This window comes from Motiliproteus coralliicola, from assembly GCF_003345655.1.
GTDB lineage: Bacteria > Pseudomonadota > Gammaproteobacteria > Pseudomonadales > Balneatricaceae > Motiliproteus > Motiliproteus coralliicola.
Window position 1 is genome coordinate 515,774 of the sequence record NZ_QQOH01000003.1, and the last position, 112,648, is coordinate 628,421.

The 112,648-nt window shown below is 57.6% G+C and carries 111 protein-coding genes, 1 tRNA gene and 1 pseudogene (2 of these 113 cut by a window edge); 55 read left to right on the forward strand and 58 right to left on the reverse strand.

Features of this window, described 5'->3' with window-relative positions; genetic code table 11:
- Nucleotides 1-107: the final stretch of a tricarballylate utilization 4Fe-4S protein TcuB gene (gene tcuB / locus DV711_RS13220; RefSeq protein ID WP_114696173.1), read on the forward strand. Its footprint begins 1,003 nt before the window's first position; 107 of the gene's 1,110 nt are visible here — the last part of the coding sequence; its start codon lies off the left edge, out of view; its stop codon occupies nt 105-107.
- Nucleotides 108-212: 105 nt separating this feature from the next.
- Nucleotides 213-914, forward strand: a complete 702-nt coding sequence (locus DV711_RS13225) for a GntR family transcriptional regulator (RefSeq protein ID WP_114696174.1) — start codon at nt 213-215, stop codon at nt 912-914.
- On the opposite strand, the gene DV711_RS13230 is transcribed toward DV711_RS13225, so the two are convergent.
- Together DV711_RS13230 and DV711_RS13235 are read right to left on the reverse strand one after the other, a co-directional pair.
- Nucleotides 903-1,148, reverse strand: a complete 246-nt coding sequence (locus tag DV711_RS13230; protein WP_114696175.1) for a hypothetical protein — start codon at nt 1,146-1,148, stop codon at nt 903-905. The genes DV711_RS13225 and DV711_RS13230 overlap by 12 nt on opposite strands.
- A gap of 28 nt (nt 1,149-1,176) precedes the next feature.
- Nucleotides 1,177-1,902, reverse strand: coding sequence for a sulfite exporter TauE/SafE family protein (locus tag DV711_RS13235; RefSeq protein WP_114696176.1), 726 nt, complete (start codon nt 1,900-1,902; stop codon nt 1,177-1,179).
- A 122-nt stretch (nt 1,903-2,024) separates the two neighbouring features.
- Between DV711_RS13235 and DV711_RS13240 the strand changes: the two genes are divergently transcribed.
- Nucleotides 2,025-2,909: a LysR family transcriptional regulator gene (locus tag DV711_RS13240; RefSeq protein WP_114696177.1), complete on the forward strand. Its 885-nt coding sequence runs from the start codon at nt 2,025-2,027 to the stop codon at nt 2,907-2,909.
- A 92-nt stretch (nt 2,910-3,001) separates the two neighbouring features.
- Here the strand turns inward: DV711_RS13240 and DV711_RS13245 are convergent, their stop codons facing one another.
- A complete protein-coding gene (locus DV711_RS13245) occupies nt 3,002-4,075 on the reverse strand; it encodes an alkene reductase (RefSeq protein WP_114696178.1) in 1,074 nt (357 codons plus the stop codon).
- A gap of 226 nt (nt 4,076-4,301) precedes the next feature.
- Here DV711_RS13245 and DV711_RS13255 point away from each other — a divergent pair, with 226 nt between their 5' ends.
- Nucleotides 4,302-5,228: a LysR family transcriptional regulator gene (locus DV711_RS13255; protein WP_114696180.1), complete on the forward strand. Its 927-nt coding sequence runs from the start codon at nt 4,302-4,304 to the stop codon at nt 5,226-5,228.
- Here DV711_RS13255 and DV711_RS13260 read toward each other — a convergent pair.
- A complete protein-coding gene (locus tag DV711_RS13260) occupies nt 5,225-6,493 on the reverse strand; it encodes an MFS transporter (protein ID WP_114696181.1) in 1,269 nt (422 codons plus the stop codon). The two genes, DV711_RS13255 and DV711_RS13260, sit on opposite strands and share 4 nt — an antisense overlap.
- Nucleotides 6,494-6,716: 223 nt before the next feature.
- On the opposite strand from DV711_RS13260, the gene DV711_RS13265 reads away from it, so the two are divergent.
- Complete coding sequence (locus DV711_RS13265) at nt 6,717-7,610, forward strand: LysR substrate-binding domain-containing protein (RefSeq protein ID WP_114696182.1); 894 nt, start codon at nt 6,717-6,719, stop codon at nt 7,608-7,610.
- Between the two features lie 49 nt (nt 7,611-7,659).
- Here the strand turns inward: DV711_RS13265 and DV711_RS13270 are convergent, their stop codons facing one another.
- From DV711_RS13270 to DV711_RS13285, 4 genes are all read right to left on the reverse strand, one after another.
- Nucleotides 7,660-8,535: a substrate-binding periplasmic protein gene (locus DV711_RS13270; protein WP_114696183.1), complete on the reverse strand. Its 876-nt coding sequence runs from the start codon at nt 8,533-8,535 to the stop codon at nt 7,660-7,662.
- Nucleotides 8,536-8,728: 193 nt separating this feature from the next.
- The gene (locus DV711_RS13275; protein ID WP_114696184.1) at nt 8,729-9,067 is read right to left on the reverse strand and encodes an AzlD domain-containing protein; all 339 of its coding nucleotides are present in this window, start codon (nt 9,065-9,067) and stop codon (nt 8,729-8,731) included.
- Nucleotides 9,060-9,791, reverse strand: a complete 732-nt coding sequence (locus tag DV711_RS13280; protein ID WP_207802634.1) for an AzlC family ABC transporter permease — start codon at nt 9,789-9,791, stop codon at nt 9,060-9,062. The genes DV711_RS13275 and DV711_RS13280 overlap by 8 nt, the downstream gene beginning before the upstream one ends.
- Nucleotides 9,788-10,318, reverse strand: coding sequence for a helix-turn-helix domain-containing protein (locus DV711_RS13285; protein ID WP_114696185.1), 531 nt, complete (start codon nt 10,316-10,318; stop codon nt 9,788-9,790). The genes DV711_RS13280 and DV711_RS13285 overlap by 4 nt, the downstream gene beginning before the upstream one ends.
- Before the next feature lie 66 nt (nt 10,319-10,384).
- Between DV711_RS13285 and DV711_RS19380 the strand changes: the two genes are divergently transcribed.
- The 4 genes from DV711_RS19380 to DV711_RS13300 all read left to right on the forward strand — a co-directional run bounded on the left by DV711_RS19380 (nt 10,385) and on the right by DV711_RS13300 (nt 12,012).
- Nucleotides 10,385-10,723, forward strand: coding sequence for a hypothetical protein (locus DV711_RS19380; protein ID WP_133297460.1), 339 nt, complete (start codon nt 10,385-10,387; stop codon nt 10,721-10,723).
- Nucleotides 10,724-10,899: 176 nt separating this feature from the next.
- A complete protein-coding gene (locus tag DV711_RS13290) occupies nt 10,900-11,196 on the forward strand; it encodes a helix-turn-helix transcriptional regulator (RefSeq protein WP_207802635.1) in 297 nt (98 codons plus the stop codon).
- Nucleotides 11,197-11,257: 61 nt separating this feature from the next.
- Nucleotides 11,258-11,647 carry a VOC family protein gene (locus tag DV711_RS13295; RefSeq protein ID WP_114696186.1) on the forward strand — a complete coding sequence of 130 codons (390 nt, stop codon included), beginning with the start codon at nt 11,258-11,260 and terminating at the stop codon, nt 11,645-11,647.
- Between the two features lie 104 nt (nt 11,648-11,751).
- Entirely contained in the window at nt 11,752-12,012 is a 261-nt protein-coding gene (locus DV711_RS13300) for a Rho-binding antiterminator (RefSeq protein ID WP_114696187.1), read from the forward strand.
- A gap of 199 nt (nt 12,013-12,211) precedes the next feature.
- Here DV711_RS13300 and nhaA read toward each other — a convergent pair whose 3' ends face one another.
- Complete coding sequence (gene nhaA / locus DV711_RS13305; RefSeq protein ID WP_114696326.1) at nt 12,212-13,624, reverse strand: Na+/H+ antiporter NhaA; 1,413 nt, start codon at nt 13,622-13,624, stop codon at nt 12,212-12,214.
- A 454-nt stretch (nt 13,625-14,078) separates the two neighbouring features.
- Nucleotides 14,079-14,969: an MBL fold metallo-hydrolase gene (locus DV711_RS13310; protein WP_114696188.1), complete on the reverse strand. Its 891-nt coding sequence runs from the start codon at nt 14,967-14,969 to the stop codon at nt 14,079-14,081.
- A 142-nt stretch (nt 14,970-15,111) separates the two neighbouring features.
- Between DV711_RS13310 and DV711_RS13315 the strand changes: the two genes are divergently transcribed.
- The 7 genes from DV711_RS13315 (at nt 15,112) to fusA (ending at nt 24,570) form a co-directional block, all read left to right on the forward strand.
- Nucleotides 15,112-16,020 (forward strand): LysR family transcriptional regulator, encoded by a 909-nt coding sequence (locus DV711_RS13315; protein ID WP_114696189.1) that lies wholly within the window; start codon nt 15,112-15,114, stop codon nt 16,018-16,020.
- Nucleotides 16,021-16,210: 190 nt separating this feature from the next.
- Nucleotides 16,211-16,378 (forward strand): hypothetical protein, encoded by a 168-nt coding sequence (locus DV711_RS19510; protein WP_165840116.1) that lies wholly within the window; start codon nt 16,211-16,213, stop codon nt 16,376-16,378.
- 113 nt (nt 16,379-16,491) lie between these two features.
- Nucleotides 16,492-17,601, forward strand: a complete 1,110-nt coding sequence (locus DV711_RS13320; protein ID WP_114696190.1) for a 4-oxalomesaconate tautomerase — start codon at nt 16,492-16,494, stop codon at nt 17,599-17,601.
- A gap of 149 nt (nt 17,602-17,750) precedes the next feature.
- Nucleotides 17,751-18,896: a Bug family tripartite tricarboxylate transporter substrate binding protein gene (locus DV711_RS13325; RefSeq protein WP_114696191.1), complete on the forward strand. Its 1,146-nt coding sequence runs from the start codon at nt 17,751-17,753 to the stop codon at nt 18,894-18,896.
- A 118-nt stretch (nt 18,897-19,014) separates the two neighbouring features.
- Nucleotides 19,015-21,030 carry a tripartite tricarboxylate transporter permease gene (locus DV711_RS13330; protein ID WP_114696192.1) on the forward strand — a complete coding sequence of 672 codons (2,016 nt, stop codon included), beginning with the start codon at nt 19,015-19,017 and terminating at the stop codon, nt 21,028-21,030.
- Between the two features lie 48 nt (nt 21,031-21,078).
- The gene (locus DV711_RS13335) at nt 21,079-21,942 is read left to right on the forward strand and encodes a universal stress protein (RefSeq protein ID WP_114696193.1); all 864 of its coding nucleotides are present in this window, start codon (nt 21,079-21,081) and stop codon (nt 21,940-21,942) included.
- A gap of 540 nt (nt 21,943-22,482) precedes the next feature.
- Nucleotides 22,483-24,570 carry an elongation factor G gene (gene fusA / locus DV711_RS13340; protein ID WP_114696194.1) on the forward strand — a complete coding sequence of 696 codons (2,088 nt, stop codon included), beginning with the start codon at nt 22,483-22,485 and terminating at the stop codon, nt 24,568-24,570.
- A 200-nt stretch (nt 24,571-24,770) separates the two neighbouring features.
- Here fusA and DV711_RS13345 read toward each other — a convergent pair whose 3' ends face one another.
- From DV711_RS13345 to DV711_RS13360, 4 genes are all read right to left on the reverse strand, one after another.
- The gene (locus DV711_RS13345) at nt 24,771-25,790 is read right to left on the reverse strand and encodes a metal-dependent hydrolase (RefSeq protein ID WP_114696195.1); all 1,020 of its coding nucleotides are present in this window, start codon (nt 25,788-25,790) and stop codon (nt 24,771-24,773) included.
- A gap of 121 nt (nt 25,791-25,911) precedes the next feature.
- Entirely contained in the window at nt 25,912-27,357 is a 1,446-nt protein-coding gene (locus tag DV711_RS13350) for a nickel-dependent hydrogenase large subunit (protein ID WP_114696196.1), read from the reverse strand.
- 32 nt (nt 27,358-27,389) lie between these two features.
- Entirely contained in the window at nt 27,390-28,397 is a 1,008-nt protein-coding gene (locus DV711_RS13355) for an NADH-quinone oxidoreductase subunit B family protein (protein ID WP_114696197.1), read from the reverse strand.
- A complete protein-coding gene (locus tag DV711_RS13360) occupies nt 28,394-29,752 on the reverse strand; it encodes a sensor histidine kinase (protein WP_114696198.1) in 1,359 nt (452 codons plus the stop codon). The genes DV711_RS13355 and DV711_RS13360 overlap by 4 nt, the downstream gene beginning before the upstream one ends.
- A 259-nt stretch (nt 29,753-30,011) precedes the next feature.
- Between DV711_RS13360 and ppnP the strand changes: the two genes are divergently transcribed.
- From ppnP to DV711_RS13375, 3 genes are read left to right on the forward strand one after another with little or no spacing between them, the layout of a single operon-like run.
- Entirely contained in the window at nt 30,012-30,326 is a 315-nt protein-coding gene (gene ppnP / locus DV711_RS13365; protein WP_114696199.1) for a pyrimidine/purine nucleoside phosphorylase, read from the forward strand.
- Between the two features lie 51 nt (nt 30,327-30,377).
- Nucleotides 30,378-30,908: a DUF2058 domain-containing protein gene (locus DV711_RS13370; RefSeq protein WP_114696200.1), complete on the forward strand. Its 531-nt coding sequence runs from the start codon at nt 30,378-30,380 to the stop codon at nt 30,906-30,908.
- A 22-nt stretch (nt 30,909-30,930) separates the two neighbouring features.
- The gene (locus DV711_RS13375) at nt 30,931-31,254 is read left to right on the forward strand and encodes a DUF3301 domain-containing protein (protein ID WP_114696201.1); all 324 of its coding nucleotides are present in this window, start codon (nt 30,931-30,933) and stop codon (nt 31,252-31,254) included.
- Nucleotides 31,255-31,279: 25 nt separating this feature from the next.
- On the opposite strand, the gene DV711_RS13380 is transcribed toward DV711_RS13375, so the two are convergent.
- From DV711_RS13380 to rpe, 5 genes are all read right to left on the reverse strand, one after another.
- Nucleotides 31,280-31,996 (reverse strand): tRNA/rRNA methyltransferase, encoded by a 717-nt coding sequence (locus tag DV711_RS13380; RefSeq protein ID WP_114696202.1) that lies wholly within the window; start codon nt 31,994-31,996, stop codon nt 31,280-31,282.
- A gap of 3 nt (nt 31,997-31,999) precedes the next feature.
- A complete protein-coding gene (locus DV711_RS13385) occupies nt 32,000-32,839 on the reverse strand; it encodes an ion transporter (RefSeq protein ID WP_114696203.1) in 840 nt (279 codons plus the stop codon).
- A gap of 177 nt (nt 32,840-33,016) precedes the next feature.
- The gene (trpE, locus tag DV711_RS13390; protein WP_114696204.1) at nt 33,017-34,498 is read right to left on the reverse strand and encodes an anthranilate synthase component I; all 1,482 of its coding nucleotides are present in this window, start codon (nt 34,496-34,498) and stop codon (nt 33,017-33,019) included.
- Between the two features lie 189 nt (nt 34,499-34,687).
- Nucleotides 34,688-35,386, reverse strand: a complete 699-nt coding sequence (locus DV711_RS13395) for a phosphoglycolate phosphatase (protein ID WP_114696205.1) — start codon at nt 35,384-35,386, stop codon at nt 34,688-34,690.
- Nucleotides 35,386-36,054, reverse strand: a complete 669-nt coding sequence (rpe, locus tag DV711_RS13400; protein ID WP_114696206.1) for a ribulose-phosphate 3-epimerase — start codon at nt 36,052-36,054, stop codon at nt 35,386-35,388. Before rpe ends, DV711_RS13395 begins: the two co-directional genes overlap by 1 nt.
- Nucleotides 36,055-36,272: 218 nt before the next feature.
- On the opposite strand from rpe, the gene DV711_RS13405 reads away from it, so the two are divergent.
- The gene (locus DV711_RS13405) at nt 36,273-37,334 is read left to right on the forward strand and encodes a DUF3530 family protein (RefSeq protein ID WP_114696207.1); all 1,062 of its coding nucleotides are present in this window, start codon (nt 36,273-36,275) and stop codon (nt 37,332-37,334) included.
- Nucleotides 37,335-37,374: 40 nt separating this feature from the next.
- Here the strand turns inward: DV711_RS13405 and djlA are convergent, their stop codons facing one another.
- The 3 genes from djlA to DV711_RS13420 are packed head-to-tail and all read right to left on the reverse strand — an operon-like array spanning nt 37,375 to nt 40,044.
- The gene (gene djlA, locus DV711_RS13410; RefSeq protein ID WP_114696208.1) at nt 37,375-38,202 is read right to left on the reverse strand and encodes a co-chaperone DjlA; all 828 of its coding nucleotides are present in this window, start codon (nt 38,200-38,202) and stop codon (nt 37,375-37,377) included.
- Nucleotides 38,203-38,205: 3 nt separating this feature from the next.
- On the reverse strand, nt 38,206-38,913 hold the full coding sequence (gene murU, locus DV711_RS13415; protein WP_114696209.1) for an N-acetylmuramate alpha-1-phosphate uridylyltransferase MurU: 708 nt from the start codon (nt 38,911-38,913) through the stop codon (nt 38,206-38,208).
- 42 nt (nt 38,914-38,955) lie between these two features.
- Nucleotides 38,956-40,044: an aminoglycoside phosphotransferase family protein gene (locus tag DV711_RS13420; RefSeq protein WP_243633819.1), complete on the reverse strand. Its 1,089-nt coding sequence runs from the start codon at nt 40,042-40,044 to the stop codon at nt 38,956-38,958.
- A 193-nt stretch (nt 40,045-40,237) separates the two neighbouring features.
- On the opposite strand from DV711_RS13420, the gene DV711_RS13425 reads away from it, so the two are divergent.
- Genes DV711_RS13425 through DV711_RS13465 form a run of 9 tightly spaced genes read left to right on the forward strand, consistent with a single transcriptional unit; the run spans nt 40,238 to nt 49,946 of the window.
- Nucleotides 40,238-43,288: an LPS-assembly protein LptD gene (locus DV711_RS13425; protein ID WP_114696210.1), complete on the forward strand. Its 3,051-nt coding sequence runs from the start codon at nt 40,238-40,240 to the stop codon at nt 43,286-43,288.
- Nucleotides 43,272-44,576: a peptidylprolyl isomerase gene (locus tag DV711_RS13430; RefSeq protein ID WP_114696211.1), complete on the forward strand. Its 1,305-nt coding sequence runs from the start codon at nt 43,272-43,274 to the stop codon at nt 44,574-44,576. Before DV711_RS13425 ends, DV711_RS13430 begins: the two co-directional genes overlap by 17 nt.
- 7 nt (nt 44,577-44,583) lie before the next feature.
- Nucleotides 44,584-45,603, forward strand: coding sequence for a 4-hydroxythreonine-4-phosphate dehydrogenase PdxA (pdxA, locus tag DV711_RS13435; RefSeq protein ID WP_114696212.1), 1,020 nt, complete (start codon nt 44,584-44,586; stop codon nt 45,601-45,603).
- A 50-nt stretch (nt 45,604-45,653) separates the two neighbouring features.
- On the forward strand, nt 45,654-46,496 hold the full coding sequence (gene rsmA, locus DV711_RS13440) for a 16S rRNA (adenine(1518)-N(6)/adenine(1519)-N(6))-dimethyltransferase RsmA (protein WP_114696213.1): 843 nt from the start codon (nt 45,654-45,656) through the stop codon (nt 46,494-46,496).
- Entirely contained in the window at nt 46,489-46,860 is a 372-nt protein-coding gene (apaG, locus tag DV711_RS13445) for a Co2+/Mg2+ efflux protein ApaG (protein WP_114696214.1), read from the forward strand. The genes rsmA and apaG overlap by 8 nt, the downstream gene beginning before the upstream one ends.
- Before the next feature lie 12 nt (nt 46,861-46,872).
- The gene (locus DV711_RS13450; protein ID WP_114696215.1) at nt 46,873-47,679 is read left to right on the forward strand and encodes a symmetrical bis(5'-nucleosyl)-tetraphosphatase; all 807 of its coding nucleotides are present in this window, start codon (nt 46,873-46,875) and stop codon (nt 47,677-47,679) included.
- Nucleotides 47,680-47,723: 44 nt separating this feature from the next.
- A complete protein-coding gene (gene glpE, locus DV711_RS13455) occupies nt 47,724-48,056 on the forward strand; it encodes a thiosulfate sulfurtransferase GlpE (protein ID WP_114696216.1) in 333 nt (110 codons plus the stop codon).
- Nucleotides 48,056-49,174 carry a tRNA nucleotidyltransferase/poly(A) polymerase-related protein gene (locus tag DV711_RS13460; RefSeq protein ID WP_114696217.1) on the forward strand — a complete coding sequence of 373 codons (1,119 nt, stop codon included), beginning with the start codon at nt 48,056-48,058 and terminating at the stop codon, nt 49,172-49,174. Before glpE ends, DV711_RS13460 begins: the two co-directional genes overlap by 1 nt.
- A 7-nt stretch (nt 49,175-49,181) precedes the next feature.
- Nucleotides 49,182-49,946, forward strand: a complete 765-nt coding sequence (locus DV711_RS13465; protein WP_114696218.1) for a pteridine reductase — start codon at nt 49,182-49,184, stop codon at nt 49,944-49,946.
- A gap of 39 nt (nt 49,947-49,985) precedes the next feature.
- On the opposite strand, the gene folK is transcribed toward DV711_RS13465, so the two are convergent.
- Nucleotides 49,986-50,534 carry a 2-amino-4-hydroxy-6-hydroxymethyldihydropteridine diphosphokinase gene (gene folK, locus DV711_RS13470; protein WP_114696219.1) on the reverse strand — a complete coding sequence of 183 codons (549 nt, stop codon included), beginning with the start codon at nt 50,532-50,534 and terminating at the stop codon, nt 49,986-49,988.
- A complete protein-coding gene (folB, locus tag DV711_RS13475) occupies nt 50,531-50,890 on the reverse strand; it encodes a dihydroneopterin aldolase (RefSeq protein ID WP_114696220.1) in 360 nt (119 codons plus the stop codon). Before folB ends, folK begins: the two co-directional genes overlap by 4 nt.
- 144 nt (nt 50,891-51,034) lie before the next feature.
- On the opposite strand from folB, the gene plsY reads away from it, so the two are divergent.
- Nucleotides 51,035-51,625: a glycerol-3-phosphate 1-O-acyltransferase PlsY gene (gene plsY, locus DV711_RS13480; RefSeq protein WP_114696328.1), complete on the forward strand. Its 591-nt coding sequence runs from the start codon at nt 51,035-51,037 to the stop codon at nt 51,623-51,625.
- Nucleotides 51,626-51,646: 21 nt separating this feature from the next.
- On the opposite strand, the gene tsaD is transcribed toward plsY, so the two are convergent.
- Nucleotides 51,647-52,675, reverse strand: coding sequence for a tRNA (adenosine(37)-N6)-threonylcarbamoyltransferase complex transferase subunit TsaD (tsaD, locus tag DV711_RS13485; RefSeq protein WP_114696221.1), 1,029 nt, complete (start codon nt 52,673-52,675; stop codon nt 51,647-51,649).
- Between the two features lie 222 nt (nt 52,676-52,897).
- Between tsaD and rpsU the strand changes: the two genes are divergently transcribed.
- The 4 genes from rpsU (at nt 52,898) to rpoD (ending at nt 57,575) form a co-directional block, all read left to right on the forward strand.
- On the forward strand, nt 52,898-53,113 hold the full coding sequence (gene rpsU, locus DV711_RS13490) for a 30S ribosomal protein S21 (RefSeq protein ID WP_114696222.1): 216 nt from the start codon (nt 52,898-52,900) through the stop codon (nt 53,111-53,113).
- Nucleotides 53,114-53,188: 75 nt separating this feature from the next.
- The gene (locus DV711_RS13495) at nt 53,189-53,641 is read left to right on the forward strand and encodes a GatB/YqeY domain-containing protein (RefSeq protein ID WP_114696223.1); all 453 of its coding nucleotides are present in this window, start codon (nt 53,189-53,191) and stop codon (nt 53,639-53,641) included.
- A 134-nt stretch (nt 53,642-53,775) separates the two neighbouring features.
- On the forward strand, nt 53,776-55,656 hold the full coding sequence (dnaG, locus tag DV711_RS13500) for a DNA primase (RefSeq protein WP_114696224.1): 1,881 nt from the start codon (nt 53,776-53,778) through the stop codon (nt 55,654-55,656).
- A gap of 107 nt (nt 55,657-55,763) precedes the next feature.
- Complete coding sequence (gene rpoD / locus DV711_RS13505; RefSeq protein WP_114696225.1) at nt 55,764-57,575, forward strand: RNA polymerase sigma factor RpoD; 1,812 nt, start codon at nt 55,764-55,766, stop codon at nt 57,573-57,575.
- A 95-nt stretch (nt 57,576-57,670) separates the two neighbouring features.
- Here the strand turns inward: rpoD and DV711_RS13510 are convergent, their stop codons facing one another.
- A complete protein-coding gene (locus DV711_RS13510; protein ID WP_114696226.1) occupies nt 57,671-59,281 on the reverse strand; it encodes a cation:proton antiporter in 1,611 nt (536 codons plus the stop codon).
- A gap of 96 nt (nt 59,282-59,377) precedes the next feature.
- A complete protein-coding gene (locus DV711_RS13515) occupies nt 59,378-60,301 on the reverse strand; it encodes a 5'-nucleotidase (protein WP_114696227.1) in 924 nt (307 codons plus the stop codon).
- A 136-nt stretch (nt 60,302-60,437) separates the two neighbouring features.
- On the opposite strand from DV711_RS13515, the gene DV711_RS13520 reads away from it, so the two are divergent.
- Nucleotides 60,438-60,514, forward strand: a tRNA-Ile gene (locus tag DV711_RS13520).
- A gap of 652 nt (nt 60,515-61,166) precedes the next feature.
- Here the strand turns inward: DV711_RS13520 and groL are convergent.
- The 3 genes from groL to DV711_RS13535 form a co-directional block, all read right to left on the reverse strand.
- On the reverse strand, nt 61,167-62,813 hold the full coding sequence (gene groL, locus DV711_RS13525; protein ID WP_114696228.1) for a chaperonin GroEL: 1,647 nt from the start codon (nt 62,811-62,813) through the stop codon (nt 61,167-61,169).
- A gap of 62 nt (nt 62,814-62,875) precedes the next feature.
- Nucleotides 62,876-63,163, reverse strand: a complete 288-nt coding sequence (groES, locus tag DV711_RS13530; RefSeq protein ID WP_114696229.1) for a co-chaperone GroES — start codon at nt 63,161-63,163, stop codon at nt 62,876-62,878.
- 216 nt (nt 63,164-63,379) lie between these two features.
- Nucleotides 63,380-63,901 carry an FxsA family protein gene (locus DV711_RS13535; protein WP_114696230.1) on the reverse strand — a complete coding sequence of 174 codons (522 nt, stop codon included), beginning with the start codon at nt 63,899-63,901 and terminating at the stop codon, nt 63,380-63,382.
- A gap of 361 nt (nt 63,902-64,262) precedes the next feature.
- Between DV711_RS13535 and DV711_RS13540 the strand changes: the two genes are divergently transcribed.
- Nucleotides 64,263-65,024 carry an SDR family oxidoreductase gene (locus DV711_RS13540; protein ID WP_114696231.1) on the forward strand — a complete coding sequence of 254 codons (762 nt, stop codon included), beginning with the start codon at nt 64,263-64,265 and terminating at the stop codon, nt 65,022-65,024.
- Between the two features lie 99 nt (nt 65,025-65,123).
- Complete coding sequence (locus DV711_RS13545) at nt 65,124-65,438, forward strand: MGMT family protein (RefSeq protein WP_114696232.1); 315 nt, start codon at nt 65,124-65,126, stop codon at nt 65,436-65,438.
- A gap of 72 nt (nt 65,439-65,510) precedes the next feature.
- Here DV711_RS13545 and DV711_RS13550 read toward each other — a convergent pair whose 3' ends face one another.
- The 4 genes from DV711_RS13550 to DV711_RS13565 all read right to left on the reverse strand — a co-directional run bounded on the left by DV711_RS13550 (nt 65,511) and on the right by DV711_RS13565 (nt 69,266).
- Nucleotides 65,511-65,726 (reverse strand): hypothetical protein, encoded by a 216-nt coding sequence (locus DV711_RS13550; RefSeq protein ID WP_114696233.1) that lies wholly within the window; start codon nt 65,724-65,726, stop codon nt 65,511-65,513.
- Nucleotides 65,727-65,882: 156 nt separating this feature from the next.
- Nucleotides 65,883-67,205 (reverse strand): DUF945 family protein, encoded by a 1,323-nt coding sequence (locus tag DV711_RS13555; RefSeq protein ID WP_114696234.1) that lies wholly within the window; start codon nt 67,203-67,205, stop codon nt 65,883-65,885.
- Nucleotides 67,206-67,334: 129 nt separating this feature from the next.
- Nucleotides 67,335-68,696, reverse strand: a complete 1,362-nt coding sequence (locus DV711_RS13560) for an AmpG family muropeptide MFS transporter (protein WP_114696235.1) — start codon at nt 68,694-68,696, stop codon at nt 67,335-67,337.
- Between the two features lie 87 nt (nt 68,697-68,783).
- Nucleotides 68,784-69,266 (reverse strand): YajQ family cyclic di-GMP-binding protein, encoded by a 483-nt coding sequence (locus DV711_RS13565; RefSeq protein WP_114696236.1) that lies wholly within the window; start codon nt 69,264-69,266, stop codon nt 68,784-68,786.
- Nucleotides 69,267-69,422: 156 nt separating this feature from the next.
- On the opposite strand from DV711_RS13565, the gene DV711_RS13570 reads away from it, so the two are divergent.
- Both DV711_RS13570 and DV711_RS13575 read left to right on the forward strand, forming a co-directional pair.
- Nucleotides 69,423-70,358 carry a ketopantoate reductase family protein gene (locus DV711_RS13570; protein ID WP_165840117.1) on the forward strand — a complete coding sequence of 312 codons (936 nt, stop codon included), beginning with the start codon at nt 69,423-69,425 and terminating at the stop codon, nt 70,356-70,358.
- A 41-nt stretch (nt 70,359-70,399) separates the two neighbouring features.
- A complete protein-coding gene (locus tag DV711_RS13575; RefSeq protein WP_114696238.1) occupies nt 70,400-70,963 on the forward strand; it encodes a cob(I)yrinic acid a,c-diamide adenosyltransferase in 564 nt (187 codons plus the stop codon).
- A gap of 12 nt (nt 70,964-70,975) precedes the next feature.
- On the opposite strand, the gene DV711_RS13580 is transcribed toward DV711_RS13575, so the two are convergent.
- The 8 genes and pseudogenes from DV711_RS13580 to DV711_RS13615 all read right to left on the reverse strand — a co-directional run bounded on the left by DV711_RS13580 (nt 70,976) and on the right by DV711_RS13615 (nt 80,791).
- Nucleotides 70,976-71,239 (reverse strand): cytochrome C oxidase subunit IV family protein, encoded by a 264-nt coding sequence (locus tag DV711_RS13580; RefSeq protein ID WP_165840118.1) that lies wholly within the window; start codon nt 71,237-71,239, stop codon nt 70,976-70,978.
- Nucleotides 71,236-71,847 (reverse strand): cytochrome c oxidase subunit 3 family protein, encoded by a 612-nt coding sequence (locus DV711_RS13585; RefSeq protein WP_114696240.1) that lies wholly within the window; start codon nt 71,845-71,847, stop codon nt 71,236-71,238. Before DV711_RS13585 ends, DV711_RS13580 begins: the two co-directional genes overlap by 4 nt.
- Nucleotides 71,848-71,961: 114 nt before the next feature.
- A pseudogene (locus tag DV711_RS13590) lies at nt 71,962-72,231 on the reverse strand (LysR substrate-binding domain-containing protein); the annotation flags it as partial.
- Between the two features lie 27 nt (nt 72,232-72,258).
- Nucleotides 72,259-72,675 (reverse strand): glutaredoxin family protein, encoded by a 417-nt coding sequence (locus DV711_RS13595; RefSeq protein ID WP_114696242.1) that lies wholly within the window; start codon nt 72,673-72,675, stop codon nt 72,259-72,261.
- A gap of 96 nt (nt 72,676-72,771) precedes the next feature.
- Complete coding sequence (locus DV711_RS13600; RefSeq protein ID WP_114696243.1) at nt 72,772-74,499, reverse strand: protein adenylyltransferase SelO; 1,728 nt, start codon at nt 74,497-74,499, stop codon at nt 72,772-72,774.
- A gap of 686 nt (nt 74,500-75,185) precedes the next feature.
- A complete protein-coding gene (gene aceF / locus DV711_RS13605) occupies nt 75,186-77,120 on the reverse strand; it encodes a dihydrolipoyllysine-residue acetyltransferase (RefSeq protein ID WP_114696244.1) in 1,935 nt (644 codons plus the stop codon).
- Between the two features lie 40 nt (nt 77,121-77,160).
- A complete protein-coding gene (gene aceE / locus DV711_RS13610; protein WP_424398992.1) occupies nt 77,161-79,827 on the reverse strand; it encodes a pyruvate dehydrogenase (acetyl-transferring), homodimeric type in 2,667 nt (888 codons plus the stop codon).
- A gap of 202 nt (nt 79,828-80,029) precedes the next feature.
- A complete protein-coding gene (locus DV711_RS13615) occupies nt 80,030-80,791 on the reverse strand; it encodes an FCD domain-containing protein (RefSeq protein WP_114696245.1) in 762 nt (253 codons plus the stop codon).
- 336 nt (nt 80,792-81,127) lie between these two features.
- Between DV711_RS13615 and DV711_RS13620 the strand changes: the two genes are divergently transcribed.
- The 6 genes from DV711_RS13620 to DV711_RS13645 all read left to right on the forward strand — a co-directional run bounded on the left by DV711_RS13620 (nt 81,128) and on the right by DV711_RS13645 (nt 88,087).
- Entirely contained in the window at nt 81,128-82,198 is a 1,071-nt protein-coding gene (locus DV711_RS13620; RefSeq protein ID WP_114696246.1) for a TRAP transporter substrate-binding protein, read from the forward strand.
- A gap of 284 nt (nt 82,199-82,482) precedes the next feature.
- Nucleotides 82,483-82,974, forward strand: coding sequence for a TRAP transporter small permease subunit (locus DV711_RS13625; protein ID WP_243633820.1), 492 nt, complete (start codon nt 82,483-82,485; stop codon nt 82,972-82,974).
- 2 nt (nt 82,975-82,976) lie between these two features.
- Nucleotides 82,977-84,362, forward strand: coding sequence for a TRAP transporter large permease (locus tag DV711_RS13630; RefSeq protein ID WP_114696248.1), 1,386 nt, complete (start codon nt 82,977-82,979; stop codon nt 84,360-84,362).
- A 119-nt stretch (nt 84,363-84,481) separates the two neighbouring features.
- Nucleotides 84,482-86,170 carry a D-lactate dehydrogenase gene (gene dld / locus DV711_RS13635; RefSeq protein ID WP_114696249.1) on the forward strand — a complete coding sequence of 563 codons (1,689 nt, stop codon included), beginning with the start codon at nt 84,482-84,484 and terminating at the stop codon, nt 86,168-86,170.
- A 300-nt stretch (nt 86,171-86,470) separates the two neighbouring features.
- Nucleotides 86,471-86,950, forward strand: a complete 480-nt coding sequence (locus DV711_RS13640) for a universal stress protein (RefSeq protein ID WP_114696250.1) — start codon at nt 86,471-86,473, stop codon at nt 86,948-86,950.
- Nucleotides 86,951-87,193: 243 nt separating this feature from the next.
- A complete protein-coding gene (locus DV711_RS13645; RefSeq protein WP_114696251.1) occupies nt 87,194-88,087 on the forward strand; it encodes an AEC family transporter in 894 nt (297 codons plus the stop codon).
- Between the two features lie 100 nt (nt 88,088-88,187).
- Here the strand turns inward: DV711_RS13645 and DV711_RS13650 are convergent, their stop codons facing one another.
- The gene (locus DV711_RS13650; protein WP_114696252.1) at nt 88,188-88,682 is read right to left on the reverse strand and encodes an acyloxyacyl hydrolase; all 495 of its coding nucleotides are present in this window, start codon (nt 88,680-88,682) and stop codon (nt 88,188-88,190) included.
- Nucleotides 88,683-88,937: 255 nt separating this feature from the next.
- Between DV711_RS13650 and pyk the strand changes: the two genes are divergently transcribed.
- Nucleotides 88,938-90,374 carry a pyruvate kinase gene (gene pyk, locus DV711_RS13655; protein ID WP_114696253.1) on the forward strand — a complete coding sequence of 479 codons (1,437 nt, stop codon included), beginning with the start codon at nt 88,938-88,940 and terminating at the stop codon, nt 90,372-90,374.
- A 19-nt stretch (nt 90,375-90,393) separates the two neighbouring features.
- On the forward strand, nt 90,394-91,311 hold the full coding sequence (locus DV711_RS13660) for an ROK family protein (RefSeq protein ID WP_114696254.1): 918 nt from the start codon (nt 90,394-90,396) through the stop codon (nt 91,309-91,311).
- Here the strand turns inward: DV711_RS13660 and DV711_RS13665 are convergent.
- The 5 genes from DV711_RS13665 to DV711_RS13685 form a co-directional block, all read right to left on the reverse strand.
- A complete protein-coding gene (locus tag DV711_RS13665) occupies nt 91,308-92,042 on the reverse strand; it encodes a type 1 glutamine amidotransferase (protein WP_114696255.1) in 735 nt (244 codons plus the stop codon). The two genes, DV711_RS13660 and DV711_RS13665, sit on opposite strands and share 4 nt — an antisense overlap.
- Before the next feature lie 101 nt (nt 92,043-92,143).
- Nucleotides 92,144-92,962 carry an ABC transporter permease subunit gene (locus tag DV711_RS13670; protein ID WP_114696256.1) on the reverse strand — a complete coding sequence of 273 codons (819 nt, stop codon included), beginning with the start codon at nt 92,960-92,962 and terminating at the stop codon, nt 92,144-92,146.
- A complete protein-coding gene (locus DV711_RS13675) occupies nt 92,962-93,942 on the reverse strand; it encodes an ABC transporter permease subunit (protein ID WP_114696257.1) in 981 nt (326 codons plus the stop codon). Before DV711_RS13675 ends, DV711_RS13670 begins: the two co-directional genes overlap by 1 nt.
- Nucleotides 93,939-95,102 (reverse strand): ABC transporter ATP-binding protein, encoded by a 1,164-nt coding sequence (locus tag DV711_RS13680; RefSeq protein WP_207802636.1) that lies wholly within the window; start codon nt 95,100-95,102, stop codon nt 93,939-93,941. The genes DV711_RS13675 and DV711_RS13680 overlap by 4 nt, the downstream gene beginning before the upstream one ends.
- A 192-nt stretch (nt 95,103-95,294) precedes the next feature.
- On the reverse strand, nt 95,295-96,386 hold the full coding sequence (locus tag DV711_RS13685) for a polyamine ABC transporter substrate-binding protein (RefSeq protein WP_114696258.1): 1,092 nt from the start codon (nt 96,384-96,386) through the stop codon (nt 95,295-95,297).
- A 449-nt stretch (nt 96,387-96,835) separates the two neighbouring features.
- Between DV711_RS13685 and DV711_RS13690 the strand changes: the two genes are divergently transcribed.
- From DV711_RS13690 to DV711_RS13705, 4 genes are all read left to right on the forward strand, one after another.
- Entirely contained in the window at nt 96,836-97,552 is a 717-nt protein-coding gene (locus DV711_RS13690) for a GntR family transcriptional regulator (protein WP_114696259.1), read from the forward strand.
- 183 nt (nt 97,553-97,735) lie between these two features.
- Nucleotides 97,736-99,127: an aspartate aminotransferase family protein gene (locus DV711_RS13695; RefSeq protein WP_114696260.1), complete on the forward strand. Its 1,392-nt coding sequence runs from the start codon at nt 97,736-97,738 to the stop codon at nt 99,125-99,127.
- 37 nt (nt 99,128-99,164) lie between these two features.
- A complete protein-coding gene (locus DV711_RS13700; RefSeq protein ID WP_114696261.1) occupies nt 99,165-100,652 on the forward strand; it encodes an aldehyde dehydrogenase in 1,488 nt (495 codons plus the stop codon).
- Nucleotides 100,653-100,976: 324 nt separating this feature from the next.
- A complete protein-coding gene (locus DV711_RS13705; protein ID WP_165840120.1) occupies nt 100,977-101,681 on the forward strand; it encodes a TorF family putative porin in 705 nt (234 codons plus the stop codon).
- Nucleotides 101,682-101,761: 80 nt separating this feature from the next.
- On the opposite strand, the gene DV711_RS19700 is transcribed toward DV711_RS13705, so the two are convergent.
- Nucleotides 101,762-102,223 carry a cold-shock protein gene (locus DV711_RS19700; protein WP_114696263.1) on the reverse strand — a complete coding sequence of 154 codons (462 nt, stop codon included), beginning with the start codon at nt 102,221-102,223 and terminating at the stop codon, nt 101,762-101,764.
- Between the two features lie 227 nt (nt 102,224-102,450).
- On the opposite strand from DV711_RS19700, the gene DV711_RS13715 reads away from it, so the two are divergent.
- Nucleotides 102,451-102,672, forward strand: coding sequence for a SlyX family protein (locus tag DV711_RS13715; protein WP_114696264.1), 222 nt, complete (start codon nt 102,451-102,453; stop codon nt 102,670-102,672).
- A 36-nt stretch (nt 102,673-102,708) separates the two neighbouring features.
- Here DV711_RS13715 and DV711_RS13720 read toward each other — a convergent pair whose 3' ends face one another.
- The 7 genes from DV711_RS13720 to mpl all read right to left on the reverse strand — a co-directional run bounded on the left by DV711_RS13720 (nt 102,709) and on the right by mpl (nt 108,320).
- Nucleotides 102,709-103,521, reverse strand: a complete 813-nt coding sequence (locus DV711_RS13720; protein WP_114696265.1) for a class I SAM-dependent methyltransferase — start codon at nt 103,519-103,521, stop codon at nt 102,709-102,711.
- A 33-nt stretch (nt 103,522-103,554) separates the two neighbouring features.
- On the reverse strand, nt 103,555-103,863 hold the full coding sequence (locus tag DV711_RS13725) for a hypothetical protein (RefSeq protein WP_114696266.1): 309 nt from the start codon (nt 103,861-103,863) through the stop codon (nt 103,555-103,557).
- Nucleotides 103,864-104,242: 379 nt separating this feature from the next.
- Entirely contained in the window at nt 104,243-105,064 is an 822-nt protein-coding gene (locus DV711_RS13730) for an undecaprenyl-diphosphate phosphatase (protein ID WP_114696267.1), read from the reverse strand.
- A 2-nt stretch (nt 105,065-105,066) separates the two neighbouring features.
- Nucleotides 105,067-105,810 (reverse strand): tRNA (adenosine(37)-N6)-threonylcarbamoyltransferase complex dimerization subunit type 1 TsaB, encoded by a 744-nt coding sequence (gene tsaB / locus DV711_RS13735; protein ID WP_114696268.1) that lies wholly within the window; start codon nt 105,808-105,810, stop codon nt 105,067-105,069.
- Nucleotides 105,811-105,970: 160 nt separating this feature from the next.
- Nucleotides 105,971-106,228: a YkgJ family cysteine cluster protein gene (locus DV711_RS13740; RefSeq protein WP_114696331.1), complete on the reverse strand. Its 258-nt coding sequence runs from the start codon at nt 106,226-106,228 to the stop codon at nt 105,971-105,973.
- Nucleotides 106,229-106,242: 14 nt separating this feature from the next.
- Entirely contained in the window at nt 106,243-106,875 is a 633-nt protein-coding gene (locus DV711_RS13745; RefSeq protein ID WP_279386517.1) for a flavin prenyltransferase UbiX, read from the reverse strand.
- Between the two features lie 59 nt (nt 106,876-106,934).
- Nucleotides 106,935-108,320 carry a UDP-N-acetylmuramate:L-alanyl-gamma-D-glutamyl-meso-diaminopimelate ligase gene (gene mpl / locus DV711_RS13750; RefSeq protein ID WP_114696270.1) on the reverse strand — a complete coding sequence of 462 codons (1,386 nt, stop codon included), beginning with the start codon at nt 108,318-108,320 and terminating at the stop codon, nt 106,935-106,937.
- Nucleotides 108,321-108,639: 319 nt separating this feature from the next.
- Here mpl and DV711_RS13755 point away from each other — a divergent pair, with 319 nt between their 5' ends.
- The 3 genes from DV711_RS13755 to DV711_RS13765 all read left to right on the forward strand — a co-directional run bounded on the left by DV711_RS13755 (nt 108,640) and on the right by DV711_RS13765 (nt 111,328).
- The gene (locus DV711_RS13755; protein WP_114696271.1) at nt 108,640-109,608 is read left to right on the forward strand and encodes a class 1 fructose-bisphosphatase; all 969 of its coding nucleotides are present in this window, start codon (nt 108,640-108,642) and stop codon (nt 109,606-109,608) included.
- Between the two features lie 110 nt (nt 109,609-109,718).
- Nucleotides 109,719-110,255, forward strand: a complete 537-nt coding sequence (gene ppa / locus DV711_RS13760) for an inorganic diphosphatase (RefSeq protein ID WP_114696272.1) — start codon at nt 109,719-109,721, stop codon at nt 110,253-110,255.
- A 173-nt stretch (nt 110,256-110,428) separates the two neighbouring features.
- A complete protein-coding gene (locus tag DV711_RS13765; RefSeq protein ID WP_114696273.1) occupies nt 110,429-111,328 on the forward strand; it encodes a GGDEF domain-containing protein in 900 nt (299 codons plus the stop codon).
- A 15-nt stretch (nt 111,329-111,343) separates the two neighbouring features.
- Here the strand turns inward: DV711_RS13765 and DV711_RS13770 are convergent, their stop codons facing one another.
- Both DV711_RS13770 and DV711_RS13775 read right to left on the reverse strand, forming a co-directional pair.
- Nucleotides 111,344-112,525 (reverse strand): alkaline phosphatase family protein, encoded by a 1,182-nt coding sequence (locus tag DV711_RS13770; protein ID WP_114696274.1) that lies wholly within the window; start codon nt 112,523-112,525, stop codon nt 111,344-111,346.
- Nucleotides 112,526-112,553: 28 nt separating this feature from the next.
- Nucleotides 112,554-112,648, reverse strand: partial view of a ParA family protein gene (locus DV711_RS13775; RefSeq protein ID WP_114696275.1) — the end only. The gene runs 670 nt beyond the window's last position; only the last 95 of its 765 coding nucleotides appear in the window; the start codon falls outside the window, past its right edge; the stop codon is at nt 112,554-112,556.

Consider the following 112,648-nt stretch of genomic DNA (forward strand, 5'->3'; position numbering starts at 1 on the left):
TGGGTTCGGTGCTGACCCTGTTCGTACTGATGCCGTTCAGCAAGATGGTGCATGGTTTTTATCGGCTGGCGGCACTGATTCGCGAAGCCCAGCTGAAACCGCATTGATCCGAAACGCCCCATAGGCTGACCAGAGCGCTGTCACGAGCCGGTCGTGGCAGCGCCGGTCATTGCAGCCCCTCACCTTGAGAACTAAACCTTGAGAGCTAAACCATGAGCAGCCAGCCCTCCCGTTCCGAACACGCCTATCAGCAACTGCGAGCATCGATTCACAGCGGACAGCTCGAAGCCGGCAGCCGGATTCGCGAAGCCGAGCTGGCCGACAGATTCGGCATCAGCCGCACCCCGATTCGCGAGGCGATCCGACGGCTCGAGTCCGAAGGCTTGGTCTGCAGCAGTACGCATAAGGGAATGATGGTGACGCAGCTGGATTACCAATCGGTGATCGAGCTGTACCAGATGCGCGAACTGTTGGAGGGGGCCGCGGCCGCCCAGACCGCCAGGCTGGCATCGGATGCCGAGCTGTCGGCCCTACGAAACCTGTTAAACGCCGAACGGCAGGCGGCGGAGCAAGGTGCGATCCAACAGCAGGCGAGGATCAACAAGACATTTCACCAGGCGCTTTATCAGGCGGCCCATAACCGCTATCTGATCAAGTCGTTGGGTAGTCTGCAGGATGCGATGGCGCTGCTGGGCAGCACCACCTATCAGGTGGGCAACCGAAATGCCGACGCCATCGAGGAACACGAAACACTGATGCAGGCATTGGAGGCCAGGAATCCTGAACAGGCCGAGAAGATCGCCCGAGCGCATATCCGTGCAGCGCTGACGGCCAGAATCGAGCTGCTTAATCAGCAGTTCCAACAACAACTGCCGCAGTTTGAGGAGAAGTCTGTGGCGCCATTAACGGGCTGAGCGCGATGCGGATTTTTGAACTGCTGATTGCTCGGGGATAAAACAGTCGCGCCCACTAATCCGACAGAGACGTTCCAATAAAGCCACCAACGGCGCGACCAAAGGTGGCGGCGTCACCTGAACCCGGTTGCCAAGACGTCGAACCTGTAGCTGACCTTCTGCCCGATCGGCGAAGGCGATTTCGGCTGCCATCGCCTGGGATTGAGTGTCGTAGTGAATCTCGAAGTGACTCATGCTCTAACTCCCGGAGCGCCCTGCGCCCCTAACTGAAAACAAATAACTTTATCGCCGCTAGCGCTGCGGTGCCGCGAATCAGCCACTTGAACTGTGCAAATTGCAGCCGTCCCACCAGCCAGAAACCGATCAGGCCACCCAGGGCTAAACCGGGAATGCCCCACAGGCTGGTCCGGGTGGACTCCCAGGTCATCAGCCCCAGTCCGATCAGCAGCGGCACTTTGAAAACGTTGACCAGAATGAAGATCCAGGCGCGGGTACTCATGTACGCCCGCTTATCGAGTGGCTGTTCCATCAGGTACAGACTCAGCAGCGGGCCGGCGGTATTGGTGGTCATGCTGATTAGGCCGCCGAGCAATCCGGCGCCGCGACTTGCCAGAGGGTGACGCAACCACTGGCTCTGGTGATCGTCGAGCCACAAACTCAGCCCCAACATCGCCAGGATCATGGTTCCGGTCAGCAGCCGGAAACGGTCCGCATCCAGCCCCTGAAGCAGCCAGCTGCCCAACGCCATTCCCAGCATCAGCAACGGCGCCAAGGCGGCGATAATCCGCCAGTTGATCCGCTGCCGGTAACAGAACATCACCGCCAGGTCGTTCCACAGATACAGCGGGATCAACACCCCGAGCACTTCCGGGCCGGGGTAGACGATCATCAGGATCGGCAATACCAACATGCCCATCCCACCGACGGAAAACTTGGAAACCCCGGTCAACAACGCGGCAACGGTCAAAATCAGCAGCTCTAAATCCAACAGCCCACCCTCAGAAAACCCGGTTTGAAATCGGGGGCTATCTTAGCGCCGCAGTTGAACGTAAGATAATTGCATCTTTAGTTCATATTGATTGGATATACCTATTGTCTTAGGAATTAGCCATGACCAATGATCAGCTTCGCGCATTCGTCGCCGTGGTCGAACAAGGTAGTTTCCGCGCCGCCGCCAACCATATTCACAAGACCCAGCCCAGTGTCAGCGCCGCCGTCGCCACGCTGGAGCAGCAGTTCGATTTCCAGCTGTTCAGCCGCGACAGTTATCGCCCCAGCCTGACCACCGAAGGCAAGGCGTTCTATCGGCAGGCCAAGCAGCTGTTGGGCCGGGTCAACGAGCTCGAAGCCCTGGGCCATCATCTGGCCCGTGGCACGGTGCCGACGCTGTCGATCTCGCTGAGCGCCATGTGCACCCTGCCACCGGGGCTGGAACAGATCCGCCGCTTCGCCGATCGACAACCGCAGCTGCAACTCAACATCACCACCGAACACCTGTCCGGGGTGGTGGAGAAGCTGATCAAGGAAACCGCCGACCTGGCGATCGGCCCGTACACCGGCCTCGACGACCGGTTCGAATATGTCGAAATCAGCCGCCTGACGATGATCACCGTGGCACGACCGGACTTGCTCAACCTGCCCGAAGAGGCCAGCGTCCCTCAGGCTCTGCTGCGCAACCGCCCCCATATCCTGCTATCCGATACCGGTTCGGTGGCACCGTTCGACCATATCAACGTACTGCCCGGCGGCCAGCGTTGGTACGTGGGCGACTACATGATGAAGAAAAGCCTGCTGATGGCCGGCATGGGTTGGGCCCGGATTCCGCAGCAGATGGTGGAAGCGGAGCTGAACAGCGGCGAGCTGACCGCGCTGAAGGTGGAGAACTTCAACTACCGTAGCCAGGTCCCGATCTATCTGATCCGGCTGAGGGACCAGGCCCGCAGTGGACTGGCTAAGGAGTTCTGGCAGCAGATGCTGCAGCTCGATGAAGGCTGAGTGGATAGAAGGGAGACTACCGGCTCAGTCCAAGTACCCATCAACAAAAAGCCACCTCATCGGGAGGTGGCTTTATCGATCCTGAACGTGGTTCAGGCGGGCTGCAGAGTCGGGTAATCGGTGTAGCCTGCTGCCCCGGGGGTATAGAAGGTGCTTGGATCCGGCTCGTTCAGGTCAGCCGACTGTTTCAGCCGCTCAACCAGATCTGGATTGGCGATAAAGGGCACGCCGAAGGCGACGGCATCGGCCTGTTCGTCGGCGATCACCTGGGATGACTCTTCGGCGTTGTAGCCCATGTTCAGGATCAGCTTGCCCCGGTAGTGTTGCCGTACCGGATTGACCACATCACCCTGCTGCTCACCCAAAAAGTCGCTGCGCATCAGGTGCAGGTAAGCCAGGTCGTAATCGTTCAGACGCTTGGCCAACCAGGCCGCCAGGCCCGCCGGATCGCTATCCTTCATGCTGTTGAAACTATTAAGCGGAGAGAGTCGCACCCCCACCCGGTCTTCACCCCAAACCGCGGTCACCGCATCGAGCACTTCGAGCAGCAGACGGGCGCGGTTCTCGATCGAACCCCCATAGGGGCCCTGGCGCTGGTTGCTGCCGTCGCGCAGGAACTGGTCCAGCAGGTAGCCGTTGGCGCCGTGCACTTCGACACCGTCGAAACCGGCGCGCTTGGCGTTGCGGGCCGCTTGGGCGAAGCCCTCGACGATGGCGGGAATCTCGGCATCGTCCAGCGCCCGCGGCACGGTATAGGGTTTCTTACCGTCCAGCGTGTGAACTTCGTCGTTGGTAATGGCGATGGCACTGGGCGCCACCGGCACCCGCCCGCCGTTCAGATCCGGATGACAGGCACGTCCACCGTGCCAGAGCTGCAGAAAAATCTTACCGCCCTCGGCATGGACCGCCTCGGTCACCTTTTGCCAAGCCTGCACCTGGGCTTCGGAATAGATCCCCGGCTCGTTGATGAACGCGGAACCGTGCTCCATCACCATGGTGGCTTCGGCAATGATCAGCCCGGCACTGGCGCGCTGGGCATAGTAGTCGACCATCAGATCACTGGGGATATGGCCGGCGTCGGCGCGACTGCGGGTCAGCGGCGCCATCAGTACACGGTTATCCAGCGCCACGGCGCCCAGTTGTACGGGGTGAAACAGGTTACTCATAGAGGGCCTCGTCGAAGGGTTCGGGCTTATCCGGAATACGGATGACTCGCTCTGTCCGGTTATCGTTGAGGGCATTGAAACAGAACCCACCAACCCCTGTGTAGCCACGATCACCTTGGAACAGTTTCAACCTATAGTTAAAACTAACAGCTGCCTTTAACGCACAGCTGTTATAGTGAAAGCACTGAAATGCCGACCGATCCAAGCCTTTGACGACGGATAAGCCATGATTCCGAACCAGCTCCATATCTTCAACGCCGTGGTAAAAAACGGCAACTTTTCAGCCGCCGCACGGCAGCTCGGCACCTCCTCGGCGGCGGTCAGCAAAGCGATCGCGACGCTGGAAAAATCGATGTCGCTACGGCTGTTCCACCGCACCACCCGCTCACTGGCGCTGACCGAAGACGGCGATGATCTGTACCGCCGCACCGGCCACCTGGTCGAACAGCTAGAGGACCAGATTCGACTCAGCAGTGATCGCCAGCAGACCCCTAGCGGTCGTCTCAAAGTCAACCTACCGGACAGTTTTGGACGCATGATGGTGTTGCCGTTGCTGCCGGAATTCCTGGAGCAGTATCCGGAGATCGAACTGGACCTGAATTTCGATGACCGCATCGGCGATCTGGCCAAGGAGGGAGCCGACGTCGGCATCGGTGTTCTGAACAATCCGGAGAGCAGCCTGATCGCAAGGGATTTCTACCAGCTACAACCGGTGTTGGTGGCGTCCGACGCCTACCTGGAGCGTTACGGCACCCCCAGATCGCCGCAAGAGCTTGCCCAGCATAACTGCATCGCTTACCGCTCGCCGACCACCGGTCGCAAGTTTGACTGGAGCTTTCATCAGCAAGACCAGCTGATCCAGATCGAGCCCCAGGGCAATCTGGTGGTCAACAGTATCTCCGCCGCGATGAAAGCGGTGGACTTGGGTATCGGTATCGCCCGGATCGGTATCGGCCACGCCCGCAACTGCCTGCAACAAGGCTGTTTCAAGCGGGTGCTGGAAGAGTTCGAAGCCGACCCGTTAAAGGTCCGGGTCTACTATGCATCCCGCAGCTACCTACCCGCTAAAACCCGGGTGTTTATCGACTACCTGATGCAACACACCCAGGATGAGCGGAGCGTCGAGCTTGAAGAGATGATCCACACGCTCTAGGCGGCAGCCAATCCCTGCCGCTCGGCCCAAGGCTGCTCTCTGACTGGTAGATGGATCAACGCGGAGAATGCCCCAACGCCGACACCGACCCACCAGACCAGAGTGTAATTGCCGTACAGGTCGTACATCGAACCGCCCAGCCAGACGCCCAGAAATCCGCCCAACTGGTGCGAGAAGAACACCAACCCGTAAAGCGTGCCCATGTAGCGCAGGCCGTAGATCTGGGCGATCAGACCGGCTGTCAGTGGCACGGTCGCCAACCAGAGGGCGCCCATCAAGATCGAGAACAGCACCACCGATTCGGGCGTGATCGGGTTCATAATGAACGCCCCGGCCACCAGGGTACGCAGCAGATAAATACTGGCCAACAGGTATTTGCGTGAGTAACGGTTACCCAGCCAGCCCGCCAACAGGGTTCCACCGATATTGGCCACTCCGATCAGCGCAATCGCAACCGCTCCCAGCGTCGAGGTCGAGCTAACCCCTAGGGCTTGGATGATGCTACCGGGTGCCACCGCACTACACATCTCTGCGATAAAGGCTGGGAAGTGAGCGGTGATAAACGCCAGCTGATAGCCGCATGAGAAGAAGCCCATAAAGATAAAAATAAAGGTCGGATCCTGGACGGCTTTGAACACGATCTTTCCCATGCCGTCATCCTGATGCTGCGCTTTGGGGGGGGCCGGAACCCGCATAAAGAACAGCGCCAGCAACGACAACAGGATCATCGCCGCAAACACCACAAACACCGACTGCCAGGCCAGTTGCTGTAACAGGGTTTGAGCCAACGGCGGGCCGACGATCTGACCGGCAGAACCCGCCGCGGTAGCGATACCCAAGGCCATCGAGCGATATTTTTCTGCGGTTGCCCTGCCGACTACGGCGAGGATCACGCCAAAGCCGGTACCGGCAATACCGAAGCCGACCAGGACTTCCAACAACTGGTGCTGCCCCGGCGTGATGGCGTAGGAGGAAAAAACCAGACCCGCGGCATAGGTCATCGCCCCGGCGATGATCGCTTTGCGGTCACCGTACTTTTCGGCAAAGGCGCTGAAGATCGGTTGCCCGATGCCCCAGAACAGATTCTGGATCGCGATCGCAAACGAGAAGTCCGCCCGCAGCCAGTTGAACTCTTCGGCAATCGGAATCTGGAACAAGCCAAACGAGGAGCGGATCGCAAAGCTGATCAGGATGATGACACAGCCGGCGATCAGTACCGGGGTGAACAAGCGCTCACGGGTTTGGGGAAGGGTTATGGTGCTCATAGGGTGGTTTTCTATCCTGTTCCTGGCTGGCTGTATTCAAGCTACGACAACTGCTAACCGAAGCACGCGGATCAAACTAACCCCATAGTAGTAAAGCCACAGGGCCTGCGCAGATATCTGCTTATTGTGGCGAACCTGGCCTCCTTGACAAACGATTTATTCCACCTTAATAAAATAGTTTTTCTATCTTACTGTCTATTCACTGCTTAGTCGGATACCCATCATGCAAAGAGCGATGCCGCCCCTTCGTGCCCTGGTCGCCTTCGAGTCCGCAGTACGTAACGGCAGTTTCAAGCAGGCAGCCGCAGAGCTGCATATCACCCCCGGCGCGGTGTCCCAACAAGTTCAAAAACTGGAAAACTGGCTTGGTTACCCGCTGTTTATGCGCAGGGTTCGTAAGCTAACGGTGACCGATCGCGGCTTGGACTATTACGGCCGCATTGCACCGGCGTTAGAGCAGATCAGCAACTCCAGTGAAGCCTGCCGGTACGGAGCGACCAACCGGGTCTGCCTGTCGATGACGCAAACCCTGGCCTCCAAATGGTTGGGCCCTCGACTGGAGCACTTTGTCAGCCAGCACCCGGAAATCGAGGTACATATCAACGCGTCTAACAGTCCGGTTCAGTTCCAAACCGATGCGGTGGATCTGGCGGTACGCCATTTCGATGGCGAAGATCCGCAGCTTGATGTGACGTTAGTTTTTGACGACGAAGTCTGCCTGTTCTGTAGCCCGGAGTACCAACAGACCAAGCAGCTTATCGATGTAGATCAACTGCAGCAGGCCACCCTGATCGTCAACAGTTTGCAGCCCTTCTGGGATCGATGGCTCAATGCGTTCAGCACCATCACAGCCGAACAACGGCAACAGATAGCCACCCTGCACTTTGACCAGGCGCTGCTGGCAATCGATGCTGCCAAGCGACACCAGGGCGTAGTGTTAGGCAGTGAACTGATGATTCAAGAAGAACTCAAGCGAGGTGAGCTGATCGAGCCGTTCAAACAACGACTACCACTAGATAAAAGCTACTACCTGATCCATCCGAAACGCCAACCACTGACCCGAGCGTCAACAACCTTAAAGACCTGGTTACTGAATCAGTTTTCGGTCAGCGAGTGACCCATCGAAAGAGCCTGGCTCACCCTAAAGCGGTCTTAGACAAGCCCAATTACATTCCATAGCTCGCCATGCTGGCCTTCCATCGTGGATCGTCACGAAGAATAGGAACCTGGGCTTCGAGAAAGCGGCGGACATCCGGCCTTTCTTTAACCAGAAAGTGGCGCAAGTACTCCGTATGGGGGCGGGCTGAAAAATGAAAATAGCCGGAAAATCGCTCCTGAGATATCAGATACTTAGCGACCGGCGACGGAATAATGGTCGCATCAACTCGTCCATGCAGCACCATCCGAAGTGTCGATAAATACGAACTGGTATCGACCCGCTTTATTTTTCCCTGTTCGATTAATGGGTCCACACCAACCCATCGCCCACCGAGCACCCCGGATAACGACTTGCCGATCAAGGAATCAGGACCGGTGTATTCAATCGGCTTAATAACTGAAGAGAGCACCGCATTGTTGTCGGGCAAATAACCCGAAGTCCATAGATAGCGTTCCATGGTGGGGTCTTTAAACCAGTGCGGATTTACCCAAGGAACCACCAGCGGAGATGATTTCTCCAGCCTCGAATTCACCCGCATCCGAGGGAGGCCCTCCACAACAAAGTGGAATCGACCTTCAGATCGCTCCGTCAAAAACTCCGCAAGATCATAAGTCAGGCCGATTCTGGCATCTCGATCGACGATAAAAGGCGGAGCGATATGGTAGGTAACTAAAGGAATTCTCTCAGCTGAACTGGCCGCGAGTGATGCAGCTGAGAGCAGCAAACCGAGCAGCCATAAACAAAATCTCACCCAATCGCCTCTTCTGTTAGTCCAACCCAAAATATTATAGCCGCCCCGATCAACTCGATCTGAAACCGCCATGCCCTGTATTGCAGATTCACGCCTAATCCTACTGGGATAGATGGCTTTGTTAACCTCCATCGGCCCTTCATCATTTAGTCCCTGTCAGCGTACCTGTGCTTGCATGCCCCAACCCGCACAGTAGATTGCGGTGATCTTTAACAATTAGCCTACCGTCACAAAGGATGTAGGTGCATGAGACAAAATCAGGTCACTAAAGACCCCGAGGTGATCAGCAGCGCAGCCGGCTCCAACCTGAGCAAACGCTTGCACATTACCTGAATGCGATAAACACCGCGCCATAAGCAAACACCCCAGCTAGCACGGGCAGTCCAAGGGACAGGGTGCGACGCCAAACCAACAGGGTGACTAGCACGCCGCAGGCAGTCGCCGCCCAACCGGTGAGATTGACACTGTTAGGGACTAACGAGCCGCCAAACATGGCGGCAATCATCATGGGCCCAAGCAAGCTCAGCCACTGAGGCATGACATCGATTGCATCCTGGCCATCGTGCTTATCCAGGTGCCGTTGCATCCATAGCATCGGGAGAAACCGCATGCTGAAGGTGCCCACAGCAATAGCAACAACGGCCAACCAAAGTGAATCATGCATTGCGCTCTGCTCCTGCTTTCTCACCGGGCTTCACCAAATAAAAACACAGGCACCCTAACGCGGCCGCCGTTGGAATCGCCGCATTATTCAGGCCATTCAGGGTAAGCAGCAGGGAAGCTGTTATCGCACTGCCCAATGCGATTACCCATTGCCGAGAGGTAAACCTGGGTGCCAGTAGCACCAAAAACAGGGCTGGAAGCGCAAAGGGAAGGACTTCACCAAGTAACGGCCAGCGAGACATCAACTCGGCACCGGCGAACGCTCCCAGTGCGGTTCCGCCAATCCAGCTGAACCAGGCGAGCAACATGGCACCGGTAAACCATCCCACACGCTCGTTTGCCGGAAGCTGTGGGAACCGAGTCAGCGCCAGCGCAAAGACCTGATCGGTCAGGCCATGAGCCAACCAGGGCCACCAGCGACTTGGCGTTAACCAGGGTGCGAGATTGGGACCGTAGACCACATGACGAGCGTTGATCAGCAACGTCATGATCACCACCAGCCACAACGGTGCTCCGGCAGCGACCATACCGACGAACAGGAACTGAGAAGCGCCCGCATAGACCAGCGTTGAAATAGCGATGGTTTCCCAAGCACTGAAACCAGCCTGAATAGCGATAAGTCCAAACGAGATCGCCACGGGTATGTAGCCACCCAATAGCGGCAGGGCTTCGCGAACACCGGCCAACCAGGCGGAGCGGTGAGGATAGGCTGCATCAGAGATCATGAGCGTTTTCCACCGCCGGCATAAACGATTGTGACCATCAGAGAGGCCCAATTTTCGCCTGCTCGGTAGAGGTGCGGACTATCGGCATCGAAGGTATGAGTTTCTCCAGCGGAGAGCTTCTGTCTGTCTTCAAGCGTGCCGACCTCTAGCTGCCCACTGATCACCGTGATCGATTCCCTGGTACCTGGCGTATGGGGTTCTGCCTCACGCTGTGTGTGGGGCGCGCAAGTCATCCAATAAACATCGACCTGAGGTTCGTCTTTGCCCTGATCGATCAGACGAACTTGAACCCCCTCCTCGCCCACCGGCACGCTGATCGGCGCAACTAGGTTGCCGAAGGGGACGTTCAGCTGCATCGCCAGCCGCCAGATCGTATCCAAGGTAGGATTTCCATTACCCTGTTCAAGGCGTGACAGATTCGACTTGGCGATGCCCGCGGCAGCGGCAAGCTGTGACAATGACCAGCCGCGTTCAATTCGCAGCTCCTGCAGGTGTCGACCAATCGTTTCGAGAGTGACTTTATCCATAACCCATCTGCTAGAAGTGGTAAGTCTGAATCAGACAAAACGTTCCTTATATCGAACGTTCTATATATGGAACGTTTTATCTATGGAACGCAAGCTTGTCAACCAAAAACAAACCGGAGATTGGCAATATGGCTGAAGCACAAAGACTCAATACAAGCAGATAGCCATTATTTTCATGACGTTACAGCAATGAGTTTTTCTATCGAGCATAAGAGGAAACGCACCGATTCGTGTAACGACTCGCTGATCAGAACCTTTTCAAGGCTTCATCCATCTCAACAGTACTGCTTTGTTATCGCCCAACCATGGAAAGAATCCGCAACAGCAGTCACACTGGTTCATGATCCTCGCCAAGGCAGCCTTGCCTGCGAGGATCGGTTGATTAAAGCCGCTACCGATCCATAGCGAATATTGGGAAAACCCAGCTAGGTATCAGGCACGACCTCATCTACCTTATGGCCGTAACTCATCCGATGACGAAAAGATCAGTAACCTATTTTGAAACTGAGCTGGATCGCATATATAGCGAGCTTTCATTACGGCCAGAACACTATGCGCGCGTAAGACAATCGAAGGCGTTCATGGAGAAGTTCTATTCCGACAAGGTAGAACTCGATGACTTAGCCGAAGCGGCCTGTATTTCTCGATTTCATTACGTCAGGATCTTTCAGCGCGTCTACGGGTTAACGCCCCGAGCCTATTTAAGAGACTTACGTATCTCCAAAGCCAAGGAGTTGATCAAGCAAGGAACGCCGATCACTCAGACCTGCTTCGACGTGGGCTATGAAAGTGTGCCGACCTTCTCATCGGTCTTTAAAAAGTGCACCGGCCATACGCCAACCGCGTACCAGCGCCTCCAGCACAGCAATCTAGAATAAGTAATCCAATCTGATCCTGACTATTCTTGAAGCGTTCTGAATTGACAGAGAGCGCCAAGCGATGATCAAACTATACGTAACCAGTGTTCCCGTTGAGGACCAAGATAAAGCGCTGGATTTCTACACGCGAGTGTTGGGCTTTATCAAGAAAAAAGATGTCCCTTTGGGTGAGCACCGCTGGCTGACGCTCGTATCCCCCGAAGAACAAGCCGGCGTTGAGCTGCTACTAGAACCCATGGCGTTCAAGCCCGCCAGACTGTACCAACAAGCCTTGAAAGAGGCCGGCATTCCATGGACCTCCTTCGCGGTTAACGACCTGGAAAACGAGTACCAGAGACTTGCAGGCCTGGGGGTAGAATTCTCGATACCGCCCAGAGAAGCGGGCAGCGTTATGATTGCCGTGCTCGACGATACCTGCGGGAATTACATTCAGCTGATGCAAGAGCTTTAAACAACCCAAGTTCCTACCGTTGCATATAGCAAACACATTCATGGGGAGCTTATGGCTCCGGCATTGTATGCTCTAAGCACTAGACATCACTTTGGGTGTTAACAATGATTTCTTGTGAAATACACGATTACGTAGAAATAGTCTGTACTTACAGATACCCACTCAAGTTAGTACTGAAATCAGGCGAGATTATTGAAGGGATAGGCTTGGATACGCGCCTTGATGAGGCGCGAAGGGAGTGCATCCTGCTGGAATCTGATGGTGCTACAAATCTCGTTGTTTTGTCTGAAATTTCAGTGTTAGAAGTTTGTGTTGAGAACCCGCATGTCCGTAGGGTTTCTTTTGATACTGAGTCTGCCACCTAGCTGGGCAACAGAGAGATCAGTTGAGGCGTTACCCCTCCATGCAGCAATAAGTTCAGCTAATCCTCAATAGCAGCGATCCTCACACCCCATAAAAAAGCCCGGAACCAATCCGGGCTTTTGCATTGCGATGCCTAGCCTGCCCCCTGCGCACTGGACTAAAGCGTCCGACAGGTGCATGGGGGCAGTCGAGCTAGGAAGGTTACTCTTTCACATCAGCCGCGGTTGCAGCGGACACTTCGGTTACCGTTTCTGGCGCTTTAGAGGTCAGGTACAGCCAGATAAAGCCGGTGATACCCGCCGTAAAGGAAGCAAACAAAATTCCGGTTTTCGCCATCAAAAGATCATCGGGATGACCGGCGAAACCCAGCTCGGCAATGAAGATCGACATGGTAAAACCGATCCCACCCATAAAGGCGACACCGATGATGTGGTTCATATTCAGCCCTTTGGGTAGATTGCACAGCCCGGCTTTGACCGCTAACCAGGTAAAACCGGCAATACCGATAAGCTTACCCAGCACCAGCCCGACGCCGATACCCATGGTCACCGGGTGAACAATAATGCTGCTGATATTTGAAAAGTCGATCGCTACCCCCGCATTTGCCAGGGCGAAGATCGGGATAACCAGATAGGCAGTAAACAGATGCAACTGGCTTTCGAGTACCTGCGCCGGAGCCTGTACCAGATAGGCACCATTACCCAGCGCGCGGACCTTGGAGCGAAGCGCATCATTGATCAGGATGTTTTCATTTTTCCGATACGCGTCCTTGATCGTATCGACGCTGCTGCCAATCAGAGAGAGGAAGCGCTTCGGATCATATTTGGGCTTCATGGGGATAATGAATGCCAGAATAACCCCGGCCAAGGTCGCATGGATTCCGCTTTTCAGCATCGCAACCCAGAGGAATGCGCCAACCACCAGATAAGGTGCCAGCCGGCGAACACCCCAAAGATTCAAAAAGACTAGAAGCACAGTGAACAGAACGGCCAGACCCAGTGCCATCAGATTAAGGGTTTCGGTATAGAACAGCGCAATAACGGTTACCGCTCCCAGATCATCAACAATCGCCACGGCGATCAGGAACATCAGCAGACTTTGTGGGACCCGTTTCCCCAGCAACGCCAGCGCTCCCAGGGCAAAGGCGATATCCGTCGCCATTGGAATTCCCCAGCCATCGGCCGTATGACCGCTTGGGTTGATGGCGAAGTAGATTAACGCAGGGACCAGCATCCCCCCTACCGCTGCGATGATAGGGAGTAAGGCCTGCTTCACATCGGCCAATTCACCAACCAGCAGCTCCCGTTTCAGTTCCAGACCAACAACCAGAAAGAAGATCGCCATCAGGCCATCATTGATCCAGTGGTGCATGGATTTGGACAGCTGGAAGTTCTCCAACCCTATCGTGAAATAGAGCTGAAAAAAGTGATGGTAGGCTTCAGCAAAGGTTCCATTGGCGATAAATAACGCGATGACCGCACAGAGCATCAGCAAAATACCACTGGTGGTCTGCCGATGGATAAATTCCTCGATTGGGGTTAATACCCTGTCGAAAGCACGTTCCCAAGGAGCAACGTATTCTTTGCCGGCATGTTTCTTTCTGATGCGTTTCATCATTTGTCCTGTTTAGAGCGCATGAATAAATCCTGTGTCTCAGGAAGATAATACTAACGTCCTATCTACTCTACCCTGTTAACGGCTTCAGAGTTAAGCCTCAAAAGGGGTTCTGATAACACATTATGTCCATGGAAAACCTAGGGAAAATCACAGAACAACAGTTTCAACAATACGGAGACTGCTGCTTAGTGCTTGATATAGCACAGCGGAATCTAACTGCCTCAAACAGCCCAAAAACTTGATTTTTATCACTTAAAAGCCCCCCTAAGCAAGCGACTCACTCCATCGGTGAAACACACTGAGAGTACGCATCGAAAAATCTCCTTATGGCTAGCAAGGACGTCATAAAGGGATTCACACTGCCTTCTCCGTTGACCCTGTAAAAGCAGCCCATTAAAAAGCCCGGACTCAATCCGGGCTTTTCTGTTACGCATCTATGTTAGTGACAGGCTTACCACTTCATTTCACCCTTGGTGACCTTGGCACCGATCTGCAGTGCGATGCCCAGCCCAGCGTCGGGGTAGAGACCTTGCATCGATTCGATCAGCACACTGGAATCGGCGCTACGGTCCAGCTCGGTTTCGAACCGCTGCAGATAATCTTTGGTGAAATTGACCGCCGCCAAGCCGCGGGGCGCACCGGCGTTGGCGTGGCCCGGAATAACCTGCTTCGGTTGCAGCGCTTCGATCCCTTCCAACACCGTCATCCAGCCCTGTCGATCGGCCTTGCTCTGGGCATCGGCGACCCACAGGTGCAGGTCGCTGTAGACATTCACACCACCCACCACGGCCTTGATGGCTGGAATCCAGACGTAGCTGCGACCGGGGTAATCACTGTCCAAACCTTTGACTTCCAGCGCCTTACCTTCCAATGACAGCCCCTGCTTGGGCAGCAACTGCGGGATGATCGGCCGGTCCGGGGCGTTGGTGCCCATTTTCGGCCCCCAGAAGGCGACTTTTTTCTCGACGGTGTTGTTGATCCAGTCGATAGTCGGCTGGCTGGCGTAGATCTCGACCTGCGGGAAAGCGGCTTTGATCACCTCCAGGCCGAAGTAGTAGTCCGGGTCACCGTGGCTGACGTAGACCGTGGTCAGGTTCTTGCCGCTATCGAGGATCTCAGCCACCACCCGGTGGGCATGGGCGCGGCTGAACTGGGCGTCGATCAACACCGCATCCTGCTCGCCGGTTACCAACACCGAGTTAACATGAAAGCTGCCGGCATCGGCGTTGTAAACGGTGAGATCGAGCGCGGGATCGGCCGATGCCTCAGTTTGGGCATAGGCTCCGGTAACGGTCGCGGCGCTCAGGGCCACCGCCATCCAGAGTGAACGTAGCGTTTTCATAATCGATTCCTCTCGGTGTTGTTCTCATCAATAAGCAGATAACGCTACGTTAATGGCTTGATTAGCCCGGATATAGAGACAATACTGAACCTTTCCATTTCATTTTTTGTAACAATATAAGTATCGTCGGAACTAGGTATCGATGGATCGTCTACAAGCCATGCAGGTATTCGCCGAGGTGGTGAAGCAGGGCAGCTTTACCGCCGCCGCCGAGCAGCTCGATATCAGTCGGGTCAAAGCAACCCGTTGCGTCAATGCACTGGAGGAGTGGCTCGGCGCCCGTCTGCTGCAGCGCTCAACCCGGCGGATCTCGTTGACCGAAGCCGGACAGCAGTGTCTGCGCCAGTGTCAGCAGATGCTGGAACTCGAAGAGGAGTTGCAATCGTCACTGCAGCAAGCCGATCAACCACCGCGTGGGCGGTTGCGGGTGACCGCCTCCAGCTCCTTCGCCCGCGCCCACCTAGCTCCGGCGATGGCCGACTTCCTGGCGCGCTGCCCGCAGGTGTCGATCGACATGATCGCCAGCGACGACACCATCAACCTGATCGAACAGCGGGTCGACCTGGCGATTCGAATCTCCGGTGAGCTGGACCCGGGGCTGGTGGCCCGCCGGCTGGCGCCCTGCCGCTCAATCATCTGCGCCTCACCGGCCTACCTGGCCCAGTACGGAACACCCCAGACCCCCGACGAGCTGAGCCGGCACAACTGCCTCACCTACTCCAACTTCGGCAAAGGCGCCTGGCGTTTCGAGCGCCCCGATCAGCCGCAGCTGACCGTACCGGTATCGGGCAACTTCAGCGCCAATGAAGCCAGCGTGCTAACCGAGGCGGTGTTGTCCGGGATCGGTATCGCACTGCAACCGAGCTATCTGGTCGGCCCACTGATCCGGGAAGGCCAACTGGTACCCCTGCTGAGCGATTGGCAGGCACCCGAGCTGAGTCTCTGGGGCGTCTACCTGTCGCGCCACCATCTGCCCGCCTCGCTGCGCAGCCTGCTCGACTTTCTGATCGAGCGCTACCAAGGCACTCCCGACTGGGATAGGGGTTGCTGATCGGCCAACTCTCTTCCATACCCATACCCATACCTCTGCCCATGCCCCTGCCCCTGCCCCTGCCCCGTACCGATCGAGGGCTATCGATGATCTTTCGACTCAGCACGACTCATTTTTTTGGCATGACAGGTTGCTGACAGCTTGACCGCTTAAGGTGGCTCCCACATCGGCATTTCAGTGGGAGAACACCATGCTTTCTTTCGAACCTTTCCAGTTTTCAACCTCCATTTCCCAGGCGCGTCCTCAGTCTCAACTGAGCGAAAAGCCGCGCCCGGTTGCCTCGACCCATAAATTGGTCAGCAAGCCCCGCGCTACTCCGGTCGCCATCGATAAGGTCGCGATCCTCAGCAACAACTGACTCTCTCTTGGCGGGGCGCCTGCTGGTAGCAAGATTGCGGCAGCTCCGTCTTTTTTCTTCGCCTGATCCAGGCCCGTAAACCAACGGCAACAACAATAACAACGGAGCTCAGCATGCCTATCCAGACTGCAATTCCCTGCACCATGATGCGCGGCGGCACCTCCCGCGGCCCCTACTTTCTTGCCAATGACCTACCCCGTGATCCAGAGCTGCGCGACCAGGTACTGCTGGCGGTGATGGGCTCGGGCCATGCCCAGCAGATCGACGGTATCGGTGGTGGCTCCAGCCTGTCGAGCAAGGTGGCGGTGGTGTCGGTTTCTCAACACCCGGACGCCGATATCGACTACCTGTTCGCCCAGGTTTCGGTGGATGAAAAGAGCGTCGACCTGTCGCCCTCCTGCGGCAATATTCTGTCCGGTGTCGGTCCGTTCGCGATCGAATCGGGGCTGGTCAATGCCGATGACGAACAGACCCGGGTCCGAGTGCGTAACGTCAACACCGACTCGATGATCGAGCTGGTGGTGCAGACTCCCGGCGGTCAGGTCGACTACGAAGGCGAGACCCGGATCGACGGCGTCGAAGGCAGCGCTGCGCCGATTCTGCTCAATTTCCTCGACGTGGCCGGCACCAAAACCGGCAAGCTGCTCCCCACCGGCAACCTGCGCGATAGTTTCGACGGCGTCGAGGTCAGTTGCGTCGATGCCTCGGTACCGATGGTGCTGATTCCCGCGACAGCATTGGGTAAGCAGGGAGACGAAGCCAAGACTGAACTGGATAGCGATACCGAGCTGCTGGCGCGGATCGAGCGGATCCGCCAACAGGCTTCCTGGAAGATGGGACTGGGTGATGCCACCGGCAAGGTGTTGCCCAAGGTGGCGCTGCTATCCAAGCCACGCAACGGCGGCACCATCACCTCGCGCTATTTTGTGCCGGACAACTGCCACGCCGCCCACGCGGTCACCGGCGCGATCTGCGTCGCCAGCGCCGCGATGCTGCCCGGTACCATCACCGACGAGCTGATCGACCGCCCCGACACACTCAACCCCGAGATCGGGATCGAACACCCCAGCGGCAAGATCGATCTGGTGCTGGAGCTGGCGCCGGGACAAAGCTGTCCGGAGATTCGCCGAGCAGGGCTGATCCGCACCGCCCGCAAGCTGTTCCGCGGCGAGCTGTACGTGCCAGGTCGGATCTGGTCGCGACCGCAAGCGCGAGTTTCCTGAGCCTTTTTCGAAATATCGTCGGGCCTTCGTTGTGATGACAGGTTGCTGACAGTTTCACCCCGTAAGTTGGAACCTAGCTCCCAGCGCCATCGCAGCACCAGGCGATAAGAGCACCACTAATAACGACAAGAAAGAATGTGAGGATAACGATGAAAAACCCACAGTCCCCGAAAAGCTCCCTGAGCAAGCTGTTCTCCACTAAGAGTTTCAAAAGCAAAGCCCTCACCGGCCTGAGCACTGGTCTGGCCTGTATGGCCGCCGTTACCCTGGCCACTCCGATCCAAGCTGCGGTCGACTTCAGCGGCAAGCGGGTCGAATGGATCATCCCGTTCAAGGAGGGTGGTGGATCCGACACCTGGGCCCGCTTCTACGCCCCGATGATCTCCAAAAACCTGCCGGGCCAGCCCACCGTGGTGGTCAAGAACATCCCCGGCGGCGGCTCCACCAAGGGCGCCAATCAGTTTCAACGCCGGGCCAAGAAGAATGGCCTGAATATCCTCGGCACCTCCGGCTCGACCCAGTTCCCGTATCTGCTCGGCGATAAGCGGGTTAAGTACGAATACAAAGACTGGAACGTGGTCATGGCCACCCCCACCGGTGGGGTGTTCTACGTCAGCCCGAGCCTGGGTATCAACAGCGCGGAGGATCTGGTCAAACTGCGCGGTAAAGAACTGAAATACGGCAGCCAGGGTGCCACTTCGCTGGATCTGGTGCCGCTGCTGGCGCTGGATCTACTCGATATTGATGTGCAGGCGATCTTCGGCATGAAGGGTCGCGGCGCCGGTCGATTGGCGTTTGAGCGTGGCGAGGTCAATATCGATTACCAGACCAGCTCAGCGTTCTTGAAAAAGGTTACCCCGCTGGTGACAGAAGGTAAGGCGATCCCGATCATGACCTGGGGTGTGATGGACCAGAATGGCCAACTGCAGCGCGACCCGACCTTCCCGGAGCTGCCCCACTTTGCCGAGGTCTACCAGATGATCCACGGCAAGCAGCCTGAAGGCACCGCTTTCAACGTTTGGAAATCATTCTTTGTCGCCGGCTTTGCGGCTCAGAAAGGGATCTTCCTACCCAAGGGTACCGATCAGGATGTGATCGAAACCTGGCGTAAGGCCGCTGCCGAAACCGTCGCCTCCGACGAGTTCGGCGCCCGCTCCGAGAAAGTGTTGGGCAAATATCCCCAGGCGGTGATGGGCGACGCGGTGAAAGCCTTCGAGGTGGCGCTGAACATCTCCGACGCCGATCGTCAGTGGGTTCGTGACTGGCTGACCAAGAAGTACAACGTCCGCTTCTAACCCCCCTCCTCAGCCATTCCGTTTTAACCACGACTTCCGGGCCCGCACGGGGCCCGGCTCTCCTCCTTCGCGCCCAATATGCGCACATAACATTCGCACCTAAAAGAGGAAAGGAACCATGATTGATGCATTCCTGACCGCCCTGCAGACGATCCTCAGCGGTACCCACCTGATCTATCTGGCCGGCGGCGTATTCCTGGGGCTCGCTATCGGTATTTTTCCGGGACTGGGCGGTATCGCCGGTCTGTCTCTATTGCTGCCCTTCCTTTACGGCATGGATCCGGTCTCCGCGCTGGCGATGCTGATCGGTCTGGTGGCGGTGATCCCCACCTCCGACACCTTCACCTCGGTTCTGATGGGCATCCCCGGCTCCAGCGGCTCGCAGGCCACGGTGCTGGACGGTTTCCCGATGGCCAAGAAAGGCCAAGCCGCTAGGGCGCTATCTGCGGCGTTCTCAGCATCTCTGTTTGGCGGCCTATTCGGCGCCATCGTGCTGACCGCCTTCGTACTGATCGCCCGCCCGGTGATTCTGGCGTTCGGGTCGGCCGAGCTGTTTATGCTGACCCTGCTGGGCCTGAGCATGGTCGGCGTGCTGGCCGGCAGCAGCCTGGTCAAGGGGTTGAGTGCCTGTGGTCTGGGCCTACTGCTGGGTAGCATCGGCGGAGCCCCGGCTACCGGTGAATACCGCATGAGCTTCGACAACGACTACATGATGGACGGCATCCCATTGGTGGTGGTGGGTCTGGGTATCTTCGCGTTGCCGGAGATTATCGACCTGCTGCGCCAGAACCGTCCGATCGCCGAAGCCTCCAAGCTCGGCAGCGGCTGGCTCGATGGCGTGCGTGACCTGATCCGGAATAAGTGGCTGGCGCTACGCTGCGCCGTGATCGGCTGTATCGTCGGCGCCCTACCCGGCTTGGGCGGCAGCGTGGTCGACTGGATCGCCTACGGCCACGCGGTGCAAACTACCAAGGACAAGTCCGGCTTCGGCAAGGGTGACGTTCGCGGTGTGCTGGCCCCCGAGTCCTCCAACAACGCCAAAGAGGGTGGCGGCCTGATCCCGACGCTGCTGTTCGGTATCCCCGGTTCCGGCAGCATGGCGGTGTTCCTCGGCGGCATGGTACTGATCGGCCTGGAGCCTGGTCCGGCGATGGTCAGCACCGATCTGGATATCACCTACACCATCGTCTGGTCGCTGGCGCTGGCCAATGTAATCGGCGCCGGTGCCTGCCTGTTTATGTCCAAGTGGGTCGCCCGTCTGACCACTATCCCGTATGCGCTGATGGCGCCCTTTATGATCATGGTGATCTGCTTCGCCGCATTCCAGGCCACCCGCGATCTTGGCGACCTGGTAGCGCTGATGGCGATCGGTGTGTTGGGTGTGTTGATGAAGCGCTTCGGCTGGCCCCGTCCGGCGTTCCTGATCGGCTTTGTGCTGGCCGGTGGGATGGAGACCTATCTCTATCAGGCGCTGCAGTTTGACGGCATCGGCTTCCTGACCAAGCCGGGCGTACTGATTATCGGCGCCATGACCGTGGCCTCGATCTACTTTGCCGCTCGCCATGCGTCCAAGAACGCCAAAGCCGCCAAGCAGGATGACCAAGATGGCAACGACGACAGTGCACCGACGCCTCGCAAAGCCCGTGACCTGCGTCCGCAGACCCTGTTTGCTGGTGGTGTATTCGTCGCCTTCGGTTATGGCCTGTATGACTCGCTGCAGCAGTCGATGCTGGGCGGCGTGTTCACCGGTGGACTCTGTGCGCTGATGTTACTGATGTCAGGTTATGTGCTGTTCAAGCTGGCGACTAACCGGGTCGACGATCCGGTCAATTTCGACAACGAGGTCGAGGCCGGTTATGTCGGTGATCAGAGCATCACCGGACTGCTGCACTACATCTACTGGCTGGTGGGGCTGATCGTCAGTTGCTACCTGGTCGGCTACCTGATCTCGATCGCCCTGTTCTTCGTGATCTTCCTGCTGCTCAAGGCCCGTGCCTCAATGGTGCGGACCGCGATGCTGACCGGCTGTGCGGTGCTGTTCCTGACCACGCTGTCCCACGTGATGGTGTTGGATCTGCCCCAGGGACTGCTGCAGGACTCGGTCGAACTGCCTTGGCCCCTGGGTCTGAGTTAAGCCCTTGATCTGTGAAGCCCTCAACCTGTTAAGTAAAGGAATCCCACGATGATTCAACCCAAATCCCTACTGATGCCGATCAACACCAGCGGCCAGGTCGTTGAGCGGATCCAGGGGGCACTGGCGGTGGCGAGCTACTGCGGTGCGCACCTGGAGGTGCTGCACGCCCAGGTCAGCCCGCGCCAGTTTATCCCCGAAGATGCGATGGCAATGCGGATGCCGCACCAGATGGTGCAGCAACTCGAAGAGCTGGCCGACAAGTACGCCAGGTCCGAGTCCGACGAGCTGCAGCAACAGTTCGCTAAGCTTTGCGACCAACAGCAGGTGCTGCTCAGCGCCGAATCAAGTCCCGATCAGGCCAGCACCCACTGGCAGGAGGTCAACGGTCTGCGCAGCGAACTGGTGGCCGAGAACGGCAAGGTCGCCGATCTGATCCTTATTCCACGCCCGCGAAGCGGCAAACCCACCGCCACGTTTGAGGCGGCGATCATGCGCAGCGGCAAACCGGTGCTGCTGATGCCCCGTACCCAGACCCGGTTCAACCCGAAACGAGTGTTGATCGCCTGGAACGGCAGCACCGAAGGCGGCCGTGCCGTGACCCATGCGTTGCCCTGGCTGCAGCGGGCCGAGTCGGTGGTTATCGCCACCAGCAAAAACTCGGCCCAGAAAAAGCCGGGCGCCGATGAACTGATCGGCTACCTATCCCGCCACGGTATCCAAGCCGAACCCAAACAGTTCGACAGCCGCCGACGTTCCGCTGGTGAGGGCCTGCTCGATCTTGCTGGAGAGCTGAGCGCCGATCTGTTGGTGATGGGCGCCTTTACCCACCGGCGGGTGCACGAGCAGATTTTCGGTGGCGTGACCCGGCATATGGTCGCCAACGCGCAGCTACCGGTATTGATGATGCACTGAGCTCTATCCACCGATAGATCAACCGATAGACCCGCCGGGAAAGATCGCATCAAAGCGCCCGACGGGTTATCAAACCAACAGACCCGTCGACCCCGCCGCACGCTGCTACTTAGTTGTCCCAGGGTCGATGGGTTGATCGCAGATAACGTCGAACAATTGCCTGAAAACCAGCGATTTTCCGCCGGTTTTTTCTGAATTCCCAAGTCACGCGCGATCCATAGTAAAAAACCGGAAATTCCTGCCCGAAACCCGTGCACAATCTTGACTTTCTGCTACAATGCCGCGGCTGAGTGATGTAGGCCATTCAGGGCCTATGATCGCCACCGGCGCAGCTCCTCTTAGGTGAGTCCAATTGTACTGCTTAGAAGCTCTTGAACACTTTAGGGTATTCAAGCTCGGCGACATTGGAGTAATACCGTTGGCCAGTTGCACCAAGGCAATGGCCAGCCGATTTGAGAAGACACCTCATAAGGGTGATTCGACAGAATCGTGAAACAGCATATACCTGTAGATTTTATCAAGACTTAAAGAAGCAGACTCATGGCAGATCTATCCCATTATCGAAATATTGGTATCTTCGCCCACGTTGACGCGGGTAAGACCACAACTACTGAACGTATTCTGAAGCTGACCGGTAAGATCCATAAGACTGGTGAAGTTCACGACGGTGAGTCCACCACCGACTTCATGGAGCAGGAAGCTGAGCGTGGTATTACCATCCAGTCCGCTGCGACTACCTGTTTCTGGCGCGATCACCGCTTCAACATCATCGATACTCCTGGACACGTTGACTTCACCGTAGAAGTTTACCGTTCCCTGAAAGTACTCGACGGTGGTGTGGGCGTATTCTGTGGTTCCGGTGGTGTTGAGCCGCAGTCCGAAACCAACTGGCGTTACGCTAACGAATCCGAAGTTGCACGTATCATCTTCGTTAACAAGCTGGACCGTATCGGCGCTGACTTCCTGCGCGTTGTGGGTCAGGTTGAAAACGTACTGGGCGCCAACCCGCTGGTTATGACTCTGCCGATCGGCCGTGAAGACGAGTTCACCGGTGTTGTCGACGTACTGACCAAGAAAGCCTACGTTTGGGACGACTCTGGTCTGCCCGAAAACTACGAAGTCACCGACGTACCGGCCGACATGGTTGAGCTGGTCGACGAGTACTACGAGAAGCTGATCGAAACTGCCGTTGAGCAGGACGACGAGCTGATGATGGCCTACATGGAAGGCGAAGAGCCGTCCATGGAAGACATCAAGCGCTGCATCCGTAAGGGCACCATCGCACTGGACTTCTTCCCGACCTACTGTGGTTCTGCGTTCAAGAACAAGGGTGTTCAGCTGGTACTGGACGCGGTTGTTGACTACCTGCCGTCTCCGACCGAGGTTGACGCTCAGCCGCTGACCGACGAAGAGACCGGTGAGCCGACTGGTGAAGTGGCTACAGTTTCTACCGACGAGCCTTTCCGCGCCCTGGCATTCAAGATCATGGACGACCGTTTCGGCGCCCTGACCTTTATCCGTATCTACTCCGGTGTGCTGAACAAAGGCGACACCATCCTGAACTCTTACACCGGCAAGACCGAGCGTATCGGTCGTATGGTTGAGATGCACGCCGATGAGCGTACCGAGCTGAGCACTGCTCAAGCCGGTGACATCCTGGCCGTTGTTGGTATGAAGAACGTACAGACCGGTCACACCCTGTGTGATCCGAAGAACCCCTGTACTCTGGAACCGATGATCTTCCCGGATCCCGTTATCTCCATCGCTGTTACCCCGAAAGACAAGGGCAGCACCGAGAAGATGGGTGTCGCTATCGGTAAGATGGTTGCAGAAGATCCGTCCTTCGTTGTTGAAACTGACGAAGATTCCGGTGAGACCATCCTCAAAGGTATGGGTGAACTGCACCTGGACATCAAGGTCGACATCCTGAAGCGTACCTACGGCGTTGAGCTGGAAGTAGGCCAGCCGCAGGTTGCCTACCGCGAAACCATCACCCAGGAAATCGAAGACAGCTACACCCACAAGAAGCAGTCTGGTGGTTCTGGTCAGTTCGGTAAGATCGACTACCGCATCAAGCCGGGTGAAGCTAACTCCGACTTCACCTTCACCTCTACCGTTGTTGGCGGTAACGTACCGAAGGAATTCTTCCCGGCAATCGAGAAGGGCTTCAAGGGCATGATGGCTGAAGGCCCGCTGGCTGGCTTCCCGGTTCTGGACGTTGAGATCGAGCTGTTCGACGGTGGCTTCCACGCTGTTGACTCCTCTGCCGTCGCGTTCGAAATCGCCGCTAAGGGTGCTTTCCGTCAGTCCATGCCGAAAGCTGGCCCGCAACTGCTGGAGCCGGTCATGAAGGTAGACGTCTTCACTCCGGAAGATCACGTTGGTGACGTTATCGGTGACCTGAACCGTCGTCGCGGCATGATCGGTGGTCAAGAAGCCGGTGTTACTGGTGTTCGCATCAAGGCCGACGTACCGCTGTCCGAAATGTTCGGTTACATCGGTCACCTGCGTACCATGACCTCTGGTCGTGGCCAGTTCTCCATGGAGTTCTCACACTACGCAGCTTGCCCGAACTCTGTTGCTGAAGCGGTTATCGCTGCAGAAGCTGAGAAGAAGGCGAACAAGTAAGGCTAACTAAGCCTTAACGTTTAAAAACCCTGGCGAGACAATCGCCAGGGTTTTTTTATGCCTGAAGATCAGCGATTGCGCATCAACGGCTAGTCGATAGTGACGTGCTGGAGAAGGTTAGAACGTTGAGCAAGCGCCAACTTCAGTTCGCTGAAGTTGGCGCCAAAAGGAGTGAGAATAGAAACAGATAACAGACGATGCTATCGGCTTAAGCCCGGTTCAAACGGTACCGATGAATCCCAGATCCGAGCCATCAGGGCCGGTAATTGGTCCCAGTTACGCAGGTTCTCCAACCTCGCATCCGGAACCGGTGTCGGATGCGGATTGGCGATCTCGCCGACCACAAAGCGGAACGCAAAGTCGGGTTCCAACCCCATTCGCAGATCGCTGATCACCACCGCATCGTTCTCGGCATCGATGGTGTAAAACCCTTTGCTGAACCACTGCAGCTTGCGTACCGGCCAGTAAGACTCCAACCCCTTCAACAGCTCGGGTGAGCGCGGATAACGCACCATATCGAACCAATCGGTTTTATCCAGCAGCGAGTAGTAGCCGATCCGGTAATGATCATCATCGACCGCAATCACGCGCCACATCAGCGAGTTGAACGGTGTCGGTGTCACCATTAGCCGCTGATGGGTTAACGACTGCTTATCCAACGACGCTTCTGCCAGATTCTTCACGTACGCCTGCGCCCCGAGACCCCAGACCAGGTACAGCGAGCTGATACCGATACCGATCAGATTCGCGCGATAGCCCGCCCTGCTGTGCCGGAGCACCAGCACGATCAATACACCGATCAGCATCGGCGCGGTATAGCTGGGATCGATAATAAACACCGATCCGAGCGCCACCGGATAATCGCTCAACGGCCAGAAAATCTGGGTCCCATAGACGGTAAAGCTGTCCAGCAGCACATGGGTGGCCAGCACCGCGTAGACCGCCACCGCCCAGCGCCATCGATGCTCACGGGTCTGCGGATGCAGCTTGAGGATCAACCAGACCAGCAACGGCGTCAGCGCCGCCAGCACAAACAACGAATGGCTGAACGAACGGTGATAGACGAAATCGGCTACCGCGCCGCCCATCGGAATCAATGTATCCAGATCCGGCAAGGTTCCCAGCAACGCGCCCCAGACCACCGCCTTGGCGCCCACCTGACGCCCAATAACGGCCGAGCCGACTGCTGAGCCAAGTACGATCTGAGTAACTGAATCCATAACAACGCCGTTCCGTAATAAACCGATCAGACGACGAGGAGAACCTCCCCGCGCCTTGTCTCTTGATTCCAATCGGAACCTGCCAGAACGGGAAAGTTCCCTTTCGAGAGTTTAGCGGGGATCAGTGAACGGTACAGACCATACAGGGATCGAACGAGCGGATTACATGCTGCATCCGAAGCTGGCCGGTAGGCGATTCGTAATCGATCCCCTGCAGCGCAAACTCAAGCGGACCAGGAACCGCATTGTTATCCCTTGGGGAGAAGTTCCAACTGGTGGGTGCGATCAGCTGATAGTTGCTAATAACCCCGTTCTCGACCGACAACCAGTGCCCCAGGCTACCTCGGGCAGCCTCGGTTAGACCGACCCCCTGCCCCTGGGATGGTAGTTCCACCGGCAGGCAGAACGGCTCCTTCGGATTGATCTTCCGGACCCAACGCTCCATCTGGATCACCAGCTTGGCCATCTCGATCAGCCGCATCAGAATCCGGCTGTGGACCTGGCTGCCACCATCGTTGATCAAGGATCCGGCCAACGGATCGCCCGCCAACAGCTGCCGTGCCAGCGAGCCGGTCTCCATTGGCAGCTGTTGATAGCGCGGCGCCTTGCACCAGGTATAGGCCTCGGCCTTGTCGGCCAACGGCCGGGTGCTGCCTTCGGCCGGATGCTGAATATCGCCCTCCAACCAGGCGCTGCCCAGGTGCTCGTTGATCGATGCCGTATCGAGGGATTGAATCTGACCATCGAGCCAGACACCGCCGGGATAGATTCGATTACCCGCCAGCGAATAAGCCGGAAATGCCAGGAATCGGTTATAGCCGGCACCGGCTTGGTGCAACGCCAGGTCGTCACTGATCGACAGCCACAGCGGCAGATCCGCCGCCGAACCGGATCGGGATTCCCGCCACTGCTGCAGCAACTCGACCGAATCCAAGCCGGCAATCGTCTCGAGCCGATCGCCGAACAGCACCGCTTCCAGATAGTTGCGAAAGCCGCTCAGAATCCCCTGTAGCTTCAGCTGCTCGCTAAGGCTGACATTGTTGGTCACCCCGCCGGGTTGGAACACCATACTGTGGGGCCACTTGCCGGCCAGTACGCCCATGATATGCAGTAGTTCGGCACGGGCCTTGAGCAGTCCGCCGTAGCGCTCACCCTTAACTGCGGTGAAACGCCGCGCCGCCTCGTCGTACCAGGGACGCCCCCGGTAAGCCGGGCTGGCAAAGTCAGGCAGGAAGAACAGATAGAAGTGGGTCAACAGGTCGGCCACCACTTCGGTGGCCAGGATAATATTGGTGACCCGCTCGCCATTGGCAGGCATGCTGGCACCGGCCAGGTCGGCGATCGCTCGCGCCGAAGCCACCGACTGGGACACCGAACAGATGCCGCAGACCCGCGGTGTAATCGCCAGCGCATCCAACGGATCCTTACCGGTCAGCAGGTTCTCAAAGCCCCGGTATAGGGTCGACTTGATATAGGCCGCTTCGATCTTACCCTGCTGCAGCTCCAGCTGGACCTCCAGCTCGCCTTCGACCCGATTGACCGGACCCAGCGTAATACGTCTGCTCATCTTAACCAGAACCTGTGAACAAGCCGCAGGCTCTATCTCCTTTTCTTATAGATATTGGGGACGATCTTGACCGTCTCGCTGGTGGCGTTGACCTTCAACCGTTTCGGCGTCGCCGCCTTGGACAACGACGACAACGCGATAAACCAGGCCTTGGGCATATCGGTCGGCAGCCCCACCGGCACCCCGGCCAGTTTCGGCGTTTCACCGAACGGATGGCCTGGCTCTTCAAACTCCGGCGCGGTGCAGTTGATACAGGCGTAACCGGCCTTCGGGCAGGAACCGCCACCATTCCAGAGCCGAATGTTGCAATCGGCATGGGCCTGGGTGGCCTGACATCCCAGATTTTCCATCAGGCAGCCGGATTGGCAGGGCTGCTCGGCGCTGGCTTTGTACTCGTAAAACTCGTTGCGAGGGCAACCATGGTGGGCCAGATGCTCGGTGTAGAAGCGAGGCCGCTGGTATTCGTCCAGTTCGGTCTGATCCAGCATCCCCTGACTCAACGCCTGCAAGCTTTGCAGGATCCAATCCGGATGGGCAGGACAGCCGGAGACATTGACCACCGGCAGCGCCATATCGCTGCGGTAGTCGCTACCGAGCAAGCCACCGGGCTGCTCGCCGATATACTGCAACCCGATCGCTTCGGCCGGATTGTTGTTGCTGCGGTTGATGCCGCCGAAGGCCGAACAGCTGCCCACCGCGATCACATGACCGGCCCGCTTCGCCAGCCGCTCTATCACCGCCATCATCGGGGTATCGGTACCAGCCAGCACATGGAACAGACCCGTACCGCCGGGTCCGGTCATCACCGCTCCCTCGATACAGAGCAGATCCAGTTTCAATTCACCGGCTTCGATCTGCTCGATCAACTCGGCCAGCCCCGGCCCCTGCCCGCCGGACAGCGACGCGTGCCAGAGCAGCTCGATGCCGAATGCGTCCAGGGCCTCGAACAATGTTGGCTGTTCGGCCCCCAACAGCGACATGGTACAGCCACCACAGCCGCCTGACTGCAGCCAAAGCAGATTGGTTCGGGGCTGATTCATGAAGATGCCTCCACGCCGGTCGGAGCCGAGTCGATCCGACAGCCTTCAAATCCCTGCAGCGGCAGGATCAGGGTGAACTCGGCACCGCCATCAGGATGATTGGCAGCGCTCAGTTCACCGCCGTGGTTACGCACGAAGCTGTAGCTGAGCGACAACCCGAGCCCGGTGCCCTTGCCGGTCTCCTTGGTGGTGACGAAGGGTTCAAATACCTGCGGCAGGATCGACTCATCGATACCCGGCCCGTTATCGCGAACCACCACACGGGCATTCTCGCCATCGCTGTCGAGATCGATCCACAACTGCGGTTGTTCCAAACCCTCGATCACATCGAGGGAGTTCTGCACCAGATTCATCATCACCTGGTGGATTCGGCCCGGATGCCCAACCAACTCCAACGCATCGGGCAGCCGGCAGTGCAGCTCAATCGGATGCTCCTTGGTTACCCAGCGCAGCGTGGTGTTGATGATTCGAACCAGATCAAAGGGTCGGAACTCCTGTTGCTGGCCGGAGGAGAACTGACGCAGGTCCATAACAATATCGCGTACCCGCTCGACCCCTTCGGTGGTGCCTTCGAGCAGTGACGGCAGATCGCGCAAGGTCTTGTCGATCTTCAGTCGCTGTTTGGCGTCCAGCAGCGAATCCGGCAACGGTGCCTGGTCCAGCAACTCAAAGAAGGCGGAGAAGCGTTTGCAGTACTCCGACAGCACATGGGTGTTGCCGTAGACAAAGCTGATCGGGTTGTTGAGCTCGTGAGCCACACCGGCCACCAGACGACCGAGCGAAGCCATCTTCTCAGAATTGACCAGCTGCTGTTGAGTCAGCTTCAGCTCTTCCAGGCTTTTCGCCAGATCCTCATAGGCCCGCCGCAGCTCGCTGACTTCGCGCCCGACCAGCACCATGCCCTGAACCTGGCGGTTACTGTCCAGCAACGGGTTACCGGTGACGATCAACGGCAGATTCTCTTGCTGACCCAGCAGGGTGACTTCACGCTGGCTGAACTCTTTGTGCTGTTTGACCAGCGCCAGCACCTGATGATCATCGGCGGAAAACAGGCTGGCAATATCGCGCTGGGCCAGCTCGATCCGGTCTCGACCGGTCATCTGCTCCAACGGCTCGTTATGCTGGATCAGCTTGCCGGACAGATCGGTCACCATCAGCACTTCGGTCATCGCCCGCTGGACACTGGAGATCAGCTGATTGGCTTCCTCTAGCTCGCGATTTTTCTGCTCCAGCTCGACCTGATAGCTGATCAGGTTAGAGTAGACCTGCTCCATCTGCTGGATCACCTCCACCCAGGCGGCTTCGGTCATCTCCTGCGGATCCAGTCCCAGATTGTCGGAAGGCTCGGCCGACATGCACAGTACCCGTTTGATTCGATGGAGCCCGATGCTCCATCCAGTGAAGGTTGGTTAAATTGAGTCTAGCGCCAAGCCGTTGGCGACAACAGCGTCGAATGACAGACCCAATTCTGATCATCGCAGTCTCTCACCGGCCGGGGCGAGAGCGAAATGATCGCGATCAAGTGTAATCGTGCGTCGCGGATCAAACGCGGCTGACGCTACCGCCCGGAGCCGTTATCATGGTGCCCTTATTTTTATCTGCATAGGAATCACCATGTCCCAGTTCGATAATGTCAGCATCCTCAAGCAGGCCAATATCTACTTTGACGGTAAGGTCACCAGCCGCGCCGTTCTGTTCGCCGACGGCAGCAAGAAGACCCTCGGCATCATGATGCCGGGTGAGTTCGAATTTGGTACCGAGCAGGCCGAGCTGATGGAGATCACCGCCGGTGAAGTGGAAGTCCTGCTGCCGGGCTCCAGCGACTGGCGCACCGTGGTTGGCGGCGAGTCCTTTGATGTGCCGGCCAACAGCTCGTTCCAGATCAAGGTGAAGCAGGTAACCGATTACTGCTGCTCCTATCTTGATTGAGCCATTCTCGATTAAGCCCATTTCTATAGACAGGACTGACAGGCAACCCCGATGAGTTCATTGAAAGACCAACTGCTCAAGGCCGGACTGGTCGACAAGAAGAAGGCCCAGCAGGTCAGCAAACAGAAGCACCGACAGAAGCAGCAGGGTAAAAAGACCGACGCCGATGAGGCCAAGCGTCTGGCCCAACAGGCTCGGGAAGAGAAAGCCGCCAAGGACCGCGAGCTGAACCGCCAACGCCAGCTCGAAGCGGAGCAGAAAGCGATCGTGGCACAGATCAAGCAGTTGATCGAAACCAACGAGGTACGTTGCGAAGACGGCGATCAGGCCTACAACTTTACCGACGGCAGCAAGATCAAGCGGATCTATCTGGACGACCTGCTAACCGGACAGCTCAGTCGCGGCCAACTGGCGATAGTCCGCCTGGATGAAAGCTACAAGCTGGTGCCGGCCAAGGTGGCCGAACGGATCGCCCAGCGCGATGCCTCAATCGTGGTGGTGCTGCACGAGAAGAAGGATGAGGTCGAGGATGAGGATGATCCCTACGCCGACTACAAGATTCCTGATGATCTGATGTGGTAACCCGGCCGGAACTACTGCGACCATGTACCTGACGCTGACCGATCTACTCTGGTGGTTTCTGATCGCCCTACTCGGCTACAGCTGGTGGCATGGCCGCGGCCTGAAAGATGCCGCTCTGCGCGCAGTGCGCAAATACTGCGACAGTCAGGATGTGCAGCTACTGGATGAAAGCCTGGTCCTCAGCGGCATCAAACCGGGACGGGGCGATGACGGACGGCTCTGCCTGAAGCGGCACTACCGGTTCGAATTCTCCTCCACCGGCGATGAACGCTACCCCGGCACGGTGGAGATGGTCGGCCGCCGGATCCGCCGGATCACTCTGGATACCCACCGGATGCCTGATTAAATCAGCCCCTGACAACCTGGCTTTTTCAGCCTGACGTCCCCTCACCCCTACCATCAGACTCCAAGCGCTGTTCCAGCGCCGCACAAAGGCTGTGAAGAAAACGGATATCTTCGCTGTTGAGCTGCCCCAGGCGTTCCTGCATCCAGCGCTGCAGTTTCGAGTCTTCCGAATACCCCACCGCATCGACCAACGCCGCTGTACGCTGACGCAAGGCTCGCAACTGCCCTTCTTGGTTGGCGCTGGGTTTCAGATGCCGTTCGCTCGACGTCACTTCGGTCAGTGAATAGGCGAACAGCATCACCGCCTGACCCAAGTTCAGCGACGGATAGGGGTTGGCCAGCGGTATCGAGCTGAGCAGATCGCAGCGCTCCAGCTCGTCATTGGATAAACCACGGTCTTCGCGCCCGAACAGCAGCGCCACCCGGGTCAGACTGTCACGCTTGCTGCTGATCAGTTTACGCAGCTGCTCCGGTTCGTAAACGTCGCGATAACCGGCCCGGTGTTTGGCGGTGGTACCGACCACTAGATCACAATCGGCCAGCGCCGAATCGAGATCGTCAAAGTGGGTTACCTGCTCCAGCACCGCGTCCGAGCCATGGGCGACCCAACTGGCCGCCGGTTGCAGGTGGGCATCGCTGCCGACCACCCGCAGTTGATCAAATCCCATGGTATTGAGCGCCCGTGCCGCCGCGCCGACATTCTCCGGCACCTGCGGCTCGAACAGCACGAAGATCAGCTGCATCGGTCAGCTCCGCTGCTCATCGGGCCCAACTTCAGGCTTTCGTTGCTGTTCTACCAACAGCTCCTTGAGCTCGGCGATCTGCTGCTGCAGGTCGGCGATGGTCGGCTCGTGATTGGCCTCGGCCTTCTGCTTGCGGATCTTCTCGTGCTCGTCATCCATCACATTGACGACGATACCGATCACCATGTTCAGGAACGCAAAGGCGGTGAAGAAGATAAAGCTGAGGTAGAAGCCCCAACTCAGCGGGTAGACCGCCATGGTTTCGTACATCACGTCGGTCCAGTCCTCGAATGTCATGACCCGGAACAGGGTCAGCATCGAGATCGAAATATCGCCCCATAGATTCGGGTTGATGTGACCGAATACGGTGCTGCCGACCGCAGCGTAGATGTAGAAGATGATAAACATCAGCAGCAGCACATAGCCCAGCTGCGGCATCGCTTTGATCAGCGCATTGATCAGCAGTCGCAGTTCCGGGATCACCGACACCATCCGCAGCACCCGGAACACCCGCACCAGGCGAGCCACCAAGGCCATATCGCTATTGTTGATCGGCACCAAGCTGACGGTAACGATCAGGGTATCGAACAGATTCCAGGGGTTATGGAAGAAACGTTTTTTGTTCTCTTCGGCCAGGAAGCGGATCGTCAGTTCGACCACGAAAAATGCGGTGATTAGATGATCCATCCAGCCCAGCAATAGTGCCACCCCCTCGGGTAGCTCGTAGGTCTTGGCACCGACCAACAGCGCCGAGCTGATGATCACGAACACCACGGTTAGCTCAAACACCTTGTTGCTGCGCAGTCGAATAAATTGCTGTTGTAGTTTGGCGGTATCGGTCATGGTCTTAAATTAAGTTGAATTACAGGTTAGCCGGACAAAAAAACAATCTGGGCAGCTATATATCAGGTTGTCGTGATGGTTGAAATGGACACATCCGCTAAGCCGAGGTTTTTTCGTCGGTGTCCATACAACAACGCCGGCACGAAGCCGGCGTTGATTTTCAAGCAGAAGCCGCCCTCAGTCGATATGGTCCAGCCCCCGGCTGGCCATCGACACGGCGCGGAATACCGCCCGCCCCTTGTTCAGGGTCTCTTTCCACTCCAGCTCGGGCTGGGAGTCGGCCACGACCCCGGCACCGGCCTGGATATGGAGCTGGTTATCCTTGATCACCGCGGTTCGGATCGCGATCGCGGTATCCATGTTACCGCTCCAGGACAGGTAGCCCACCGCGCCACCGTAGACGCCGCGCTTGGTCGGCTCGAGCTCGTCGATAATCTCCATCGCCCGAATCTTAGGCGCACCGGACAGGGTTCCGGCCGGATGGGCCGCCCGCAGGACATCGATCGGCCCCAGTCCCGGCTTCAGCTTACCGGTCACGTTGGAGACGATATGCATTACGTGGGAGTAGCGCTCCACCACCATCTTGTCGGTCAGCTCCACCGAGCCGATCTCGGCCACCCGGCCCACATCGTTACGACCCAGGTCGATCAGCATCAGGTGCTCGGCGATCTCCTTCGGATCGGCCAGCAACTCGGCCTCCATCGCCAGGTCCTGCTCCTCGGTCTTACCCCGCTTACGGGTTCCGGCGATCGGTCGGACCGTCACTTCACCATCTTCCAGCCGCGCCAGAATTTCCGGTGACGAACCGACCACATCAAAATCGCCCAGATTGAGCAGGTACATATAGGGTGACGGGTTGAGACTACGCAGGGCGCGGTACAGATCCACCGGTCGAGCCTCGAACGGGATCGACATCCGCTGGGCGATGACCGTCTGCATCACGTCGCCGGCGAGGATATATTCCTTGATCCGCTCGACCGAGGCTTTGAAGTCGTCCTCGGCGAAGCCGGGTTTGAAGTCGCTTTCGGCCACCTGCAGGCGCGGACTCGGTGTCTCATCCGCCGGCATCGCTTCACGCAGCCGCGCCACTTCCGCATCCAGCTTATCCAGGGTTTTCTGGTAAGCATCCGGCTCGGACGGATCGGCGTGGCAGATCAGCATCAACCGACCGCTAAGGTTGTCGAACACCACCACCTCATCGGACACCATCAACAGAATATCCGGGGTACCCAGTTGGTCCGGCGGCACATTCTTCAGGCGGGGCTCGATATAGCGGATGGTGTCGTAACCAAAGTAACCGACCAGACCGCCATTGAAGCGCGGTAGGTTGTCCAGCTCCGGCACCTTATAGCGAGCCTGAAACTGTTCGACAAACGCCAGCGGGTCATCCAGCTCGTGACTTTCGACCAGCTCACCGTCGGTCTCGATACGCACCTGCTTGCCCGATACCTTCAGTACCGTGCGGCAGGGCAAACCGATAATCGAGTAGCGGCCCCACTTTTCGCCGCCCTGCACCGATTCGAGCAAATAGCTGTAGGGGCCATGGGCCAGTTTCAGGTAGGTACTGAGCGGAGTATCCAAATCCGCCAGCACTTCACGGCTGAGCGGGATACGGTTGTAGCCCTGGCGGGCCAGTTCGTCAAAGCGTTCGGGAGTCATTTTCGTTCCAACAATTTAGGTATTCGGACAGCAGCCGACGGACACAAGTCGAAGGCGGTAGGCGTTACAGCGTTAGGCGAGTTTCACCATCGCCAACGTTCGCCTAGGCGGATCAATACCGAATCAATTGCAGAACTGAAAAAACTCAAAATGGATTCCTGTTAAAAGTCACTTCTTAGCAGCAGAAAACTACAGCAGCTCGGTCAGACAATCAACCAACCAGTCAGGCTCGGCGGCACTGACCGGTAGCGGGTAGCTGTAGCCATAACTGACCGCGGCCACCGCGACCCCGGCATTACGGGCTGCCTGCACATCTGTGGCCGAATCGCCCACCATAAGGGTGGCTTCCGGACGACTCCCCAGCCGATCTATGCAGTGGTGCAACGGCTGCGGATCCGGCTTCTTGGTGCTCAGCGAATCACCACCCAGCAGCAGCTCAAAACACTCCTCCAGTCCCAGGGTCTGCAGTAGCGGCTCGATAAAGCGGGCTGGCTTGTTGGTGACCAAAGCCAGTTTCAAACCACGCTGTTGCAGGCCTTGCAGACACTCCTGAACCCCCGGGTACAGGGTCGCCTGCTCATCGGCACAGTCGCCATAGGCCTGAAGGAACAGCTCCAGGGCTTCATCTTTCAAACTCGGATCCAATTCCGGATCGACTTCACGATCGCCGCTCAGGGCACGCGCCACCAGCATGGCGGCGCCGTTACCGACCCACTGCCGAGCCCGCTCTTCGCCGGCGGGCGGGCGCCCCAGCTGTTGTAGCATCCGGTCCATCGCCAACGCCAGACTTGGCACGCTGTCGACCAGGGTACCGTCCAGATCGAACAGGACCAGGTCTTTGCCCTGTAGCGGAGACAGACTATCCTGCAGAGAAGCCGAATTCGTCATCAGACCGTCGCCAGTTGGTCACGCATCGCCTGAATCGTGGCGGCGTAGTCCTCGGTGTTGAAGATCGCAGATCCGGCGACAAACATATCCGCACCCGCCGCGGCGATCTCGGCGATATTACCGATACCGACACCGCCATCGACTTCGAGACGGATATCCCGGCCACTGGCCTCGATCATCGCCCGAGTCTGACGCAGTTTTTCCAGCGTGGTGGGGATAAACTTCTGACCGCCAAAGCCTGGGTTGACCGACATCAGCAGGATCAGATCCAGCTTATCCATCACATGGTCGAGGTAGTGCAACGGGGTGGCGGGGTTGAACACCAGACCGGCCTGGCAACCGCCATCGCGGATCAGCTGCAGGCTGCGATCGATATGTTCGCTGGCCTCCGGGTGGAAGGTAATGATGCTGGCACCGGCGTCGATAAAATCGCCAATCATTCGATCCACCGGCTTGACCATCAGGTGTACGTCGATCGGAGCTTTGATGCCGTAATCACGTAGCGCTTTGCAGACCATCGGCCCGATGGTCAGGTTGGGCACATAGTGGTTATCCATCACATCGAAGTGCACCACATCCGCACCGGCGCTCAGGACATTCTCCACCTCCTCTCCCAGACGGGCGAAGTCGGCAGACAGGATCGACGGGGCTATCAGATAATCGGTCATGGTCGGTCTCAATTGGGCTCATCTCACGGCGGCAGCACTCACTCCAGTCGGGCCAGAGCCTCAGCTACCGATTAAAGCGCAGTATTCTACCGGAGCAGGATTGAAAAAGCCCTATCGATGAGCGTCAGCTCCCCTCAGCACAGAGCAAACACCGACCACTTCAAATTTACCCTCGGCCCTGCCTATAATCGTCCCGATAACCCTGTGGCCTTGCCTATATGACCAACCCCCTGAAAAGCTTACTGATCTGTACGATCTCGACCCTGTTTCTCAGCATGACCTGGGTTGCCCAGGCCGAGGATCCGGCCCCTGGAGGGGACGCATCAAATGACGGCGCACCCATGGCCGATACCGGTAGCGATCCGCGAATTCTTCCCGACTTGGAGCAGGAACGGCTCAGCGCGCTGGCCAACAGCCAGCTGCCGGATACCGAAACCCTGTGGCTGGAGACCGCCCACGAATCCTTTCTTGGTCTATACAAACCGGCCAACAGGCCGGTCGCATTGGGCGCGGTACTGCTGCTGCACCACGATCGCACCAGTGCCGACTGGCCCGGCGCAATCACCACGTTACGCCGTGGCTTGCCCGACCAGGGCTGGCATACCCTGTCGCTGGCGCTGCCCGACGAACCCGAATATATTCCGCCGCGAATCGACGATGTCGTACTCAACGCCGTCCCAGATAGCGACGACAATGGAGAGCAGACCCAAGCCTCTCAGGAAAACGGAACTGAGTCTGACCCGACCGATGCCAATAAAGACCAGCTGGCCGATCATTACGAGCAGATCAGCGCCCGAATCGAAGCCGGGTTGAACCAACTGCTGCAACAGCAACCCGAAGTCATCCTGATTGTGGGACAGGGAAGCGGCGCCTATTGGGCGTTACGCTACAGCGTCGACCAGCAACAGCAGCAGCCATTAATTCCAGTGATGCTGGAAGCGATGGAACCGGTTACCCCAACCGAACCAAATCTGAGTGAATTGGTGGAAAAGCTGCAGCGACCGACGCTGGATCTCTACTACAGCGGGTTGGATCAACAGGCTTCGCTGATGGCGGCCAAGCAACGCCGCGACAGCGCCAAACGCCATGCGGTGGCCAACTACCGCAGCATCCGCCTGCCGGCCAAACCCGGAGACTGGAGCCAACTCGATCGTCGCCTGCTGGGGTTGATGCGGGGCCAGTTGCCCAAGCTAGTGGTACTGGCCAATCAGGCCAAAGCGACCCAACAGGCCGACGAGTCGATGGAGCAGACAACCAAGCAGCGCATGCCCGGTAGCTAAATCCGTGCTCTGGATCTTACGGGTCAACACGGGAAGCCGTTCACTGGCCATTCTTACGTGCCTGACGAATCCGTTCGTAGGCCGCCTGAATCTCCTGGGTCTTCTCTTTTGCCAACTGCTGCATCTCCTCGGGCATCCCCCGGGCGATCAGCTTGTCGGGGTGGTGCTGGCTCATCAGTCGTCGATAGGCCTTTTTCAGCTCCGCATCGCTAACCTCCGGTTCGACCCCGAGCACCCCATAAGCCTGCTTTAGCAGCTCCGCGGCACCGGGGCCCTGCTGTTGGTGAGCCTGGTAACCACCGGCAAACGCCTGCTCGGCCTGGCAGCGGCGCAGGATCAGCTCCAGCTCCTGATAGCTGATCTCCAGCATAGAGCAGACCTGCTGCAGCACCTGCAGCTCGGGTTGACTGACCTGACCATCGGCGAACGCCGCCTGCAGCTGAATCTCGACGAACATCTGCTTCACCTGGCTACGGCGCCGGATCAGCCTCGCCAATGGCCGCATGGTGTCGACGATATCGAAACCTTCCTGTTTACCGCGGGTAAAGTGCTCAATCGCTTCCTGGCGTTTGGCTTCGCTAAGGTTCATTCGCCCCATCACATCCCGGGCAAATTGAATTTCCTGCTCAGTAACCCGCCCGTCGGCCTTGGCAATTTTGCCCATGACCGTGAAAGTGGCTTCGAAGAACGCCTGCTGAGGACTCAACGCGCCGATCTGAACCCCGGTCAACATCCGCTGGATGCTGTAGCCGATAAAGGCGCCGAACACCAACCCGAACAGGCCGCCGCTGAACACTCCGACCAGGCCTCCGACCACAATACCGGTGCGGTTGTTGTAAATCCGCTCGCCCCACTGTTCCGCGCTCATGCGCTACTCCCCTGTTCCATCCTGTTTATCTGTTGTCGTGCGCAACCGATGATCCAGCCGCTGTAGTCGCTCCGGCGTGCCGACGTCGAGCCAATAACCGGGGTAATACTGAGCTGCCAGATTCCCTTCAGCGGCCGCCTGGTGCAACAGCGGCCCCAGCGCCCGCTTACCCGGCACCAAGCCCTCGAACAGGCTCGGTCGTAGTCGACTGATCCCGGCAAAGGTCAGTCGAGACCAGGAGCTGTCAGTCGGCTCAACCACTCGTCCCTGCTGGACAACGAAATCCCCGTTCGGATTGTGCTCCGGATTATCCACCAGCAGCAGCAGCCCCTTGCCGTCAAACTGTTTCGGCAACCGGTCCAGCGGTAGATCACACCAGACATCGCCATTGAGCAGCAAAAAAGGGCCGTCTTCGCCATCATCCAACCACTCCAGCGCCTGGATAATGCCACCGGCGGTTTCCAGTGCTTCGGGTTCGTGGGAGTAGTGAATGCATAACCCCCAACGCCCCCCGTCCCCCAGCGCCTGTTCGATCTGCTCGGCACGATAGCTGACATTGATCACCAGCTGCTCGACACCGATGTCAGCCAAACGCTCGATCTGATATTCGATCATCGGCTTGCCGGCCACCGGCAGCAAGGGCTTGGGGCAATCGTTGGTCAACGGTCGCATCCGAGTGCCCAGCCCCGCGGCCAGAATCATGGCACGCATCAGCAACCCTCCTGCGAAGCTAGTACTACCGCAACGCCCACGCTAAGTCCCATTGGAAGCACTCGAGGCGAGCGGCTGTTGCAGCCGTTCCATGTCGAACAGACCAGTCAGCCCCATGGCCGGCACCACCCGCTGATCCAGCCAGCTGCCAAATTCGGCCAACTCGTCATGCTGGACCGCCGCTTTGCGCAGGTAGTCGAGCGTTCGAGGAATATCGGCCAGATAGCCGGGTTTACCGTCACGCAGCTTCAGACGCGCAAAGATTCCGATCGCTTTGAGGTGGCGCTGCATTCCCATCCGATCGAACCAGCCCAGAAAGCGTTGTTCTGAGACCGCCCCCATGATGCCGGCCTCTGTAGCCAGTTCGGCATATGCCAGCGCCCATCCACGCACCTGCTCTTCAGGCCAGTCGACATAGCAGTCTCGCAGCAATGAAACCAGATCGTAGGTGATCGGGCCCCATACCGCATCCTGGAAATCGATCACGCCCGGTGCCGGTGCATCGATCACCATCAGGTTACGACTGTGGTAATCCCGATGCACGCAGACCTGCGGTTGTTCCAGGGCCGAAACGATCAACTGCTCGTGAAGCTGTTCCAGCAAGCGCTGCTCGTAGCGGGTCAGTTTCAACCCCAGCAATTGCTCCAGGAACCAGTCCGAAAACAGCCCCATCTCTCGCTTTAGCAAGGCCCGATCGTAAGGAGGGAAAGGCTCACCGAGAATCGAGCGGCACTGCTGGATATGGGTCAGGGTGACCTGCGCTTGACGATACAGCAGGTCGGCACTGTCAGAATTGAGTTGATCCAGATAAAGGGTGTCACCCAGATCGGACAGCAGCATAAAGCCCTGTTTCAGGTCGGCAAGGTGTACCTGGGGGGCATGGATCTCCAGCGCCTCCCAGGCTCGAGCTATCGCAACGAAGGGGGCGCTGTCCTCTTGTTGAGGCGGCGCATCCACGGCAATCCAACTCAGGTTATGGCTACGAACACGAAAGTAACGCCGAAAACTGGCATCACCGGAGACGCTCTGCAGCTGCCAGTCTGCCGCCAAGTCAATGCCAAGCTGTTCAAAAGCCGACGGGATCCAGGCCCTCAACTGCTGCAGACGCTGATCCAACTGTTTCTCATTCAAACTAAAGATTCCACCAATGGTATGGATGCATTATGATGCTGCCTGCGATGCGGAACCTGTACAGCGGTTAGGCCATGCTGTTCTGCTCACCGACGGCTCAGAGTGAGTCGAATCTTACAAGAAATCCAATACCTTCTGACAGGGGCTTGTGGGCCTCGGTCGCTATGTTGTTGACGGAGCCGACACCAACCCCATGCCCACCCAACCAGACCTTCAAGTGCGTAAATTATTGCTCGGTCTAACCTTGTTCAGCCCCGCCACTGCGTCTTTGGCAGTCGATGCATCATCGATCGAACCATCGACCAACATCGTCTGGGACTGCCGAACTATCGATGGGCACTGGGATTGTCGTCGAAAAGACGCCGCCTCGGAATCTGCAACCCAATCATCCTCGAGCAAACAGGGTTCAAACGAAACCCTGAACGAGCAAAAAACCAGCTCGCCGGTTAACAGTGAAGCTGAGATTGAGTCCGTAGCAGCTCCCGCTGCAGCACCTGCCGTTGAAGCCAAAGCCCAAACCGAATCCCCTGCCGTCATCCAGACTGAGCCAAAGCCCAGATCGCAGCCTGCCGCCGAAGCTAGGGTTGATAGCGTTTCCAGCTCCGAGATCGAGCTGAGCCCCAAAGTCGAAACCCCTAAGGTAAGCGAGACCAGTGCTTCGTCCTCCTCGCCGGATACAGTTTCGATCCATACCCGCGACCAACAGGCCGTCGCCAACCCACCGCTGCCCAATACCGCGTGGGCATGTCGTGCGGTTGAGGGAAGCTGGGCATGTCGCCAGGGCAGCAAGAAGTCCACCAATAAGCGTTCAAACGGCTCCACTCGCAAGGTTTCAACCGAGGTCCGCACAGAGGATAACCGCTACCGACAACAGTACCCGGAAACCTATGCCACCGCGGCCTCGGTGATTGAGACCCAACAACAGGCCCGCCAGCAGTGGCTGGATCAGGGCCGGGTAGCTTCCAGACCTGACGGGGAAAAGCTGCAGGAACAACTCTACGCCGATGCCCCCTATGCCTTTCTGGACTGGTACCCGAATCCGACCGGGGTTTCACCACTAAGCCACTGTGCAGGAAGCTATATCGAGCCGAGCTTTAACTTCGAAGATGCGTTGTTGGTAGACGATCAGCAACCGATCTATGTGCAGGCCGACAATAGCCGTACGCTGGGTAACAGCAACACCGAGCTGAGCGGCAATATCTACCTTCGCAAAGGCAACCGCCAGGCCCGTGCGCAAAACGCCCGAATCGACCACCAAAGCGAGACCGCCGAGCTAACCGGCATGGTACAGTTCCGCGAGCCTGGGGTGCTACTGCTGGGCGAGCAGGCCGATATCGACATTCAGAACAATCGCGCCGTCTTGCAGCAGGCCCAGTTCGTATTCCACGGCCGCCACCTGCGCGGCAGTGCCGAACGGATCACCCGCGCAGGTGATAACGAGCTGATTATCGAACAGGGCAGTTATACCCGTTGTGAGCCCGGCAACAACTCCTGGAGCATCAACGGCAGCGAGATCGTGCTACATCAGCAGGAGGGGCTCGGCGAAGTAACCCATGCCACCCTCAGATTCAACGATGTACCGGCACTGTACGTCCCCTATATGTCATTCCCGATCGATGATCGCCGAATGTCGGGGCTGCTGTTCCCCAGTTTCGCGCTAACCAGCGACAACGGCTTCGATTACGCCCAGCCGTACTATTTCAACCTTGCACCGAACTACGATGACACCCTGACGCTGCGCTGGATCAACAAGCGCGGTCAGCTGCTGGAAAACGAATTCCGTTATCTGAACCGCTACGGTATGAATGTGCTGTCGTTTGCTTACATGGCCGAGGATAAAGAACGAAACGACGAAGAGCGTTGGATTCTGGGCTTCGAACACAAAGGCTCACCAGCCAGTAACTGGAGCACGTCGGTCGATTACACTTCGGTCAGCGACCAGGATTACTTTGACGACCTGGGCACCAACCTAGACTTGAATGAAGAGTCCCACCTGCTGCAGAAGGCCCAGTTGAACTACAACGTCCGCGGATTCAGCTTTGCCGCCGAGGTACGCGACTATCAAACCATCGATGATGCCGCCGACAGGCCCTATCAAAAACTGCCGTCGCTGCGGGTCAAGGGCAATCCGGAACTAGAGTCCGACTGGCTACAGCTGGACTATTTGGCCGATTTCACCCACTTTGATCGGGATCCCAGTGGCTTTTCCGGCATCGATCGAACTCGTGGTGGACGTCTACACCTGGAAACCAGTGCCAGTATCCCCTTCGAGCGCTCATGGGGTTATATCAAACCCAAGGTTCGCCTGACCCAGACCCAGTACAGCCTCAACGACCAACCCAGCGGTTTTGATAGCAGCCCGGTACGGACCATTCCCCTGTTGAGCCTCGATAGTGGGCTCTATTTCGATCGCTACTTCGATTTCGCCGAGCAGCAATACACCCAGACTCTGGAACCCCGGCTGTATCTGCTGGAAGTTCCGTTTGAGGACCAGAGCGAACTACCAACGTTCGACTCCTCCGAGCTAACCTTCGGATTCAATCAGCTGTTCCGCGACAACCGCTTCAGCGGCTACGACCGTATCGGCGATACCCGCCAGGCCACCCTGGGCCTGACTAGCCGGCTACTGGACAACGATGGCCGCGAACTGGCAAACGCCAGCATCGGCCAGATCCACTATTTCAAGGATCGAAAAGTTCGCCTAGACAATAGTTCCGGGATTCTGACCGATCGAACCTCCAACCTGGCCGCCGAAGCCACCGTCAACTTCACCCGCCAACTGCGTCTGCGTGCCGATGCCGAGTGGGACCGAGATGCCCGCCAGAACCTGGTACGCAACTTCAAGTTGACCTACCAATCCGATATCGACCATGTAATCAACCTTGGCTACCGTTTTACCCGGGACTCAGTTGAGCAGACCGACCTGTCATGGATCTGGCCGCTGAATCCGCAGTGGAGTGTGCTCGGCCGCTGGCAGCATGACTGGGAAGCCAAGGATGCCATCGATACCATCCTCGGCTTTGAGTACGAAAACTGCTGCTGGCAGATCCGCACCATCTACCGCGAATGGATCACCTCAGACAGCACCGATCGACGCAAAGATGGAATTTTCCTGCAATTTGAACTCAAAGGATTGGGGGGCATCGGTACCCGCGCGGTTGGCGACAGCGGTACCAAGGCAAGAAGTTTCTTGAAAGAGATCACCGGTTTTGAAGAGCGTAGCGACCATGATGAAACCAATTAACAGCTTGATCCGCGGCCTAGTGCCGGGGCTATTGTTCGGCCTGCTGAGCACCACCACCGTGGCCGTGGGGGCAGAAACCCCTCTGGACCGGGTCGTCGCCATCGTTGAAGACGACATTATTCTCGAAACCGAGCTGCAGCGTCGCAGCGATATCATTCGGCAACAAGTCGCCAAACGAAACACCCGCCTGCCCGATAACAACACCTTTATCCGTCAGGTGCTGTCAAAGATGATCATCGAACGGATCCAGATGCAGAAGGCCGCCGAGAGAGGCATCGTTGTATCAGATGCCGAGCTCAACGGCACCCTCGACCGGATTGCCGAAAGCAACGGTCTGACGTTGCCTGAATTTAAGGCCCAGCTGGAGCAGGAGGGGCAGAACTATCTGGAAGTACGTGAACAGATCCGTACCGAGATGTTGCTGGCCCGAGTTCAGGAGCGCGTGGTCAACCAACGGGTCCAGGTCACCGAACAGGAGGTGAAAAACTTCCTCGCCTCCGAACAAGGGCAGAAGAGCGCCGAAGTCCAGCTGAACCTTAGCCATATCATGATCCCGGTACCCAATGGCGCCACCAGCGAGCAGTTGATTGCCGCCACCCGTCATGCGCGCGAAGTCTACCAGCAGCTTCTCAACGGCGAAGACTTCGGCCAGATGGCGATTGCCGTGTCGAAAAGCCCCGAAGCCCTCAAGGGCGGTGAGATCGGCTGGCGCAAGCCTTCCGAGCTACCCGAAGCTGCTGCTGAAGCCCTAGCCTCTCTGGACAAGGGCGAGATGACCGAACCGTTCCGGGTCGGTGGCGGGTTCCATATTCTAAAGATCAATAACAAGCGCGGCGGCCAGAAACAGATGATCGACCAGGCCCAAGTGCGCCACATCCTGATCAAACCCAACCAGATCCGCTCCGCCGAAGAGTCGGAATTGCAGATTCAGGAGCTGTTCCGTCGTCTAAATCGCGGCGAGGACTTTGCCATTCTAGCCAAGCAGTTCAGTGACGACCCTGGCAGCGGCAGCAAGGGTGGGGACCTGGGCTGGGTGATGGATGGCCAGATGGTACCAGAGTTCGAATCCACCATGCACGCAACCGCCACCGGTGAGATCAGCCCGCCGTTCCAGAGCCAGTTCGGCTGGCATATTCTGCAGGTAACCAATCGCCGCCAGCAGGATTTCGGCAAACAGATGATCGAGAACGAAGCTTATCAGACCCTGCGCAAGCGGAAGTACAGCGAAGGACTGTCGAACTGGCTACGTGAAATCCACGCCCAGGCGTATATCGAGACAAAGCTGTAATCATCCTATGTCGCCCTGCTTTCGACTCGCCCTGACACCGGGAGAACCTGCCGGCATCGGCCCGGATCTCTGTGTCCAGCTGGCGCAACAGCCTCAGCCCCACCAACTGGTAGTGATTGGTAACGCTGAACTATTGCGCCAACGTGCCGACATCCTGAAGCTCGGTCTGCAGCTGCGTCCCTTTGAAGCCGATCAGGCACCACGACCGAGTCAAGCCGGTGAACTCTGGGTCTTGGATCTACCACTGGCCGAGGCCTGTGTGGCCGGACAACTCAATACCGCCAATGCCGATTACGTGCTGCAAAGCTTACGCATCGCCACCGACGGTTGTTTGAACGGTCAATTCGATGCGCTGATAACGGCTCCGGTACACAAGGGCGTCATTAACGACGCAGGCACGGCCTTTAGCGGCCATACCGAGTTTCTGATGGAACGTACCGGCTCTGAACAAGTGGTGATGATGTTGGCCACCGAAGGGCTGCGGGTCGCATTGGTGACGACGCACCTGCCACTGAGCCAGGTTCCGGCAGCCATCACACCCGAGCGAATTACCCAGGTCAGTCGGATTCTCGATCACGACCTGCGCACCAAATTCGGCCTGCCCAGGCCACGGATTCTGGTCTGCGGCCTCAATCCGCACGCCGGTGAAGGCGGTCACCTGGGGCTGGAAGAACAGCAGATCATCGAGCCCACCCTGGCCCGCCTCAACGCTGAAGGGTTGAACCTGATCGGCCCGCTACCGGCTGATACGCTGTTTTGCGAGCATCACCTGGCCGACGCCGATGCAGTGCTGGCGATGTATCATGACCAGGGATTGCCGGTTCTAAAGCACAAAGGCTTCGGAAAAGCGGTTAATATTACCCTAGGGATGCCGATCATCCGCACCTCCGTCGACCATGGCACGGCTTTGGACCTGACCGGTAGCGGCCAGGCCGACAGCGGTAGCCTGGTTACCGCCATCCATTGTGCAGCCCAAATGGTTGAGGCTCGTGCGAATAGCGCCCAACGCCACAACAAACAACCGTAGCCAAAAGCCACGCAAAAGCGCGATCATGCCCGCGCCCAGACAGGAAACCCATGAAGCAGAGCTCGCTCGGCCATCAGGCGCGTAAGCGTTTCGGTCAGAACTTTCTCCAGAACCCCGGTATCATCCGCCGGATTATCCGTGCCATTCACCCCAAACCAGGCCAGCACCTGGTCGAGATCGGCCCGGGATTGGGCGCCCTCACCGAGGAGCTACTGGCTGCAGCCGGAGAACTCGATGTGGTGGAGCTGGACCGTGACCTGATTCCGATTCTGCGCACCCAGTTCTTCCGCTATGAGCAGAATTTCCGCATTCATGAAGCCGATGCACTGAAATTCGATTTTGCCCAGCTGGCGAACGACGAACGCCCGCTGCGGGTCGTCGGCAACCTGCCCTACAACATCTCCACACCGCTGATCTTCCATCTGCTCAGCCACAGCGGGTTGATCGAAGATATGTATTTCATGCTGCAAAAAGAGGTGGTCGAACGGCTGGCGGCACACCCCGGTGACAGCGCCTACGGCCGCTTGAGCATCATGGCGCAGTACTACTGCGAGGTCTCGAACCTGTTTTTGGTCGGCCCAGAGGCCTTCCACCCCAAACCCAAGGTCGATTCGGCGATCGTCAAACTCAAGCCCTATCCGACCCCGCCGCACCTGGCCGACAATCCCAAGGATTTTGAGACCCTGGTCCGTACCGCCTTTACTCAACGCCGCAAGACCCTGCGCAACAATCTGAAGCAACTGCTGCCGGTTGAACTGATCGAAGAGGTCGGCATCGATCCCGGCATCCGCCCTGAACGGATCTCGTTGCCAGAGTTTGTAACCCTGGCCAACCGCTACAGTCTATACCTGCAGCAGCAGTCCCAATCCGAGTCGGAGAATACCCATGAGTGAGCCGATCAGTATCGACGTCAAGACCGACTACCTCGACCATCAGTCCGATCCGGACAACCAGCGCTTTGTGTTCGCCTACCACATCACCATCAGCAACAACGGCGGCGAACCGGTCAAACTATTGAGCCGCTACTGGCGCATCACCGACGGCGACCAGCATGTGCAGGAGGTCGAAGGCCAGGGTGTGGTTGGCGAGCAGCCCGAGATCGAACCCGGCGATAGCTACAGCTACACCAGCGGCACCGTATTGCCGTCCGAAGTGGGAATCATGGAAGGCTACTACGTGATGCAAAACGCCTCGGGCGAACAGTTCCAGGCCCCGATCGACGCCTTCACCCTGGCGCTACCCCACGCACTGCACTAAAAGGACGATGCGATGATCTATGCCGTCGGCGATCTTCAGGGCTGCCTGGATGAACTGCTCCAGCTCCTTGAGCAGGTCGGTTTTACAGACTCGGACCAGCTCTGGCTCACCGGCGACCTGGTCAATCGCGGTCCCAAGTCACTGGAAACCCTTCGCTTTATCAAGTCACTCGGAGCCCAGGCCTGCACCGTGCTGGGTAACCATGACCTACACCTTCTGGCGGTCGCCCACGACAAGAAAAGCGTCGGCCGCAAAGATACCTTCGATGAGATTCTTGCCGCACCGGACCGGCTCGAGCTGATGGAGTGGCTGCGCCACCTCCCCTTGCTGCACCACGATCAAGGCTACATGATGGTCCATGCTGGCATCCCCCCAATCTGGGATCCGGACACCGCTGCCGCCTGTGCCGCGGAGATGGAGGAGGTACTGCAAGGCCCCAACGCCGCGGAGTTCTTTGCCAACATGTACGGTAACAGCCCTGAGCGCTGGGATCCGTCTTTGGAAGGCCACGCCCGCCATCGGCTGATAACCAACTACCTGACCCGGATGCGCTTTTGCAGCGCCGACGGCACTCTCGAGCTGGCCACCAAGACGGGGCCGACCAATCCACCGGAGGGCTTCGCTCCCTGGTTCAGCTTTGATAACCATCGTTGTGCCGACCAGCAACTGCTGTTCGGTCATTGGGCCTCATTGGAAGGACGCGCCGGTCGCGACGGTTTTCATGCCCTGGACACCGGCTGTGTCTGGGGCGGCCAGCTGACCGCGCTACGACTACAGGATCAATGCCTGTTTCAAGTCGCCAGCCCCGGTTACGCCTGAGCTAAGCGGCTGCCACCCTTCAACCACTGCGCAGGAGTCATCGCATGACCGAATTCGAACAGATCGACGCCCAACGGGCCAAGGCCCTGATCGACCAAGGTGCCGCCCTGGCCGATATCCGAGATCCTGAGAGTTTTTCCCGCGCCCACATACCCGGCGCGGTCCATCTGGGCAACAGCAACCTGCAGCAGTTTGTCGAAGAGTCCGATCTGGATCTGCCGCTGGTGGTCTACTGCTACCACGGCCTGAGCAGCCAGTCGGCGGCCCAGTTTCTGATCAGTCGCGGCTTCGAAGAGGTTTATAGCCTGGCCGGTGGTTTCGAAGGCTGGCAACAGCAATTTCCGCAACACTGCCAACCGGCATCGGATCCGAGCTGATGCAGACCTACCTGGTCGGCGGCGCCGTACGTGACCGCCTGCTCGGCATCGAGGTCTACGACCGTGACTGGGTCGTGGTCGGCGCTAGCGCCGAACAGATGTTGGCAGACGGCTTTGTGCCGGTGGGCAAGGACTTTCCGGTCTTTCTGCACCCCCAGACCCACGAAGAGTACGCCCTGGCCAGGACCGAGCGCAAAACCGGCCATGGCTATGGTGGCTTCCAGTTTCACGCCGCCCCCGATGTCACCCTGGAGCAGGACCTGCTACGCCGCGACCTGACCATCAACGCGATGGCCGAGGATCAGCAGGGTCGGTTGATCGACCCCTACGGCGGCCAGCAGGATTTGGCCCAGCGATGCCTGCGCCATGTCTCTGCGGCCTTTGCCGAAGATCCGCTGCGGGTACTTCGCACGGCCCGGTTTCAAGCCCGTTTTCATCGGCTCGGTTTCCATATCGCCACCGAGACCCTGAAGCTGATGGCCCAGCTCAGCACCCAGGAGGAGCTTCAAGCCCTGTCCAGCGAGCGGGTCTGGAAGGAGACCGAACGCGCCCTCGGTGAAATCTCGCCGCAACAGTTCTTTATCAGCCTGCAGCAATGCGGCGCGCTACGCCAGTTGATGCCGGAGCTGGACCTCAACCAATCGTTGAGCCGACTGCTACAGCAAGCCGCCGCCAAAGAACTCGACGACGAAGTTCGCTGGGCGTTGCTATGCCACCAGATTGCCGAAGAGAATGCACTCGCACAACTGCAACAGCGCCTCAAAACCCCTAAGCGTTTTCAACAGGGCGCGCAGCTGCTACAGCGCTTTCACGCGCTGTTGCAGCAACCGCTGACGGCCGACAGGATGATGGCTCTGTACCAAGGTCTGGATCTATCCCGCCGCCCGGAGCGCTTGTTGCCTTTTACCCAGGCCTGTGAACTGATCTTTGAGGCACAGCCCGAATCACTGGAGCGTTGCCGCCAGCTTCCTGGGTTCGTTGACGGCATCAACCGGATCCAGCCACGGCAGTTGGTTCAACAGGGATTCAAGGGCGCTGCACTCGGTGAGGAGCTGCAACGCCGACGCCAAGAATGGCTGCAGCAGCGACTGGCTGACCCGACTGATAACCAGGAGTAAAAGCCCAATGGATAACTCCACTCCGATCAAACCTGGTTTTGACAGCCCCGTCGCGCTGGTAACCGGTGCGGCCAGGCGGGTCGGCGCCTGCTTGGCCCGTCGACTGCACGGCGCCGGCTATCGGGTGGCGGTTCACTACAATCGTTCTCAAGCTGAAGCCGAGCTGCTGGTGGCCGAGCTCAATCGTATCGAGCCGGCCAGCGCTTGCTGTCTGAGCGCCGACCTGAACAATGCAGAGCAAGTACGCCAACTGGCCAACCGGGCACGGGATTACTGGCAACGGCTCGACCTGCTGGTCAACAACGCCTCAACCTTCTACCCCACCCCGCTGGCGCAGGCTGACCAAGCCCAATGGGACGACCTGATCGGATCCAACCTGCAGGCTCCGCTGTGGCTATCGCAGGCCTTGGCCGACGAGCTGCAACAGCGTCAGGGGGCGATCGTAAATATCGTTGATGTCCATGCTCAGCGGCCGCTGAAGGGGTTTCCGGTCTATTCGGTCGCCAAGGCCGGGCTGACAATGCTGACCCAGTCACTGGCCAAGGAGCTGGCACCCAAGGTACGCGTCAACGGCGTTGCCCCCGGACCGATACTGCCGCCGGAAGGCGCCGCCAAACGGGATAAGGAAGCGGAACAGAAAGCGCTCGACAGCACCCTGCTGGGTCGTTACGGCTGCCCCGATGACATTGCCGACGCGGTGCTGTTTCTGGCCGGGCAGAACTTTATCACCGGCCAGATCCTGGCGGTCGACGGCGGCAAGTCGGTCTGCTGATTCCGACCCGACTGAAGCCGCTATTTTAGTAAACCAGCCTCAGTTACGCTGAAGCTGCTGGCCTTGCCATTCAAACGGCACCGTCCAGAGTCGCTGGCGTTTTTTCGCATCCTTCTGTTGGTGGCTGTCGTAGTCCTGCCAAATATCGCCGTAGCTGCGCTGGGATACTGGATGTAAGTGCTCAGGGGCAATCTCAGCCAACGGCTGCAGTACAAAGGCATTGGTTAGGATTTCGTCCCGCGGCAGCTCGCCGCCACTGCCATCTTCCAGCCGAAATTCACCGACAAAGTCGTCGTAGGTCAGGATATCGATATCCAGCGTCCGGGCGCTGAACTTGATTGCATTGCGACAGCGGTCGTTGTCATGTTCGATCTGGCGCAACCGGCTGAACAGCTGCGGCAGCTCCAGCTCGGTCTCGATACCCACCACCAGGTTGTAAAATGGATCGCCGTCAAACCCCACCGCTTCGCTTTCGTACACGCTGGAGATCAATAGCTCTCCAAAATGCTGCTGCAGGGCATCCAGGCAAGCACTGATGTAACGCTGGCGCTCGATATTGCTACCGATGCTTAAAAACGCCTGGCTCATGCCGGCTTTTCTCCACGCTCGATGATCACTCCGACATCCTTGGCACCACGGACCGCACCCGGCTTGCCCAGTCGCAGCCGGATCCACGGAGTGGGAAATTCGCTCAACACGATCTCAGCGATCTCTTCGGCCATGGTTTCGACCAGCAGGAATTCACTCTGCTCGATAAAGGCGATCAAGCGCTTACTGACGGTCTTATAGCTGATGGTGTTGTCGATATCTTCGGTATTGGCGGCTCGACGGATATCGGTTGCCATCTCCAGATCGAGACTGACCCGCTGACGGATCTTACGCTCCCAATCGTAGATGCCGATGACCGTTTCCACTTCCAGTTCCTTGATATAAACAATGTCCATTAAGATCTCCTCGGGCAGACTGAATGATCGGGACCGACTTTGGCCGCTTTTACATCATCGAACAGTTCTGCTACTAATGCATTATCAGCCTGCATGCTGCACAGCAGCAATTGTTGGCCCATTAATCAGACTTGGCACAGCTCCATGGCGTTTGAGCTCAATCTAACCATCGCCCTGCTTGTTATCGGCGCCTACCTACTGGGATCTATCTCCAGCGCGGTGCTGATTTGCCGTGCCCTGGGTTACGAAGATCCGCGAACCCTGGGTTCGGGCAATCCCGGCGCCACCAATGTCTGGCGAACCAGTTCCAAAAATGCCGCCGTTATCACCTTTATTACCGACCTGCTCAAGGGCGCCCTGCCCGTCTGGTTGGCCCTGAAACTCGGGCTCAGCTCTCTGGAAGCGGCCCTGTGCGGTTTAGCAGCCATGGTCGGGCATATGCTGCCCATCTTCTTTCGGTTCCGCGGCGGCAAGGGCGTTGCGACCTATCTGGGGGCCTGCCTCAGTATCGATCCACTGCTCGCACTCAGTCAGATCAGCCTGTGGCTGGTTACCATGCTGGCTTTCCGGCGCGCATCGGTCGCTTCGATAACCTGTGCGCTGGCCACCCCTGTAATCTGCTACTGGCAACTCTCCGAGCTGCTACCGGTACTCGGCCTGATGTCCCTGCTGCTGATCATCAGCCACCGCAACAACATCCGTCGACTGGTCGCCGGCAACGAGCAACGGCTCTGAGCTCTACCGATCCGTTCAACCTCAGACCGGAGCCAGCTCGACCATCGGCCAGCGAGGCCGGGCTTCAATCTTGTTACCGCTGCGCTGCCCTGCCAGCAAACGCTGACAACCGGCATAGGCGATCATGGCTCCGTTGTCGGTACAAAACTGCGGCCGGGCATAGAACAGCTCGGCGCCGCGCTTTATTGCCATCGCCCCCAGGCGCTCACGCAACATCGAATTGGCGCTGACCCCACCGGCGATCACCAAGGTCTTCAACCCGGTTTGCTCCAGCGCCCGGCGACACTTGATCGTCAGGGTATCGATCACCGCTTCCTGGAACGCCAGGGCGATATCATCGATATCCTGCTCGGCCAGCGCACCCGATTCATCACGCAGCTTGTCCGATGTGTTCAACGTAAACGTTTTCAAACCGCTGAAGCTTAGATCCAGCCCGGGCCGATCGGTCATCGGTCGCGGGAACCGGAACCGTCCCGGAGTCCCTTTCTCGGCGCGCTTGGCGATCAACGGTCCGCCCGGATAATCCAATCCCAGCATTTTGGCTGCTTTGTCGAACGCTTCCCCGGCCGCATCGTCGAGGGACTCGCCCAACAGCTGATACTGACCCAGCCCTTTCACTTCAAACAGCTGGGTATGACCACCGGAAACCAGCAGCGCTAGGAAAGGAAACTCAGGCGGTTCGGCTTCCAACATCGGCGCTAGCAGATGGCCTTCCATATGATGCACGCCCAATACCGGCTTTTCCCAAGCCATCGCCAACGAGGTCGCCAGCGAGGCGCCGGTCATCAACGCACCGATCAGACCGGGACCGGCCGTGTAAGCGATCGCATCAATCCCCTCAACATCACAGTCGGCCTCGCTCAGCACCTGACGAATCAACGGGATCAGCTTCAGAATATGGTCTCGAGACGCCAGCTCGGGCACCACGCCGCCGTATTCGGCATGCATCGCCACCTGACTGTAGAGCGCATCGGCCAACAAGCCCTGCTCACTGTCATACAGGGCAACACCGGTTTCATCGCAGGAGGTCTCTATTCCCAATACACGCATCTGAAGTTCTCTAGCAGGTCGGCAGTTTCGGCGCATGATACCAGTCCAACGGGACGATGCCATCAAAATCCCCCGCCAGGGTTTACAATACCTTTGAGGAAGAATTAGAATGTGCGCCCCTGAAATTTTCGGGGGCAGTTTCTGTGGCTGCAAGCTCTGTTTTATCGGCCCTGAAACCACATTTTTCGATCAACGAAATTAACGTTAACCAAAGGTAAGACAATGCCAAGTGTAAAAGTCCGTGATACCGAGCCGTTTGATATCGCTCTGCGTCGTTTTAAGCGTTCTTGCGAGAAGGCAGGTATTCTGGCTGAAGTACGTCGCCGCGAGCACTACGAGAAGCCGACTTCTGTACGTAAGCGCAAGGCTGCTGCCGCTGTTAAGCGTCACGCCAAGAAGGTTGCCCGCGAGAACAACCGTCGCGTTCGCCTGTACTAATCCCGGCCTAGCCGATTAGTACCGCACGTACCTGAACCACGGAATAACATCGACAACTAGATATAGATAGTAGCCATGACCGACTGCGCCCTGAAATCCGAGCTAAAGAATGCTCAGAAAGACGCCATGCGAGCCAAAGATAAGGATCGCCTGAAGACGTTGCGCGGCATTTTGTCGGCCATCAAAGATGTCGAAGTTAACGAGCGCATTGAACTGGATGACGCTCGAGTTATCGCTGTCCTGGACAAGATGCAGAAACAGCGCAACGACTCGATCGCCCAGTTCGACGCCGCCGGCCGTGATGATCTATCTGAGGTAGAGAAGAAAGAACTGGAGGTGATTAAACAGTTTCTTCCTGCCCAGCTAACCGACCAAGAGATTGACCAGCTGATTGATCAAGCAATCAGCGAAACCGGCGCCAGTTCAATGCGCGAAATGGGCCAGGTCATGGGCCGCTTGAAGCCTCAGCTTCAAGGCCGCGCCGACATGGCCGTCGTCAGCAAGCAGATCAAAGCCAAACTGAGCTGATCCTGCCGCGACTGTCGTTAGCAACTGCCTCATCGCCGCAGAGCTGATAATCTGGGCCGACTACCGGTCCCCGACAGACCCAACCTTATCGGGTTACGGCTGACCGGACGTTTTTCCTGACACCCGAGAACCCCATGGCCGGACGGATACCGCAAGATTTTATCGACGACCTGCTGCATCGAACCGATATCGTCGATGTGGTCGAGGAGCGGATAAAACTCAAGCGCACCGGCAAAAACTACTCCGGACTATGCCCGTTCCATCAGGAAAAAACCCCCTCCTTCAGCGTCAACCCGGATAAACAGTTCTATTACTGCTTCGGCTGTGGTGCCGGCGGCAACGCGCTGGGCTTCGTAATGGAATACGACCGCCTCGAGTTTCGCGAAGCGGTAGAAACCCTGGCCAAGCGTCACGGCCTAGAGATACCGGCCCAGAGCAACGGACCGCAACACCGCGCCGATAAAGAGCGCCAACAAAGCTACGCCCTGCTCCAACAAGCCAGCGATTACTACCAGCAGCAACTGCGCGAACACCCTGAGCGCGACAAGGCGGTCGATTACCTCAAACAACGCGGCCTGAGCGGCAGCATCGCCAAACGCTTCGGCATCGGTTACGCCCCGCCCGGCTGGGATAACCTGCTCAAACATATCGGTACCGAGCAGCAGAACAAGCTCGACGACGCCGGCATGCTGATTATGAAACCGGAGCAGAAGCGCACCTACGACCGCTTCCGCGACCGGATTATGTTTCCGATCATCGATATGCGCGGCCGCACCATCGCCTTTGGTGGTCGGGTACTGACCGACGAGAAACCCAAATACCTGAACTCCCCGGAAACCCACACTTTCAAGAAGCACGAGGAGCTCTACGGCCTTTATCAGGCACGCCAAGCCAACCGTGAGCTCCACCGCGTACTGATCGTCGAGGGTTATATGGATGTGGTGGCACTGGCCCAGTTCGGCATCACCAACGCCGTTGCCACCCTCGGCACCGCCACCAGCGCCAATCATCTGCAGCGCCTGTTCAAGCTGATGCCGGAGGTGGTGTTCTGTTTTGACGGCGACAACGCCGGCCGCCAAGCCGCCCAGCGCGCCTTGGAGACCGCCCTGCCGCTGATGGAGGATGGCCGTCAGGCCAAATTCCTGTTCCTGCCCGACGGCGAAGATCCGGACAGCATGGTCCGCAGCGAAGGCACCGAGGCATTCAACCGCCGGGTCGATCAGGCCCTGCCGTTGTCAGAGTTCCTGTTCGACAGCCTATCGGACTCTCTGGACCTGGAAAGCGGCGAAGGCCGCGCCCGACTCAGCGCCCTGGCGGTACCGATGATCGACAAGATCCCTGGCCAGGTTTTCCAGCAACTGATGCGCCAGCAGCTGTCAGAGATCAGCGGTCTGGAGCGCCAGTTTTTCACCCCCAAGGCCGAACCGAGCCCGCCGAGCGCCGCCCCGCAAAATAGCGCCCCAAGTCATCGAGCCCCGGATTACAGCGATTACGATCCCGGCTACGGTGACTACGATGCCGGCCCCGCTGAGCCTCCATCATCCTTCAAGGCTCGCACCAACCGACACCGCCCGGCCGCAGCGCTGGCGACCACCTCAAACGGTGCCCGGGCACTGCAGTTGCTACTACACAACCCGAAACTGGCCCTGAAAGTCGACCTGGAAACCAGCGACGCCCTGGGCTCGTTGCAGCACACCGAACAGGGGCTCCTCAAAGCGCTGATCGAACAGCTTCGCAACGACCCCAATATTCCCACCGCCATCCTGCTGCTGCAGTGGCGCGACAGCGACTACGGGCCGCAACTGAAACAACTGGCCAGCAAAGAGCTGCTGATATCGTCCGGCGAACAACGCGAGCAGGAGTTTCTCGGTTGCCTGGAGCAGCTTCTGCGGCAAACCCGCGAAGCCGAACTAGACTACTTGAAAGAGAAACAACAGAACCAACAACTGAGCAGTAAGGACAAAAAACGCCTGACCGAGCTACTCTTGGCCGGGCAACGCCGAAATCACCGCTGACCCACCCACAAACAGCGCCAGACACCACCGCCTTGGTGGCATTTGCGCCGCAACATCGATATAATATGCGGCTATTTTTTGAACCCTCCAACCGAGAATAGGCATCCATGGCAGACACGTCTCAGCAGCAGTCTCGACTTAAAGAGTTGATTGCACGGGGTAAAGAGCAGGGCTATCTGACCTTTGCGGAGGTCAACGACCACCTGCCCGAGGATATCTCTGATCCGGATCAGGTCGAAGAGATCATCCGGATGATCAACGACATGGGCATCTCCGTTTCCGAAGTTGCCCCGGACGCTGACGATATTCTGGTCGCCGAAGGCGATTCCGCCGACGATAGCGCGGCGGAAGAAGCTGCCGCGGCGCTGGCAGCGGTCGAAAACGAAGCCGGTCGCACTACTGACCCGGTACGTATGTACATGCGCGAAATGGGCACCGTAGAGCTGCTGACCCGTGAAGGCGAGATCATCCTGGCCAAGCGGATCGAAGAAGGCCTGCGCGGCGTGATGTCGGCCCTGGCTTCCTACCCGAGCGCTATTCCGACAGTACTGGCGTCTTACGAGGCCAGCCAGGAAGAGGAAGGCCGCATCACCGATGTACTGAACGGCTTCATCGACCCGGAAGACGAAAATACTGTACCCACCCCGGCCCCGGCGGCTCCTCAGGCTTCCGACAGCGATGACGACGAAGAGGAAGAAGGCCCGAAAGGTCCCGATCCCGAAGAGGTCAAGCGCCGCTTCGACGAGCTGACCGCGCAGTGGGAGAAGACTGAGAAGGCAATCGAGAAACACGGCCGCGAAAGCAAAGAGTTCGACAAAGAGGTCGCCAAGCTGGCTGAAATCTTTGCGCCGATCAAACTGGTACCGCGCCTGTATGATTCTCTGGTGGACTCGGTCCGCTCGGTGGTCGATCAGATTCGCTACGAAGAGCGCAATATCATGCGCATCTGCACCCGTCGCGGCAAGATGGACCGTAAGACCTTTATCAAGAGCTTCCCCGGCAACGAACTCAACAACGCCTGGGTTGAAGAGATCTGTGCCAAAGACGGCCCCTGCGGTCCGCGCCTGGTCACCAGCAAAGTTGAACTGCTGCGCTCCCAGCGTAAGCTGGCGCAACTGGAAGAGCGTGCTGGCCTGACCCTGACTCAGATCAAAGAGGTTAACCGTCGGATGTCCATCGGCGAAGCCGGTGCCCGTCGTGCCAAGAAAGAGATGGTTGAGGCCAACCTGCGTCTGGTTATCTCTATCGCCAAGAAGTACACCAACCGTGGTCTGCAGTTCCTGGACCTGATCCAGGAGGGCAACATCGGCCTGATGAAGGCGGTCGATAAGTTCGAATACCGTCGCGGTTACAAGTTCTCTACCTACGCCACCTGGTGGATCCGTCAGGCGATCACTCGCTCGATCGCCGACCAGGCCCGTACCATCCGGATTCCAGTGCATATGATCGAGACGATCAACAAGCTGAACCGGATCTCCCGTCAGATGCTACAGGAGATGGGTCGTGAAGCGACTCCGGAAGAACTGGCTGAACGGATGGAGATGCCCGAAGACAAGGTTCGCAAGGTACTGAAGATCGCCAAAGAGCCGATCTCGATGGAAACCCCGATCGGTGACGACGAGGATTCCAGCCTGGGCGACTTTATCGAAGACGTCACGGTCCACTCACCGGTCGACAGCGCCACCTCCGAAGGTCTGTGCGAAGCAACCCGTGATGTACTGTCCGGCCTGACCGGCCGCGAAGCCAAGGTACTGCGGATGCGTTTCGGTATCGACATGAATACCGACCACACCCTTGAAGAGGTCGGCAAGCAGTTCGACGTAACCCGTGAGCGGATTCGTCAGATCGAAGCCAAGGCCCTGCGTAAGCTGCGCCATCCGTCACGCTCCGATCATCTGCGCGGCTTCCTGGACGAGTAAGCCTCAGCAACAGATAGATCGCACCATTAAAAAACCGGGCACTGTCCTTATCGACAAGCCCGGTTTTTTTGTGCCCGATCCTTAGCGAACAACGCCTAGCCGGAGTCAGTATCGATCTGCTGAACCAACGCCTCGGCCCCCTGATCAAGAATGTTGATCGGCGCAAGTACCCCCATCTCCACCAGTTCTTCGCAATGGTCCCGATCCGAGCCACAGACCGCAATCGGCACGGTCGGCGCCAAAGAGCGGACCGACTGCGCCACCAGCGAAATCCGAGTTTGGTTGCTCATCGCAATCACCACCGCCCGCGCCTGGGTCAGGTGCATCTGCTCCAGCAACTGGCGCCGTCCTGCATTGCCGTAGTAGACCGGCTCACCACGCTTGCGGGCCTGGCGGAAGTTCGCCGCATCGAACTCCACCGCCTTGTACGGAATCTCCCGCGCCTGCAACAGCGCACCGACGCGACCACCCAGCTTGCCGTAGCCGAGCACCACCACATGGTCCTGCACCGTTTCATCAACCGCCTCATCCGGCTCTTCGTTGGCAATAGCGGCAGGCACCAGCTTTTCGGTGATACGGTCCAGATAACGGAACACGAACGGGGTCAGCATCATGGTCATCACGATCGCCATGATCAACGTCTGCCCCAACTGCGGATCCATAAACAGATTATTGGCCTGAGCGGTCTCGAACACCACAAACGAGAATTCACCACTCTGGGCCAGCAGCAAGGCGGTTTTGACCGAGTTCTTGGTGTTGTTGAACACACGCATCAGCACCAGCAACACCAGGGCCTTCACCGCCAGCAGCACCACCATCACCCCGATAATCTGCGGCAACTTGCCCACCACGAACAGCGGATCCACCTGCATCCCGACGGTGATAAAGAACAGTCCCAGCAGTAGATCCCGGAACGGCGACAGGTCGGCCTCAACCTGATGCTTGTAATCACTCTCGGCGATCACCATCCCGGCCAAGAAAGCCCCCAGCGAATAGGAGAAGCCCAGTTCATGGGCCAGGTGCGCCGCCCCCACCACCATCAGCAGCAGGGTACCGACAAACAGCTCATTAGATCGGGTCCCAACCACCCGTTCCATCACGTAGGGCGTGACGAAGCGACCACCCAGGAACAGGATCAGAAACACCACCACCGCATCGATCACCGTGGTGGTCAGCACCTGAGTAATGTCCTGGTGATCGTTGGCCAGAATCGATACGAGCAGCAGGATTGGAATGACCGCGATGTCCTGGAACAGCAGCACCCCAACCGAATTGCGCCCGTACTGGCTGCCGGATTTGCGGTACTTGGTCAGCAGATTCAATACGATAGCGGTCGACGACAGCGACAACGACAGACTGACAATCAAATTCACCGTCCAGGGTAGCTCGAACAACCACTCCCCCAGCAGGAAGAACAATGTCGCCGTCACCCCCAGCTGCAACGGGCCGTAAACGAACACCTCCCGTTTCATCCGGCGCAGCTTCTTAGGCGAGAACTCCAGCCCGATGGTAAACATCAAAAACACGATGCCGAACTCGGCGATCAACCCCAGACTGCTGTTATGGCTGAGGTCGAAGGCATAGCCCACCAGCATACCGGTGAGGATATAGCCGATCACCGATTCGACCTGCCAGCGCTTGAGCAACACATTCAGCAGCAACGATAGAGCCGCAGTGATCACGATTAGAAATATTAAGTTGTCCATAACGCACACCAGGAACCGGTTGATACCCTCACTCTACAACAGAGCAACAAGCTATCCCCTTGATCTTCGACACTTAACCCGCCGATAAAAACACCGTTATTGGTTAGCGATTCCAAACGGAATATGCACTGACGGCGACACCCCGGCCGCCGCATCCAGATGGCCACGTTGGTCGTCAAAGAAGATATGCGGTGCCCAGACCTCCAACACCCTTCGCTTCTCCACCCCGCCCAAAAAGAAGGCGTCGTTGACCATCAGATCCCAGCTGCGCATGGTCTTGATCACCCGTGCATGGGCCGGGGCACTCCGGGCGGTGACGATCGCCAGCCGCAAGCGGGGACGGTAATTTTCATCCGACTCAGCCTGCTCCTGTTCCAGCTGCTGGATCTTGGCGATCTTGGCCAGAAAGTCTTTCAACGGACCGGGATTATGGGGAATGTCTGCTCGGGCCTTTTCGTGTTGTTGAAACTGCTCCAGATCCCCTTGCTGATAGACCTGCTCCGATTCGTCGTCGGCCAACACCCCATCGAAGTCAAACGCCAGCCTTAGCTCGTCATCCGCCGGATCATCGGCAGTGTGGGAATCCAGTACCAACCCCGCCGGCAACCCCAGCGACATCGCCTGCTGCACATCGGCTTCATTGGCGCTCAGGAACAGACTGATATTAAAGGCTGGAATGAATTCATGAGGCGAGCGCCCCTGCTGAAATACCGCCCGCTGAATACCCAATCCGTAATGCTCGATCGAGTTGAACACCCGCAGCCCGGTATCCGGATCATTATGGGAAAGCAGCACCACTTCCACCGGTGGGTTGGCCGGATCCAGGGTATTGAGTGCCAGCAAGCGCCGCACAAACGGAAACGCCACTCCAGGCTCCAACGGCTGATCCTGATGTTCACGCTGATAGACCCGGTAGGCCCGCTCCCCCTTCTCCCGAAACACCGCATCGGAATGCTGCAGATCGAACAGCGCACTGGACGCCAACCCCACCACCAGCCGGTTTTCTATATCATATGGCACTGCTGAAACGCTCCCTGGTCAACATACGCCGAGCCTACCATGGTTCCGGCAACAGAACCCCTAACCCAACGCCGAAAACCCCCGTCACCCCTTGGCTTGCCCCAACAGAGCCGCTACAATTCGTGCTCCTTTCTGGGGGCCTATAGCTCAGTTGGTTAGAGCAGGGGACTCATAATCCCTTGGTCACAGGTTCGAGTCCTGTTGGGCCCACCATCTTTCGTCACATCCAGATCAAACGACGTTGCGAACTGCTGATTACTTGGCGGGTTACACAGTCAGATCAGGCCGCAACGACATACTGCCCCAAGCTAGGCGGCAAGCATCTTCTCTACAGCATATAAAGGCTTGGCCAGTTTTACTTGATCACTGCAACTCATTACCTCACGGCAAGCACATGCCGTAATCACAGGACTACATTGTCAGGAAGCTTCGCACAACGCCGTTACCAGCGATGCACTATCCCTAGGCTACCGTTGACCCAACAACAGGTTTCCTACCGGCAAGCCGGTGAAACAATAGTAAAAACAGCTTACGCCCAAGGGCGTAACCTTAGCGGGCGAGCGGGCAGCCAGAAGCCGCGTACTACCGAGCCGCTACGTGAACGTAGATCAAAGATGGCCATTATTTAAAATGGTAGGGATAGACTCTCCCCATCATCTCCAACCACAAATACATGCAGCAGGACTCCGAGGAGAACCTAGTCATAGAAGTGACCTTCGGTCGTAGACCTTGGTGCTACGATTTCATTTTCATGAATTCGTTAAGGCCGAGAGCACCCACTAATTCACGGCGTTTGGATAGGGGACTCCAAAAGAGCCCCCTGGGACGTAGGCCGTAGGCTAGTTACCTGAGCAGAACGGCTGACTTACATCATGCCGCCCATGCCGCCCATGCCGCCCATGCCGCCCATGTCAGGCATTGCCGGAGCAGCTTCCTGCGGCAGTTCAGCAACCATCGCTTCGGTAGTGATCATCAGACCAGCAACAGAAGCCGCTGCTTGCAGCGCAGAGCGGGTAACTTTGGCCGGGTCCAGAATACCGAACTCGATCATGTCGCCGTATTCACCGTTCGCGGCGTTGTAACCGTAGTTACCTTCACCGTTCTTAACGTTATTCAGTACCACAGAGGCTTCGTCACCAGCATTGTTAACGATCTGACGCAGCGGTGCTTCCATCGCACGACAAGCCAGCTGGATACCAACGGTCTGGTCGTGGTTGTCACCTTCCAGAGATTCGATGGTCTGCAGCGCGCGAACCAGCGCAACACCACCACCGGCAACCACACCCTCTTCAACCGCAGCGCGGGTGGAGTGCAGCGCGTCTTCAACGCGAGCCTTCTTCTCTTTCATTTCAACTTCAGTCGCTGCACCAACCTTGATCACGGCAACACCGCCGGCCAGCTTGGCAACACGCTCCTGCAGCTTCTCACGATCGTAATCGGAAGAAGTTTCAGCGATCTGAGCGCGGATCTGAGCAACACGACCTTCGATGTTGGCGTGCTCACCAACACCGTCAACGATAGTGGTGTTTTCTTTGGTGATCTGGACTTTCTTCGCCTGACCCAGGTGCTCCAGGGTAGTACCTTCCAGGTTCAGACCAACTTCTTCGGAGATCACAGTGCCGCCGGTCAGGATAGCGATATCTTCCAGCATCGCCTTACGACGATCACCGAAGCCCGGCGCTTTAACCGCAGCAACCTTAACGATGCCGCGCATGTTGTTAACAACCAGAGTCGCCAGCGCTTCGCCTTCAACATCTTCAGCGATGATCAGCAGCGGACGAGAAGCCTTGGCGACGTTTTCCAGTACCGGAAGCAGGTCACGGATGTTGGAAACTTTCTTGTCCACCAGCAGGATGAACGGGCTTTCCAGCTCAACCGCCATGCTCTCTTGGTTGTTGATGAAGTAAGGAGATAGGTAACCGCGGTCGAACTGCATACCTTCAACAACGTCCAGCTCGTTTTCCAGGCCGGAACCTTCTTCAACGGTGATGACGCCTTCTTTACCAACCTTACCCATCGCTTCGGCGATGATGTCACCCACAGCGGTGTCGCTGTTGGCAGAGATGGTGCCTACCTGAGCGATCGCCTTGGCGTCGGCACAAGGAGCGGCCATTTCCTGAATCTGGGCTACAACAGCGGCAGCCGCTTTGTCGATGCCGCGCTTCAGGTCCATCGGATTCATACCGGCAGCAACGGACTTCAGACCTTCGGTTACGATCGCCTGAGCCAGTACAGTTGCAGTGGTAGTACCGTCACCGGCAACGTCGTTGGCTTGGGAAGCAACTTCCTTAACCATCTGCGCGCCCATGTTCTCGAACTTGTCTTCCAGCTCGATCTCTTTGGCAACGGAAACGCCGTCTTTGGTCACGGTCGGTGCGCCAAAGGCCTTGTCCAGAACAACGTTACGACCTTTCGGGCCCAGGGTGGTTTTTACAGCGTTTGCCAGTACGTTGACGCCGTCCAGCATTTTTACGCGGGCGTCGTTACCGAATTTTACGTCTTTAGCAGCCATGTTAAGCGGTTCCTAAAATCTATGAATTCTGAAAATAAAGGGTCTGGTTACCGAGACTCGGCTTATTCCAGCACACCCAAAATGTCGCTTTCGCTCATGATCAGCAGCTCTTCACCGTCAACCTTTACGGTGTTGCCCGAGTACTGACCGAACAGCACGGTGTCACCGGCTTTGACGTCCATCGGTTGAACATCACCGTTCTGAAGGATGCGACCCTTGCCGACTGCAACAACTTCGCCTTGATTCGGCTTCTCAGTAGCAGAACCCGGCAGCACGATACCGCTGGCGGTGGTGGTCTCTTCCTCTTTGCGACGAACTACAACGCGATCGTGAAGTGGACGAATACTCATTTGAGTTAGTCTCCTGATTTTCTTATAAAAAGTCGCAATCCGACTTAAACAAAATAAATAACAGAGGGTTACCTCTGCCGTGACCTTGGTGAGATAAATGGGGGCACCGAAAATGAATTCAAGCGCAGTAAGTTAAATTTTTTTTAACAACGAGACCTGCCCGCTGAGCCCGATCGAATCTGACAGGCAATCCGAGACGACTAGCACTTGTTCGCCTCAGTCGTCGCGGCGATACTCGCCGTCGATGGTCTGTCCGCCATTCTTGCGGCCGGAGCTGTCTGCGTCCTTGTTGGGCCGACGGGGTTGGAAATCATCATGCCCGGAACCGGCACTATAGAAGGTTTGACTCTGGTGGCTGCCACCAGCATGCATCTGCTGCGAGGCGACCAGGGTGAAATGTTTTTTCACCCGCTTGACGAAACCGCGTCGGGTGACCGGTATCAGACAGCAGAAACCGATAAAGTCGGTGACGAAGCCTGGTGTCACCAGCAACGCGCCGCCAACCGCCAGAATAATCCCTTCGATCATCTCCTGGGCAGGAATCTCGCCGCTCTCCATCCGTGAGCGGGCCCGCAGCAACGTCGAAAGCCCCTGCAGGCGCAGCATATTGACCCCGATAAATGCCGACAACAGCACCAGTCCAATGGTGTACCAGGCGCCAATCGCCTGACCGACATTGATCAGCAATACGATCTCAATCAGAGGGACCACAACAAAAATCAGAAATAGAAACGGCATCGGGACTCCCGGTAGCTGATGAAGACTCTATGGACCTATTGGATGCCATTATTGATGGTGTCGCAATCAGGTTTTTCAATCCATGCCCAGATAAATGGACACAGCCTGTCAAGATTGCGTTTCCAAACCGCAGCATTTCCGCACTGCAACGTAGCGAGTTCGAAATCGCAGCAATTATTTTCTGCATCGCAACAATTTAAATTTGAAAGCATGTGCCAATAAACCTACACTCCGTGATGCATTGCACCATGGGGTTTTTAATTGTAGCCATAAGACAAGCTTATCCTTGGGTGCGTAAAAGAAGATGCTACAGGGGAAACCAACACCTATCCGGTTGGCCATCCCCGGATGAGGTAAAAGCATGGATTTGAAAGATAAAGTGATCGTAATCACCGGCGGCGGCCAGGGCCTGGGCCGCGCCATGGCCCTGTACTTGGCGGAGAAAGGAGCTACACCCGCCCTGATTGACATGAATCCGCAGGCGCTGGATGAGACGGTCGGCCTCTGCCTTGAGATGGGTATTGAGGCACGCGCTTACGTTGCCAACGTGGCCGACGAAGCGGACGTTGAAAATGTATTCAACAAGATTGTTGAAGAGATGGGCGGTGTGGACGGTCTGGTCAACAACGCTGGCATCACCCGCGATGCGATGTTCATTAAAGCCAAAGATGGCGAAGTCACCAAACGGATGAGTTTGCAGAGCTGGCAACAGGTCATGGACGTCAACCTGACCGGCGTATTCCTGTGTGGTCGTGAAGCGGCAACCAAGATGATCGAAGCCGGCAAGCTGGGCTGCATCATCAACATCTCCAGCATTTCACGGGCCGGCAACATCGGCCAGACCAACTACAGCGCAGCCAAAGCCGGCGTTGTGGCACTGACCACCACCTGGGCCAAAGAACTGGCTCGCTTCGGCATCCGTACCGGCGCCATCGCTCCGGGCTTTATCGGTACCGAAATGGTGATGAGCATGAAGCCGGAAGCACTCGAGATGATGACCAAGGGCATCCCGCTTCAGCGTGTCGGCAAGCCGGAAGAGATCGCCTCGGCGGTTGCCTTCATTCTGGAAAACGACTACGTCAGCGGTCGTGTGATCGAAGTCGACGGCGCCCTGCGTCTGTAATCGATTCGTCGATTCAGAGCTGATTCAAAAGAACCGGTGCTTAAGCGCCGGTTTTTTTTCGCCTGACTTTTTACCCAAGTTCTGGCTTCATAGATTCCCATGAACGAATCATTGAGCAACGCCGAGCGAATCTGGCAGGCACTGGCTGCGATACCCAGTGGCCATGTGGTCAGCTATGGACAGTTGGCAGAACTGGCCGGTCTCCCCGGCTGCGCCCGACTGGTTGGCCATACCCTGAAAAAGCTCCCCGAAGGAACCCGACTGCCGTGGCATCGGGTCATCAACGCGGCCGGAAGAATCAGTTTTGAAGTCGGCAGCCCTCGGTTCGTCGAGCAGAAGCAGCGTTTGCTGGCCGAAGGGGTCGAGTTCCATAACAATCGGATCAACCTGAACCGCCATCGTTGGAACCCCTGAGTATTTCAGAGCAGATTCTCGAGGATTCCGAAGGGGCCCGGCGGTCAGGCTGTCCACCTTTCAGGATGAGCGTCAGGACGGTCGATAAGAGAGCAAAAATAGTTCCTTGATCGTTTCCTGCAACTGGGCATCGCTAGCCTGTAGATCGGCCAGACATAGCTCGCCGGTGGCAAACATCGACCTGAGCCGCTCCGCTCCCCACTCCATCACCACCTTTCCGCTCCGTCGGTCGGTTACTTGTAGCTGAGGCTTCTCTCGCTCAAGCCAGGCATTAACAATGTAGGTCATGGCAATCACTCCTGTGTGGTTAACCTGAAAGACCGTAGGGAGCAACATCGGCGTCCCCCCCCTACAGAACTGCAGTCTAAACACACATTAATGCGAATGCAAACAATTCTTATTTAGAGATATAGCTATCCGCGGTCGTGGCTCCCTGTCCCCGAATCAGAGCGCGGTGCCATCAATCTTCAACACCCCATTTTCAGCCGTGATCACCAGATCGCCATCCTGCATCGCATCGGCGATCGGTCTGGCTTTGCGTCGCAAGGCGGCATAGATCACTTTCTGCGCCTCACCCTCGGCTTGTGCATGAAGATTGATATTCAATGCATGCCTCAGATCATTTTGGAACCCTGCACTGGCCCGACCGGAACTCATTAGTTCGCGCATCGCGGTTGGTGATAGTTTTGAGTGATCCAGCATGATCGAGCCGTCCAGCGCAAAGGAGCCTTTTTCTCCCAGCTCAACCTGCAGATCTTCCACCGCCAGGACTGGGTCGTCTTGGATCAACTGATCACTGAGCTGCAACATCATGCCGTACAGTTCCTGCTGGGCATTCTCAGCACCCCAACGCTCCTGGTCCGCGCTCTCAACCAACTGTTGAATGGTTTGCACCGCCTCGGCGTTCAACTTATCTAACGATATATTCAGCGCGATTTTGGGGATCTCGTTACCTTTAATCAGCGCATTGAGTACCGAAAAATTCACCCGAGACTTGGCAAACCGACCAACCTCCCAATCGCTACGCCAGGCGGTCTTGCCAAGACGGAACTCATTGCCCCGGTTGACCAAATCGAACGACTGGAAGCCGGCGGTCAGATGGGAGCTGTTGTTACTGGGGCGCTGGTCGTAGGCAAACTCACCTTGAATGCCATCGATCTTCAGTCCTCCGGTTTTTTTACCCTGTTGGCTTTTTATTTCAAACCCCGGGTAGGACAAGTCTGCTGAAAACTGTTTGGAGAACGCCCCCTCGGGAGTAATCCCTGCCTTCCAGGTAATCGTTCCCGCCGATCCTGAAACGGTGTCCCGTTGGGTGGTCAACCAGATCTCGGGAATATGAACCGTCCCGGTAGCCGAATCAGAGCTCACCACGCCACTCATCAGCACCGGTTTGCCGTTAAACAGCTTACTGGTCAGGGTCTCCTGGACACTCCCATCCAAGATCGAATTGCGTACCTCAACCCTGTAGCTAGCCCCCGATAGCGGCACATCCGGATAATGCTGGACCACATAATCCAGCTCGATACGGCTCTCGCCAGTCGATCTACCGGCGATAAGGGTCACCCTGCCAGTCGACTCGAACAGGCCGCCCTGATGATGATCGTAAAGCGCATGAATAGGTACACCTTCGATCTCGGAGTCCTTAACCTGCTCGACTAGATCCTGTACCGCCGCCTGCACATACTGCTCGTACTGAAGCTGCTGAAAACTGGCCGTACCGGTAGCCGCTACCGCCATACCGGCGACGACTAAGAGTCCTTTTTTCATCACTACCTTCCTTGTTGGTTTCGTTCATTCCAGCAACAGCTTACAGGGGCCGGAATTAAAAACGCTGACTTGAGACAGCCAAGCGCTAAAAAATCGTCAGGCGATGTCCGGAGTGTCGGAAGTCGATTCCTAAGACTCGACCTTGCTCCCGTCGACGAGCGGCTCCCTCACCGAGCGACGCCAAAGCCAGGTCGCCATCAGCACCGCGGGAAGCCCCAGCAGCGCAGCATAGATAAAGAAGCTGTAGTAGCCCTGGGCATCGACAACGACACCGGAAAAACCACTGACAAACTTACCGGGCAACGTCATCAACGAGCTGAACAGCGCATACTGGGTTGCCGTATAGGCGCGGTTGGTCAGGCTGGAGAGGTAGGCGATAAAGGCGGTACTGGATAGCCCGCCACTGAAGTTATCGGCACTGATCACCAGGGTCAGCCAGGCTTTATCGGCACCGACTTGGGCCAGCTGAGCAAACAGCAGGTTGGTCAGCGCCACCAGCACCGCCCCCATCAGCAGCGGTCGATACAGCCCGAAGCGAACAACTAAAATGCCCCCCACCATCGAACCGACGATGGTCATCACAAAGCCGTACAGCTTGCCGATGGCGGCGATATCGCTCTTGCTGAACCCCAGATCCAGATAGAACGGATTGGCCATGATCCCCATGGTGATATCGCTGAGCCGGTAAAGGCTGATAAACAGCAGCAGCCACAGGGCGATTACGCCGTTGCGGCGGAAGAACTCGACGAAGGGCGCTACCACCGCATCCAGGAACCAGGCCTGCAGGCGCTGGGCGCGGGTACGCGGATGATTCAGGTGAGCGGCCCGATGCAACCGTTGCTCGGTTGTGTCGGCGCTACGGTTTTCAACCCGTTCTGGCTCGCGGACCACCAGCACGGTGGCGATCCCTACTCCCATCAACGCCGCCATCGACAGGTAGGCCAACGGCCAACTGGCGATATCGGCGATATAGAGGGCGCCGGCACCAGCGGCCAACAACGCCACCCGGTAACCAAAGATATAGGCTGCCGACATCGCCCCCTGGTATTCGGGAATCGCCGCCTCGATACGGTACGCATCGATGGCGATATCCTGGGTCGACGACGAAAACGCCACCAACAACCCCAACATCGCGATCAGCCCCAGTTGTTGCTGCGGGTCGGTCAACGCCATCCCGACCAGACCCGAGGCGATCCCCAGTTGTCCCAGCAACATCCAGCTCCGTCGCTGGCCGAGGCGGCCCAAGCCGGGCAGGCGGATTCGATCTACCACCGGAGCCCAGAGCACCTTGATCGAGTAGGTGATGCCGATCCAGGCAAAAAAACCGATCGCACTGCGGCTGACACCGTAGTCGGTCAGCCAGGCACTCAGGGTCGAGAACACCAGTAGAAACGGCAACCCGGCGGCAAAGCCGAGAAACCAGAGCGCGATCACCTGCGGTCGGGTATAGACCAGCAGCGCCTCGCGCCAGGAGAAGGGACGCTGGCTCAAGCCGCCGCCCGACAGCGCGGCGGTTGGCGAGATTCGATCATCAGGATCGGCCCAATCACGAAATGAGTCGCGAAACGAATCGCGGAATTAGTCACGGAAGTTGTTGAACTGCAGCGGCAGATCGATATCCGCTTCACGCAGCATCGCAATGGCCTGCTGCAGGTCATCACGCTTCTTACCGGTCACACGCACCTGATCCCCCTGGATCGCGGCCTGCACCTTCATCTTCTTATCCTTGATCAGCTTGACGATCTTCTTCGCCGTCGGCTGATCAAGGCCCTGCTTCAGGCCGACCTGCTGCTTCACCTGCATACCACTCTTGGCCGGGGCATTGAAGTCCAGCGCCTTGGGGTCGATGCTGCGCTTGACCAGCTTGTTGATCAGGATGTCGCGCATCTGCTGCAACTGGAATTCACCTTCGGCCGCCATGGTGATGTCGGAGTCACTCGCTTCAAAGCTCGCGTTGACCCCTTTGAAGTCATACCGGGTACCGATCTCACGGTTAGCCTGATCGACGGCGTTGTTTACTTCATGCATATCCAGCTCGGATACCACATCGAATGACGGCATATTGCCTCCTTGGTGAGTAATAGGGTCTGCGAACAGGCCCTGATGATGGCACAATACCCGAACTGTTACCGATGCCGGGCGCGACTGATTCTAACCCACCGAACCGGCTTGATACCAAACCCGATCGCCAGATTTCAGCCTCAAGTACGCCAGCCTATGCATCCAACCGACAACCTATCCTCCGCTAGCCATTGGCATATCCTCGGCGCAGGCGCGATCGGCTGCCTGTGGGCCTGTCATCTGCAGCTGCAACAACAACCGGTCTCGTTGCTGGTTCGCAGCGATTCGAAACTGCAACAATTTCAGCAGCCCTGGTCACTCAGCGGTCAAAGCCAGGCCGAGGGGATTCAACTTCAGGCCGAGCTGAATCAATCCGAAAGCCCGATCTCTAGACTGCTGGTCACGACCAAGAGTTACGATACCCTGGCTGCGGTTGAGGCGGTCCGCCATCGGCTCAGCAAGGATGCGGTCATCGTTTTGCTGCAGAATGGCATGGGACAACAGCAGCAGCTGGCAGAGCGCCTACCCGAGGTGCCGATCTATGTCGGCACCACCACCGAAGGGGCGTTCTTGAGCGGCCATCAACTGGTCCATGCCGGCAGCGGGGAGAGCTGGTTCGGACCGCTCAATGCCGTCGCCAAGCAGCTTGGAGAGGCGCCACTGCGACCACTGTTAAGCCTTGCGCTACATAGCGGCTACGACCCGCAGATACTTAACCGACTGTGGCAGAAGCTGGCCATCAACGCAGCGATCAACGGCCTGACCGCACTGCACGATTGCCAGAATGGCGTCCTGGCCGACAATCCGGAATACCACCAACAAATGACGCAGTTGTGTGACGAGGTGGAACGGCTGGCAGAGGCCCTGCAACAACCGCTGTTCGAGCAACCACTGATCACCCGTGCCGAAGCGGTGGCTCGCGCCACCGGCACCAACTTCTCATCGATGCTGCAAGATGTCCGCCATCGTCGCCGCACCGAAATCGACGCCATCAACGGCTATCTTTGCGATCAGGCTCAGACTCTCGGCATAGACCTGCCCCACAATCGATCGCTACTGGAAAAAATTCGTCAGACCCACCCTACCGTCTAAGATCAACACAAACCCTATCAATCCGGCTAAGAGAGCTAACCATGGGCAACCGACTTTCAAAGATTTACACCCGTACCGGCGACAAAGGCACTACCGGCCTGGGGGATGGATCCAGGGTCAACAAGGATGACGCCCGGATCGAAGCGATCGGCGATATCGATGAGCTCAATAGTCTGATCGGCCTACTCAATTGCGAACTCGCTGACGAGGATCCACTGCGCGATCAACTGCACGAGATCCAGCAGAGCCTATTCAACCTCGGCGGTGAACTGTCGGTGCCGGGCTATGCGCTGATCCAGGCCGAGCATATCGAAGCGCTGGAACAACTGTTGGATCAACTCAATGAGGAACTGCCGCCACTGAAGGATTTCATCCTACCCGGCGGCAACCGACCGGCCTCGGTCTGTCACCTTGCCCGTAGTGTTTGTCGCCGAGCTGAACGTCGACTGGTTACCCTGAGCCGCGATAGTGACACCCGCCCCGAGTGCCAAAGCTACCTGAACCGGCTGTCCGACCTGCTGTTCGTCTGCGCCCGCTGGCTGGCGCGACGGGACGGCGGCCAGGAGATCCTGTGGCGCCACCGCGAAGAGAGAGGAAAAAGCTAATCCAGCCGTCGATTAATGGCTTAACACGAAATAGATGATCACACCCAGTACCGGGCAATAGAGCAGCATCGCGGTACGAATCAGGTGGTTGATGCCGTGAAGCTCCATAAAGCTCTCGACGATCAGATGCCCCTTCAAAGCGGTCAGAAGCAATATCACACCGGTGACCCAGGCCAAGGTGGAGCTGTCGGTGAGGTAGAAGCTCAACAGCGTCATGATCATCAGCAACAGCCAGATCAGCGCCGGGGTATGCAGCATTTTAGAAATCGTTTTCATCGGATCACGTACACCAGTGGGAACAACACGATCCATAGCAGATCAACCATGTGCCAGTAACAGGCGACACTCTCGAGTCCTACCCGATTATCCGGGCCGTAGACCTGTTGCCGCAGCCGCCGGGTGACATAGCCGATAATCGACATACCCAGCAACACATGCAGGAAATGGAATCCGGTCAACAGGAAGTAAGCGGTAAAGAAGCGGTTGCCGTTAAGCCCGTAACCGGCACTGCCAAGCTGGTAATACTCCCAGCATTTGACCACCACATAGATCATCGCCACCGCCAAGCCCGCCAGCATCCAGCGCGATGCCTGCAACTGCTTGGACGCCCTGTTGGCGATCACGCCCTGGGCCACAAAACCGCTGGCACTGAGCAGTGCCAGAGTATTGATCAACCCGGCTTCAGGATGGAGTAACTGCTGGCCGGCCAGAAACAGCTCCCGATCGGTACTGCGCAACCAGCTGAACAGAATAAACATCAACGCAAAGGCGGTCAGTTCGGCCAGGATAAAGCACCACATCGCCATATCGCCGGGCACACGCCGGGTCGGCAATGGGGAATTATCGGTGGTGGATTCCACCGTTTGGTCGACAGACATATCCATGAAGAGCTACCCAAAAACAACTCGCGCGAGCATAGCCTAACGACAGCATTAGGAACACGACATATATCATTTATGGGATAAAAAAGCGCAGTTCAACGGTTTCGATTCGCCCTGCTACTCAGCATTTTGTTGCTTGATCCGCTGCTGCTGGGCTTCCTCCAATAACCAGCTGCGAAACAGCTCAGCATGGGGATGTAGGTATTGATAGGGTGGAAACGCCAGGTAGAAGGCTTCCGGAGTAGTCACTCGAAGATTCATCGGTGCCACCAACCGTCCAGAGATCAGCATATCCTGCACCAACGATGTCCGCCCCAACGCGATACCGTGCCCCTGGGCTGCCACTTCGAGTGCCGAAATCAGGGTATCAAACTGCATCCCTGCCTCGGTCTTAAGCTGGCGATTGCCTGTCTGTTAGCTTGGATCAGGTGGGGACAGCGACAGGCTGCTCTGCTTTCCCGAATCGGCCTCTGTCTGGGTGACGGAGCCCTTGGTCAAAACTTCCATGATCACCGGCGGGTTATAGCCCCTGATAACCTGTTTGTTGATCAGCAGCAGCGGCGTCCCCTGGCCATTGAGCTGTTTGTATTGGTGGTAACCTTCCGAGGAGACCTCGATATTGTATTCGTAATAGGGAATCTCATTGCGCTCGAGGAAGACCTTGGTCTGATCGCAATAGGGGCACCAGGAGGTTCCGTACAGGATCACTGGCTCCTCATGCTGCGCAGCGAAATCCGGCGCCTGCACCAAAAAGGCGTGTATGTGTCCCCGCCCCAGGTAGACGGCGGTAATGACGGCGACTGAGACAGTCAGCCATAGGAGTTTTTTCATCTGCTCAGCGCCTTATCAGATAACCTCACCACGGAATGGTAGAGGCATCACCGAAAAAACGGGGTCTATCCCCGATTAACGAAGAATTTAGAAGAATTAAGAAGAACAGCTCATGTGTGACACGCCACCGAGATTCCAGCACGCCAGCGGTTTCAATCGATAGTATTTATCCTCTACCGCCTTCGACTGCTCAGCGTAAGGTTGGGTCATCACGGCTTGTAGCTCTTTGATTGAATCGTAATCCCCCTTGGCCGCCTGCTGATACGCAGGAGCAAGCAACCACTCGCGCAAACTGTACTTGGGATTGACCCGTTTCATCTGGGTGGAAAGATCCTCCATCAAACCGGCTGCTTGGGCATTAGCATCGCTTTGGTTAGTGATGAGCGATCTCCATTGAGCTAGCCACTCAGACCAACGCTGGTCGGTTTCTTCATCGGTATCTTGGTAGAAACTCTTTTTCAATGGCTCAATGTCATCGGGCACCGACGACAGCTCGCGAAAGAAGATCGTGTAGTCAACGGGTGTTTGCGCCATCAGGGTTACAAGCTCACCGAACAGCGATGGGACAAAAAGTTCAAGTCCAAGTTTTGCCGACCACATCACTTCCAGTTCCTTTTGCATCACTTCAGCAAAACCACTGCGAATATCATCGAGTTGTTGCGATGCTTCCTTATTGGAAGCCAGAAGCAGCTGCAACGCCGAGCAAAACATCGCGAAATTACGCTCTGCCGCCGCCGGTTGATTCCAAAACGCAAAGTGCTGCCCACCGCCGGTCCAGGGTTGGAAATAGGGGTCAAACGCTTCACAGAATCCGAACGGACCGAAATCCAACGTGAAGCCTCCGGCAGCGCAATTGTCACTGTTGAAATTGCCCTGGCAGTAGCCGACCCGGATCCAGTTCGCGACCAGCGACGCCAAGCGAGCACGGAATTCACGCGCAAGCAGAACGACTTTCTCACAAGTGCTCAGTTGGCTGTCGATGACTTTGGCGTACTCTCGATCAATTAAGTGCAAGACGATCTGCTCGAGCTCCTTCAACGCGGCGGGATGCTCGCTCTTTCGAGCACGGCGACCGAACAGTTCAATCTGGCCAACCCGAAGGAACGACGGTGCCACACGGGTGGAGATCGCCACAGGCTCCTCAACCAGCCTGTCGGGATCTTGTGATGTTGAGCCTTCAGAGTACCAGGGACGCTGGACCGTCTCTGTTTTGGATACATACAAACTCAATGATCGTGACGTCGGCACGCCCAGTGCGTGCAAGTACTCCTGCGCAAGAAACTCCCGGACGCTTGAACGTAAAACGGCACGCCCATCCGCGCCGCGGCAATAAGGGGTTCGACCGCCGCCTTTGAGCTGGAATTCCCAGCGCCGGTCATTGAGGACAGCCTCAAGAACAGAAACGGCACGACCATCGCCATAGCCGTTACCCGTTCGAAACGGGCACTGCTGAGTGTATTCAGTGCCGTAGATAGAGAGCGCATAGCCGGTGGCCCAGCCTACCTTCCGTAATGGTGGTGGGACCTGCGAAAGGTCGCCACTGAACATCTGCATGAAACCCGCTGATGTTGCCAAGCTGTCAGCAAGGCCAAGCTCGTGAAAGAGAGCTTTACTGTGCGCGATGTACTCGGGGCCGTCGATGGGTGAGGGTTGTACCGGAACATAGTGCCCTGAGAACACTTGCCGTGGTGCATGATCGGCACCATCGACTGTCGCCTCTGGATCACAGGTCAGTGTATCCATAAGCGAGTAACTGGCTGTTTTCGCAAGCTCGTCTAACGTCGAGATGGCCGGGGAGGATTCAACAGTCTGTTTATTTTTCATCGGAGAAGTTGGGCCTGGAAACATATCTTTGCAATATCTCAGAAGATCTGACCAGAACAAGCATAGCGAGTTCTACTCGTTACGCCCTCACGGGCGTGTCAGGGAAATGCGCCGCCATTTCCCTAACAACCCTAGGCGGCCCCTGCTGCTTGTCGGCTTCGCCGATTCCTTGTGCGTTTCGCCATCCAAGGGCCGCGATTGGAACTCGCTCGCTACGCTCACTCAAACATCAATCGCTTTTCTCCCTTAGATGGCTGTAATGCTCAGCTTCGCAGAAGGGGATTGGGCGTTTATCCTGAAAACCAGGAGTTTTGCATTAAGGAAATTAGTCTCTAAAACGCGGCGATAAGGATTTGAAATGCCAGTAAAAGCGGCTGGCACCCCACCCCTTCGAAGCCGATCGAACTCAGACTGAAAAAGGCCCGCAGGGTCGAGTCACGGATGACTCGACGGGGCGCTGGGCCATGGACGGCCCATCGCCCCGCCTCAGACTGGGTTTGATAGCGCCGCAGGCGCGTACCCATAGGGCGGTTTCGTAGGGAAAGCGTTTTTGGTTCCTTTTGTCGCCACAAAAGGAACGCGCCGAGGGCGCAATAAGGTGTCAACGCTATTCAGGACAGGTCAAAAAGCACAAAAAAGCCCGCACTGAAACCAGCGCGGGCTTTGAGTTTTTTAGCCTAATCCGATTACAGGATCAGTCGACGCACATCGCTCAGCAGGCCACCCAGGGTGGTCATAAAGCGACCCGCATCGGCGCCGTTGATGGCGCGGTGGTCGTAGGACAGTGCCAGCGGCAGCATCTTACGCGGCACAAACTCGGAGCCGTTCCAGACCGGCTTGATGTCGGCACGGGAAACACCCAGGATCGCCACTTCCGGTGCCGGTACGATCGGCGTGAAGCCGGTACCACCGATGCCACCGAGGCTGGAGATGGTGAAGCAGGCGCCCTGCATCTCAGCCGGCTTGAGCTTACGATTCTTGGCCTTGGCACCCAGTTCGGCCACTTCAGCAGCGATCTGGTAAATACTCTTCTGGTCGACATCGCGAACCACCGGCACCATCAGGCCAGCCGGGGTATCCATCGCTACACCGATATGGACGTACTTCTTGTGAACGATGTGCTCGCCGTCGGCGTGCATCGATACATTGAAGTTCGGATGCGCTTTCAGTGCCGCAGCAGCAGCCTTGAGCATAAACGGCAGCGGCGTAACCTTCACACCTGCCTTCTCAGCGTCGGCCTTGATCTCCTTACGGAAGGCTTCCAGCTCGGTGATGTCGACGTCGTCGAACTGAGTCACGTGCGGCACGTTGAGCCAGCAGCGCGCCATGTTCATGGCGGTGACCTTCTTGATCTTCGACATCTTCTCCAGTTCGATCTCGCCGAACTGGGAGAAATCGACTTCCGGGATCGGCGGGATACCGGAACCACCGGTTACCGCTGCAGCTGCCGCTTTCGGCTTGGCGGCTTCGGCCAGCGTCTGCTTGACGTAGGTCTGGACGTCTTCCTTCAGGATCCGCCCCTTCGGACCGGTTCCCTTCACCAGAGACAGATCAACGCCGAATTCACGGGCCGTGGCACGAACCGCCGGACCGGCATGGACCTTTTTGTTGCCTTTTTCGAGCTGTTCCAGGTTCGCTCCGGAGGCTGCCGGGGCTGCTGCTTTCGGAGCCGCAGGAGCCGGAGCCGCAGCAGGTGCCGGGGCAGCCGCCGCAGGAGCTGGTGCTGCAGCCGGCGCGCCGCCTGCCACTTCCAGCTCAAGAATCAGGTCGCCTTCGCTGGCGGTGTCGCCTTCGTTGATCGACAGCGACTTCACCACACCCGCTTTCGGGGCCGGGACTTCCATCGAAGCTTTATCGGTTTCGAGAACGATCAGTGAATCGCCCTCTTCAACGCTGTCGCCGACCTTGATGCAGACTTCGATAACGTCAACGTTCTCGTGACCACCGATATCGGGCACGGTGACCGGCTCAACGCCACCGGCCACGGGGGCGGCGGCGGCAGGCGCGGCAGCCGGGGCCGGTGCAGCGGCAGCTGCCGCAGGAGCTTCGGCGGCCGGTGCTTCAGCAGCAGGTGCTCCGCCGGCAGCGCTCAGCTCAGCAATCTGATCACCTTCATTGACGGTATCGCCTTCGTTGATCGACAGGGCGGTAATCACACCGTCGGCCGGGGCCGGGATCTCCATCGACGCCTTGTCGGTCTCCAGCACGATCAGCGAATCACCTTCGCTGACGCTGTCGCCAACCTTGACGCACACTTCGATGACATCGACGTTCTCGTGGCCACCGATATCGGGCACGATCACCGGTTGCGCGGCAGCCGGAGCTGCAGCGGGGGCCGGTGCGGCTGCAGGGGCGGCGGCCGGCGCTTCAGCAGCAGCTTCGCCACCGCTGTTCATCTCACCCAGCACGTCGCCTTCACTACAGGTATCGCCTTCGTTCAGGCTCAGGCTGGTAATCACACCCGCAGCCGGGGCCGGTACTTCCATCGAAGCCTTGTCGGTCTCCAGAACGATCAGCGAATCGCCCTCTTCAACACTGTCACCGACCTTGACGCAAACCTCGATCACGTCCACATCGTCGTGGCCGCCGATATCCGGAATGGTAATGGTTGTTACACTCACGGTTCTGTTCCTCTCGTCGTCTCGCGTTCAATCCCAACCCTTAAACGGTGGTCGGGTTCGGCTTCTCGGGGTTGATATTGAACTTCTTGATCGCCTCGGAGACGACGGAAGCCTTGATGGTACCCTCATCGGCCAGCGCCTTGAGCGCAGCAACAACGACGTAGTAACGGTTCACTTCGAAGAACTCGCGCAGCTTCTCGCGGGTATCGGAGCGGCCGAAGCCGTCGGTGCCCAATACCACGTAGCGAGACGGGACGAATTCGCGAATCTGATCGGCAAACGCCTTCATGTAATCGGTGGAGGCGATAACCGGTCCCTTGCGATCGGCCAGGCACTGCTCAACGTAGGAGGTGCGCGGCGCCTCTTCCGGATGCAGCAGGTTCCAGCGAGAGCAATCCAGCGCTTCGCGGCGCAGCTCGTTGAAGCTGGTGGCGCTCCAGATATCGGACTCAACACCGAAGTCGGCACGCAGGATGTCAGCGGCAGCGCGAACTTCGCGCAGGATGGTGCCGGAGCCCATCAGCTGAACCTTCTTCTTGGCGGTTTTCTTGCCTTCTTCAAGCAGATACAGACCCTTGATGATGCCCTCTTCCGCACCTTGCGGCATCGCCGGCTGCGGGTAGTTTTCGTTCATCACGGTCAGGTAATAGAACACGTTTTCTTTGTCGACGAACATCCGCTTCATGCCGTCCTGCATGATCACGGTCAGCTCGTAGCCGTAGGTCGGATCGTAGGCGACACAGTTCGGGATGGTGGCGGCCAGCAGGTGGCTGTGACCGTCTTCGTGCTGCAGGCCTTCACCGTTCAGGGTGGTCCGACCGGCGGTAGCGCCGACCAGGAAGCCGCGAGCCTGGATATCACCGGCCGCCCAGGCCAGGTCCATGGTGCGCTGCAGACCGAACATCGAGTAGGAGATGTAGAACGGGATCAGCGGGCAGTTGTGGTTTGAGTAGGCGGTAGCGGCCGCGATCCAGGCTGACATGGAGCCGGATTCGTTGATCCCCTCTTCCAGGATCTGGCCCTGCTTGGACTCCTTGTACCACATGATCTGGTCGCGATCGTGGGGCACGTAACGCTGACCTTCAGAGGTGTAGATACCCAGCTGACGGAACATACCTTCCATACCGAAGGTACGGGCTTCGTCCGGTACGATCGGAACGATGCGATCACCGATATTCTTGTCTTTCGCCAGTGTCGACAGGGTACGAACAAACGACATGGTGGTGGACAGTTCGCGCTTGCCGCTGTCCTTGAGCTGACCGCCCAGGTCTTCCAGCGACGGAATCTGCAGCGCTTCAAAATCGTTGCGACGCTGCGGGTACATACCGCCAAGCTTCTCACGGCGGCCCATCATGTACTTCAGTTCAGGGCTGTCCGGGGACGGACGGTAGTACGGGGTGGTCTTGAGCTGGTCATCGTCCAGCGGAATGCTGAAGCGATCACGGAAGTCGAGTAGGTCATCCATCGCCACCTTCTTCATCGAGTGGGTAGCGTTCTTAGCTTCACCGGATTTACCGGTACCGTAACCTTTAACGGTCTGCGCCAGAATGACGGTCGGCTGGCCTTTGTGGTTAACCGCCTCATGGTAGGCCGCGTAAACCTTGTAGGGATCGTGGCCGCCACGGTTCAGGTTCATGATGTCCTCGTCGGACATATCCTTGACCATCTCCAGCAGCTCAGGATGCTTACCGAATACATGCTCACGGGTGTAAGCGCCGCCGTTGGCCTTACAGTTCTGCAGCTCGCCGTCACAGATTTCGTTCATGGTCTGCAGCAGCAGGCCGTCTTCGTCCTTCTCGAACAGCGGATCCCAGTGACGACCCCACAGGACCTTGATCACGTTCCAGCCGGCACCGCGGAATTCGCCTTCCAGCTCCTGAACCACCTTGCCGTTGCCGCGAACCGGGCCATCCAGTCGCTGCAGGTTACAGTTGATTACGAAGATCAGGTTTTCCAGTTTCTCACGACCGGCCAGCGCGATGGCACCCAGGGATTCCGGCTCGTCGCACTCACCATCACCCAGGAAGGCCCAGACCTTCCGGTCGCCACGATTGATCATGCCGCGAGCGGACAGGTAACGCATCACGTGGGCTTGGTAGATCGCCTGGATCGGACCCAGACCCATGGAAACGGTCGGGAACTGCCAGAAGTCGGGCATCAGCCAGGGGTGGGGGTAGGAGGACAGGCCGTTACCATCGACTTCACGACGGTAGTTATCCATCTGTTCTTCGGTCAGACGACCCTCGAGGTAGGCACGGGCATAGATACCCGGCGCAATGTGGCCTTGGAAGAAGACCAGATCGCCTTCCTGCTCCCCTTCGGGGCCGCGGAAGAAGTGGTTGAAACCGATGTCATAAAGAGTGGCGGAAGAGGAGAAGCTGGAGATGTGACCACCCAGGCCGTCATCGTTGTCATTGGCACGCATAACCATCGCCATCGCGTTCCAGCGGATCAGCGAGCGGATGCGGCGCTCCATAAAGAGGTCACCCGGCAAGGGTTGCTCATCTTTGGGGGCAATAGTGTTGCAGTAGGGCGTGGTAACGGTGTCATTCTGCTCGGCACCCAATTCGCGGGCCTTTTGACCCAGCTTGGCCAGCAGATACTTGGCCCGGTCGGAGCCCTCGTTCTTGGCAACGGACTCAAGGGCGTCTAGCCACTCCTGCGTTTCAATAGGATCGATGTCGTCGATACGTTCTTGCACTCTAATGACCTCCAAAATCGCCGCCAAGACCTGAATCGGGTTGGGGATTCAACACCCGAAAAACCTATAGCCAGCGGCATTGCTGCACTGCAGCGTTCCCCCCTGGGATGAAAAAGCGTAGCGATACTACAAAAACAACCTTGCGCTGTCTACAAAATCAACAAAATTGACCTAAAACAAGACCAAAAGGTAGTAAAACTACATACAACTACTTATTCAATTCTGAGCGCCTACGCGAGCGCTCCTGACGTGCTTCTTCCTTGCCGTAGTCAGACACCACCTCCTCGACATAGACCAGATGATCGTAGGCGGCCTGGCGCGCCTGCTCCGGCTTGCCGTCAAAGATCGCATCCATCAATACCTTATGCTGGCCATGGATCTTGGAGCGGTGGCCCCGTTGTGGGTAAGCCTGCTCCAGGTTATTCATGATGTTCTTCTCCACCAGCCCCAGCAACGCCCGCATCGTGTGTAGCAGTACGACATTATGGGAGGCTTCGGCGATCCGTAGGTGAAACTCGACATCCGCTTTCACCTCTTGCTCAAAGGCCTTGGCTTCGTGGTAGCCCTCCAATTCATCGTAGATTTTCTGAATCGCCCGACGGTCTGATTCGGTGCTTCGCAACGCAGCATAATAGGCAGCCACACCTTCCAGCGCGTGACGGAATTCCAACAGATCTGCCTGCGCTTCGGGGTGGGACGAAAACAGGGTTAATAAAGGATCAGCATAGCCGCCATCCAGGGTATCCGACACATAGGTGCCACCACCCTGGCGACTGGTCAGCAACCCTTTGGCTACCAGTTTTTGCACCGCTTCCCGCAAAGAAGGCCGCGACACTTCAAACTGTTTCGACAGCTCACGCTCCGACGGAAGCTTCTGGCCGGGCTTGAGACTGCCTTCCAGAATCATGCTCTCCAGCTCCTCCATGATCACATCGGAGATCTTGGGCTGTTTAACTCGTCTATACTTCATTGATTCAAATTACTCGCCTCAGAATATTGGTATTACCAATTTTTGGTTTCAGCAGTTATAGCACGGATGCCCAGATATGCAAAACCAGCCCCCGACACCGTCGACAAAACACCTCCCACATTTTTTACTCTTCCCTCTGTTTACCTGCACCCATATAAATCAATTGGTTACAGTTTATTTCGACCAAAGTTTAAACAAACCTCCCAACAGAGGGTTGACAGCCACCCCCTGAAATCACTACGGTATTAGACCCAAGCAAACATTGGTATTACCAATTTACCAACGACCTTCCCCAGGTTCGAACAGATAACAAAAAAGAACATTCGAGGATTCATCATGACAAAGCTTGCTCGTACCGCTGTAACTGCAGCTGCCCTGACTGCTGCGATGTCGGTTGCAGTACCTGCCACCGCAGCTGACAAAACCTTGCTCAAAACTCCAGTTGCCTTCGGCACCCACCTCCCCGCTCTGGGCACCCCGATCAAATGGGTTTCCGAACAGCTGCCGGTGATGAGCGGCAACAAACTGAAGATGAAGATCTATGAGCCGGGCAAGCTGGTTGCACCGCCTGAGATCCTCGAAGCAGTTTCCAGCGGCAAGGTTAACTCCGGTTACGCCACCGCCGGTTACTGGCAGGGCAAAATGCCTGCTGCAGCCCTGTTCTCCGCTGTACCTTTCGGCCCGGAAGCGGGTGAATACCTGGCCTGGATGTACTTCGGCAACGGTCTGAAGCTGTATCAAGAGATGTACGATACCGCCGGCTACAACGTTAAGGTTCTGCCTTGCGCCATCATCTCTCCGGAAACTTCCGGCTGGTTCAAGAAGCCGATCGAGAAGCCGGAAGACCTGAAGGGTCTGAACATGCGCTTCTTCGGCCTGGGCGCCAGCGTGATGGAAAAACTGGGTGTTGGTACCGTACAGATCCCGGGCGGCGAAATCTTCGGCGCACTGGAAAAGGGTGCTATCGATGCGTCTGAATTCTCCCAGCCGGCTATCGACCAGCGTCTGGGCTTCCACAAGATCGCCAAGTACAACTACTTCCCCGGCTGGCACCAGCAGTCCACCGTGTTCGAACTGCTCGTGAACAAAGACGCCTGGGGCAAGATGAGCGAAGCCAACCAGGCGATTCTGGAAACCACCTGTAAAGCCTCTATGACCAACGCCATCGCTGAAGGTGAATCCATGCAGCATGACGTAATGGCTAAAGCCAAGGCTAACGGTGTAGAGATCCGTTACTGGAACAACGAAATGCTGTCTCTGTTCAAGAACACCTGGGACCAGGTGGTTGAAGAGAAGAAGCAAGACGCCTTCTTTAACAAGGTTTACACCGACATGAGCAACTTCCGTGACGGTTACGACCTGTGGGAAGCCAACGCCTTCCTGCCGCGTCCGCAGCCGAACCTGTAAGTGATGCAACACCGGAGCCCGTCAGCCGGGCTCCCCTGGCCGGGGAAGCTCACGCCCCGGCCGCCTTTTTTCTGACTGCTGCGCTCGATTTGCCCAATCAGTTAAAGCAGCAGCCTGTAAGTTGTTCTGCCAGCCGCCACGCACAAGAGCGGTACGCAGCCAAACCATTTTGACGAGCCCGCAACGGCAAAAGCTCTTCTAAGCTAACGCTGAGTTTTTCTGCGCGCTCACAAGAGGTTTCTATCGTGCAAAGTCACCATCAACATCAAGAGCATCCGGTCTTCGTGGCTGATTGTATTGATGCTTTTATCCGTAAGATCGGCCACCTGATCGCCTGGGTCTATGTTGCCCTGATCCTGGTCATCATCACCCAGGTATTCCTGCGTAAAGGTCTCTCCAGCGGCCTGATCATTCTTGAAGAGCTGCAATGGCATCTCTATGCCGTTGGGGTCATGTTCGGAATGTCCTACGCCCAGATCAACAACGCCCATGTTCGGGTCGATTTGATCTACGGCGGCCTGCGGATCCGAACCAAGCGGATTATCGATGTCCTCGGCATTTTGATACTGGTTCTGCCGTTTATCGCGGTGATCTTTATTCACAGCCTCGATTTCGTCGCCGACTCCTGGCGCATCAATGAATCTTCCGACTCACCATCCGGCCTACCTTGGCGCTGGGCGATCAAGAGTGTCATTCCGCTCAGCTTCGGCATGTTGGCACTGGCGGTTATCTCCCGCCTGATTCGTGATGTTGTACTGCTGTTCCGGGGAGAATAACGATGGAAATTAATGAGATTCTCGTTATCGCGATGTTCCTGTCGTTCATCGCGCTACTGTTTACCGGTATTCCGGTCGCCTGGGTTCTGGGTGGCATCGGAGTTATCTTCGCCGGCATCGGCTATCTGGCCGATATGTATCTTGACGCCTTTACCGGGCTCGACTTTCTGACCCTTGGCCTGGTGGTCAACCGGTTGTTCAAAATCATGGATAACTGGATCCTGGTCGCCCTGCCGATGTTTATCTTTATGGGCATCATGCTGGATAAGTCCGGTGTTGCCGAGAAACTGATGCAGTCGATGCAGGAGCTGTTCGGGCGAGTCCGTGGTGGCTTGGCGATCACCGTAACCGCTATCGGTATCATCCTGGCGGCTTCCACCGGCATCATCGGTGCCTCCGTGGTACTGCTGGCGGTGATGTCGCTGCCGTCAATGATGAAGCAAGGCTACTCCAAACCGTTCGCACTGGGCACCATCGCCTCGGCGGGTACCCTGGGCATCCTGATTCCGCCAAGCATCATGCTGGTTATCATGGCCGACCAGCTGGGCCTGTCGGTAGGTGACCTGTTTATGGGAGCGGTCTTCCCGGGACTGCTATTGGGCGCACTGTATATCATCTACATCCTGAGCGTGGGCTTCTTCAGCCCGGATTCGGCTCCGGTACCGGAAGATGCCAAGCGGGTTACCATGCGTGCCTTTATCGGGCTGCTGAAAGCGGTAACCCCGACCCTGCTGCTGATCTTTATCGTACTGGGCTCAATCTTCGCCGGTATCGCCACCCCGACCGAGGCCTCCGGTGTTGGTGCCTTGGGTGCAACGCTGCTGGCGATGTACAACAAGAAATTCAGTTTCAAGGTGCTCAAAGAGGTTATGCAGGGCACCTACAACACCACCGCCTATATCTTTGCGATCTTTATCGGTGCGACCTGCTTCGCGCTGGTACTGCGTGAGCTGGGTGGTGACGAGCTGATCGAGTCGTTCCTGACCGGCCTGCCATTCGGTCCTTACGGCATCATCGCTTTCATCCTGTTCATCATCTTCCTGCTCGGTTTCTTCCTGGATTGGATCGAAATCACCCTGATCATCCTGCCGTTGTTAGCGCCCGTTATAAGTGCGCTTGGCTTTGATATCGACGGCTATGGCGTGGTCGACAACCCCGAGCTGGTCTGGTTCGTAATGCTGGTGGCGATGGCGTTACAGACGTCGTTCTTAACCCCACCGGTGGGCTTCGCCCTCTTCTATCTGAAGGGGGTCTGTCCGCCGGATATCCGCCTGAGCGACATATATAAAGGGGTTATTCCGTTCATCATCCTGCAGCTGATCGCACTGGTAGTGCTGGTGCTCTGGCCGCAGCTGGTGATCTGGCTACCAGCCGCCGCCTACGGCTGATGAGAGAGCCGACGTGAAATCTGGCCCGCAGCTCTGCGGGCCTTTCACCCCCTCTCAATCCAGGCTTCATGCCCCCTCGCCAACCCCGCTTCGCGACGAATTTCAGGCAGGACAGCGTTATGTCAGCACAACAGTTTATCGATCAATTAACGACCATTGTCGGTCGTGAAAATATCAAGACCGGCGAACGCCAAACCGAACATTACCGCAAGGGCTTCCGCTCCGGCGAAGGCGACGCCTTGGCGGTGGTATTTCCGACCACCCTGCTGCAGCAGTGGCGGGTACTGAAAGCCTGCGTCGAAGCCGACAAGATCATCATCATGCAGGCCGCCAACACCGGCCTGACCGAAGGCTCGACCCCTAGCGGTGAGGATTACGACCGGGATATCATCATCCTCAACACCACCCGCATGGACAGCATCTATCTGCTGGACGAAGGGCGCCAGATCATCAGCCTGCCCGGCGCCACCCTGTTCAAGCTCGAGAAGCTGCTCAAGCCCTTGAATCGGGCTCCCCACTCGGTAATCGGCTCCTCCTGCATCGGCGCCTCCATTATCGGCGGAATCGCCAACAATTCCGGTGGCGCGCTGGTGAAACGCGGACCGGCCTATTCCGAACTGTCACTGTTCGCCCGCATCAGCGATAACGGCGAATTGGAGCTGGTCAATCACCTGGGAATCGAACTGGGCGACAGCCCCGAAGAGATGCTCCAGAACCTGGAACAGCAGAACTTTTCCACCGATGGCCAGGCCGCTCCTGGCAAAGCCTCGGCCAGCGACTATCCGGAAATCCTGCGCGACGTCGATGCCGACACTCCGGCCCGTTTCAACGCCGACACCCGCCGTCTGTACGAGGCCAGCGGCTGCGCCGGCAAACTGGCTATCTTCGCGGTACGACTGGACACCTTCGAGGTGCCGCAGCAAGAGCAGGTCTACTACATCGGCACCAACGATCCGGCCCAGTTGACCCAGCTTCGCCGGGATATTCTCAAAGGCTTCAAGAACCTGCCGGAAGTCGGCGAGTACATGCATCGCGATGTGTTCGATATCGCCCTGAAGTACGGCAAAGACACCTTCCTGATGATCAACTACCTGGGCACCGACCCGTTGCCCAAACTGTTTGCCGTGAAGGGTTCGATCAGTGCCTGGCTGAACCGGTTCAGCTTCCTTCCCAAGGAGCTGCCGGACCGGGTGATGCAGATCATGAGCCGCTGCTGGCCCAACATCGTACCCAAGCGGCTGATGCAGTTCCGCGACGACTACGAACACCATCTGATTCTGAAGATGAGTGACGAGGGCATCGACGAAGCGGACGCCTACTTGAAAGAGTTCTTCAGCGATCCGGCCAAGGGGGGCTATATCGCCTGTAGCGCCGACGAAGCGAAGAAAGCCTATCTGCTGCGCTTTGCCGCCGCCGGAGCTGCGATCCGGTACGAGACCGTCCACCACAAAGAGGTCGAAAATATCCTGGCGCTGGACATTGCGCTCAAGCGCAACGACGAAGACTGGGTCGAAAAGCTGCCGGAGTCGATCACCTCGCAGCTGGTCAGTTCGCTCTACTACGGCCACTTTATGTGTCATGTGTTCCATCAGGACTACATCCTGAAGAAAGGCGCCGATGCCAAAGCGATCAAGCAGCAGATGCTCGATATTCTGGCGGCCAAAGGCGCCAAGTACCCGGCCGAGCATAACGTCGGCCACCTGTACGAAGCGGAAAGTGGTCTGAAGAACTTCTACGCCGAGCTCGACCCGACCAACACTTTTAATCCGGGTATCGGCAAGACCTCCAAACGTCGCTGCGGCTGCTGATTTTGCACTCAACGTGACCTAAAACCAGTGGGCCGACAATTAGGTTTGTCTCGCCCGCTGGCTTGGAGTATAAAACCAAAGTCTACCCAACTGATCGCTACTTAAAGATCGACAGCAGGTAGCCGCTAGCGAGTAAGGACGCAACGGATTGACGCCATCGGCGCCAACCGCACAAAAAGCCTCTGGAAGGATAAGCGCAGTCCCTCGATACGCATGTCACAGAATTAATGTAACGCCAGTAGCCGTTCGGACAGGGCCGAACCTGTTCGACAGACGTATCCAGTACCAAGGAGTACCACCATGTCTCTGCCAGAGATTAAAACCATCCTTTACACCACCTCGCTGAGCAAGCACACCCGTCCCGTCTTCCGTCAGGCGGTCAAGATGGCCGAACTCTATAACGCCAAGCTGGTGATGCTGCACGTGGTTGAGCCGATCGGCGAAACCGGCCAGGCGCTGATCCAGAATTACCTGGCGCCCGAGCTGATCAAGAACATGCATGACGAAGGTCTGGCCAAGGTCAAAGACAACATGAAGGACCGGGTCAAGAAGTTCTACGACGACGAAATGCAGGATCTTGAGGTCCATCCCGACATCACCATCGAACAGATCGTCGGCGAGGGCAACCGTTCCGACGAGATCGTCGAAGTGGCCAACGAGATCGACGCCGACATGATCTTGATGGGCTCCCACAACAGCCTGGGACGCAGCAGCCGCACCACCCGCCAGGTGATCAAGTACGCCAAGCGCCCGGTGATGGTAATACCGGTTAAGGGTTAACCCCCAGGTTTCATCCAACCGGTCGCCCCGTGGCGACCGGTCTATCTGCTCGTCCGCAGCCGACACGGCTGAAATATTGGCCCGCCAGGTTGATAGATTGATGCAGGGACGTATCAACATTGGCCATAGGCCAATGCGCCCAGAAACAACGCTGCACTGCGCAACTGCAGCAGTGTTCAGTGGGCGACACACAAATGGGAGGATGCCTATTTGTCCATCAGCTAAACAGGACGGAACGTCTCTATGACCGCCACCAGCTGGGCGCTGACCGAGCGCATCTTCCTAACCGTTTTTCCGCTGTTCGTGATCGTGCTCTGCGGTTACCTGTACGGCCGACGCCATCGCCCCGATATCGAATTCGCCAACCGCGCCAACATGGATATCTTTATCCCGGCGCTGATCTTTCACTCCATGGCGACCCAGACCTTTCCGCTGAGCCAATACCAGGACCTGGCCCTGGGCGGGTTGCTCGTTGTACTGGGCTCCGGACTGCTGCTTTATCCCATCGCCCGGCTGCTGAAGCTGAATCTGAAAACCTTTCTGCCACCGATGATGTTCAACAACACCGGCAACATGGGCATCCCGCTGCTGGTATTAGCCTTCGGCGAGCAGGTTCTTCCGGCGGCGGTGATTCTATTTATTGTCGAAAACACCCTGCATATGAGTGTCGGTGCGATGATGCTGGATCGCAACACCCGACTGCTGAACCTGCTGAAAATGCCGATGATCATTGCCACCATCGCCGGTATCAGCTGGAGTCTGAGCGGCTGGCAGCTCCCCAAAGCGGCGGCGCTACCGATCGAGATGCTGGGTCAGATCTCGATCCCGTTGATGCTGTTTACCCTGGGAATCCGGATCGTCGAGGTCGGTTTCAAACACTGGCAACAGGGCGTGATCGGCGCCCTGCTCTGCCCGCTGTCGGGAATCCTGGTGGTATTGATAATCCAACCCTGGCTGCAGCTCTCTCAGGAGCAGTTCAGTCTACTACTGGTCTTTGGTGCCCTGCCCCCGGCGGTGCTCAACTACATGATGGCCGAGCGCTACCAGCAACAGCCCGAGCAGGTGGCTTCGATCGTGCTGCTGGGGAATATCGGCGCCCTCTTGACGATCCCGCCGGTGCTGGCCTTCGTGCTTTGATCCAGCCCTGCTGACACTCCAATCCAATGGCAACGGGACGAATGACGGATGACGCAGCATCACCAAGGCGGCTCTGTCTGCTGCCTGTCCTACTGCCATTCTAGCGAGAGAAAACGATCGACAGGATCAACGACTCCGTTCCTTTATTCTCATCCCCCAAGTCGGCGTTTGAGATGTGCCCCAGCTCGAGCCTGAGTCGGCGATCCGGGGACAGAAGATAGTCGAGCATTAAGGAGGTGTGAAACTCCACATCATGATCAAGCTCGTCGCCCAATTTGTCAGAGCCTTCATGATAGTAGCCCGCCGATAAGCTGATACCGATTTCAAACTTGCGGCCAAGCGGAGTCTGCTTAAGCACACCAAGACCGACTAAATAATCACCACGATCCGATGCCAGCAGTTGGGCATAGGGCCGAATATCCCAGTAGTTAGCCAGAGGCTCCCACTCGTAGGCAACACGCCCTGTTGCCAGTTGATCGCCATTGTAGGCTCGCAATGCACCGGCTCCGACAACCAGTCTGGTATCTGCGTATGCCACACTACCGACTACTGAGATCGCAGCACTAAGCACGATCCATACGAGGGTTTTCTGCATCGACTTCTCCTCAACAATCCGATGATGCAAATCAACCAAGCGTCTAGGAAGTGTAATACACCAGCGCTATTTAGCCGCTTTGCCCAACAATTTGCCCAACAAAACGAAGCTTTTCTGAGGGATATCTGCCTCTGCATCGGAAATGTCATTTATCTGGGCGTATGATTAAGCTGATGAGTTCTTCAGGCTCTGCGGTATCGATAATCGCGCAGATAAAAGAGCTCAACAGCCTATTTGCCGAATTAAGAGAGCCCCATGTTTCGTCGCACCAAGATCGTTACCACCCTCGGCCCGGCCACCGACAAGGCCGATAACCTCAAAGCCCTGCTTCAGGCCGGCGCTAATGTCGTCAGACTCAACTTCTCCCACGGCAGCGCCGACGATCATCTCGAGCGGGCCGAACAGGTACGTCAATTAGCCAGCGAGCTAGGCGTGCAGGTCGCGATCCTGGGCGACCTCCAGGGTCCCAAAATTCGGATCTCCACCTTTGCCGATGGCCCGATCCAACTCAAAGTCGGTGATCGTTTCACCCTCGACAGCGCACTGGCCGCCGGTGCCGGCAACAAAAAGGCAGTAGGACTGGACTACAAGACCCTACCGCAGGATCTGGAGCCCGGCGACCGACTGCTGCTCGACGACGGCCGGGTACATCTGGATGTGGAAGCGATCGAAGACACTAGGGTCATCACCCGGGTCAGCCTGGGTGGGCAGCTGTCCAACAACAAAGGCATCAATAAACTTGGCGGCGGACTCTCTGCCGCGGCGCTGACCGACAAGGACCGGACCGATATTTTGACCGCCGCCAAGATCGGGGTCGATTACCTGGCCGTCTCCTTCCCACGCAGCAGCGACGATATCGAGCTGGCCCGCCGACTGGCATCCGAGGCCGGATTCGAGCCCAGCATCGTCGCCAAGGTGGAGCGTGCCGAAACGGTCGAGACCGAGATGGCCATGGACGAGATCATCCTGGCTTCCGATGCGGTGATGGTGGCCCGAGGTGACCTGGGGGTCGAGATCGGCGACCCCGAACTGGTGGGTGTGCAAAAGCGCCTGATCCGACGCGCCCGTCAGCTCAACCGAGTGGTGATCACCGCCACCCAGATGATGGAGTCGATGATCCACAACCCGATGCCGACCCGTGCCGAAGTGATGGATATCGCCAACGCGGTACTCGACGGTACCGACGCGGTGATGCTATCGGGTGAGACCGCCATGGGCGCCTACCCCGTCGAGACCGTCAAAACCATGGCCGAGATCTGCCAAGGAGCCGAAAAGCACCCCAGCGTGAATGTCTCCAAGCACCGGCTCGACAAGACCTTCACCGACATCACCGAAACCGTGGCGATGGCGACCATGTACGCCGCCAACCACTTGGAGGGAGTCAAGGCGATTATCGCCCTGACCGAGTCCGGTAAAACCCCACTGCTGTTGTCACGCATCAGCTCCGGCCTGCCGATCTTCGCTCTGTCACGGGACACCGACACCCTCAACCGGGTCAGTCTTTATCGAGGGGTACGTCCGGTTCGATTCGATTTCTGGGCCAGTGACATCGCCGTGGTGGCCGACAAAGCACTGGAGCAACTGAAGCAACAGCACGACCTCAACAGCGGTGATATCGTCCTGGTCACCCATGGAGGCAACTACGCCCCCCAGTCGGGCACCAACAGCTGCAACGTTCTGACCGTCCGGTAGCCAGGAGCCGCAAAAAAGCATGCAGATCGGAATCGACCTCGGCGGCAGCAAAATTGAGCTCGCGGCACTCGACCCACAGGGTCAGCGCTGCTATAGCCAGCGTGTTGCCACCCCCGCCGGGGATTATCTGGCCACCGTGGAATCGATCATCGAGCTGGTGGAAGCCGCCGAGCAGGAGCTGGGGCAGCAAGGCTCGGTCGGCATCTGTATCCCGGGCACGCTGTCGCCGGACCATGGCCGGGTCAAGAATGCCAACTCCACCTGTCTGATCGGCCAGCCGCTCGATCTGGATCTGCAACACCGCTTGAAAAGACCGGTACGACTGGCCAACGATGCCGATTGCTTCGCCCTGTCCGAAGCGATCGATGGCGCCGGAAAAGGAGCGCAGACCCTGTTCGGGGTGATTTTGGGTACTGGAGTCGGTGGCGGGATCGTCCATCGGCAGCAGTTGCTCAGCGGCCCGAATCGGATCGCTGGCGAGTGGGGTCACAATTCGCTGCCCTGGCCAACCGAAGAGGATCTACCGGCGCTACCCTGCTACTGCGGTAAGCGTGGCTGTATCGAAACCTACCTGTCCGGGCCGGGACTGGCTGCGCATCACCAGCAACGCTACGACCAGCTTCTGAATGCAGAGGAATTGGTTCGACTGGCCAAATCCGGCGACCTCCAAGCCCAGGACAGCCTGGGGCGCTATTACGATCAGCTGGCCCGCGCGTTGGCCGGGGTTATCAACCTGCTCGACCCGGAGGTAATCGTGCTCGGCGGAGGTCTCTCCAACATCAAACGGCTCTACAGCGAGATTCCGTCGCGCTGGGGTGACTATGTGTTCTCGGACCGGGTCAACACCCAACTGGTCGCCGCACAGCACGGTGATGCCAGCGGTGTTCGTGGGGCGGCTTGGTTATGGCCGCCCCAAGACACATCTGAATATTCCTAAGCCAACTGACGCTGTTTCAGAAACTCGGCCATCCAACCGGCCACCGTGACGGAATCGATCTGCGCAGACGCAACCCGTAGCGTCTCCAAGCCCTGCTCCGCCGTCTCGGTCGGGATCGGCTCCCCTTTACGCAGCGCGACCAGATCGGTCTCGTAGGCCAGATTGAATTCCGGATGGGCCTGCAGGGTCAGAATCCGATCGTTGTACAGCAGCCCGGCATAGGCACAGAAATCCGATTCGGCGATCACATCGGCATTGGCGGGCTTATCCAGCACCTGGTCCTGGTGCATCGCGCTGATGGTAAACCCATCATCACTGGAAATACTCGTTGATATCGATGAGGCCGCGTCGGTCAACTGATAGCGATGCAGACCGACACCCCAGCCGCCGGGGTACTTATCTACCCGACCACCAAACGCCTCGGCGATGATCTGATGACCGAAACAGATTCCCACCATCGGCAGACTGGCTCGATCGATCTCCAGAATCAACTGCTTGAGCCGCTGCATCCAGGGCAGGTTTTGATACACGTTGAACTTGGAACCGGTGATAATCCAGCCGTCACAAGCCTCAGCCGCCTCTGGGAAGTTGTCGTCCCGCACGTCGAAGATCGCGTACTCGAACGTCTCACCCGCCTGATCGAACAGGTCGATAAACATCTGTGCATAGGAGCCGTAGGACTCCAACAGTTCATCGGGCGTAATACCGGTCGCCAGAATCCCCAGCTTCATACGTCACCTCACACTCTATGGATTTCGATGGGACCGACCACCATAACCTCGAGCGATCCCATGGGTTTAATCAGGCCAGCCTCAGCAGCTGACCTGATCGATCAGTTTTCCGGCTGTGCCAGCAGTTTTTCCTGTCGACGCAGCTGCCACATCCCCAGACCCACGCCGATCGCTACGATCAGAATCATCAGGGTGGCCAGTGCGTTCACCTCCGGCGAGACCCCCAAGCGGACCTTGGAGAAAATCACCATCGGCAGGGTACTGTTACCCGGTCCAGAGACGAAGCTGGCGATAACCAGATCGTCCAGCGACAGCGTGAACGCCAGCAACCAACCGGAGATGATGGCCGGTGAGATCAACGGCAGCGTCACCAGGAAAAACAGGTGTAGTGGTTTTGCCCCCAGGTCCATCGCCGCCTCTTCCAGCGACTCATCCATCGACGACAGGCGCGCTTGCACGATCACCGCCACATACGCCATACAGAAGGTGACATGGGCGATGATGATGGTGCTGGCACCCCGCCCAGAGGGCCAGCCGAACATACCCTCCATCGCCACAAACAGCAGCAACAGCGACAGGCCGGTGATTACTTCCGGCATCACCAGCGGGGCGGTGACCCAGCCGGAGAAGATCATCTTGCCGCGGAACGGCCCCAACCGGCTCAGGGCGAATCCTGCCATGGTGCCCAATACCACCGCCGCAGTGGCGCTGATAAAGGCGATCTTCACGCTCAACAAAGCCGCATCGATGATCTGATCATTGTTGAACAGCGACACGTACCACTTCAGCGACCAACCACCCCAGACGGTAACCAGCTTGGAGGCGTTAAAGCTGTAGATGATCAGCGCGATAATCGGGGCGTAGAGGAAGATAAATCCCAGCGTAGCCGACGAATTCAGGAACAAAGAACGACGTTTCATTAGGCTGACTCCTCTTTGCCCTGGCTGTTTCGGATCAACATGATCGGCAACACCAGAATGATCAACATCATGATTGCCACCGCCGAGGCCATCGGCCAATCACGGTTAAGGAAGAACTCATCCCAAAGCACTCGACCGATCATCAGCGTGTCGGGACTACCCAACAGCGCCGGTATCACGAACTCACCCACGGCCGGAATAAACACCAGCAGACAGCCGGCTACGATCCCCGGCAGCGACAACGGCAAGGTAATCAGGAAGAAGCTGGTCACCGGACGGCTGCCCAGATCTTCTGCCGCTTCGAGCAGGGTCATATCGAGTTTTTCCAGCGCGCTGTAGAGCGGCAGCACCATAAACGGCAGGTAGGTGTAGACGATCCCCAGATAGACGGCAAAGTCGGTCTGCAGCATCGTCAGGGGTTCGTCGACGATCCCCAGTCCCATCAGGATATCGTTGACCAGCCCGTTCTTTTTCAGGATTCCCATCCAGGCGTAGACCCGCAGCAGGAAGGAGGTCCAGAACGGCAGGATCACCAACGCCAGCAACAGCGCCCGGGTCGAGCCATTGGAGCGGGCCATCAGGTAGGCGATCGGGAACGCTACCAACAGGGTGCAGAAGGTCGAAATACCGGCGATCTTGATCGAGCTGAGATAGGCGTCCAGATAAAAGACATCATCGAGCAGGTAGAGATAGTTACCCAGATTCAGCTTCAGGGTGACATAGGCCTCTTCCATGTCCCCCACCCATTCGAGCAGGGCGGTATAGGGTGGAATCGCGATCGCCGTCTCGGCCAGCGAGATCTTGAACACCACCAGGAAAGGCACAAAGAAAAACACCGCCAGCCATAGCATCGGCACGGCGATAACCGCCAACCGGCCCCAACTGACACGACGAAAGAAGTTGTATTTGGCCAGGCCCTGGGTGATCGCATCGACCGCCGCAACCGTGGGTCCGGCCTGAACGGGAGGTTTGCCACTCATGATGTCAGTACCACGCTGCTTTCTTCATCCCAGTGCAGGAACACCTTGTCATCCCAGGTGAAGCGCTCGCCGATCCGGCGATCAAAGTTGGGTTGGGTGATCCGCACCTCTTTGCCACTGGCCAGCTTGACCCGGAACAGCGACAGGCTGCCCATGTAGGCGATATCTTCGATCACACCACTGAGGCAGTTATCGCTCTGGCCCGGGTTCTCGTGACTCAGGCGGATCTTCTCCGGACGTACCGCCACATGGACGATCTGATCCGGCGAACAGCTGATACCGTGATTGATAAACAGGGTACTGCCGGCTTCTTTGGACTTGATCCGAACACTGTCCGGCTTATCCTCAATCACCTTACCCTCGAACAGGTTGACCGAGCCGATAAACTCGGCCACAAAGCGGCTGCTGGGGTATTCGTAAACATCGTGGGGCTCGTCGGTTTGGACGATCACACCGTGATTCATTACCCCGATCCGGGTCGCCAGCGTCATCGCCTCTTCCTGATCGTGGGTCACCACCACGAAGGTCACCCCCAGCTCCTCCTGAATATTCATCAGCTCGAACTGGGTCTCTTCACGCAGCTTCTTATCCAACGCCCCGAGCGGCTCGTCCAGCAGCAGTAGCTTGGGTCGCTTCACCAGTGCCCGTGCCAGTGCCACCCGCTGTCGCTGACCACCACTGAGCTGACTGGGCTTACGACGCCCCAGATGACCCAGCTGGACCATCTCCAGCATCTCGCCGACCCGCTGCTTGATCTCCGCCCGCGCAACGCCTTCGCGCTTCAGGCCGAAGGCAACATTGTCGGCCACGCTCAGGTGCGGGAACAGCGCATAGCTCTGGAACATCATATTGACCGGGCGCTTCCAGGGTTCAACCCCGGACATATCGACGCCATCGATCAGAATCCGGCCGGAGGTCGGGTTTTCAAACCCCGCCAGCATCCGCAACAGGGTACTCTTGCCCGAACCGGAGCCTCCCAGCAGACAGAACAGCTCGTTTTTGTAGATATCCAAAGACACATTATCAACGGCGGTGAACTCGCCGAATTTCTTGGTCACTCCCTGGATTTGAAGAAAGGGTTCCGCGCCTTCCTGTTTCCATACGGGGATTTCCTGCTGCGCGGGTGTCGTGGGTTGCATCTCGGTAACAGCTGAAGTCATAACTAAATCTCGAACGGAATGGCTGACGGGGGCTACGTAACGGCGGACTAGACGTAGATACCGGCTCGATCACTGATAGGTCGAACACGGCGGCTGGACGCATACGGTGTGATCACCGACAGGCCGCCCCCTTTTCTGATCAAAGATAACCGAGGTTGTGACGACTGCCACCCCCTCGGTTGATCGGATTGCTCAACGACCAGTCTTAATATTGGTCCAGGCGCGGGTCAGGATACGATCGTACTTTGAGGTGTGGGCATTCTGGGTGAACAGGTTTGCCTTGACCTTTTCCGTCGGGTAGATACCCGGATCGTTTTTAACTTCGTCCAGCAGCAGCGGCTCGGCGGCACTGTTGGCGACAGCGTAGAACACATAGTTGGCGATCCCCGCACCGGACTCGGCCCGCAGCAGGAAGTCGATCAACTGGTGGGCTTCTTCAGGATGAGGCGCATCGGCCGGGATCGCCAGCAGGTCAAACCAGGCCACGGTTCCCTCGGTCGGAATCGCGTACTTAACAGAGATACCCTGGCCCGCCTCTTCGGCTCGGCTGGCAGCCTGCAGCACATCACCGTTGTAGCCTACGGCTAGACAAACCTCACCGTTGGCCAGGTCGGAGATATATTTACTGGAATTGAAGTAACGATAGCTCGGGCGGGCGGCTGACATAAGCGCAGTCGCTTTTTTCAAGTCAGACTTTTTCTCGGAGTTCGGATCCAGACCCAGGTAGTTCAGCGCAATCGCCATCATCTCGGCGGGTGAATCCAGCAGCGCGATACCGCAATCGGCCAGTTTGGCCGCGACCTCGGGCTTGAAGATCAGATCCAGACTATCAACCGGCATGTCACCCAAGCGTTCCTTGATCATCGCCTCGTTATAACCCAGGCCGATGGTGCCCCAGGCGTAAGGAACATTGTGTCGGTTATCGGGATCATGGCCGGAGATCTTGGTTGCCAGCACCTGATCGATATTGCCCAGATTGCTCAGCTTGCCGCGATCAATCTCCATATAAACACCGGCCTGGGCCTGACGCTCCAGGAAGGAACCGGTCGGAACCACCACATCGTAACCGGAACCGCCGGTCATCAGCTTGGCTTCGAGCACTTCATTGGAATCGTAGTAATCCAGATTCACCTTGATACCGGTTTCTTTCTCAAACTGCGGTATTAAGGCCGGGTCCATGTAATCGGACCAGTTATAGAAGTTGACCACTTTCTGTTCGGCCATCGCCGACGCGGACAAAGAGAGGGCTACGGCGGCGGCGATCCCAAGTGTCTTTTTTTGCATTGATCTGTCTCCATGCGCTATTTCAACGTTGCTTTGAGGTGAAGGGGAACACCTGCAGAACTCTGCGTCATAGCTTGTTTGTTATTGTTCTACTGCCCGATAAAGCATGTACACGACCGGTTGATCCGGCTCTTTTCACGCTTTGCACGTAGCTTGAATATACGTCAGCCAGCGGTCGAAACTACCCCAACGCGGGGTTATTGACACTTCTCTCAAAAAGAGGTAGCAACATCGTTAATCCTGCCAACAACACCTAAACAACAGCCCCTACAAAAACCACAATAACGAACAAAAACAGAAACTTATCTTATACATTAGATGACCCTCCATGAGGGTTCGTTAACTCAACCCGTAAATCCAAAGGTCAAATCTGGCTCAACTTGAACTAGAAAAAAGTGATCACATTTCTGTTAAGATCGCCCCATCGACAGACCAAACAGCTGCCAGCCATGACCAAACAACCACCACTCAGTATCCACCTGCCGCCGCGACAGGACTCGCAGACCGTTACCCAATGGGCCTATCAGAGCCTGCGAAACGCCCTGATGGTGGGCCAGATCCCTCCGGGGCGTGCCCTGACGATTCGTGGCTTGGCCGATCTTCTCGGGGTTAGCCCGATGCCGGTCCGAGAGGCTCTGCGACAGCTGGCGGCAGAGAACGCGCTGGAGATTCTCGGCAATCGTCGGGTAATGGTGCCGCAAATGACGGCGATGAAGTTCACCGAGCTGTGCGAAGCACGAATCGCTTTGGAGAGCCATGCCGCCGTTCGGGCACTGCCCTATGTCGATAAAGAGCGCCTGGAACAGTTACGCCAACTGGACCTGGAGATCGACCGGGCGCAAGAGAGCGGCAAACTAGAACAGATCAACCGCCTCAATCAGCACTTCCACCGCCTGCTCTATCGAGCCAATCCGCACCAAGTAACGCTACCTCTGATCGAGAGCTTATGGCTGCAGCTGGGCCCCTTCGTCCGCCTGGCCACCCAACAACTGCAAGACCACTATCAGATCGATCGCCACAAAGAGGCGATCAATGCACTCGAGCGCCAAGACAGCCTGGCACTGCAACTGGCAATCGGCTCCGATATCCGCGACGGCCTGGCTTTCGCCGGCACCCCAGAGATGCTGAGTCGTTTTCTCAACGGCAACAATCAGCACGCTCAATAGTAACGACCAGCACTGGGTCGACCTGCCCCAAACGGGGCATAGGGCTCGATTGACAACCCTATTTTGTGATCACATTATCTCAACACGGTTATCGCACCCGAACAGAACACCCGTGCCGATAGCGCCCAGATTCTGACCGCCGGTCTCTAACCTTCAATCCGCCGGCCAGCCAAGGAGAACAGCATGACCAACAACACCGAACAACGCCAAGACACCCGCGACATCCAGGCCGCAGACGCTGCCCACCACCTGCACCCGTTCACCAATACAGGCGCGCTGAATGCCAAAGGTGCCCGGGTAATCACCCATGCCGACGGCGTCTACCTGTGGGACAGCGAAGGCAACAAGATCCTCGACGGCATGGCCGGTCTGTGGTGCGTCAACATGGGCTACGGTCGTCAGGAGCTGGTCGATGCCGCACAACAGCAGATGCAAACCCTGCCGTACTACAACACCTTCTTCCAGACCACCCATATGCCGGCCGCCGAACTGGCCAAAGAGCTGGCCAGCGTCACCCCGAACGACCTCAACCACATCTTCTTTGCCGGCTCCGGCTCCGAAGCGGTCGATACCATCCTGCGCCTGGTGCGTCAGTACTGGGTGATCAAGGGCAAGCCCTACCGCAACATCGTCATCAGCCGTAACAACGCCTACCACGGCAGCACCCTGGCTGGCACCAGCCTCGGTGGCATGGGCGGCATGCATAAGCAGGGCGCCCCGCTGGTACCGGGCATCGAGCATATCCGCCAGCCTTACTGGTACGGCGAAGGCGCCGACATGAGCGAAGAGGACTTCGGCAAGGCCTGCGCCAAGGCGCTGGAAGACAAGATCCTCGAAGTCGGACCGGATAACGTCGCCGCCTTTATCGGCGAACCGATCCAAGGTGCCGGCGGTGTGATCGTGCCTCCGAGCAACTACTGGGCCGAGATCCAGAAGATATGCAACAAATACGACATCCTGCTGGCCGCTGACGAGGTGATCTGCGGTTTCGGACGCACCGGCAGTTGGTTCGGCAGCCAAACCCTGGGCATCAAGCCGGACATCATCTCGATGGCCAAAGGGATGTCCTCCGGTTACCTGCCGATCTCTGCTGTCGCGGTAGGTGGACGGATCGCCAACGCGCTGATCGAGCATGACGACGACTTCAACCACGGTTTCACCTATTCGGGCCACCCGGCCGCTGCCGCCGTAGCGCTGGAAAATATCCGCCTGATGAAGCAGGAAAATATCATCGATTATGTCGCCAACGATATCGGCCCCTACTTCCAGCAGCAGCTACAGGAAAAACTGGCCGATCACCCACTGGTCGGTCGGATCGACGGCGTCGGCCTGGTCGCCGGCATGGCGCTGGTCAAAGACAAGGAGACCCGGGAGCTGTACCCGGAAGATATCGATATCGGCACCATCTGCCGCGACCACTGCTTTAGCAACGGTCTGATCATGCGTGCCACCGGCAGCCGCATGGTGCTGTCACCGCCGCTGGTCATCACCCGTGATCAGGTCGACGAGCTGTGCGACAAAGCCCGCCAGTGCCTTGATCTGACACTGGAAAGTGCTCGCAAACTGGGTTATTAAGCAAGACCCCCAAGCGGTCCAAGACAGAGAGTAATTCATGAAAAGCTATTCCGAATGGCAGCAACTCAGCCAGGCGCTGAGGGTTCGCCACCAAGCCTATATCGACGGCCGTTTCGTCGATGCGATCAGCGGTGAAACCTTCCCGTCGATCAACCCGGCCAATGAACAGAAGCTGGCCGATGTGGCCAGCTGCGACAGCGCCGATATTGACGCTGCAGTCGCCAGCGCCAAACAGGCTTTCGATGCCGGTGTCTGGTCGGGCCTGCCACCCAAGCAGCGTAAGAAGATCCTGCTGAAGCTGGCACGACTGATCGAACAGCATGGCGATGAGATGGCGCTGACCGACACCCTCGATATGGGCAAGTCGATCTCGGAGATGGTCAATATCGACATTCCCGATAGCGTTGACTGCTTCGAGTGGAGCGCCGAGTCGATCGATAAGGTTTACGGCGAGATCGCCCCGACCGGCGACGACACCCTGGTGCTGATCGAGCACAACCCGGTCGGCGTGGTTGGTGCCATCACCCCCTGGAACTATCCGCTAATGATGGTGGCCTGGAAGATCGCCCCGGCACTGGCGGCCGGCAACTCGGTGGTACTGAAACCCTCGGAAAAAGCCCCTCTCAGTGCCTTGCGGCTGGCGGAGCTGGCCACCGAAGCCGGTCTGCCCGACGGGGTGCTGAACGTGGTTCCCGGCTTCGGCCACACCGCCGGCAAGGCCCTGGCGCTGCACATGGATGTCAACGTACTGGCGTTCACCGGCTCCAGCCGGGTCGCCGCGATGCTGATGGGCTACGCCGGTGAATCCAACATGAAGCGGGTCTGGATCGAAGCCGGGGGCAAATCTCCCAACCTGATCTTTGATGACTGTGACAACCTCAAACGGGCCGCCGCCACGGCAGCGGCAGCGATCTTCTCCAACCAGGGTGAAGTCTGCATCGCCTGTTCCCGGATCTACGTACAGAAGTCGATCAAACAGGAGTTTATGGCGGCGCTACTCAAGGCGGCCGAACGCTTCCAGCCCGGCGACCCGCTGGATCCGGCCACAAACATGGGGCCTCTGGTCGATGGTGCCCAGCTGGCCACGGTTGAGCGTTATATCCGCTCGGCGCTCGAAGAAGGCGGCCAACCGCTGCTGGGCGGTGTGCCGGAGTACAAGGATGGTCAAGGCTACTATGCCACTCCCACCATTATCGACGGTGCCCATAACGAGATGACCTTCGTGAAGGAAGAGATCTTCGGTCCGGTTCTGGCCGTATGCGAATTCGAAACCGAAGAGGAGGCGATCGCCCTAGCCAACGATTCCCAATATGGACTAGGAGCATCGGTCTGGACCTCCAACCTGTCCCGAGCTCACCGGGTCAGCCGCCAACTCCAAAGCGGCATGGTCTGGGTCAACACCTGGGGAGAAGGTGACACCACGGTCCCCTTCGGCGGCGTTAAGGCCTCTGGAAACGGCCGCGACAAGTCGCTTCATGCAATGGAGAAATACACCGACATGAAGAACGTCTTCATCCGCTTATAACTCTCCGTTAACGAGACGAAAAACGCGACCTCTGGTCGCGTTTTTTTTCGTCCGTAAAATCGCCTGTTTGGTGCAGAATTTAGCACTTAACAGCGGCTAGCGGCCAATTTATCCAACAGAACAACAGCAGCGTAAATTATTTTAATAAAAACAAACCGCAAGAAAAAATACTCCTATTTTAACAACAAACAGCTGCTTTTAATCTCTACCCCGTATCGGGTATACGACCTTAGTCTTTATCAAGGTAGCCTCAACCCGTTCCCCTTTTGCTCAAAATCCAAGCAAAAAAATAACAACCTTGATTACTTACGAAGGGAAAAAATGATGAAAAAAACCGTTGCCAAGTCCGCCCTGGTATCTGCACTGCTGCTTACCTCAAGCGCGTCCATGGCGGAGATTTCTGCCAACATCAGCCTGACCAACGACTACCGTTATCGGGGTATCTCCCAGAGCGCGGAAAACACCGCCGTCCAAGGCGGTTTCGACTATGCCCATGACTCGGGTCTGTTCGTCGGCACCTGGGCCTCCAACGTCGACTTCGGCGATGGTGACAACACCAATATCGAGCACGATATCTATGCCGGCTACTGGGGCGAGATCAATGAAGATCTGAGCTACGATGTGACCTTTTACCGCTATATCTACTCCGGCGCCAGCGGCCAGAACTACAACGAGATCAGCATTGGGGTCGATTACATGGGCGCTCGCCTGGCCTACTGGAACGCTCCGGACTACTTCGGCGGTGACAACACGCTGGAATATATCGAAGCCAACTACAGCCTGGATCTGCCCGAAGAGATCAGCCTGACCCTGCACGCCGGTTACAGCTTCGGCGATGAGCTCAAGGACGACGACAGCGAATACATCGACTACTCCATCAGCCTGGCCAAGACCGTTGCCGAACTCGATCTGTCGCTGACCTACATGGACACCGATATCGACGACGATGACGCCTACTTCGGTAAGGTAAAATCCGGCGCCAACGCCAACCAATCGGCCTTGGTATTCAGCGTTTCAAAATCGTTCTAACAACGATTTCGATCACATCCCGATTGGCATAAAAAAACGCGGCCTTGGCCGCGTTTTTCTGTCTGGATCTGGCGAACAGATCAGGCGATCACCGAGACATCCTCGGCCTGAAGGCCCTTGTCGCTTTGAACCACTTCGAACTTGACCCGCTGCCCTTCACTCAAGGAGCGGTGCCCGGTGCCACGAATGGAACGGAAGTGAACGAATACATCATCTCCCTGGTCACGGGTGATAAAGCCGAACCCCTTGGTCACATTGAACCACTTCACCACACCACCTTCGCGGTCATCATTGGCTTCGCTGGCCGAAATCACTTCAGCACCACCGTTGACGCGGGAAGACGAGCTCTGAGCGGATCCGCTGGTACCGGAAGCCGAAGCCGCCGTCATCAGACTGGCGATCAGAGTCAGAACGAACACCGTTCCCATCGCCGCCACGACATTTTCAGAGGGGAGTTTGAGCATCATGCTGTGGATCACACCGACGGCTGCCGCCACCACACCGCTGTACACGGCACCTAGTAACATTGTCTTTGTTTTCATTATAAACTTCTCACAATTTTCACGATTAGTAACAGTCACGCCCCATCAGATTTACGCTGGGGTATCGCTACGGTATAGCTAGTAAGAGACTCGATACGCCGAGACTTCGCCGGTATCGAACCGACTCCCGAAAGCTGCGCCAGCTGAACGGCGGGATCCGGAAGATAGCCTTTATATACCGATTCTCAAGACAAGATTCAACAGCTTAGCTAGATGGAGAAACGGCCGTGGAGCCTACCGAGAGCCTTGAAGATCAACTGATTGAACTGCAAAGCCGCCAGGCTTTTCAGGACGACAGCATCCAGTCACTCAGTGATGAGCTGGCCAAACAACAGCTGGAGATCGAACGTCTGGGACGGATGGTGAAGCTGCTGTCGGAACAACTCAAGCAGGTCGGCACCGGTCCGACCAGCAATCCGGCCGACGAGCCACCGCCGCCCCATTATTGAGCCGTTAGCGCAGCGTTAAGACAACAGAGACGGGGGCTATTTCATCGCCTTGAGGGTGTAGATATCAAAGCGCCCCGACTTGCCTTCCAAGCTGTAGCTTGGCTTGCGGGAACCCAGGGTCGGCGCCTTGCGTGGACGCTTCACCACCACCCGATATTCCGCCTTGGCCAGCGCCAGCTCCAACAGCTCGTCGGCATCCTCGTCCGCTCCCACCAGCGTTCTGAACAGCAGCATCTCCTTCTTCACCTGAGCCGATTTGCTGCTGTGGGGAAACATCGGATCCAGATAGACCACTTCTGGATGCGGGTCACAGTCTTCCAACCATTGGCTAGCCGCGCCCTGGTAGAGCCGCATCCGGGCGATAATCTCGCCGACTTCAGGATCGAACGCCGCCCGGCGCAGCCCGTCCTCGAGCAGCAGCGCCACCACCGGCATCCGCTCAACCATCTGGACTTCGCACCCCAATCCGGCCAGTACGAAGCTGTCACGTCCAAGGCCAGCCGTCAGGTCCGCCACCCGAGGCCTGACCCCCGGCTTGATGCCGATCGCCTTGGCGATCTGTTGACCACTACCGCCACCAAAACGACGACGATGGGCCACCGCGCCGGCCAAGAAATCGACCCGTACCGGCCCTGGCGCTTTGGGCCCGGTCTGCTGCAACGCCAGCCCCTGGGAACCGACACTGAGCAGCATCGCGACATCGCCCAGCTGTTGTGGATCGGTGCCCACCGGGCAGATCGATAGCTGTAACTGATCGGCCAGCTGCTTAGCTCGCTCGCAATCCGCTTCGGACTCGGGCCAGAGCTGCAGCGACAGCTCAGACAATGGACAGGAAGAATCAGCAACCATTGAGGGGTTCAATGCTGCGCGTTAAGCCGGCGCTTAAGCATAGGTATCAACACCGACCCATTCGGCTTCACCCGGGGTGAAGCTCAGGGTCGCATTGGTCAGATAGGTATCCACCGCCTGCTGACCGGATAGCGGCAATTGGCGGTCGGTGGAGTAGAAACCGCTACCGGCACTCTGCTCAGCCCTTGCGGCGGTGATCCCGGCGGCCAGATCGAACTGCACCTGCGGGCGTCGTTCCTCAGAACCGGATTGTTCACGCTCGGAAGGCGATGCAACCGAGGTCGACGGCTGGCCGGTCCGTTTCGGCAGCTGAGGAAAATTAAAGGACGCGTCGATCCGCATTCAGGCAAAGTCCAGCGTTAAGGCTTGGGAACCTGCGAATAAGTCCTTGCGAACTTCTGGCTTTCAGCTTGGTTCGCAATCCAGGCGCAGTTTTGAAGCAATGTCTAGACCTTGCTAAAAACTGCAACGCAGAGTGCGGATCAAGCTGAAAGCCCCTCAGGGCAAGGCCTGAAGCACACAATTTCGTCGTTGCAACCTTTGCTAAGGGCGACGGCCATTAGCTGCAGCTTGCGCCTAGAACTTGCACACTTCAGGCTCTTGCAGAAGCCGCAGAGACTTGTTCGCAGGTTCCCTTGGTTTCGGTTTCCTCGGGATTCTAGCTGAGCCGGCGGCCGATGCAAACCGATCGACAGCCGATAGAGCAACTCAGAAACCAAATTTAGAGGCTGAAATAGACCCCGAGCAACAACAGCCCCAGCAGCAACCGGTAGATCACAAAGGGTGTCATGCCGATACGACTGATCAGCTCCATAAACAGATGGATACACAGATAAGCACTGACGCAGGAGAGTCCCGCCCCCAACGCCACGTCACCCCAAGGAGCATCGGAGCCCTGTTCGATCAACTCCAGCGTCTTGAACAGCCCCGCAGCCAGGATTAACGGTGCCGACATCAAAAAAGAAAAGCGGGCAGCAGCCCTACGAGTCAACCCCAGCATCAACCCCGCGGTGATAGTGATACCTGACCTTGAAGTTCCAGGAATCAACGCTATTGCTTGAGCCATTCCCACAATCAGCGCTCCTCTCCAGCCGATATCATCAACTCTACGGAACTTTTCAGTACGCTTCAGATCTGCAACCCACAGGATTAAACCGAAGAAAATTGTCGCTATGGCTATAACTAGTACGGAGCGGAGGTATATATCAATAAACGAGTTTAACAACCAGCCCGCAATAACAGCCGGTATAGTAGCGATAACAATCGCCCAGGCCATCCTGCTATAACCCCCTGAACGCCTTTCTCGACCAGGCAAAGAAATTACAGATCTTAGCCAACCCAGAAAAAGCAGAGAAAAATCACGCCGAAAATAGAGCAGTACCGCCACCAAGGTGCCCACATGTACCGCCACGTCGAACGCCAGCCCCTGGTCGGGCCAACCCAGCACCTGGGACGGCAGAATCAGGTGGGCCGAGCTGGAGATCGGCAGGAATTCGGTCAACCCCTGGATCAACGCCAGCAGCAGGATATAGCTCAGCGCCATGCTCAGCCCTCGCCCTTTTTCTGAGCGGGTTTCTGATCCGCCTTCTTCTGCTCACCCTTCTTCTTGGCCACATCATCACGCAGATAGACTGGCAGCGCCTGCTCCGGCAGCACCCCCTGCCCGGCGGCAATCATCGCCGCTCCCAGCTCGGCAATCGCCGCCGCCCGAGGCTCGGGTTGCGGATCGATCGTCTCGACCCTCGCCAGCACTGAAGCCGGCAAGCGCTCCCGGTAATTCCAGCCCGAGCCGATCCCGATCCAGCGCCCCTGGGCGAACAGCGGGTTCTCTTCGACACGCTCCGGCGGACAGACCCGCTCATCGGCAGCCAGAATCGGCAGTCCTGTATCCGTATCGAAGCGATAGGCGCCCCAGTAGATTTCATCCATCCGCGCATCGATCGCCACCATGGCGCCGTCCAGGTCCGGATCGCTATGACGAGCCTGCAGCGCCAGCGCTGCCAGGGTCGAGACTGGCGCCACCGGTAGGTCCGCACCGAAAGCCAGCCCCTGGGTGACCCCGGTACAGATCCGCAGTCCGGTAAAGGAACCGGGGCCACGGCCGAACGCGATACCGTCCAACCGTTTTAGCGACACGCCGGCCTGATCCAGCATCTGCTGCACCATCGGCAGCAGCAACTGGGTGTGCTGACGCGGCAGATCGCGGAAGTCTTCGCGGACTTCACCGTCGAGCCAGAGCGCGACCGAACAAGCCTGGGTAGAGGTATCTAAGGCAAGGATTTTGGACATGGGGATGCGACGCCACCGCTGAGAAGGTAAAGTTTGAAAGGCGCAATTCTATTAACCTGGCGCTTAAATTGCGAGGCAAATAGCGTTGATCAAGAATGGTCGCCCGGGGCTGCAAGGCTCGTGGGGCAAGGGCAAGGATACCCGAGCTGAGCTTTAGGCCTCAGGTTTCAGCAGTATCGCGCTCCAGCAGCGCAATCCGCTCAAACGCCTGAGGGTTGCAGTCACCGCAGATCCAGCGCGCCGGTTGAAAGGCCAAGCAAGCCTTCGGCCGTTCGGGCTGGCCAAAGATGCGGCAAAGGTTATTGTCATCGAGCTGGACACAACGCACGCCGGCCGGTTTGCCGTCGGCCATTCCCGGAATCGGCGAGCTGATCGACGGCGCAATACAGCAGGCGCCGCAGCCGACCCGGCAATCCATGTCCGAGCCGATCGTCAACGCTCACTGCCCCAGCGCGGCATCAGCTGCTGATCAATACCGAGCTGGTCCAGGATCCGGGCCACCACAAAGTCGATCATCGCTTCGACACTGTCGGGCTTATGGTAAAAGCCGGGACTGGCCGGAATCACCACCGCGCCCATTCGGGTCAGCTTGAGCATGTGCTCCAGGTGGATCTCGGAATAGGGCGCCTCGCGGGGCACCAGAATCAGTTTGCGCCTCTCTTTCAGGGCCACATCGACCGCCCGCTCGATCAGGTTGTCGCTGGCACCCACGGCGAAGGCCGACAGACTGCCAGTGCTGCAGGGGCAGACCACCGTCGCCGACGGAGAGCCGGAACCCGAAGCCACCGGGGCAAACCAGTTATCCCGGGAGAACACTCGGATCTGGCCCGGCACGGCGCCGTAAAGCCCGGTCAGTTTCTGTTGCGCCCTCTCCACATCGGAAGGAATTTTGACGTCGGTTTCGGTGGCGATCACCACCTGAGCCGCCCGCGAGATCATCACATACACCGGTCGGCCGACCGCCACCAGGCATTCGATCAGGCGTAAGCCATACTGGGCACCGGAGGCTCCGGTCAAGGCGACACTGACAGGCTCGCCTTGCAGAGCCGCTGCTTGCTCGCTCACGGCTGTTGTCTCTTCGGTCATGGCTGTTGTCTCTTCGCTCATGGCTGCTTTGGGTGCGCTCACGGCTGCAGCGTCTGCAGTGCGGCCAGCATCCGCTGATGGATCCCTTCGAAGCCGCCGTTACTCATAATCACCACTTCCGCTCCCGAGCCCTGGTAGGCCTTGATCGCTTCAATGATAGCATCGACGTTATCGAACACCTTGGCCGGTACCGGGCTGTCGGCCACCACCGCATCCAACCCCCAGCTCAAGCCCGGAGGCTGATACCAGAGCACTTCAGAGGCCGACGCCGTCGAGGGCGCCAATGCCTGCTGATGGCTGCCGAGTCGCATGGTATTGGATCGGGGCTCGATCACCGCCACCACCGGCTTGTCGCCGGCGCGGGCCCGCAGCCCCTCCAGCGTGGTCTGAATCGCGGTCGGGTGATGGGCAAAGTCGTCATACAGGCAGATACCAGCCGCTTCACCGACCTTTTCCATCCGGCGTTTAACCCCTTGGAAGCGCCCCAGCGCAGCGGCGCTATGCTCGGGCGTGACCCCGACATGGCGTGCCGCCGCCATCGCCGCCAACCCATTCATGACCGAGTGCCGTCCGGTTTGTGACCAATGTACTTCGGCCACCGCATCTCCATCGAGCAACACCTCGAATGTCGACCCGTCGTCGCTGAGCAGTCGCGCCGACCAACCTTGGCCAGCATCATCGGCGCCGAACCGCACCACCGGACTCCAGCAGCCCTGCTCCAGCACCCGTGCCAGGTTGGCATCATCGTTCGGTACGATCAGCTGACCCTGGGACGGCACCGTTCTGACCAGATGGTGGAACTGCCGCTCGATCGCAGCCAAGTCATCGAAAATATCGGCATGATCAAACTCGAGGTTGTTCAGAATCGCGGTGCGCGGGCGGTAATGGACAAACTTGGAGCGCTTATCGAAAAATGCGGTGTCGTACTCATCGGCTTCAACAACAAAGAACGGAGTGTCACCGAGACGCGCCGATACACCGAAGTTTCCGGGTACCCCGCCGATCAGAAAGCCCGGCGCCATTCCGGCATCTTCCAGGACCCAAGCCAACATGCTGCTGGTGGTGGTCTTGCCGTGGGTTCCGGCCACTGCCATTACCCACTTATCTTGCAGTACATGATCGGCCAACCACTGGGGGCCCGAGGTGTAAGGCAGATTGTTGTCGAGCACATACTCGACGCAGGGATTACCGCGCGACATCGCGTTGCCGACAATCACCAGATCAGGCGCCTTGCGTCCTTCCCTGGCCTGGAGATGTTCCGGAAGATAACCTTCGAGCAGCTCGATCCCCTGCTCCGCCAACTGGGTGCTCATCGGCGGGTAAACATTGGCGTCACAACCGCTGACCTGGAATCCCCGCTGCTTGGCCAACAGCGCCAGCGAGCCCATAAAGGTGCCGCAGATTCCCAAAATATGCAGGTGCATAACTCTCCTCGAGCGCTAACTAGCAAATGAAAAACGCTGCCGATCATAGCAACTGGATCGCACTGTCGCGACCGCAAACCCGGGCTTCCGAGGGGTACAACAGACTTATTTGCCGCCCCAAAACCTGGCCCGTTATGGTTTTTTGCCCCGGATCAAGAAATAACCGATCCCAGCACTGAATTTTCATGCATTCACCCCAGCCTTGACGTATCATTCGCAGCAATTTTTCCAACCGTTGCCATAATTCGTTCATGCAGCTGCAATACGTAGCTGCGTAACCCGATACCAAGCTCTGACAGACTCCACCATAGGACCCAACATGTTACGGCTCACTCAGTTCCTGAAGCAGCAAGAAACCCCCGCCGATCTTATCGAACTCGTCAACCTGTTGATGGCCGCCTGTAAGGAGATCGACGGCAAACTCCAGGACGGTGCTCTGGCCGGTATCCTAGGCGCTGCCGAAACCGAAAACGTCCAGGGCGAGACCCAGAAAAAGCTGGATGTGATCGCCAACGACATCCTCAAGCTGACCCTGAGCAACACCAATCTGGTTGCGGGCCTGGCCTCCGAAGAGGAAGACGATCCGGTTGCCTGCGATCCGGAAGGTAAATTCCTGGTCACCTTCGATCCGCTGGACGGTTCCTCCAATATCGATATCAACGTCTCGGTCGGCACCATCTTCTCGATTCTTGAAGCGCCCAATGACAGCGATCCGGCCCAACAGGCCGCTTACCTGCAGTCCGGCCGCAAACAGGTTGCCGCCGGCTATGTGCTCTATGGCCCGTCCTGCATCCTGGTGATGACCACCGGCAACGGCGTGCATATGTTTACCCTGGGTAGCAACGGCGAGTTCTACCTGACCCGCGAGTCGGTTCAGGTGCCGCAGACCACCAAGGAGTTCGCCATCAACATGTCCAACCAACGCTTCTGGGACCAGCCGGTGAAAGACTACGTCGCCGACCTGCTCCAGGGCGAAGAGGGTCCACTGGGTAAGCGCTACAACATGCGCTGGATCGCCTCGATGGTAGCCGAAGTCCACCGTATCCTGACCCGCGGCGGCATCTTCATGTACCCCTGGGACTCACGGGCTCCGCAGAAGCCGGGCAAACTGCGCCTGATGTACGAAGGCAACCCGATGAGCTTCCTGATCGAGCAGGCCGGCGGTCGTTCGGTCAACACCCAGATCGATATCATGGATGTCGAGCCCGAGCAGATTCACGAGCGTGTTTCCGTGGTGCTGGGCTCCAAGGAAGAGGTAGAAACCGTGCTGCGCTACCACGGCAACTGATCCTTAGCGCTGGATAACCTAGGGCCATGGTCGTATTGGCAATGGCCCCGGGGCTTCCCGTATAATCCGCCTCATCCGTTTTCACCCCTAACTTTACAGAAGGCTATAGCATGAGCTTTGAAAAAGTCCCTGCGGGTAAAGAGCTGCCCAACGACATCTACGTCATCATCGAAATTCCGGCCAACGCCGCCGTACCCGTCAAGTACGAGATCGATAAGGACACCGATTCCGTCATGGTAGACCGCTTCATGACCGCGCCGATGTTCTACCCGGCCAACTACGGCTACATCAACAACACCCTGGCCGATGACGGCGACCCCGTTGACGTGCTGGTCATCGCGCCGCACCCGGTCCTGACCGGTTCCGTAATCCGCTGCCGTCCGGTCGGCATCCTGAACATGACCGACGAAGCTGGTGAAGACGCCAAGCTGGTTGCCGTTCCGCACGAGAAGCTGTGCAAAGAGTACGGCGACATTCAGGATGTTGAAGACATCCCGCAACTGCTGCGTGACCAGATCAAGCACTTCTTCGAGAACTACAAGACCCTCGAGCCCAACAAGTGGGTCAAGGTCGAAGGCTGGTCCGACGCGGCCGCTGCCCGCGCTGCCATCGAAGAAGGCGCCAAGACTTACGAAGCGCAGAAGTAACACTTCCTGCGCAGCACAAGCCGGCCTCTGGGCCGGCTTTTTTGTCTCTGACCGCTTTAAACTGCCCCTGCCCTGCGACTGATCAACTGTTCGTTCAGAATCCGATCTATAGTTGTGTTATCGAATCCATGCCTAGACGCACAGGTGTTTTTCGATAATCCGGGTTGCTAACCATGCTGAAGTCCTCAAGTCTCACCGAAACTAACCTGCTGCAGGCGGTTATTAACGCCGTACCCACACCAATCTTCTTCAAAGATGCCGAAGGGCGCTACCTGGGGTGTAACCGGGCGTTTGAGAACTACATCGGCCTCAACCTGGATCAGCTGGTAGGCAAGAGCGTGTTTGAGCTGTTCGACCCCGAGCTAGCCAAGGTCTACTACGAGGCCGACAAAGCCCTGTACGACAGTCGCGGCGAACAGATCTACGAAGCGCAGGTCAGGTACGCCGACGGATCGATTCGGGATGTGATGTTTCATAAGGCGGCCTTCCATGCGGCCGAGGAGAACATCGATGGTATCGTCGGCGCCATTCTCGATATCACCGCCCGCAAGGATGCCGAGCGCGAGTTGGAAAAACGCGCCCGCACCGACAGTCTGACCGGTCTGGCGAATCGCTTTTCGTTGATGGAATCACTGGATCAGGCGTTGGAGCGGCAACGCCAGGAAAACTACGGTCTGGCCTTCTGGATGCTGGACCTTGACCACTTCAAGCAGATCAACGACACCTTCGGACACCCCACCGGCGATACCCTGCTGAAGAAAGTGGCGGTAAAGCTCCAATCCTGCCTGGCGGAAAACAGCAATATCGCGCGCCTGGGGGGCGATGAGTTCTCGGTAATTCTGGAGGGGGTAACCAGCCACGCTGAGGTGGAGGCCCTGGCGGCCACCCTGATCGAAGAATTCTCCAAGCCGATCGAGCTGGAGCAGAATCGACTGGAAGTCAGCGTCAGCATCGGCATCGCGATGTTCGATACCGGCAACAACAACTCCCGTGAGCTGATGAAGCAAGCCGATATCGCCCTCTACCAAGCCAAGGATAAAGGACGAGCTCGGTTCCAGATCTTTAAGGGTTAACACCCCGCCCTGTGTTCAGGGTTCGGCCACGATCAGCGGCACATAGAGTTCTTGGGCGCTGAGCCCACCATGCACACCACGCTGATTGAAGGCATCTTCCTGGAGCAGCCGGTCCTTGATAATCGCCTGGTCCCGCGCCAACAGGGTCAGATCACCGATCCGCTCCCGCAGCCGCAGTGACGGCTGCCCCCGGCCAAACAGCCCGGCCTCCAACAGCGCCTCACTCTCGACAGCGCCGAACAGTCCCGGCGCCTGCTGCTCGATCGCATCGACGAACTCGGCCTCGGCGCCCGGTCTTAGATAGCAGAAGGCCACCCGCGGTTCACCACAGAGAGGCAACCGCAACATCCCATCGATCTCAGGATGCTGATCCAGTAAAAGACGCTGATCATCGCGACAATCAATCAAGCCGTGATCGGCGGTGACCAGCACCAGCGTGTCGCTGCCGGCCAGCCACTCCAGCCACTGCCCAAACTTTTGATCGATCTGCCAGAAATGTTCTTCCAGCTCCGGACTGTCGACCCCCAGCTCATGGGCCATCGCGTCCAGCTCGGTCCAATACCCCCATACCAATGGGTTACCGCGCTGCTCCAGTCCCTGACTGAGCCGCTCAAAAAACTGCTCCAGCCCCTGAAACGGCCCCCGTCGGCTGCGACCATAGAGCGCGCGACTAAAATCAGAGTCGCTGATATAAGCCGGCGAACAGACCCTCACCGGCCGCGACAGCTGCGGTAACAGCGCCGAAACATCCAGCATCTGCTGGGCTTGGACCCCTTTTCGGCTGTAACAGCTGCCACCACCTCGCGGGATAAAAGGCAGCGGCATCACCACCCCACCCAGTTCGCGCATATGGGTGTACCAACCGGGAATGCCATGCTGCTGCGCCGGCACCCCCAGCGCCAGAGCGGTCACCGCAGTCGCGGTGGTGGTGGGAAAACAGGAGGTCAGGCGGGAGGCACAATGACGGGCCAGATAACTGTCTGGAAAGCGCTGCAGAAACTGATAACCCAGGCCGTCGATAACCAGCAGCGCCACGGGGCGCTCGTGCACACGACTCTGTTCAAGTTCCACCAATCCCGGGTAGAGCTCGGCCGCCGGTGCTTCTCTCTGGGCAATGCTGGTAACCAGATTGACGATGCTGCGATCGTAATCCGGCAGCAACCAGGGGTCATCCAAGCCAGGTAAACGCTGCTCCATAATCAAATCCTTCTGTGGCCTATCCAGGCTAGTCGCCCAACTCTTGGTAAAGGGCCACAAACTCCTGGGTCAGTTTATGCTTGGGGGCGTAATGAATCAGCGGCAGACTCTCGTTGTGAGACT

Excerpts from the sequence above, each read along its gene's own strand:
- DV711_RS13225 (WP_114696174.1), top strand. The coding sequence starts at position 213 with ATGAGCAGCCAGCCCTCCCGTTCCGAACACGCCTATCAGCAACTGCGA.
- DV711_RS13230 (WP_114696175.1), bottom strand. The coding sequence starts at position 1,148 with ATGAGTCACTTCGAGATTCACTACGACACTCAATCCCAGGCGATGGCA.
- DV711_RS13240 (WP_114696177.1), top strand. The coding sequence starts at position 2,025 with ATGACCAATGATCAGCTTCGCGCATTCGTCGCCGTGGTCGAACAAGGT.
- DV711_RS13245 (WP_114696178.1), bottom strand. The coding sequence starts at position 4,075 with ATGAGTAACCTGTTTCACCCCGTACAACTGGGCGCCGTGGCGCTGGAT.
- DV711_RS13255 (WP_114696180.1), top strand. The coding sequence starts at position 4,302 with ATGATTCCGAACCAGCTCCATATCTTCAACGCCGTGGTAAAAAACGGC.
- DV711_RS13260 (WP_114696181.1), bottom strand. The coding sequence starts at position 6,493 with ATGAGCACCATAACCCTTCCCCAAACCCGTGAGCGCTTGTTCACCCCG.
- DV711_RS13265 (WP_114696182.1), top strand. The coding sequence starts at position 6,717 with ATGCAAAGAGCGATGCCGCCCCTTCGTGCCCTGGTCGCCTTCGAGTCC.
- DV711_RS13270 (WP_114696183.1), bottom strand. The coding sequence starts at position 8,535 with ATGGAGGTTAACAAAGCCATCTATCCCAGTAGGATTAGGCGTGAATCT.
- DV711_RS13275 (WP_114696184.1), bottom strand. The coding sequence starts at position 9,067 with ATGCATGATTCACTTTGGTTGGCCGTTGTTGCTATTGCTGTGGGCACC.
- DV711_RS13280 (WP_207802634.1), bottom strand. The coding sequence starts at position 9,791 with ATGATCTCTGATGCAGCCTATCCTCACCGCTCCGCCTGGTTGGCCGGT.
- DV711_RS13285 (WP_114696185.1), bottom strand. The coding sequence starts at position 10,318 with ATGGATAAAGTCACTCTCGAAACGATTGGTCGACACCTGCAGGAGCTG.
- DV711_RS19380 (WP_133297460.1), top strand. The coding sequence starts at position 10,385 with ATGGAACGTTTTATCTATGGAACGCAAGCTTGTCAACCAAAAACAAAC.
- DV711_RS13290 (WP_207802635.1), top strand. The coding sequence starts at position 10,900 with ATGGAGAAGTTCTATTCCGACAAGGTAGAACTCGATGACTTAGCCGAA.
- DV711_RS13295 (WP_114696186.1), top strand. The coding sequence starts at position 11,258 with ATGATCAAACTATACGTAACCAGTGTTCCCGTTGAGGACCAAGATAAA.
- DV711_RS13300 (WP_114696187.1), top strand. The coding sequence starts at position 11,752 with ATGATTTCTTGTGAAATACACGATTACGTAGAAATAGTCTGTACTTAC.
- nhaA (WP_114696326.1), bottom strand. The coding sequence starts at position 13,624 with ATGAAACGCATCAGAAAGAAACATGCCGGCAAAGAATACGTTGCTCCT.
- DV711_RS13310 (WP_114696188.1), bottom strand. The coding sequence starts at position 14,969 with ATGAAAACGCTACGTTCACTCTGGATGGCGGTGGCCCTGAGCGCCGCG.
- DV711_RS13315 (WP_114696189.1), top strand. The coding sequence starts at position 15,112 with ATGGATCGTCTACAAGCCATGCAGGTATTCGCCGAGGTGGTGAAGCAG.
- DV711_RS19510 (WP_165840116.1), top strand. The coding sequence starts at position 16,211 with ATGCTTTCTTTCGAACCTTTCCAGTTTTCAACCTCCATTTCCCAGGCG.
- DV711_RS13320 (WP_114696190.1), top strand. The coding sequence starts at position 16,492 with ATGCCTATCCAGACTGCAATTCCCTGCACCATGATGCGCGGCGGCACC.
- DV711_RS13325 (WP_114696191.1), top strand. The coding sequence starts at position 17,751 with ATGAAAAACCCACAGTCCCCGAAAAGCTCCCTGAGCAAGCTGTTCTCC.
- DV711_RS13330 (WP_114696192.1), top strand. The coding sequence starts at position 19,015 with ATGATTGATGCATTCCTGACCGCCCTGCAGACGATCCTCAGCGGTACC.
- DV711_RS13335 (WP_114696193.1), top strand. The coding sequence starts at position 21,079 with ATGATTCAACCCAAATCCCTACTGATGCCGATCAACACCAGCGGCCAG.
- fusA (WP_114696194.1), top strand. The coding sequence starts at position 22,483 with ATGGCAGATCTATCCCATTATCGAAATATTGGTATCTTCGCCCACGTT.
- DV711_RS13345 (WP_114696195.1), bottom strand. The coding sequence starts at position 25,790 with ATGGATTCAGTTACTCAGATCGTACTTGGCTCAGCAGTCGGCTCGGCC.
- DV711_RS13350 (WP_114696196.1), bottom strand. The coding sequence starts at position 27,357 with ATGAGCAGACGTATTACGCTGGGTCCGGTCAATCGGGTCGAAGGCGAG.
- DV711_RS13355 (WP_114696197.1), bottom strand. The coding sequence starts at position 28,397 with ATGAATCAGCCCCGAACCAATCTGCTTTGGCTGCAGTCAGGCGGCTGT.
- DV711_RS13360 (WP_114696198.1), bottom strand. The coding sequence starts at position 29,752 with ATGTCGGCCGAGCCTTCCGACAATCTGGGACTGGATCCGCAGGAGATG.
- ppnP (WP_114696199.1), top strand. The coding sequence starts at position 30,012 with ATGTCCCAGTTCGATAATGTCAGCATCCTCAAGCAGGCCAATATCTAC.
- DV711_RS13370 (WP_114696200.1), top strand. The coding sequence starts at position 30,378 with ATGAGTTCATTGAAAGACCAACTGCTCAAGGCCGGACTGGTCGACAAG.
- DV711_RS13375 (WP_114696201.1), top strand. The coding sequence starts at position 30,931 with ATGTACCTGACGCTGACCGATCTACTCTGGTGGTTTCTGATCGCCCTA.
- DV711_RS13380 (WP_114696202.1), bottom strand. The coding sequence starts at position 31,996 with ATGCAGCTGATCTTCGTGCTGTTCGAGCCGCAGGTGCCGGAGAATGTC.
- DV711_RS13385 (WP_114696203.1), bottom strand. The coding sequence starts at position 32,839 with ATGACCGATACCGCCAAACTACAACAGCAATTTATTCGACTGCGCAGC.
- trpE (WP_114696204.1), bottom strand. The coding sequence starts at position 34,498 with ATGACTCCCGAACGCTTTGACGAACTGGCCCGCCAGGGCTACAACCGT.
- DV711_RS13395 (WP_114696205.1), bottom strand. The coding sequence starts at position 35,386 with ATGACGAATTCGGCTTCTCTGCAGGATAGTCTGTCTCCGCTACAGGGC.
- rpe (WP_114696206.1), bottom strand. The coding sequence starts at position 36,054 with ATGACCGATTATCTGATAGCCCCGTCGATCCTGTCTGCCGACTTCGCC.
- DV711_RS13405 (WP_114696207.1), top strand. The coding sequence starts at position 36,273 with ATGACCAACCCCCTGAAAAGCTTACTGATCTGTACGATCTCGACCCTG.
- djlA (WP_114696208.1), bottom strand. The coding sequence starts at position 38,202 with ATGAGCGCGGAACAGTGGGGCGAGCGGATTTACAACAACCGCACCGGT.
- murU (WP_114696209.1), bottom strand. The coding sequence starts at position 38,913 with ATGCGTGCCATGATTCTGGCCGCGGGGCTGGGCACTCGGATGCGACCG.
- DV711_RS13425 (WP_114696210.1), top strand. The coding sequence starts at position 40,238 with ATGCCCACCCAACCAGACCTTCAAGTGCGTAAATTATTGCTCGGTCTA.
- DV711_RS13430 (WP_114696211.1), top strand. The coding sequence starts at position 43,272 with ATGATGAAACCAATTAACAGCTTGATCCGCGGCCTAGTGCCGGGGCTA.
- pdxA (WP_114696212.1), top strand. The coding sequence starts at position 44,584 with ATGTCGCCCTGCTTTCGACTCGCCCTGACACCGGGAGAACCTGCCGGC.
- rsmA (WP_114696213.1), top strand. The coding sequence starts at position 45,654 with ATGAAGCAGAGCTCGCTCGGCCATCAGGCGCGTAAGCGTTTCGGTCAG.
- apaG (WP_114696214.1), top strand. The coding sequence starts at position 46,489 with ATGAGTGAGCCGATCAGTATCGACGTCAAGACCGACTACCTCGACCAT.
- DV711_RS13450 (WP_114696215.1), top strand. The coding sequence starts at position 46,873 with ATGATCTATGCCGTCGGCGATCTTCAGGGCTGCCTGGATGAACTGCTC.
- glpE (WP_114696216.1), top strand. The coding sequence starts at position 47,724 with ATGACCGAATTCGAACAGATCGACGCCCAACGGGCCAAGGCCCTGATC.
- DV711_RS13460 (WP_114696217.1), top strand. The coding sequence starts at position 48,056 with ATGCAGACCTACCTGGTCGGCGGCGCCGTACGTGACCGCCTGCTCGGC.
- DV711_RS13465 (WP_114696218.1), top strand. The coding sequence starts at position 49,182 with ATGGATAACTCCACTCCGATCAAACCTGGTTTTGACAGCCCCGTCGCG.
- folK (WP_114696219.1), bottom strand. The coding sequence starts at position 50,534 with ATGAGCCAGGCGTTTTTAAGCATCGGTAGCAATATCGAGCGCCAGCGT.
- folB (WP_114696220.1), bottom strand. The coding sequence starts at position 50,890 with ATGGACATTGTTTATATCAAGGAACTGGAAGTGGAAACGGTCATCGGC.
- plsY (WP_114696328.1), top strand. The coding sequence starts at position 51,035 with ATGGCGTTTGAGCTCAATCTAACCATCGCCCTGCTTGTTATCGGCGCC.
- tsaD (WP_114696221.1), bottom strand. The coding sequence starts at position 52,675 with ATGCGTGTATTGGGAATAGAGACCTCCTGCGATGAAACCGGTGTTGCC.
- rpsU (WP_114696222.1), top strand. The coding sequence starts at position 52,898 with ATGCCAAGTGTAAAAGTCCGTGATACCGAGCCGTTTGATATCGCTCTG.
- DV711_RS13495 (WP_114696223.1), top strand. The coding sequence starts at position 53,189 with ATGACCGACTGCGCCCTGAAATCCGAGCTAAAGAATGCTCAGAAAGAC.
- dnaG (WP_114696224.1), top strand. The coding sequence starts at position 53,776 with ATGGCCGGACGGATACCGCAAGATTTTATCGACGACCTGCTGCATCGA.
- rpoD (WP_114696225.1), top strand. The coding sequence starts at position 55,764 with ATGGCAGACACGTCTCAGCAGCAGTCTCGACTTAAAGAGTTGATTGCA.
- DV711_RS13510 (WP_114696226.1), bottom strand. The coding sequence starts at position 59,281 with ATGGACAACTTAATATTTCTAATCGTGATCACTGCGGCTCTATCGTTG.
- groL (WP_114696228.1), bottom strand. The coding sequence starts at position 62,813 with ATGGCTGCTAAAGACGTAAAATTCGGTAACGACGCCCGCGTAAAAATG.
- groES (WP_114696229.1), bottom strand. The coding sequence starts at position 63,163 with ATGAGTATTCGTCCACTTCACGATCGCGTTGTAGTTCGTCGCAAAGAG.
- DV711_RS13535 (WP_114696230.1), bottom strand. The coding sequence starts at position 63,901 with ATGCCGTTTCTATTTCTGATTTTTGTTGTGGTCCCTCTGATTGAGATC.
- DV711_RS13540 (WP_114696231.1), top strand. The coding sequence starts at position 64,263 with ATGGATTTGAAAGATAAAGTGATCGTAATCACCGGCGGCGGCCAGGGC.
- DV711_RS13545 (WP_114696232.1), top strand. The coding sequence starts at position 65,124 with ATGAACGAATCATTGAGCAACGCCGAGCGAATCTGGCAGGCACTGGCT.
- DV711_RS13550 (WP_114696233.1), bottom strand. The coding sequence starts at position 65,726 with ATGACCTACATTGTTAATGCCTGGCTTGAGCGAGAGAAGCCTCAGCTA.
- DV711_RS13555 (WP_114696234.1), bottom strand. The coding sequence starts at position 67,205 with ATGAAAAAAGGACTCTTAGTCGTCGCCGGTATGGCGGTAGCGGCTACC.
- DV711_RS13565 (WP_114696236.1), bottom strand. The coding sequence starts at position 69,266 with ATGCCGTCATTCGATGTGGTATCCGAGCTGGATATGCATGAAGTAAAC.
- DV711_RS13570 (WP_165840117.1), top strand. The coding sequence starts at position 69,423 with ATGCATCCAACCGACAACCTATCCTCCGCTAGCCATTGGCATATCCTC.
- DV711_RS13575 (WP_114696238.1), top strand. The coding sequence starts at position 70,400 with ATGGGCAACCGACTTTCAAAGATTTACACCCGTACCGGCGACAAAGGC.
- DV711_RS13580 (WP_165840118.1), bottom strand. The coding sequence starts at position 71,239 with ATGAAAACGATTTCTAAAATGCTGCATACCCCGGCGCTGATCTGGCTG.
- DV711_RS13585 (WP_114696240.1), bottom strand. The coding sequence starts at position 71,847 with ATGGATATGTCTGTCGACCAAACGGTGGAATCCACCACCGATAATTCC.
- DV711_RS13595 (WP_114696242.1), bottom strand. The coding sequence starts at position 72,675 with ATGAAAAAACTCCTATGGCTGACTGTCTCAGTCGCCGTCATTACCGCC.
- DV711_RS13600 (WP_114696243.1), bottom strand. The coding sequence starts at position 74,499 with ATGAAAAATAAACAGACTGTTGAATCCTCCCCGGCCATCTCGACGTTA.
- DV711_RS13615 (WP_114696245.1), bottom strand. The coding sequence starts at position 80,791 with ATGAAGTATAGACGAGTTAAACAGCCCAAGATCTCCGATGTGATCATG.
- DV711_RS13620 (WP_114696246.1), top strand. The coding sequence starts at position 81,128 with ATGACAAAGCTTGCTCGTACCGCTGTAACTGCAGCTGCCCTGACTGCT.
- DV711_RS13630 (WP_114696248.1), top strand. The coding sequence starts at position 82,977 with ATGGAAATTAATGAGATTCTCGTTATCGCGATGTTCCTGTCGTTCATC.
- dld (WP_114696249.1), top strand. The coding sequence starts at position 84,482 with ATGTCAGCACAACAGTTTATCGATCAATTAACGACCATTGTCGGTCGT.
- DV711_RS13640 (WP_114696250.1), top strand. The coding sequence starts at position 86,471 with ATGTCTCTGCCAGAGATTAAAACCATCCTTTACACCACCTCGCTGAGC.
- DV711_RS13645 (WP_114696251.1), top strand. The coding sequence starts at position 87,194 with ATGACCGCCACCAGCTGGGCGCTGACCGAGCGCATCTTCCTAACCGTT.
- DV711_RS13650 (WP_114696252.1), bottom strand. The coding sequence starts at position 88,682 with ATGCAGAAAACCCTCGTATGGATCGTGCTTAGTGCTGCGATCTCAGTA.
- pyk (WP_114696253.1), top strand. The coding sequence starts at position 88,938 with ATGTTTCGTCGCACCAAGATCGTTACCACCCTCGGCCCGGCCACCGAC.
- DV711_RS13660 (WP_114696254.1), top strand. The coding sequence starts at position 90,394 with ATGCAGATCGGAATCGACCTCGGCGGCAGCAAAATTGAGCTCGCGGCA.
- DV711_RS13665 (WP_114696255.1), bottom strand. The coding sequence starts at position 92,042 with ATGAAGCTGGGGATTCTGGCGACCGGTATTACGCCCGATGAACTGTTG.
- DV711_RS13670 (WP_114696256.1), bottom strand. The coding sequence starts at position 92,962 with ATGAAACGTCGTTCTTTGTTCCTGAATTCGTCGGCTACGCTGGGATTT.
- DV711_RS13675 (WP_114696257.1), bottom strand. The coding sequence starts at position 93,942 with ATGAGTGGCAAACCTCCCGTTCAGGCCGGACCCACGGTTGCGGCGGTC.
- DV711_RS13680 (WP_207802636.1), bottom strand. The coding sequence starts at position 95,102 with ATGACTTCAGCTGTTACCGAGATGCAACCCACGACACCCGCGCAGCAG.
- DV711_RS13685 (WP_114696258.1), bottom strand. The coding sequence starts at position 96,386 with ATGCAAAAAAAGACACTTGGGATCGCCGCCGCCGTAGCCCTCTCTTTG.
- DV711_RS13690 (WP_114696259.1), top strand. The coding sequence starts at position 96,836 with ATGACCAAACAACCACCACTCAGTATCCACCTGCCGCCGCGACAGGAC.
- DV711_RS13695 (WP_114696260.1), top strand. The coding sequence starts at position 97,736 with ATGACCAACAACACCGAACAACGCCAAGACACCCGCGACATCCAGGCC.
- DV711_RS13700 (WP_114696261.1), top strand. The coding sequence starts at position 99,165 with ATGAAAAGCTATTCCGAATGGCAGCAACTCAGCCAGGCGCTGAGGGTT.
- DV711_RS13705 (WP_165840120.1), top strand. The coding sequence starts at position 100,977 with ATGAAAAAAACCGTTGCCAAGTCCGCCCTGGTATCTGCACTGCTGCTT.
- DV711_RS19700 (WP_114696263.1), bottom strand. The coding sequence starts at position 102,223 with ATGAAAACAAAGACAATGTTACTAGGTGCCGTGTACAGCGGTGTGGTG.
- DV711_RS13720 (WP_114696265.1), bottom strand. The coding sequence starts at position 103,521 with ATGGTTGCTGATTCTTCCTGTCCATTGTCTGAGCTGTCGCTGCAGCTC.
- DV711_RS13725 (WP_114696266.1), bottom strand. The coding sequence starts at position 103,863 with ATGCGGATCGACGCGTCCTTTAATTTTCCTCAGCTGCCGAAACGGACC.
- DV711_RS13730 (WP_114696267.1), bottom strand. The coding sequence starts at position 105,064 with ATGGCGCTGAGCTATATCCTGCTGCTGGCGTTGATCCAGGGGTTGACC.
- tsaB (WP_114696268.1), bottom strand. The coding sequence starts at position 105,810 with ATGTCCAAAATCCTTGCCTTAGATACCTCTACCCAGGCTTGTTCGGTC.
- DV711_RS13740 (WP_114696331.1), bottom strand. The coding sequence starts at position 106,228 with ATGGATTGCCGGGTCGGCTGCGGCGCCTGCTGTATTGCGCCGTCGATC.
- mpl (WP_114696270.1), bottom strand. The coding sequence starts at position 108,320 with ATGCACCTGCATATTTTGGGAATCTGCGGCACCTTTATGGGCTCGCTG.
- DV711_RS13755 (WP_114696271.1), top strand. The coding sequence starts at position 108,640 with ATGTTACGGCTCACTCAGTTCCTGAAGCAGCAAGAAACCCCCGCCGAT.
- ppa (WP_114696272.1), top strand. The coding sequence starts at position 109,719 with ATGAGCTTTGAAAAAGTCCCTGCGGGTAAAGAGCTGCCCAACGACATC.
- DV711_RS13765 (WP_114696273.1), top strand. The coding sequence starts at position 110,429 with ATGCTGAAGTCCTCAAGTCTCACCGAAACTAACCTGCTGCAGGCGGTT.
- DV711_RS13770 (WP_114696274.1), bottom strand. The coding sequence starts at position 112,525 with ATGGAGCAGCGTTTACCTGGCTTGGATGACCCCTGGTTGCTGCCGGAT.